83 protein-coding genes and 15 pseudogenes (1 of these 98 only partly in view) are annotated in these 101,352 nt (G+C 59.7%); 59 read left to right on the top strand and 39 right to left on the bottom strand.

The features are described from left to right. The 3 genes and pseudogenes from AC0L2R_RS24470 to glmM form a co-directional block, all read left to right on the top strand. Positions 1 to 240 (top strand): annotated as a pseudogene (locus tag AC0L2R_RS24470) (hypothetical protein); the annotation flags it as partial. A 117-nt stretch (positions 241 to 357) separates the two neighbouring features. Next, positions 358 to 513: pseudogene (locus AC0L2R_RS24465) on the top strand (hypothetical protein); the annotation flags it as partial. Positions 514 to 725: 212 nt separating this feature from the next. After that, positions 726 to 2,078, top strand: coding sequence for a phosphoglucosamine mutase (glmM, locus tag AC0L2R_RS24460; RefSeq protein ID WP_473512036.1), 1,353 nt, complete (start codon positions 726 to 728; stop codon positions 2,076 to 2,078). A 4-nt stretch (positions 2,079 to 2,082) separates the two neighbouring features. Here glmM and AC0L2R_RS24455 read toward each other — a convergent pair. Both AC0L2R_RS24455 and phnF read right to left on the bottom strand, forming a co-directional pair. After that, a pseudogene (locus AC0L2R_RS24455) lies at positions 2,083 to 2,487 on the bottom strand (IS6 family transposase); the annotation flags it as partial. A 334-nt stretch (positions 2,488 to 2,821) separates the two neighbouring features. Then, positions 2,822 to 3,556, bottom strand: a complete 735-nt coding sequence (gene phnF, locus AC0L2R_RS24450) for a phosphonate metabolism transcriptional regulator PhnF (protein WP_473512034.1) — start codon at positions 3,554 to 3,556, stop codon at positions 2,822 to 2,824. Positions 3,557 to 3,714: 158 nt separating this feature from the next. On the opposite strand from phnF, the gene AC0L2R_RS24445 reads away from it, so the two are divergent. From AC0L2R_RS24445 to AC0L2R_RS24405, 9 genes are all read left to right on the top strand, one after another. Beyond that, on the top strand, positions 3,715 to 4,863 hold the full coding sequence (locus AC0L2R_RS24445) for an NAD(P)/FAD-dependent oxidoreductase (RefSeq protein ID WP_473512033.1): 1,149 nt from the start codon (positions 3,715 to 3,717) through the stop codon (positions 4,861 to 4,863). A 26-nt stretch (positions 4,864 to 4,889) separates the two neighbouring features. Further along, positions 4,890 to 6,044, top strand: a complete 1,155-nt coding sequence (locus tag AC0L2R_RS24440; RefSeq protein WP_473512032.1) for an ABC transporter ATP-binding protein — start codon at positions 4,890 to 4,892, stop codon at positions 6,042 to 6,044. Continuing rightward, positions 6,037 to 6,969 (top strand): carbohydrate ABC transporter permease, encoded by a 933-nt coding sequence (locus AC0L2R_RS24435; protein ID WP_473512030.1) that lies wholly within the window; start codon positions 6,037 to 6,039, stop codon positions 6,967 to 6,969. The genes AC0L2R_RS24440 and AC0L2R_RS24435 overlap by 8 nt, the downstream gene beginning before the upstream one ends. After that, the gene (locus tag AC0L2R_RS24430) at positions 6,966 to 7,808 is read left to right on the top strand and encodes a carbohydrate ABC transporter permease (protein ID WP_473512029.1); all 843 of its coding nucleotides are present in this window, start codon (positions 6,966 to 6,968) and stop codon (positions 7,806 to 7,808) included. The genes AC0L2R_RS24435 and AC0L2R_RS24430 overlap by 4 nt, the downstream gene beginning before the upstream one ends. 172 nt (positions 7,809 to 7,980) lie before the next feature. Beyond that, positions 7,981 to 9,225 carry an ABC transporter substrate-binding protein gene (locus AC0L2R_RS24425; RefSeq protein WP_473512028.1) on the top strand — a complete coding sequence of 415 codons (1,245 nt, stop codon included), beginning with the start codon at positions 7,981 to 7,983 and terminating at the stop codon, positions 9,223 to 9,225. A 66-nt stretch (positions 9,226 to 9,291) separates the two neighbouring features. Beyond that, the gene (locus AC0L2R_RS24420) at positions 9,292 to 9,522 is read left to right on the top strand and encodes an alkaline phosphatase family protein (protein WP_473512027.1); all 231 of its coding nucleotides are present in this window, start codon (positions 9,292 to 9,294) and stop codon (positions 9,520 to 9,522) included. A gap of 75 nt (positions 9,523 to 9,597) precedes the next feature. Next, positions 9,598 to 9,924, top strand: coding sequence for a hypothetical protein (locus AC0L2R_RS24415; protein ID WP_473512026.1), 327 nt, complete (start codon positions 9,598 to 9,600; stop codon positions 9,922 to 9,924). Continuing rightward, complete coding sequence (locus AC0L2R_RS24410; protein WP_473512024.1) at positions 9,921 to 10,274, top strand: alkaline phosphatase family protein; 354 nt, start codon at positions 9,921 to 9,923, stop codon at positions 10,272 to 10,274. Before AC0L2R_RS24415 ends, AC0L2R_RS24410 begins: the two co-directional genes overlap by 4 nt. A gap of 17 nt (positions 10,275 to 10,291) precedes the next feature. Continuing rightward, positions 10,292 to 10,483 (top strand): hypothetical protein, encoded by a 192-nt coding sequence (locus tag AC0L2R_RS24405; protein ID WP_473512023.1) that lies wholly within the window; start codon positions 10,292 to 10,294, stop codon positions 10,481 to 10,483. Positions 10,484 to 11,178: 695 nt separating this feature from the next. On the opposite strand, the gene AC0L2R_RS24400 is transcribed toward AC0L2R_RS24405, so the two are convergent. The 7 genes from AC0L2R_RS24400 to aepX all read right to left on the bottom strand — a co-directional run bounded on the left by AC0L2R_RS24400 (position 11,179) and on the right by aepX (position 16,754). Then, positions 11,179 to 11,568 (bottom strand): Rid family hydrolase, encoded by a 390-nt coding sequence (locus tag AC0L2R_RS24400; protein ID WP_473512047.1) that lies wholly within the window; start codon positions 11,566 to 11,568, stop codon positions 11,179 to 11,181. 43 nt (positions 11,569 to 11,611) lie between these two features. Continuing rightward, positions 11,612 to 12,391 carry an SDR family oxidoreductase gene (locus AC0L2R_RS24395; protein ID WP_473512021.1) on the bottom strand — a complete coding sequence of 260 codons (780 nt, stop codon included), beginning with the start codon at positions 12,389 to 12,391 and terminating at the stop codon, positions 11,612 to 11,614. Positions 12,392 to 12,507: 116 nt separating this feature from the next. Beyond that, a complete protein-coding gene (locus tag AC0L2R_RS24390) occupies positions 12,508 to 12,792 on the bottom strand; it encodes a hypothetical protein (protein WP_473512020.1) in 285 nt (94 codons plus the stop codon). Positions 12,793 to 13,152: 360 nt separating this feature from the next. After that, positions 13,153 to 13,752, bottom strand: a complete 600-nt coding sequence (locus tag AC0L2R_RS24385) for a CDP-alcohol phosphatidyltransferase family protein (RefSeq protein WP_473512018.1) — start codon at positions 13,750 to 13,752, stop codon at positions 13,153 to 13,155. A gap of 29 nt (positions 13,753 to 13,781) precedes the next feature. Continuing rightward, positions 13,782 to 14,573, bottom strand: coding sequence for a phosphocholine cytidylyltransferase family protein (locus tag AC0L2R_RS24380; RefSeq protein WP_473512017.1), 792 nt, complete (start codon positions 14,571 to 14,573; stop codon positions 13,782 to 13,784). 25 nt (positions 14,574 to 14,598) lie between these two features. Next, positions 14,599 to 15,789: a pyridoxal phosphate-dependent aminotransferase gene (locus tag AC0L2R_RS24375; protein ID WP_473512016.1), complete on the bottom strand. Its 1,191-nt coding sequence runs from the start codon at positions 15,787 to 15,789 to the stop codon at positions 14,599 to 14,601. Then, positions 15,771 to 16,754 (bottom strand): phosphoenolpyruvate mutase, encoded by a 984-nt coding sequence (gene aepX / locus AC0L2R_RS24370; RefSeq protein ID WP_473512015.1) that lies wholly within the window; start codon positions 16,752 to 16,754, stop codon positions 15,771 to 15,773. Before aepX ends, AC0L2R_RS24375 begins: the two co-directional genes overlap by 19 nt. A 654-nt stretch (positions 16,755 to 17,408) precedes the next feature. On the opposite strand from aepX, the gene AC0L2R_RS24365 reads away from it, so the two are divergent. After that, positions 17,409 to 17,639: a KTSC domain-containing protein gene (locus tag AC0L2R_RS24365; protein ID WP_473512013.1), complete on the top strand. Its 231-nt coding sequence runs from the start codon at positions 17,409 to 17,411 to the stop codon at positions 17,637 to 17,639. Positions 17,640 to 17,699: 60 nt separating this feature from the next. Here AC0L2R_RS24365 and AC0L2R_RS24360 read toward each other — a convergent pair. The 11 genes and pseudogenes from AC0L2R_RS24360 to AC0L2R_RS24310 form a co-directional block, all read right to left on the bottom strand. Then, positions 17,700 to 17,828 (bottom strand): annotated as a pseudogene (locus tag AC0L2R_RS24360) (IS5/IS1182 family transposase); the annotation flags it as partial. Positions 17,829 to 17,908: 80 nt separating this feature from the next. Further along, positions 17,909 to 18,955 carry a type 2 isopentenyl-diphosphate Delta-isomerase gene (fni, locus tag AC0L2R_RS24355; RefSeq protein ID WP_473512012.1) on the bottom strand — a complete coding sequence of 349 codons (1,047 nt, stop codon included), beginning with the start codon at positions 18,953 to 18,955 and terminating at the stop codon, positions 17,909 to 17,911. An 84-nt stretch (positions 18,956 to 19,039) separates the two neighbouring features. Next, positions 19,040 to 19,939 (bottom strand): terpene synthase family protein, encoded by a 900-nt coding sequence (locus tag AC0L2R_RS24350; RefSeq protein WP_473512011.1) that lies wholly within the window; start codon positions 19,937 to 19,939, stop codon positions 19,040 to 19,042. Then, positions 19,936 to 21,486 carry a hypothetical protein gene (locus AC0L2R_RS24345; protein WP_473512009.1) on the bottom strand — a complete coding sequence of 517 codons (1,551 nt, stop codon included), beginning with the start codon at positions 21,484 to 21,486 and terminating at the stop codon, positions 19,936 to 19,938. Before AC0L2R_RS24345 ends, AC0L2R_RS24350 begins: the two co-directional genes overlap by 4 nt. Positions 21,487 to 21,769: 283 nt before the next feature. Then, positions 21,770 to 22,768, bottom strand: a complete 999-nt coding sequence (locus AC0L2R_RS24340; protein WP_473512046.1) for a polyprenyl synthetase family protein — start codon at positions 22,766 to 22,768, stop codon at positions 21,770 to 21,772. Between the two features lie 148 nt (positions 22,769 to 22,916). Next, a complete protein-coding gene (locus tag AC0L2R_RS24335; RefSeq protein WP_473512007.1) occupies positions 22,917 to 24,260 on the bottom strand; it encodes a cytochrome P450 in 1,344 nt (447 codons plus the stop codon). Continuing rightward, complete coding sequence (locus AC0L2R_RS24330) at positions 24,260 to 25,105, bottom strand: SDR family oxidoreductase (RefSeq protein WP_473512005.1); 846 nt, start codon at positions 25,103 to 25,105, stop codon at positions 24,260 to 24,262. Before AC0L2R_RS24330 ends, AC0L2R_RS24335 begins: the two co-directional genes overlap by 1 nt. After that, a complete protein-coding gene (locus AC0L2R_RS24325; RefSeq protein WP_473512003.1) occupies positions 25,092 to 25,400 on the bottom strand; it encodes a ferredoxin in 309 nt (102 codons plus the stop codon). Before AC0L2R_RS24325 ends, AC0L2R_RS24330 begins: the two co-directional genes overlap by 14 nt. A 1-nt stretch (position 25,401) precedes the next feature. After that, positions 25,402 to 26,691 (bottom strand): cytochrome P450, encoded by a 1,290-nt coding sequence (locus AC0L2R_RS24320; protein WP_473512002.1) that lies wholly within the window; start codon positions 26,689 to 26,691, stop codon positions 25,402 to 25,404. 94 nt (positions 26,692 to 26,785) lie between these two features. Next, positions 26,786 to 27,988 carry a cytochrome P450 gene (locus AC0L2R_RS24315; protein ID WP_473512000.1) on the bottom strand — a complete coding sequence of 401 codons (1,203 nt, stop codon included), beginning with the start codon at positions 27,986 to 27,988 and terminating at the stop codon, positions 26,786 to 26,788. Positions 27,989 to 28,004: 16 nt separating this feature from the next. Further along, positions 28,005 to 29,237, bottom strand: coding sequence for a cytochrome P450 family protein (locus tag AC0L2R_RS24310; RefSeq protein WP_473511998.1), 1,233 nt, complete (start codon positions 29,235 to 29,237; stop codon positions 28,005 to 28,007). 416 nt (positions 29,238 to 29,653) lie between these two features. On the opposite strand from AC0L2R_RS24310, the gene AC0L2R_RS24305 reads away from it, so the two are divergent. The 5 genes from AC0L2R_RS24305 to AC0L2R_RS24285 all read left to right on the top strand — a co-directional run bounded on the left by AC0L2R_RS24305 (position 29,654) and on the right by AC0L2R_RS24285 (position 35,800). Beyond that, positions 29,654 to 30,820 carry an IS110 family RNA-guided transposase gene (locus AC0L2R_RS24305; protein ID WP_473511997.1) on the top strand — a complete coding sequence of 389 codons (1,167 nt, stop codon included), beginning with the start codon at positions 29,654 to 29,656 and terminating at the stop codon, positions 30,818 to 30,820. Positions 30,821 to 32,194: 1,374 nt separating this feature from the next. Beyond that, on the top strand, positions 32,195 to 32,476 hold the full coding sequence (locus AC0L2R_RS24300; RefSeq protein ID WP_065008438.1) for an acyl carrier protein: 282 nt from the start codon (positions 32,195 to 32,197) through the stop codon (positions 32,474 to 32,476). Further along, positions 32,477 to 33,685, top strand: a complete 1,209-nt coding sequence (locus AC0L2R_RS24295) for a beta-ketoacyl-[acyl-carrier-protein] synthase family protein (RefSeq protein ID WP_473511995.1) — start codon at positions 32,477 to 32,479, stop codon at positions 33,683 to 33,685. Positions 33,686 to 33,995: 310 nt separating this feature from the next. Next, positions 33,996 to 34,733 carry a 3-oxoacyl-[acyl-carrier-protein] reductase gene (gene fabG / locus AC0L2R_RS24290; RefSeq protein WP_473511993.1) on the top strand — a complete coding sequence of 246 codons (738 nt, stop codon included), beginning with the start codon at positions 33,996 to 33,998 and terminating at the stop codon, positions 34,731 to 34,733. A 476-nt stretch (positions 34,734 to 35,209) separates the two neighbouring features. Then, positions 35,210 to 35,800: a NodA family N-acyltransferase gene (locus AC0L2R_RS24285; RefSeq protein ID WP_473511991.1), complete on the top strand. Its 591-nt coding sequence runs from the start codon at positions 35,210 to 35,212 to the stop codon at positions 35,798 to 35,800. A 100-nt stretch (positions 35,801 to 35,900) separates the two neighbouring features. Here AC0L2R_RS24285 and AC0L2R_RS24280 read toward each other — a convergent pair. The 3 genes and pseudogenes from AC0L2R_RS24280 to AC0L2R_RS24270 all read right to left on the bottom strand — a co-directional run. Further along, a pseudogene (locus AC0L2R_RS24280) lies at positions 35,901 to 35,948 on the bottom strand (hypothetical protein); the annotation flags it as partial. Then, positions 35,936 to 36,217, bottom strand: a pseudogene (locus AC0L2R_RS24275) (hypothetical protein). The pseudogenes AC0L2R_RS24275 and AC0L2R_RS24280, both read right to left, overlap by 13 nt. Then, complete coding sequence (locus tag AC0L2R_RS24270; RefSeq protein WP_473512050.1) at positions 36,109 to 36,402, bottom strand: hypothetical protein; 294 nt, start codon at positions 36,400 to 36,402, stop codon at positions 36,109 to 36,111. The pseudogene AC0L2R_RS24275 and the gene AC0L2R_RS24270 overlap by 109 nt, the downstream one beginning before the upstream one ends. 465 nt (positions 36,403 to 36,867) lie before the next feature. Between AC0L2R_RS24270 and AC0L2R_RS24265 the strand changes: the two genes are divergently transcribed. From AC0L2R_RS24265 to AC0L2R_RS24250, 4 genes are all read left to right on the top strand, one after another. Continuing rightward, entirely contained in the window at positions 36,868 to 37,857 is a 990-nt protein-coding gene (locus AC0L2R_RS24265) for a nodulation protein NodZ (protein ID WP_065010674.1), read from the top strand. A gap of 142 nt (positions 37,858 to 37,999) precedes the next feature. Beyond that, positions 38,000 to 39,100, top strand: a complete 1,101-nt coding sequence (gene gmd, locus AC0L2R_RS24260; protein ID WP_473511989.1) for a GDP-mannose 4,6-dehydratase — start codon at positions 38,000 to 38,002, stop codon at positions 39,098 to 39,100. A gap of 87 nt (positions 39,101 to 39,187) precedes the next feature. After that, positions 39,188 to 40,141, top strand: a complete 954-nt coding sequence (locus AC0L2R_RS24255) for a GDP-L-fucose synthase family protein (RefSeq protein WP_245430169.1) — start codon at positions 39,188 to 39,190, stop codon at positions 40,139 to 40,141. A gap of 968 nt (positions 40,142 to 41,109) precedes the next feature. After that, the gene (locus AC0L2R_RS24250) at positions 41,110 to 41,430 is read left to right on the top strand and encodes a GNAT family N-acetyltransferase (protein ID WP_245430168.1); all 321 of its coding nucleotides are present in this window, start codon (positions 41,110 to 41,112) and stop codon (positions 41,428 to 41,430) included. Positions 41,431 to 41,454: 24 nt separating this feature from the next. Here AC0L2R_RS24250 and AC0L2R_RS24245 read toward each other — a convergent pair whose 3' ends face one another. Next, complete coding sequence (locus AC0L2R_RS24245) at positions 41,455 to 42,012, bottom strand: hypothetical protein (protein ID WP_473512049.1); 558 nt, start codon at positions 42,010 to 42,012, stop codon at positions 41,455 to 41,457. 47 nt (positions 42,013 to 42,059) lie between these two features. On the opposite strand from AC0L2R_RS24245, the pseudogene AC0L2R_RS24240 reads away from it, so the two are divergent. From AC0L2R_RS24240 to AC0L2R_RS24230, 3 genes and pseudogenes are all read left to right on the top strand, one after another. After that, positions 42,060 to 42,191, top strand: a pseudogene (locus AC0L2R_RS24240) (transposase); the annotation flags it as partial. 103 nt (positions 42,192 to 42,294) lie between these two features. Further along, entirely contained in the window at positions 42,295 to 43,605 is a 1,311-nt protein-coding gene (locus tag AC0L2R_RS24235; RefSeq protein WP_473511988.1) for an acyltransferase family protein, read from the top strand. Positions 43,606 to 43,660: 55 nt separating this feature from the next. Beyond that, the gene (locus AC0L2R_RS24230) at positions 43,661 to 44,032 is read left to right on the top strand and encodes a hypothetical protein (protein WP_065010667.1); all 372 of its coding nucleotides are present in this window, start codon (positions 43,661 to 43,663) and stop codon (positions 44,030 to 44,032) included. Positions 44,033 to 44,110: 78 nt separating this feature from the next. Here AC0L2R_RS24230 and AC0L2R_RS24225 read toward each other — a convergent pair. The 4 genes and pseudogenes from AC0L2R_RS24225 to AC0L2R_RS24210 all read right to left on the bottom strand — a co-directional run. Beyond that, positions 44,111 to 45,047, bottom strand: a pseudogene (locus AC0L2R_RS24225) (IS630 family transposase); the annotation flags it as partial. Positions 45,048 to 45,216: 169 nt separating this feature from the next. Beyond that, positions 45,217 to 46,173 (bottom strand): glycosyltransferase family 10 domain-containing protein, encoded by a 957-nt coding sequence (locus AC0L2R_RS24220; RefSeq protein ID WP_065010665.1) that lies wholly within the window; start codon positions 46,171 to 46,173, stop codon positions 45,217 to 45,219. A 364-nt stretch (positions 46,174 to 46,537) separates the two neighbouring features. After that, positions 46,538 to 46,944 (bottom strand): annotated as a pseudogene (locus AC0L2R_RS24215) (transposase); the annotation flags it as partial. Between the two features lie 146 nt (positions 46,945 to 47,090). Beyond that, positions 47,091 to 47,438: pseudogene (locus AC0L2R_RS24210) on the bottom strand (aldehyde dehydrogenase family protein); the annotation flags it as partial. A 180-nt stretch (positions 47,439 to 47,618) separates the two neighbouring features. Between AC0L2R_RS24210 and AC0L2R_RS24205 the strand changes: the two are divergent. The 16 genes and pseudogenes from AC0L2R_RS24205 to AC0L2R_RS24130 all read left to right on the top strand — a co-directional run. Continuing rightward, positions 47,619 to 47,867, top strand: a pseudogene (locus AC0L2R_RS24205) (ArdC-like ssDNA-binding domain-containing protein); the annotation flags it as partial. Positions 47,868 to 48,745: 878 nt separating this feature from the next. Continuing rightward, positions 48,746 to 49,927 (top strand): 5-demethoxyubiquinol-8 5-hydroxylase UbiM, encoded by a 1,182-nt coding sequence (gene ubiM, locus AC0L2R_RS24200; RefSeq protein WP_065010661.1) that lies wholly within the window; start codon positions 48,746 to 48,748, stop codon positions 49,925 to 49,927. Between the two features lie 349 nt (positions 49,928 to 50,276). Beyond that, positions 50,277 to 50,885: a nodulation methyltransferase NodS gene (gene nodS / locus AC0L2R_RS24195; RefSeq protein WP_095780356.1), complete on the top strand. Its 609-nt coding sequence runs from the start codon at positions 50,277 to 50,279 to the stop codon at positions 50,883 to 50,885. 1,944 nt (positions 50,886 to 52,829) lie between these two features. Next, positions 52,830 to 53,426 carry a NodA family N-acyltransferase gene (locus AC0L2R_RS24190; protein ID WP_065010659.1) on the top strand — a complete coding sequence of 199 codons (597 nt, stop codon included), beginning with the start codon at positions 52,830 to 52,832 and terminating at the stop codon, positions 53,424 to 53,426. Positions 53,427 to 53,481: 55 nt separating this feature from the next. After that, positions 53,482 to 54,756 (top strand): chitooligosaccharide synthase NodC, encoded by a 1,275-nt coding sequence (gene nodC / locus AC0L2R_RS24185; protein WP_473511984.1) that lies wholly within the window; start codon positions 53,482 to 53,484, stop codon positions 54,754 to 54,756. Between the two features lie 49 nt (positions 54,757 to 54,805). Further along, complete coding sequence (gene nodI, locus AC0L2R_RS24180; RefSeq protein ID WP_082982602.1) at positions 54,806 to 55,828, top strand: nodulation factor ABC transporter ATP-binding protein NodI; 1,023 nt, start codon at positions 54,806 to 54,808, stop codon at positions 55,826 to 55,828. A 3-nt stretch (positions 55,829 to 55,831) separates the two neighbouring features. Further along, positions 55,832 to 56,620 carry an ABC transporter permease gene (locus tag AC0L2R_RS24175; protein ID WP_065010657.1) on the top strand — a complete coding sequence of 263 codons (789 nt, stop codon included), beginning with the start codon at positions 55,832 to 55,834 and terminating at the stop codon, positions 56,618 to 56,620. A gap of 292 nt (positions 56,621 to 56,912) precedes the next feature. Next, positions 56,913 to 58,928 (top strand): carbamoyltransferase family protein, encoded by a 2,016-nt coding sequence (locus AC0L2R_RS24170; RefSeq protein WP_473512044.1) that lies wholly within the window; start codon positions 56,913 to 56,915, stop codon positions 58,926 to 58,928. Positions 58,929 to 59,762: 834 nt separating this feature from the next. Next, positions 59,763 to 59,960: pseudogene (locus AC0L2R_RS24165) on the top strand (aminotransferase class I/II-fold pyridoxal phosphate-dependent enzyme); the annotation flags it as partial. A gap of 314 nt (positions 59,961 to 60,274) precedes the next feature. Continuing rightward, the gene (locus AC0L2R_RS24160; RefSeq protein WP_473512048.1) at positions 60,275 to 60,472 is read left to right on the top strand and encodes a hypothetical protein; all 198 of its coding nucleotides are present in this window, start codon (positions 60,275 to 60,277) and stop codon (positions 60,470 to 60,472) included. A 767-nt stretch (positions 60,473 to 61,239) separates the two neighbouring features. After that, entirely contained in the window at positions 61,240 to 61,344 is a 105-nt protein-coding gene (locus AC0L2R_RS24155) for a hypothetical protein (protein WP_473511982.1), read from the top strand. A 111-nt stretch (positions 61,345 to 61,455) separates the two neighbouring features. Continuing rightward, positions 61,456 to 61,563 (top strand): hypothetical protein, encoded by a 108-nt coding sequence (locus tag AC0L2R_RS24150; RefSeq protein WP_473489080.1) that lies wholly within the window; start codon positions 61,456 to 61,458, stop codon positions 61,561 to 61,563. After that, entirely contained in the window at positions 61,560 to 62,219 is a 660-nt protein-coding gene (gene nodB, locus AC0L2R_RS24145) for a chitooligosaccharide deacetylase NodB (protein WP_473511980.1), read from the top strand. Before AC0L2R_RS24150 ends, nodB begins: the two co-directional genes overlap by 4 nt. Before the next feature lie 464 nt (positions 62,220 to 62,683). Then, positions 62,684 to 63,307, top strand: a complete 624-nt coding sequence (locus AC0L2R_RS24140) for an FMN-binding negative transcriptional regulator (protein ID WP_065010655.1) — start codon at positions 62,684 to 62,686, stop codon at positions 63,305 to 63,307. 28 nt (positions 63,308 to 63,335) lie between these two features. Continuing rightward, positions 63,336 to 63,977 (top strand): LysE family translocator, encoded by a 642-nt coding sequence (locus AC0L2R_RS24135; protein WP_473512043.1) that lies wholly within the window; start codon positions 63,336 to 63,338, stop codon positions 63,975 to 63,977. Between the two features lie 116 nt (positions 63,978 to 64,093). Beyond that, a pseudogene (locus AC0L2R_RS24130) lies at positions 64,094 to 64,748 on the top strand (TIM barrel protein); the annotation flags it as partial. Positions 64,749 to 64,762: 14 nt separating this feature from the next. Here AC0L2R_RS24130 and AC0L2R_RS24125 read toward each other — a convergent pair. Beyond that, complete coding sequence (locus AC0L2R_RS24125; protein WP_473511978.1) at positions 64,763 to 65,698, bottom strand: LysR family transcriptional regulator; 936 nt, start codon at positions 65,696 to 65,698, stop codon at positions 64,763 to 64,765. A 124-nt stretch (positions 65,699 to 65,822) separates the two neighbouring features. On the opposite strand from AC0L2R_RS24125, the pseudogene AC0L2R_RS24120 reads away from it, so the two are divergent. From AC0L2R_RS24120 to AC0L2R_RS24105, 4 genes and pseudogenes are all read left to right on the top strand, one after another. Then, positions 65,823 to 66,430: pseudogene (locus tag AC0L2R_RS24120) on the top strand (NodA family N-acyltransferase). Next, a complete protein-coding gene (gene nolL / locus AC0L2R_RS24115; protein ID WP_473512042.1) occupies positions 66,423 to 67,544 on the top strand; it encodes a nodulation factor fucose acetyltransferase NolL in 1,122 nt (373 codons plus the stop codon). Before AC0L2R_RS24120 ends, nolL begins: the two are co-directional and overlap by 8 nt. Positions 67,545 to 67,595: 51 nt before the next feature. Continuing rightward, positions 67,596 to 68,501, top strand: coding sequence for a LysR family transcriptional regulator (locus AC0L2R_RS24110; protein WP_473511976.1), 906 nt, complete (start codon positions 67,596 to 67,598; stop codon positions 68,499 to 68,501). Positions 68,502 to 68,619: 118 nt separating this feature from the next. Continuing rightward, positions 68,620 to 69,021: a hypothetical protein gene (locus AC0L2R_RS24105; RefSeq protein WP_473511975.1), complete on the top strand. Its 402-nt coding sequence runs from the start codon at positions 68,620 to 68,622 to the stop codon at positions 69,019 to 69,021. A gap of 313 nt (positions 69,022 to 69,334) precedes the next feature. On the opposite strand, the gene AC0L2R_RS24100 is transcribed toward AC0L2R_RS24105, so the two are convergent. The 5 genes from AC0L2R_RS24100 to AC0L2R_RS24080 form a co-directional block, all read right to left on the bottom strand. Then, positions 69,335 to 69,577 carry a hypothetical protein gene (locus AC0L2R_RS24100; protein WP_473511974.1) on the bottom strand — a complete coding sequence of 81 codons (243 nt, stop codon included), beginning with the start codon at positions 69,575 to 69,577 and terminating at the stop codon, positions 69,335 to 69,337. A 912-nt stretch (positions 69,578 to 70,489) separates the two neighbouring features. Then, a complete protein-coding gene (gene nodU, locus AC0L2R_RS24095) occupies positions 70,490 to 72,175 on the bottom strand; it encodes a nodulation protein NodU (protein WP_473511972.1) in 1,686 nt (561 codons plus the stop codon). Positions 72,176 to 72,746: 571 nt separating this feature from the next. Next, entirely contained in the window at positions 72,747 to 73,007 is a 261-nt protein-coding gene (locus tag AC0L2R_RS24090) for a hypothetical protein (RefSeq protein WP_473511970.1), read from the bottom strand. Positions 73,008 to 73,336: 329 nt separating this feature from the next. Then, complete coding sequence (locus tag AC0L2R_RS24085) at positions 73,337 to 74,239, bottom strand: dihydrodipicolinate synthase family protein (protein WP_473511969.1); 903 nt, start codon at positions 74,237 to 74,239, stop codon at positions 73,337 to 73,339. 40 nt (positions 74,240 to 74,279) lie between these two features. Then, positions 74,280 to 75,518: a trans-sulfuration enzyme family protein gene (locus tag AC0L2R_RS24080; RefSeq protein ID WP_473511968.1), complete on the bottom strand. Its 1,239-nt coding sequence runs from the start codon at positions 75,516 to 75,518 to the stop codon at positions 74,280 to 74,282. Positions 75,519 to 75,586: 68 nt separating this feature from the next. Between AC0L2R_RS24080 and pdxR the strand changes: the two genes are divergently transcribed. From pdxR to AC0L2R_RS24060, 4 genes and pseudogenes are all read left to right on the top strand, one after another. Further along, positions 75,587 to 77,125, top strand: coding sequence for a MocR-like pyridoxine biosynthesis transcription factor PdxR (gene pdxR, locus AC0L2R_RS24075; RefSeq protein WP_065011497.1), 1,539 nt, complete (start codon positions 75,587 to 75,589; stop codon positions 77,123 to 77,125). 179 nt (positions 77,126 to 77,304) lie between these two features. Next, positions 77,305 to 78,027 carry a B3/B4 domain-containing protein gene (locus AC0L2R_RS24070; RefSeq protein WP_176478102.1) on the top strand — a complete coding sequence of 241 codons (723 nt, stop codon included), beginning with the start codon at positions 77,305 to 77,307 and terminating at the stop codon, positions 78,025 to 78,027. Positions 78,028 to 79,367: 1,340 nt separating this feature from the next. Further along, a pseudogene (locus AC0L2R_RS24065) lies at positions 79,368 to 79,699 on the top strand (FMN-binding negative transcriptional regulator); the annotation flags it as partial. A gap of 299 nt (positions 79,700 to 79,998) precedes the next feature. Next, positions 79,999 to 80,841, top strand: coding sequence for a TIM barrel protein (locus AC0L2R_RS24060; protein ID WP_065011503.1), 843 nt, complete (start codon positions 79,999 to 80,001; stop codon positions 80,839 to 80,841). 431 nt (positions 80,842 to 81,272) lie between these two features. Here AC0L2R_RS24060 and AC0L2R_RS24055 read toward each other — a convergent pair whose 3' ends face one another. The 3 genes from AC0L2R_RS24055 to AC0L2R_RS24045 all read right to left on the bottom strand — a co-directional run bounded on the left by AC0L2R_RS24055 (position 81,273) and on the right by AC0L2R_RS24045 (position 86,098). Further along, on the bottom strand, positions 81,273 to 81,734 hold the full coding sequence (locus AC0L2R_RS24055; protein WP_473511966.1) for a transposase: 462 nt from the start codon (positions 81,732 to 81,734) through the stop codon (positions 81,273 to 81,275). Positions 81,735 to 83,392: 1,658 nt separating this feature from the next. After that, a complete protein-coding gene (locus AC0L2R_RS24050; protein WP_065011499.1) occupies positions 83,393 to 84,457 on the bottom strand; it encodes a LacI family DNA-binding transcriptional regulator in 1,065 nt (354 codons plus the stop codon). A gap of 282 nt (positions 84,458 to 84,739) precedes the next feature. Beyond that, positions 84,740 to 86,098, bottom strand: a complete 1,359-nt coding sequence (locus AC0L2R_RS24045; RefSeq protein WP_095780352.1) for a dicarboxylate/amino acid:cation symporter — start codon at positions 86,096 to 86,098, stop codon at positions 84,740 to 84,742. A gap of 1,097 nt (positions 86,099 to 87,195) precedes the next feature. On the opposite strand from AC0L2R_RS24045, the gene nifA reads away from it, so the two are divergent. From nifA to AC0L2R_RS24025, 4 genes are all read left to right on the top strand, one after another. Further along, positions 87,196 to 88,980, top strand: a complete 1,785-nt coding sequence (gene nifA / locus AC0L2R_RS24040) for a nif-specific transcriptional activator NifA (protein ID WP_473512039.1) — start codon at positions 87,196 to 87,198, stop codon at positions 88,978 to 88,980. Between the two features lie 234 nt (positions 88,981 to 89,214). After that, on the top strand, positions 89,215 to 90,363 hold the full coding sequence (gene hisC / locus AC0L2R_RS24035) for a histidinol-phosphate transaminase (protein WP_473511965.1): 1,149 nt from the start codon (positions 89,215 to 89,217) through the stop codon (positions 90,361 to 90,363). Between the two features lie 86 nt (positions 90,364 to 90,449). After that, positions 90,450 to 91,478, top strand: a complete 1,029-nt coding sequence (locus tag AC0L2R_RS24030) for an LLM class flavin-dependent oxidoreductase (protein WP_473511963.1) — start codon at positions 90,450 to 90,452, stop codon at positions 91,476 to 91,478. Between the two features lie 301 nt (positions 91,479 to 91,779). Then, a complete protein-coding gene (locus tag AC0L2R_RS24025) occupies positions 91,780 to 92,895 on the top strand; it encodes a Fic family protein (RefSeq protein WP_473511961.1) in 1,116 nt (371 codons plus the stop codon). Positions 92,896 to 93,417: 522 nt separating this feature from the next. On the opposite strand, the gene AC0L2R_RS24020 is transcribed toward AC0L2R_RS24025, so the two are convergent. Continuing rightward, positions 93,418 to 93,840: a MerR family transcriptional regulator gene (locus AC0L2R_RS24020; RefSeq protein WP_065008538.1), complete on the bottom strand. Its 423-nt coding sequence runs from the start codon at positions 93,838 to 93,840 to the stop codon at positions 93,418 to 93,420. A gap of 70 nt (positions 93,841 to 93,910) precedes the next feature. Here AC0L2R_RS24020 and AC0L2R_RS24015 point away from each other — a divergent pair, with 70 nt between their 5' ends. From AC0L2R_RS24015 to AC0L2R_RS23990, 6 genes are all read left to right on the top strand, one after another. After that, positions 93,911 to 96,157: a heavy metal translocating P-type ATPase gene (locus AC0L2R_RS24015; protein ID WP_473511960.1), complete on the top strand. Its 2,247-nt coding sequence runs from the start codon at positions 93,911 to 93,913 to the stop codon at positions 96,155 to 96,157. A gap of 581 nt (positions 96,158 to 96,738) precedes the next feature. After that, positions 96,739 to 97,824, top strand: coding sequence for a ComEC/Rec2 family competence protein (locus tag AC0L2R_RS24010; RefSeq protein WP_473511958.1), 1,086 nt, complete (start codon positions 96,739 to 96,741; stop codon positions 97,822 to 97,824). A gap of 16 nt (positions 97,825 to 97,840) precedes the next feature. Next, entirely contained in the window at positions 97,841 to 98,593 is a 753-nt protein-coding gene (locus AC0L2R_RS24005) for a hypothetical protein (RefSeq protein ID WP_473511957.1), read from the top strand. Continuing rightward, the gene (locus AC0L2R_RS24000) at positions 98,577 to 99,050 is read left to right on the top strand and encodes a hypothetical protein (protein ID WP_473511955.1); all 474 of its coding nucleotides are present in this window, start codon (positions 98,577 to 98,579) and stop codon (positions 99,048 to 99,050) included. Before AC0L2R_RS24005 ends, AC0L2R_RS24000 begins: the two co-directional genes overlap by 17 nt. Positions 99,051 to 99,628: 578 nt before the next feature. Further along, positions 99,629 to 100,504 carry an ATP-dependent DNA ligase gene (locus AC0L2R_RS23995; protein WP_473511954.1) on the top strand — a complete coding sequence of 292 codons (876 nt, stop codon included), beginning with the start codon at positions 99,629 to 99,631 and terminating at the stop codon, positions 100,502 to 100,504. Between the two features lie 353 nt (positions 100,505 to 100,857). Beyond that, complete coding sequence (locus AC0L2R_RS23990; protein WP_473511952.1) at positions 100,858 to 101,163, top strand: hypothetical protein; 306 nt, start codon at positions 100,858 to 100,860, stop codon at positions 101,161 to 101,163. A 72-nt stretch (positions 101,164 to 101,235) separates the two neighbouring features. On the opposite strand, the gene AC0L2R_RS23985 is transcribed toward AC0L2R_RS23990, so the two are convergent. Continuing rightward, positions 101,236 to 101,352: the final stretch of a hypothetical protein gene (locus AC0L2R_RS23985; RefSeq protein ID WP_473511951.1), read on the bottom strand. Its footprint extends 627 nt past the window's final position; only the last 117 of its 744 coding nucleotides appear in the window; its start codon lies off the right edge, out of view; it ends in the stop codon at positions 101,236 to 101,238.

Below are 101,352 nucleotides of genomic sequence, written 5' to 3'. Positions count from 1 at the left end.
GGTATGACCGGAGACTTCGAGGAAGCCATCGAGGAAGGCGCCACTGTCGTGCGCGTCGGTCAGGCCATCTTCGGCAAGCGGCCGACGCCTGACGGCCATTACTGGCCGGGTTTCGTCCCCACCATCGAGGAATTGAACCATGATTTTTCGCGAACGGCCTGTCTGCTTTTCCGATCACCCCCGCCGATCGTTCCGGCTGAGTCGACGTTGACGCGCTACGGAAACTGGTCAGCCGGCTGATCGCGGCTGAGGTCGATTCCATCAGCCTGCTCGGCAGCACCGGCATATGTTGCAGAGATGGGCGCAGCGGCGAAGCTGCCAATCTCCCTCCTTGAGGGGGAGATGGCCGGCAGGCCAGGGCGAAACATTCCAGATACGCTGTTGAAGCATATCTCGCCGCTGAGTTGGGAACATATCAACCTGACAGGCATCTACACCTGGGACACCGAGCATCTGATGCCCAAAGGCTTTCGAACCCTTAGGCTACCGACCCCAACCCGGCGAGCCGCATGAGTTTCACGATCCGTTGGGGCTTAGCGCAAGATTTTGTACAGCTCTTGTCCTCACCCCAGATTGTGAGCTAAGGACACTTTCGTCCTGACAATCATGGTATTCTGCAAAGAAGATGCGGAGTGGCACGCGGCCAGTCACTCGGACACTGGCAGCCTGTGGGAATGTCCACGAGGCGACACTTGGGTGAATCATATAAGGGCACGTCGAGTAAGATGACGAGACGATATTTCGGAACGGACGGGATCCGGGGAGGGGCCAACAAATTTCCGATGACCGCCGAGGTTGCGATGAAGGTCGGCATGGCTGCCGGCCTGTCGTTCCAGCGCGGCCACCATCGCCATCGCGTCGTGCTCGGCAAGGATACGCGGCTGTCGGGCTATATGATCGAGAACGCGCTGGTCGCGGGCTTCTGTGCCGCCGGCATGGATGTGTTCCTGCTGGGGCCGATTCCGACGCCGGCGGTCGCCATGCTGGCGCGGTCGCTGCGCGCCGATATCGGCGTGATGATCTCGGCCTCGCACAACCCCTATTACGATAACGGTATCAAGCTGTTCGGCCCCGACGGCTACAAGCTGTCGGACGAGATCGAGATGCGCATCGAGGCGCTGCTCGACCAGGATGTCGACATTTCGCTGGCCGACGCGGATGGGCTCGGGCGCGCCAAGCGCGTGGACGGCGTGCACGACCGCTATATCGAATTCGCCAAGCGCACTCTGCCGCGGGCCATGTCGCTGGCGGGCCTGCGCATCGTGGTCGATTGCGCCAACGGCGCCGCCTACAAAGTGGCGCCGGCAGCGCTTTGGGAACTCGGCGCCGAGGTCATCACCATCAACAACGAGCCGAACGGCTTCAACATCAACGAGGAATGCGGTTCGACGCACCCGGTGGGCCTTTCCAAGAAGGTTCATGAAGTGCGCGCCGACATCGGCATAGCGCTCGATGGCGACGCTGACCGCGTGGTCATCGTCGACGAGAACGGCGCTGTCGTCGACGGCGACCAGATCATGGCGCTGATCGCCGAATCCTGGCATCAGAGCGGCCGCCTCGCAGGCGGCGGCGTCGTCGCCACCGTCATGTCCAATCTTGGCCTCGAACGCTTCCTCGGTGAAGCCGGCCTGCAACTTCACCGAACCCAGGTCGGCGACCGTTACGTGGTCGAGCACATGCGCGCGCATGGGCTGAATGTCGGCGGCGAGCAGTCCGGCCATATCGTGCTGTCTGATTTCTCCACCACCGGCGACGGGCTGGTCTCGGCGCTGCAGGTGCTGGCCTGCATCAAGCGCCAGAACAAGCCGGTCAGCGAGATCTGCAAAAAGTTCGAGCCGGTGCCGCAGCTCATGAAGAATGTGCGCTTTTCCGGCGGCGAGCCCCTGGAGACAGCACCCGTCAAGGCCGCGATCGAGGATGCCCGCAACCGGCTCGGCAAGTCCGGCCGCCTAGTGATCCGGCCTTCCGGCACCGAGCCCCTGATTCGGGTTATGGCCGAGGGCGACGACCAGAAGCTGGTCGAGACGGTGGTGAACGACATCGTCGGCGTCATGGCCGAGATCAAGACCGCTGCCTAGACGTGCGGCGCTTGATGCGCCGATGGTCCCGATCCGATTGTTGAGGTACTTGCTCTTGCGGATGCGGATCGGCTTCAGCGCTGATCGCGATCGATTCCGCAGACGGTGTTCGGCGTCGCAGGAAATGATCGCCTCATGATTGGTCGGGCTGCCGTCGATGACGATGCGATCCGGTCTGCCATGGCGCTCCAGGGCCTTCCGGAAGAAGCGCTTGGCTGCCGACAGGTCGCGGTGTTCGCTGAAGAAGAACTCGACCGTGTCGCCGACCGTCGACGGCACGAAGATACATCCGTTGGCCGCGTATCTTGATGTATGTCTCGTCCATGTGCCACTTGCCGGTGACGGCGCGCTTGCGCCCGTTGAAGCGCTCCAGAAGCTGGGGCGAGAAGTGGACGACCCAGCGGTGCACAAGGGCTTGCGCCGGCCAACGGCGAGTTCTCGGCTGGCGGTGCCTGTGCTATGCTGGGCTCCTTCCTTGGTTGTGTCGATCGCGGGGCCCGCGACAGGAGAGCCGGTCGGCTGCTGCCATCGTCTCACCCCCAAGGGCGCAAATCTCGTTCCAATCTGACGGATCGAGCCGGCGACAAAGTTTATGCTTGCTGTTCAGCTCTTTTAGCCTGCTGCAAACAACAGATCGGCCCACAAGCCTGTGGCGCGGACTGACAAACCCCACAGAGCGTGTCACGGGGCCGCCATTTTGAGGCAATGGCGGTGAACCGGCGGCGAGAGCCTCAGCGCCAGCGCTAGTCCTCTGATGGAAGGATAAACTTCACCCGGTCGCCCGCGAAGCAAGATAAGTCAGCCCAAATCGGTGCTCGATTCTGGTCGCACATCACCAAAACGAGTTCAGTGACGGGCCTAGTTCGTGGCTGCTGAAGGAGCCTTGCTTCTTCGACTGCGGGCATCCGGCTTAGAAGAACGCTACTTAATCGCCTTTTTTTAGCAATACCGTACGATTTCAAAGTGACAGTTATAGATCCTATCGCGTTATACCTTTCCATGAACCCCGGAAATCTACGGGTTGGTAGGTAATTATTTGAAACTAGAACGACACGCTGATCGGCAAAAGCTTTCGTCCTTATATAAATCACGCTCTCGCCGCTCCTAAGGTTGAGCAAAGACGCTACTTCCTGAGACGCGGCAATCGGCTTTGCATTGATCACCTCGCTTCTGGTATCGACGTTGATTGATGTCAAATAGTGGCAAAATCGGTTATCGCCGCCGAGATCGTAAGGCAGGATCGCATCCTGAACGAATGTACCACGTCCGGGTTCGATTCGGATGAAGCCGTGCTGCTGGAGGCTGGCGAGCGCCTTCCTGGCTGTGGTCTTGCTGACTTGAAATCGATTGGCGATCTCTCCCTCGGGTGGCAGTCGGTCATCCGGACCCCAACGACGATCCAGGATCTCGCCCCTGAGTGTCTCTTCGATGTGTCGCCAGACCGGCATTTTCTCTACATACTCAGCGTTTTGCTGCATTCCCCAACTCTCTGCTTGGCAAGGATTTCTGACCTATAATCTATTACAACGCGCTCAAAAACCGTGGCTTTGCGCACCTTCACATATTTGTAACAAACCACCGATAAAGGTGTGCATGTTAGCTATCCGTGTACATCTTTTGCCAAGGGAGTTAAAACTTGCATATAGCCGTTATCGGAGCAGGGATCATAGGCGCGTCAGTTGCGTATCATCTCTCTCAGAGAGGCGCACGGGTCGACATCTTTGATAGCGCGCGTCCTGGTGCGGGGACGTCTACGTCGACATTCGCCTATTTGAACGCGTTCCGCTTCGCTGCAGGATATGCCCAACTGCGAATTGCCGCGCTCAACTACTGGGACGAGTTAGCAAAGGAGATTGGGGCTTCAGAGTTCATCCATCGGGATGGGAGTGTGTACTATGTCGACAACGAAGCCGGTGCCGCTCAACTCGAAAAACATGCCCTCGAGTCGTCTGCGGCAGGACTCGCCTGCGAACGCTATACCGGTAATGAGTTTGTAGCTCGGTTTGAACCGGACCTCATTTTTCCAGAAACGCGTTATCCAGTCTATCGGATGCCTGGGGAAGGTCGGATGGAGTCGATCCCTGTCGTCGGTAGGCTACTCGCAGGTGCGAGAGACCGAGGTGCTCGCCTCTTCGTTGGCGAGAATGTGCTGGGATTCGAGGAAAGTGACTCCGACGTAACTATTAGAACTGATCAGCGGACGTTCACCGTGGATCAAGTGCTCGTTTGCACGGGGCCGCAAACGACAGACTTGCTCGTAAAGATCGGCGTCGACTTGCCTGTAGCTACACAGCCTGGCATCACGATCATCACTCGCCCTTTACCGATCAGGCTTCGGCATGTTGTTTATGCGGGCAAGGTCCATTTCAAGCCGGACGGGAGCGGAAGGATTCTCGCTGGCCGTACCGACTATCGAAAAGAAATGCCGAGCAAGGCAGAAGCTGAACAGGCGGGACGGGAGACTACGTCGCTGGTCAAACCGTGGGTGCGAGGCTTTGGCGAAAATGAGATGGAGAGCTTCCGCATAGGTGTCCGCCCAATTCCTGGCGACGGAAAACCGATGGTTGGCCGACTCCCCGGGCACAAGCGAAGCTGGATCGCGGTTACCCATAGTGGCATCTCCTTGTCAGGACTAATTGGCAAGCTCGCAGCATCAGAGGTTCTATACGACAACGAAGAGGCGATACTCGCGGATTATCGCCCGAGCCGCTTTCAGCGAGGTGCAGAAATCCGGTCAGAGTTCGCCCCGTGGGGACCTGGGGATGAGATCGGAGTCGCCGTCTAAGAACTCCAAATCGGGGGAATTATCTGATGTCTTTGGAATTGAGGGGAATATCGAAAACATTCGGCGGACCAAAGCCGATCCTCGATAGTATTGATCTTTCGATCCTGCCAGGAGAGTTCTTATCGTTGCTTGGGCCGTCTGGTTGCGGGAAGTCGACCTTGTTGCGAATCATCGCAGGTCTCCTTGACCAGGACGGCGGCAATGTCCGGCTCGACAACAAACAAGTCGACGGCTTGTCTCCAAAGGAACGCGACATAGCGATGGTATTCCAAACTTATGCTCTCTACCCGCACATGTCCTCTTTCGACAACATGGCTGTGCCGCTGCGAATGCGGCGCCTGAAACTTGCTGATCGCATCCCAATTTTTCGTCATCTGACGCAGAACGGAGACACAATCCGGACGATCCAGAGCGAGGTTGAAAAGGCTGCAAATCTTCTCGGTATCGAGGATCTTCTTTCCCGAAAACCCGGTCAGTTGTCGGGAGGTCAACGGCAACGGGTGGCGATCGGGCGAGCGATCGTGCGCCATCCACGCGTTTTCCTGATGGATGAGCCGCTGTCAAACCTAGATGCAGCACTCAGGGTTCAGATGCAGTCGGAACTCATCGATCTTCACGCTCGACTTGCTGCTACCATTGTATACGTCACGCACGACCAAGCTGAAGCAATGACGATGTCTCATCGCATTGGGGTCATGTTCGACGGGCGAATCTTCCAAATCGACAGCCCCTCCGAGATCTACACAAACCCGAAACATATTCGTGTTGCCCGCTTCATCGGCACGCCGGAGATCAATGTGATAGCCGGCGAAGTGGTAGATCGATTTCTTTGTGTGTCAGGCAAAAAGCTTCCCATTCGCATGTCGGATATGGTGAATGGGTTAGTAAAGCTTGGAGTTCGTCCCGAATCGGTTCGACTCACCACGAAAATGGACGGGCTGCTTGTCGGCCATGCGGAGTTGGGCCGAAACCTCGGAAGTGAAGTATTGCTTACCGTCGTTCTGGCGAATGGTCGGAATGAGCGCCTAACTCTGCGCCTCCATCCCTACGAGGGAACAATCCCCGAGCGAGGGGCGGAAGTATTCCTGACCCTCGACCCGACAAGATGCCTTGTCTTCAATAATGAAGGTGAACGACTCCCCATATCGCTCCAAAAGACGAGGGAGACGTCAGTTGCTTGAATCCAGCAGAGGCTACATTCCGCATGCGGTGACCGATCAAGTGCCGTCGAGAACAGGAAACGAGGCAGCGAAGGCCTACATCTTCATCAGCCCGGCTGCCATCGCCTTGCTCTTGTTTGTGTTTGGCCCGGTTGTCGCTGTGTTTGTGTTTTCCCATTCGAACTGGCAGCTCGGCGATAGCACCTTTCAGATCTCCGGCTTGGGAAACTACCGAGAGCTCTTGAGCAACCCGATATTTTGGGCCGCACTCGGCAACACCGCGACCTATGCGGCAATTGTCGTTCCGGGCTCTATTGCTATTGGGTTGATGGTGGCACTTTTGATCGAGGCTGCGCCGAGCGGACGCACAATCTATCAAACAATCCACTTTCTTCCTGTGCTCGCGACTATGGCGGCCATGGCATTGTCATGGGAGGTTCTCCTCCACCCGACCATTGGTGCCTTGAACAGTTTTCTTGGCATCTTGGGTGTTGCCAAGCAAGCTTGGCTCTCTGACCCCAGGCTAGTCGTCATCAGTCTCGCGATCATTGGGATTTGGCAGAACGCTGGCTTCTGCATGGTGTTGTTCGTGGCGGGTCTGCGCACGATCCCGCAAGAATTATACGAAGCATCGGACGTCGACGGCGCGGATGGACTCTGGGATCGCTTCAGGACGGTCATTTGGCCCCAACTGGGACCGGTTACTATCTTCGTGTTCGTTCTGGTTGCAATCCGTGCGTTCCAAGTCTTCGACACCGTTGCAATGCTGACCCAGGGCCGTCCCGGTTCGAGCAGCCAGGTCCTGATGTACATGATCTATTCAGAGGGCTTTCGCTTCTTGCGAACAGGATATGCGGCAGCAATTACAGTTGTGTTCCTCGCAATCCTATTCGTGCTCACTCTTCTCCAGATGAGGCTTGGTGAACGACGGGTGCATTACTCATGACCACCTATCGAAAACTGCCCCTGTCGCGGCGTGTTGCACGCCACGTCGCTCTCTGCCTGACCAGCGCCTTCATGCTCTTGCCGTTTGTCTGGATGCTAAGCACGTCCCTCAAGTCTTCCCAGGAGATCTTCCGGTCACCCAGTCTATGGAACCTCTTACCGACGCGCTGGAACGTGCTTGATAACTATTTTGATGTCTTCGCGGATACGGACATGCTCAAATTTCTCGCCAATGGCGTGATCGTCTGCGTGGGAATTTTGGTCCTGCAATTATTTATTGCCTTCCCATGCGCTTATGCTCTCGCCAAGCTTCGCTTTCCCGGCAAAGAGAAATTCTTCCTGCTTACCGTGTCAGCGCTGCTGATCCCAGGACAAGCACTGGTAGTCCCGCTCTATATCCTTTTTTACTACATAGGGCTCCTCGATAGCTACGTAGGTCTCATCTTGCCGCACTGCATTTCGGCATTCGGGATATTCCTGTTCCGGCAGTTCTTCCGGTCGATCCCCGACGACTATGTCCATGCCGCCCGCATAGACGGCATGAGCGAGTTAGGAATCATTCTCCGCGTCATGGTACCCCTTGCGGTCCCTGCTGTTCTTGCCTTCAGCGCGTTCTCAATATCGAGCCACTGGAACGATCTGTTGTGGCCGATGATCATAGTGCAATCACGGGACCTTGCGACCCCGCCGCTTGGCCTCGTGTTCTTCAAGACGGCCGATCAGGGCGTCGACTACGGACACATGATGGCGGCGGCGACAATCATCGTTGCCCCACTCGTGGTCATCTTTTTTTTCGCCCAAAAGTGGTTTCTCTCAGGTTTTCAGGTTCAGTCGAGGTGACACTCATGCACATGGATAGCGCCGTGGGCTAATCCCCAATCCGAGAATACTACTACTTCACTGCCGATTTCAAATCTGGTTGGAGACGCGCTCCACGCTTCAGCCACCGCTGACTCATATCGAGCAAGTCCTTAACCAGTTGAACCCAATTCGTTCCAAACAGGAGTGAAGTATGATCATGCGCACATTTGCTACGGCGGGCGTTTTAGCCGCAGGGCTTCTAGCCGCCTCTGCTGCGGAACAATCCACGGTTTCCGTCTTGGTCGAGGCCGGAACTATCAAATACCAAGAGCAAATCGCGGCCGAATTCATGAAGCAGAATCCGGACGTGAAGGTTGAGTTCCGGTCCCCCGTTTCCGACTATGCTGAACTGGTCAGGCAGGCCTTGCTGGCGTCCCAAACCAATACGCTTCCCGACATCGGCTTTTTTGGCAACAACACGCTGCGCACTCTCGTCGAGCATAGGGTGGCTCAGCCACTGGACAGGCTGATTGCTGCCGAGCCGGAAAGAGCCGCTCTCGGTTACGACGAGCCGATGCTCCGCATCGGTCAGATTGACGGAGGGCAATTCGGCATCCCCTTCTCCACCTCGCTGCCGGTTATCTTCTACAACGCGGACCTCGTTCGAAAGGCGGGCGGCAATCCGGACAGGGCTCCTGAGTCATGGGATGAAGTGGTGGCCCTCGCTGCCAAGGTCAGCCAGTTGGATAAGGGCACTGCCGGCATCTATATCCGCATGGAAGATACCTGGAATTGGCAGTGCATGGTGTATGCGGCGGGTGGCCGAATGATGTCGGAAAACGAAAGATCGGTGCTGTTCGATGGAGAGCCCGGACTTCGGGCGACACGTTTGCTTGCGCGGTTCGGCGCAGAAGGCAAAATGCCGAGTATTACCTGGAATCAGGCGCGCCAGCAGTTCAGTGCTGGGCAGCTGGGCATCCTCGTCGGCTCAAGTTCCAACACCGAAGGTCTGGTCGCCGCAAGCGGCGGACAGTTCGAGATTAAGTCGTACGCTTACCCGGGCCTCAACGAGAAAAGCCGAATCCCGGCCGGCGGCAATACCGCGGTAATACTTGCCAGCGATCCGGCAAAAAAGGCTGCCGCTTGGCGCTATCTAAAATTCGCGACCGGTCCTCAAGCCCAAACGATCATGGTCAAGGCGACCGGCTATCTCCCGATCAACCTGACGGCAAAGAACGAAAAAACGTTTCTCGGCGACTTCTACGCCCACCACCCGCTGCACGCTGTTGCGCTGAAGGAGGCCAAGTACGCCGCCGAGCGATATGCCTTTCCAGGAGAGAACGGGCTACGAATCGATGAGTCGATCGCAACCAACCTGCTGGACGTTATCTATCAGAGAGCCAAGCCCGATGAAGCGCTTCGTCAGTTGGCCGACCAAGCGGAAAGCATGCTCTAGATTATTTGCGGCAAGAGCGAACGTGCTCTTGCCGCATCCGCTATTTATAAAATCGAGTTGCAAAGCATGCAAAATATAAAGAAAGTCGTCGTCGTCGTCGTCGTCGTCGTCGTCGTCGTCGCCGTCGTCATCTTCGACGCTCTTCGTCCCGATTTGCTTACCGAGGAGCGCACCCCAAATCTTGCAACTTTTGCTCAAAGCCGGACATGGTTCCGCGAGGCGAGAAGCGTCTTTCCGAGCGTCACTCGTGTGGCGACCACCAGCATTTCGACAGGCACTATACCTGCGCGGCACTGAATGATCGGAAATTCGTTTCTGGTCCCTCCTGTACCAACGACGAAGACTTTTGACTCCCGACGCCGGAAAGATGTGTTGATAGCCGAACAGGCTACAGGCGGCCGCTTCATCACGTGCGAAACCCTAGGGGATCACCTGGCAAGAGCCGGAAAGCGGTTGGCGGTTATCCAGACGGGCACCCCTGGCGCAACACATTTTCTCAATCCGCGTGCCGCCGAGCACAAGCACTGGACCTTTTCCATTCACGGACGTGATTCCACGCCGACTCCAGGCGCAGTAGACGAAGCGGTTGCGGCGCTCGGCCCCTTCGCTGCAGACAAGGGGTCACCACGTTTGAGCGATATCGAGTATGCAACTCAGCTGGCGACGGATTATGTATTCCGAAGCTGGGACCGAATGTGACGCTCATCTGGTATAGTGAACCCGACGTTGCATTCCACTACGATGAAATTGGCTCCCTAAAATCGTGCCGAGCGCTGAGCTTCGTCGATCGATGCTTCGGTCGGCTACTCGAATGGATCTCCGCACAGGCAGACTGCGAAGACTACGCGGTGATTGCCGCGTCCGACCACGGGCAAATCTCAACCACGGCCCAGGTCGATCTCAATGGTCATCTGACTCGGGCGGGTTTTCCGGCGAAAGAAGGAGATCTCGACGGAACAATCCTAGCGACAACTGGTGGAAACAGCGGCGAGATCCGTGTCTTGAACAAAGATTGCCGAACGATCGAGCGCGTGTGTGCCTGGCTATAGGACAAGAGTTTATCGGCATGCTCTTCTCGAAGAGCCGCAACGATATCGAGGGGCAATTGCCGGGCACATTCTCGCTTGAACTCGCAGGCCTGGCGCACGATCGCGCTCCCGATCTGTTCTTTGTGATGCGGTCAGACGAGAGCTTGGACCAGCATGGTTTGCCAGGACGAACATGGTGCCCGTCGGTGGCGGCATCCATGGCGGTTTGAACAAATACGAGATGAATACGCTTCTGATGGTCAGGGCGCCCGGTATGATTCCGATGGCTCGCGTCACCAGTATGCCAGCCGGAATAATAGATATTGCCCCGACAGTTCTCGACCTACTCGGGATAGCTATTCCCGACTCGATGACCGGCACGTCCCTGGCGAAGCTTAATGAACCCCCGCCAGAGCTGGAGCGCTACGACGTGCGAAATGGCAGCTGGTCTCAAGAGATCGATCTCATCGGTGATGAGACACGGTGGTTCCTCCGCCGTGGAGGACGCTCTAGCAAGGCAAAACGAAGGATAGGCCATGAGGGCGAAATTTCACGACCATAGAAATGGCGTCGTTTCGGAATTTGAGACGACGGCCTCTACAAGCGGGAACGGCTGGCAGCTGGGTCGCAGGGTGGTCGCATCAATGTCCTGTCTGCCGCGGGCACACGGGAACTCGCCAAGTTGTCAACCGACGGCCAGCGCTGGAAAATCTCGTTCGGGCCGTCAGTTCCTCTACCGCTACAGCGAGTTCCGCTAGCGGGCCGCCCCCTTTTCGATAGCTCCAACCGCGCGAGGTCCTATTGTGAGCTGAAGCGCAATACGTTTCATGATCACGAGTTTTTTTGCTGCCAGAAACTTGACCGTTCGGGAGTGTTTTCGACCCTGAAACCTCATATGATGCAATATCGGTCCGGTCCATGTCTGTCAGCCGACCGCAGCTACAACGGCAATTTCAAAAAGCGTCCCGGGGGACAGCGCCACGACTACGCAGCACCTTTGGGGCCAGTTGCGCTGATCAGGACCAATCCAATCGTCCCAAAAGCGATTTAGAACGCCACGATGACCTTCCTCAGTCAAATACATCGTGACCGAAATCATGTTTTCGCGACGACTGCCGAGCTCCTTTAGTAGACGATCGACTTTTACGAATGCGGACGGGATCTGGATCGATATATCTGTCGATTTAGCTTCGTCTGTCGCCGCTAGCCATGCCAGCCCAGCCCAAGATCCGCCGGAGCTCCGTCGTGGCACAACTCCTACAGCCCTCGCGATAGGTACAATTGCCGCATTATCGATTGCTTCGTTGCAAGACATCATCGCTCCTATTGGTTGGTGTATGATATTCAGGGCAGCAGACTCAAAAAAGCCCAGGATATGCTCCTCCATCGGCCACAATGTTCTGCGCGGTGACTTGCCCAAACTGAGTGCCGCATAAGATAGTGCACAACGCGGCAACCTCATCGGGTCTAGCGAGGCGCCCAGTGGGAATCCGTGCCATCGCTTCCGCGCGAATGGCTTCTACACTTTTCCCCGACGAACTAGCGCGTGCCTGCCACGTCGCCGCAAGTCCCTCCGTTTCGGCGGGTCCCGTAAGCACGTTGTTGATCGTGACGTTGAAGCGCGCCACTTCACGCGCGAGGCTCGCCAGCCCACCCGCCAATCCGGTCCGGGCAATATTAGCCATTATGTGCGAGGGTTGCGGAGCCTTCGTCGAAGTTCCCAAGATGGTAACTATTCGGCCGAACCTTCGCTCGCACATACCGTCAAGAACGGCAAGCGCCACACTCAGAGGCGACATCAATCCAGCTGCCAAGCCGGCGCCCAGTCCCTCATCCGTCGATACGGCCGCCCGGCCTTCTGCGAGGCGGGGAGTTGTCAGAACGAGTATGTCAGGTTGAGGACAGACGCGACGAATGACGCTCGCGATTTCGAGGGTGGCTAGATCCGCTGCGACGACGGCTATTCGGGTGTCCTGCTCGGCTTGCAGCAATTTTGCGGCGGCCGCTAGACTGGCGTGATCGCGAGCGACTAAGGTGAGATCGGCCCCCTCCCGAGCGAGCGCCCGCGCACAGGCGAGACCTAAACCTCGACTGGCGCCACACACTACAGCTTTCTTACCCGTCAGTCCCAGATCCATGGGTTCATCGTTGCTTTTCTTGAATATTGTTAGTTACTCGCGGCAGAGAAGCCGGGCGGCCTCAGCCGACGTATTCCAGCTGAGCCCAAGGCTCCGCGTCGCCGCCATCGGTTTGGCTATCCAGCAAGGGACGTATTTGTGGCTTTGAATAACGCCATACCGCCCTCGTCGAGCAGTCGGGTAATTTCGGTGAAACCGGTATCCCGGAACAAAAGCGGTTGCTCATCGCTCGTCACGTACAGCTCCGGGTTCTTCTTGCTGCCAATCTCCATATAGTGATCACAGAAAAGAAAGACTCCGCCGAGCCGGATCAGCTGCCGTGCCCGCTGCAAAAGCAATGGTAGGTGCGTCTTGTGCCGAACCTCGTGGGCCGCTTGCATTGTGACGACGGCATCGAACAAGCCTAGCCCGGCAGTCCAGTCAGGCTTCCGGAAGTCGCGCTCGACGATCCTTGTCCTGTCCGCTAATCGCCCAACTGCTCCTTCGCGACCGTATGCATTACTGCGGAAAAATCGAGCGCGGTGTACGTGTCGATCGGGCAATTTCGGAGGATATGATCCGCCAGGTGACCTGGCCCTGACCCGATCTCCAGGACATTTCCGTGCGCGGTATGGTGCGCATGCAACCGTGTTGTTGACCCACTCACGGACCTGTTTGATGTCATGAAAGTCAACGGGAGAGGCTACTTTTATCGCGGGCATGGCAAGGGCTTTCTGAGTGTTGCGGACTAAAATTACGCCAATAACCGAACCGGCAGTTCCTCAAGATCTTGTTGCGAGTTCGATGGATGCTCCGACACAAAATGCCGTGACGACGACGTACATGACGCCGGCTGTCTTCGGCACTCGAAGGGGGACAATATGCAGGATGGCAAGCCCCACAAGAACGAGCGCGAACAGGTCCGGAAAGATCGCCTCGGGTATGACTGGGCGGAGCAGGAACAGGGCGGCCGTCGCTGGGACCGCATAGGTGGTAGGCACGCCGATGAATCGACCGCCCGGAGATCCGAATACATTGAAGTAGCTTAGCCGCAAAGCGCTGGCTACAATGAGGACGGTTCCTGCAGCAACGGAGGTCGCTGACCCACGACCGACTGTTATCAATGTGATCGCGGGGAAGAGACCCGCACTTACGAGATCCGCGAGCGAGTCTAGATTCTTGCCGACTTGCCCTGTTTCTGCCAATCGGCCGCGAGTCCGGCGGGCAACGACACCGTCTACGTGATCGGCCAGCAGCGCCCAAAGCACGATGGCGACGCCGATCTCCGGAAGGCCGGCGACTGAAAAGTTAATGCCGATTGCCGAGAGCACCAGACCTGTTGCCGTTACGGCGTTCGCCGGATCGAAAAGCTGCCGGATCACTTCGGCCTCCTTCTTAGGCGCCAGACGTCTTAGACTGCCTGGCTGAAAAGTGTCTGTGAAACCGGAGCGAAGATCCTTTCCGCGATGCGCAGGTCTCCAGTGCTGTCGATTTCGCACCATCGCAAATCGTCGCAGCGTGCGGCCGCGAGTTTAAGGCCTCGTGCGCCGATCAAGTGGGCTAAAAGCTCTTCGGTATAGGCTTTGGTCGCACCAGAACCGATCAGGTCGTCGAGTGACGGGACGATCATTGCCCGGAGATCCGAACCTGAAAAGCGGATCAGATTTATTGTCTTGAAGAGGGTTGGAGCGCCGGAGACGAGGTTTGCCGCCGTCTGCTTCAATCGGACTTCGGAGATGAAACCGTCGTCCGACAAAACGACTGCCGACCCTTCCATCAAAGGATCGAATGGCGCGACAGCGGCAACATTTGCCGCATCGCCAATCATCAGAGAGCTGAGCGCATCCTTCTCAAAGAAGACGTCGCCCTCGAGCAGATAGCAATCGCCGGATAGCAGCGCTTCGCGCGCCAACCAAAGAGAATAAGCACTGCCCGTGCAATCGAAGACGGAAGACTCGACATAGTTAATCTGAAGTCCACCGAAACGGCTACCGCAGGCATATTGGATAGCATCCTTGCGATAGCCGACGACAATAGTCACGTCTTCAACGCCGACCGCCTCAAGATTTTGCAGGGCGTTGTGGAGGATCGGTGTGCCGTTTACTTCCACCAGCGGCTTAGGACGCAAATCGGTCAGCGGACGCAATCGAGAGCCGAAGCCGGCGGCGAGAATGACGGCTTTTTTGGGAGCACTGACAGTCATTTCATTCCCCTTTTTGCGCGCCGCGTCATTCCCAAGCGTTGAGGACTTCGACGAGCCGTTTGAGGCCGGTCTCTAGTTTCTCAGGCGGAGCCCCATAAGAGAGGCGGAGACCAAAGGGATCACCGAAGGCGGTGCCAGATACGGCCGCCACGCCGGCTTCAGAAAGGAGCATGTTTACGATGTCGTCGGCGGTCGCTGTGGCACCTTTTCCGGCTATCGTGCGCAGCAGATCTGAAAGGTCGAGATAGAAATAGAAACCGCCCTGGGCCTTGGGCAGCGGTATCCGCGTCAGCGAGGAAAGCACCTGGAGACCAACCTGCCTAGCGCTTGCCAGCTGAGAACGCAGCTTGCCCCGGTAGCCCCCATCTTCTCGCTGCAGATGCTCCAGCACGGCGTACTGGGCGATCACATTGGGATTGGAGGTCGTATGGCATTGCAAGGCTTTGACGGCATTAATCACATGATTTGGACCCGCCAGATAGCCGATGCGCCAACCGGTCAAGGCCAGCGACTTGCTGAAGGCGTTGGCGATCAGGGTTCGCGACCTGGCCTCTGGGACGACCGAGACGATAGGGTGGTGGGTGTGAAGCCCATGCACAAAGTCGCCGTAGCATTCGTCGAAAATGATCCACAGATTGCGACTGATTGCGAGCTCGGCGATACCAACCAGCGTTTGGATATCGTAGACGGCGCCCGACGGGTTGTTCGGTGTGTTGACAACGATCGCTCGGGTTCGTTCAGTAACGGCGGCTTTGATAGCGTTGATGCGCGGAATGTAGTCGCTAGAGCGGGTGTCCACAAAAATCGGCGTGCCGCCGGCAATCCGTATCTGGGCCGGGAAGGTTGTCCAGTAGGGAGCCGGGATGATGACCTCATCACCCGGATTGAGCAGTACCATGGCAGCATTGAACAAGGCCTGCTTGGCCCCGGCGGTAACCGCCACCTCCTCGGCCTCCCATAGCTGCCCGGTCTCGCGCGAAATCTTCATTGCCAGCGTCTCGCGCAACTCCATGACGCCGATTGTGTCAGTATACCGATTGACACCTCTGTTGATGGCTTTGATCGCACCGTCACGGATTGTCGGAGCCAGATCGCTCCAGATTTCACCGGCGGTGAAGTCGATAATCTCCCTACCGGCGTGGGCGGCCGCGTTTGCTGCAGCGCGCGCTGCTGCCGTGCCGCTTGAACCCAATAAGCTCATTCGTTGCGCAAGCATGTGCCGCCCTCCACAACAAGTTTTTTTGGTTCTTTCGGTACCTGTGGCTGTGCTGTCCGGTTCGGCAGATACTGTTGTTCCGCCTGAGCCAGTTCGTCGTAGCCGATCAGGCTGAACAGCTCATCGAGGCCGGCAACCTGGTCTTCTATCCCGGCGATGCTTTCTTCCGACCAGATGCGGCCGCAGATATCGCGCATGCCAGCGATCGCCGCCCGCATCGAATGGTTAGCCCAGATGACGGTCGAAATGCCGGCATCACGAAAAACCCAAGCCGGCGTTTTGTAGTATTTGGTGGGGACGATGATGATCGGCAGCTTGTTGTTCCATTCCTTGGCGAAGGTCAGGATCTCGTCTGCGACGGCCTTGCCGGAGTGTATGAGGATTGCGTCGGGGCCGGCTTCTGCATAAGCCTCGGCCCGAACCAGCGCCTCATCGAGACCGTGACCCGCGATCAGCGCCTCGATCCGCGCGACGACGACGAAATCCGGTCCCGTCGTGTCTTTCACTGCTTTGAGCCGGCCGCAGAATTCGTCGATGTCAGCAAGCGGATGCCGATCCCCGACAAAGGAATTCATTTTCGGAAAGCTCTTGTCTTCAAGGCACATGCCGCTGGCCCCGCGTTGCTCAAGCTTCCGCGCGACCAAGCGAGCATTGTTGAAATTTCCGAAGCCGCTGTCACCATCGACAAGAACAGGGATGTCCGTCGCATCGACTATGCGCTCGACGACGTCGACGACTTGGGTCCAACTCGCTTCGTTGGCGTCGCGATAGCCGAGCGCCGAGGCGATGGAAAGACCAGAGGCCCAGAGCCCGCGAAAGCCGACACGCTCGGCAATCGCTGCCGAAAGCCCATCATGCGCTTCCATCAAAAATGTGAGGTCGTTGGAAAAAATGAGCTCGCGAAGGGTCGTCGATGACGCCGTCACCGGCAAGACTTCCGCCCCGAACGAAATCGCCTTCCTCATTGTATGACCTCCTCCATAACTCAGGTCCAATGAACTCGGTGAACGGGACGATTACTCATCGTCACCTGACTCGCTATCGAAAAGTCCTTTGGCCTACATATGCGCAATGGTCGTGAGATCCGCTGGAAGCGGCTCTGTGCCGGAGCGCACGTTACAGCTCAAGCAGCAAGAGCCATGCCAGCTAAAAGGCATTTGTATTTCAACAGGTTGGCTTTGCGCGGCTGGTTCCGTGAGTTAGCGACGATACCATTCTGTCGGGATTGCGACAGTGGACAGCTATCACGGTGCGAGGTTGGCAGGTCGCCCCGTAATCATGATGTCCCTGGCCACGCTAGAGCACGTCCTGTTTAATCCGGCTCAAATCTTGCGGCTTTGCTATGTCCTTTGCACCCTTGATTGCCCCGGAGATCTACGCCGCGCACTCGGGTTTTCATCTGCTGGGTATGCATGAGGGTCGATTGGCTATTCAACAGCGCCAAGCCAAAGGGGTCGAAGTGATTTGGAAGTTCAAGTTCGCTGCCGGCGTAGAAGAGAGACCCGGAAGACCGTGCCTGCCGCGTTTACGATGCCGCGATGCGTTAGGTGGCCCGGAGCAAATCCTCCTGCGCTGCTCGGGAGCAACACCACGAAGGAACGTGACAGGCTCTGCGTTCGTTGAAGACTTTTGCTCGAGCTGCATCATGCCATCCACCTCGATACGCAAAACGGAATGATCCGAAGCGCAAAGTCCTTTCGGTGTGGTTCGTCGCCAGCGGCAAACAGTACGAGTTTGAGGACGTGACGCCGGAGACCTTCGCCGCGTTCAAAGCCGCCTTCGCCAAAGGCCGCTTTTTCAACGACCATATCCGCAATCAATTCCGGCACCGCCTGGTTGGTACTCAATAACGAGCTTCAATGGCCTGAACCTGTCGAAGTCCTACGGAGAGTTTCTGTCATTCCTCGCGTCTGGTCTAGCCGCACCAGCGCTTCATTGACCATCAGCCGGATCGGGCACAGTGGATGATCGGCTGGAACGAAATCCTCCAACCGCTTCATCGTGAACAGCTGCTCCATGAACACATCGCTCCCGCGCATCGAACCGCTTAGTCTATGTTTGGCGTAGGTATTTCAGCAGCGTGCTAGGCGCCCGCCGCCACGTGCGGGCGACGCCGGCATCAACCGGCGGGCAGATGCGCCGAGGGCAACAAGCGCGCCTGACGCAGCGCCACCAGATCAGCCGAGCCGGTGCAGAAGCAGGCGACGGCCAACTGGCGGATGACGATCTCGAAATGCGCGACAACCGCCTCGGTGGACACCGTCGCCGCGCGCAGCACGCCGGCCGCCTGCCCGGCGATGTCCGCGCCCAGGTGGATGGCCTTGGCCACGTCGACGCCGTCGCGGATCCCGCCCGACGCGATCAGCTTCACCGTTGGCAGCGCCCGACGTACCGCCTGCACGCTGGCCGGGGTCGGAATCCCCCAATCGGCGAACGCCATCGCCACTGCACGGTCGGCGGCATCGCGGGCGCGCTCGCCCTCCACCGCGGCCCAACTGGTGCCGCCGGCGCCGGCGACATCGATCACCGCCACGCCCGCCTCGACGAGCGCACAGGCCACCGAGGCGGACAGGCCCGCCCCCACTTCCTTGGCCACGATCGGCACGCCCACGCTGCGCGCGGCGCGAGCGATCTGCGCCAGGACGCCGCGCCAGTCGCGGTCGCCCTCCGGCTGTACCGCTTCCTGCAGCGGATTGAGATGGACGATGAGTCCATCGGCCTCCAGCGCATCCACCGCCCGGCGCGCCAGGTCCAGGCCGTCGGCCTCGCGCAGTTGCGCGGCGCCGATATTGGCCAGCAAGGGAATGTCTGGGGCCAGGCGGCGCAGCGCGCGCGTCAGCCCCTGGGAGTTGCGGGATTGCAGGCTCACGCGCTGCGAACCGACGCACATGGCGATCCCCAAGGCTTGCGCTGCCTCGCTCAGATGCCGGTTGACGGCCTCGGCGCGTGGCATGCCGCCGGTCATGGAGCTGATCAGCAGCGGCGCGCGCATGGTCTTGCCCAGCAGCGAGGCGCGCAGGTCGATCTGCGTCAAGTCCAACTCGGGCAATGCGCAGTGTTCGAAACGGACGTACTCCCAGCCGGCGACCGTGGCTGGCGCCGTTCGCCGATCCAGCACGATGTCCAGTTGGTCGTCCTTGCGCTGGCTCAGGGCGGTGTCGCTCATGCTCGCTCCATCGTCTCATCGGGCGACGGCGTTGCGTCGGATCGGACCGACGGCAGCGCGCGCACGCCGCCGTCTCCCGCGCGTTCAGGCCGGCGCACGCTGGCCTCCCCCCGCACCGTCGCTGCGGTAGCGGCTGGTCGAGGTCTGGTAGTACTGCGCGCGTATGGCCGCCATGGCCTCGATCAACCGTTCCCATGGCGCGGGGAAGCGTTCTTGCGTCATCACCCGGTGCAGCATGCGCGTATGGCCGGCCAGCTCGTCGTTGAGGAACTCCACCACTGGCATAGCCGGATAGCGCTGCAGCAGGATCGCCGCGTTGTCGGCCTCGCCGGCCGACCTGTCCTTGTCGCGTCCATGCAGATCGTTCTGCAGGCGCCCTATCGCGGAGATGAGCCGCAGGACCTGGCGAAACGCCGGACGCGAGCGCAAGGTCGCCATGTCCAGCCCCCACAGCAACGACAGGCAACAGAACACGTTCGCGTAGGCGATCGAATCGATGCCGTTGTGCAGGTACTCGGCGTAGGACCAGCGTTCCGCCCCTGCCGCCTGCGCGTGTCCGGCGTGCAGCGCCGCGCAGTAGCACCGGGTATCGTCGAGAAGCTGAGCATAGTCGCGTCGATCGTAGGCGAGGGCGGCCTGCGAAGCGCGCAGCACAGCGCAGCCCTCGAATCCGGGGAGCGCGCACGGTACGCCCTGCCCCAGCGCCTGCTCCACCGCGGCGAGCTGCTCCGGCGCGATCAGGCCAAGGTCGTTACAATCGTCGAGCCAGAACAGCAGCGCCAGTTCGCGATAGAACGCCACGATCAGCGTTTCGTCCTGCGGATCGCGGCCGGTGCGGGCGCTGGTGTCGCGCAGGCTCGGTTGGATACGCTGCAGGATGTACTGGCCGCCCCTGACCGCTTCCACGGCATGCTCGTCGGCGAACCCGGTCAGGGAACGCCCCCACTCCAGCACCTGCTGCAGCGCGCGTTCGGTCTGGATCATGGCGCCGCTCCTGGTCCCTCGGCCAGGACGCGCCGCCCCCAACCAAGCGCCAGCAACAACCCGGCAAGTTCGGCCACGCGCACGACCCGGGTGGGGCAATACAGTTCCTTGCCGATCCACAGCGGCGTCTGCGGCAATGCATGCGCCGCATGGCGGGCGAGCATCCACTCCAGCGCACGCGCCACCGCCTGCGCGATGCGCCGGCGCCTTGCCGGCCCTTCGCTCCCGTCCATCACGTGCAACGCGAACAGCGCATAGGCGGTTTCCTCGAATGTGGACGCGCGACCGGCGCCCCAGCCGCCGTCGTCGCGCTGCGCCTGCAGCAGCGCCGCCAGCGCGCGCTCGTCGCGCCATTGGGGGTTGCCTTGCGCCAGCGCAGCGACCGCATGCGCGGTGGGATACAGCCACGAAACGTGCCATTTTTCGTTGTCCCATAGACCGTGCGGGTTGCGATTGGCCTCGACGTAGGCGCTGGTGCCGGCGGCGGGCTTTCCCAACAGTCGCAACGCATGCAGGGCATGGATGTTGGTCGACACCGAGGCATTGCGCTCGCCGGGAAAGGTGACGAACAGCTCGCCGATTTCGAAATGGCGCAATGCATCGACCGCCGGGTCGCGGCCTGCAAGGCGCAGGACGCACAGCGCAACGGCGGTGTCGTCCGCATCGGCTGCGAAGTGCAAGGCCGGGCCCAGACCGCGCACGCCCAGGCGGGCGTCGAGCTGCGTGACGATCACGCGCACCGCCTCGGCGAGCGCGGGATGCGCGAACAGCCCGGCCAGATGCAGGGTGTACAGCGACCAGCATGGCTCGAACACATTGATCGGCCAGACGTTTGGCACGACACCTTCGATGTCGCTGCGCGTCGCCCGCGATGCCGCCTGCAGATACGCGTCGGCGCGTTCGACCTGCGGCGTGCTCCCCTGTGTCACGGCGTGCGCACGCCACGCGGCGGTGGCCGCCGGACTGATGCCGATGCTGCCGTCGTTATCCGGGCATGCGGTGGTCGGCGACGTTCCCCAGGCTTCCCAGGAGTGCAGCAACGGATGGCCGCTCGGCAACGTCGCCGCCGCCCCCAACTTGACCAGGCACGCTTGCCGCAATGGCAACAACGCCGGGTGGCGCGGAAACGCCACGCCGCCCATGAAGGGTGCGGCCTCGCCGCACAACTGCGGCAGGATCAGCTCCGCGCCGATCGGCGCGTCTTCCGGCACCGCATGCGCGTAGGGATCGGGCTGGCGCTCGAGGAACCGGGTTGCAGCGTGGACTGCGTTGGCAGCGCCGGGAAGAGGATCGGCACGCTGCAATGCCAGCAACGCCGCCCACGTGGGCGCATGGCGGAACAGCGGGAAGTCCGCGCTTCCCCATCCGCCATCGGCCTGTTGCTGCGCGAGGAGCCACGCGTATGAGTCCTGCCGACCGGTGACGTTGCCGTGGAATTGCAGAGCTCGCGCCGTGTCGTAGACGGACGGACCGACGCTGCCACCGTCGCTCATCTCGCTCAGCAGGTGGCGCAATTCGGAAAGGATCTGTTCGGACAGCGCGTTCAAGCGGGATGTTCCTTCTGCAGAAGGTTGGCGAGAACCAGGATCGGGCAGACGCCGGGCACGTCGCCGCAGGCCCATCGCGGCCCGGCGCACGGGCAGCGCCGGACGGTCGCCCTGCTCCGGCGCGGCGACGCGCCCCGATGCTGGCGCCGGTCCGACGCGTGCGCTGCGGCCGTGCTGGGCAACCGCTGTGATCGGCGCCGCGGACTCGGACGCAGTGCAGCATGCACCGCTGCCGCCGGCCGATCGCAGCGGCACAGGGGCGACTCCAAGCGGACGCGCGCGCTCATGCGCAGGGCGCGTGCTTCAACAGATACGCGTTGGCCCGCTGCAGCATCTGCGCCAATCGTTCCGAACGCGGCCCCAGCGGGGCGATGGCCTCCCCGGCGTCGCGCAACAGATCCAGCGCGAACTGGCGCGCTGCCTGCAGCCCCATGATCGACGCGCAGGTCGGCTTCTTCGCCGCCGCGTCCTTGCCGGGGGTCTTGCCCAGCGTCGCGGTATCCGCTGTCGCGTCGAGAATGTCGTCGACCACCTGCAACGCCAGGCCGAAACAGGCGCTGTAGCGATCGAGCGCACAGTACAGCGCAGCGTGCGCGGCATCCTCCGCGATGGCGCATAGCGCGCCCATGCGAACGGACGCGCGCACTAGCGCTCCGCTCTTCATCCGGTGCATCGCCACGATCCTGTCCAGCTCGACGTGCTTTCCGACCAGCGACAGATCCATGGCCTGCCCGCCTGCGGCACCCTCGGCGGACACCGCCTGCGCCAGTTCGCGCACGAGCGCGATACGGTCGTGGCCCGGCGCATCCAGGCTCGCCAGGGTCAGGAAGGCGTGCGCCTGCAACGCATCGCCGACCAGGATCGCAGTGGCTTCGCCGAACTTGACGTGCACGGTCGGAAGGCCGCGGCGAAGCACGTCGTCGTCCATCGCGGGCAGGTCGTCGTGGACCAGGGTACAGGCGTGCATCATCTCGATGGCGGCGCCGACGTCGTCGAGCATGTGCGCCGGCGTGTCGGCCAGTGCGCCGGCAGCCAGACAGAGCAAGGCGCGGGTGCGCTTCCCGCCATGCAAGGTGGCATAGCGCATCGCCGTCATCAGCTCGGTCTCACCGTCGTCTTCGGCGCAGAGAAGACGCGCCAGCGCCTGTTCGACCCGCTTTGCACCGTCCTGCATCCAGATCTCCGGCAGCAGCCTGCCGGACGCGCCGCGCGCCTGCGCGCCCAATCCGCCGAGCGCGGAAACGCCAGTTCGGTCGTCGTGTAGCGTGGAACCGGTCTGCATGTTGTTCATGTCCTTGTACCTGACACGGCCACGGCGAGCGCCGAGCCGCCGCGGTGTTACCGGTGTCGCACCGAGCGCGCGCGCCGAGGCAGCAATGCCGGGCGTCGCCGGCGCCGCTGCCTCGCCACACGGGGCGTGCGATGCAAGCTCATGAGAATCCGATGCGGATTGTCGTGGACGGATGTGCGGTCGGGTAATAGCGCCGGCCCTTTTCGACGCCGCTCAGCAACCGCGGCCGCACCCCGGCCTTGTGCATGGTCAGCGCCAAGGCGACGGAGAACTGCACCAGTTCCAGCCATACCAGGTGGTAGCCGATGCAGACGTGTGGGCCGGTACCGAACTGCAGCATGTCCACCGGCCGGATCGGCTCCGTGCGTTGCAGCCACCGCGCCAGGCGGAACTGATCAGGCGCCTCGTGCAGCAGCGCCGAGGTCGAGAAATGCAGCAGCGGGATGCACAGATGGGTGCCCGCGGGAATGCGCCGTTGGCCGAGCTGCAATTCCTGCAGCGCGCGACGGGGCAGGACCGTGGTCGCCGGATGCACGCGTAGCGTTTCGCGGAACAGCGCCTCGGCGACCGCACACTGCGCCAGGTCCGCATGCCGGGTCGGCACCGCGCCCACGCGTTGCGCCTCCTCGACCAGGGCGTCCCACAGCACAGGCTGGCGCGCCAGCTCGATCACCATCCAGGCCATCGTCGAGGCGGTGGTGTCGTGACCGCCAAGCAGCAGCAAGCGGATATTGGCGACCAGGACATCATCGGAGAGCGCATCATCGCTGCGATCGAAGGCGCTCACCATGTCGTTGATCAAGCCGGTGCGCGCGGCCTGCGCGCGGGCGTCACGGATGAACTGGCGCAACTGCGCGTCGATCCAGTCGCGGGCGGCGCGGCCGCGCCGCAAGGGCAGTCCGGGCAGGTTGATCGGGGGCGCGACGATCAACTGCAGCAGTTGCCGGTACTTGCGATGCCATCCCGGCAGGTCGTTCGCGGGGATTCCCATGAGGCTGAAGATGAGCTTGAGCGTCAGATCGCCGGTTTCGCGTAGGATGGTTACGTCGCCGCCGTCGCGCCACGCCTGCACCCGCTCCAGGATGATGGGCGCGAACAGGTCGCCGATGCCGGCCTGGGTCAGCCCCTTGGGCAGGAACGCCGCCTTGATCGCATCGCGCGCCTGCCGGTGCGCGCCGCCGTCCTGGGCGACCAACGTTCCGCGAAGCAATTCGGGCGCGATCTCTTCCATCAGCGCCGAGGACACGTCCTTGTGCCGGAGCAGTGCGAACGCATCCAGATCCGTGCAGGTCATCAGGTGGCCGGCCGGGCCGAAATCCAGCCAGAAGTGGCTGCCCAGCGTCCGTTCCGCGCGCCGCAGCAGGCGCGGCAGGTCGCAGACGATGGCGGGAAGATGCCCGACGAGGGGGAAAGCGCCGGGCAGGACCGGGATGTCGTGCCGCAGCCGGTGCCGACGATCCAGCGGGTTGAGCAGCATGTCCATCAGCAGCGCGGCGCCGCGGCCGCTTCGGCGATGTCGCCGGCAGGCCGCGCGGCGCGGCTGTTGCCACCGTCGGCGTACGTCGGCACATGCGCCAGCATGCCGCCGTCGATGCACACGACCTGGCCAGTGATGAACGCAGCATCGTCGGAGAGCAGGAAAGCCACCAGCGCGGCCACGTCCTCGGGGCGGCCGACGCGCGGCAGGAGCTGGTGCCGGCGCAGATGCCGTTGCATGCACTCGTCCAGCTTGGCGAGGAGACGCTCGGTCATGATGAGACCCGGCGCAACCGCGTTGCAGCGGATCTGCGCGTGACCGTACTGGGTGGCGAGCGAGGCCGACAGCATGTTCATCGCCGCCTTCGACGCGGCGTAGGACGTCTGCGCGGTGTCACCGCTGAGCCCCTGGCACGACGACATGTTGACGATAGCGCCACCGCCGCGGGCGATCATCCGTGGGATGGCCTGCCGGCAGCAGAGCAGCGTCCCGCGCAGATTGATCGCCATGATCTGATCCCAGACCGCCAGGTCCAGGTCGAGGATCGCGTGGTCGCGCGGGGTCAGATGCATGGCGCTCGCGTTGTTCACCAGCAGGTCGACCCCACCGAAGTGCCGCTCCGCCGTCTTGAACAGCGCTGCCACCGCCTGCGCATCGGCAATGTCCATGGCCAGGGCCAGCGCGTGGCCGGCTTCGGCCGCGATCTGCGCGGTGCAGGCGATGGCCGCCGAGCCATCAATGTCGGCCACCACGACTCTGCCGCCCTCGCGCGCGAGGGCGAGGGCGCATGCCTTGCCGATGCCGGCGCCGGCGCCGGTCACCACGGCCACCTTGCCTTCAAACCGTCCCATCGTGGCCTCCTGGATTGCGTTGGTCTTTCGCGGCATGCCGATAGGCCTCAGCCGGAGAAGGCGCAGGGTCGGCGCTGGCGCGCTCGCCATCGCCAGAGTCGCTTTCGATGACCCGAATGGCGGCGACCGGGCACTGGCTGGCCGCGAGCCGCACGGCGGCGTGCAGCGCCTGTGGGACCGTCACCACGCACACTTCAGCCACGCCGTCCGGTTCGCGCTGGCGAAAGGTCCCCGGCAGCGTCAGCACGCACTGCCCGGTGGTTCCGCACAGATCCTGGTCGACCACGACGCGCATCTCAGCCCCCCTGCGCATGCAGCCGCACCGGCAGCGCGCGGAACGTCCTAAGGAACGCGGAGGGCTCCCGGGTCGGCTGCTCGGCCAATGCCAGCGTGGGGAAGCGCGCCTGGATCCGCGGCAGGCTCTCGGCCAACTGCACCCGGGCCAGTTGCGCACCGAGGCAAAAGTGGATGCCGTGACCGAAGCTCAGCATGATCTTCCCGTCGCTCGACATGCCAGGACTGGTGCCGTAGAACCGCACGGGATCGAAGCGGTCGGGATCGGCGAAGGCGTCCGGGTCGCGATTGCCTGCCGCGATCAGCACGCGCACGTCCGCGTTCTTCGGAATCACCACGCCGCCCAGTTCGATGTCGCGCTGGGCGATCCGCGGAATGGAGCTGAACATGGCGGGCGCGTCGCAGCGCAGGACTTCTTCCACGAATGCCTTCACCCCCACGGCGTCTCCCTGCAGCCAGTGCCGCTGTTCGGGATACGCCAGCATCGCCAGGACTGCATGGTCGATGGTCGCAGCAGTGGTGGCGAAGCCGCCCAGCAGCATGCCCCACAACATGCTGATCAACTCCGCATCCGACAGCGTGTCGGCATCGTCGTCGTGTGCGCCGACCAGCATCGACACGATGTCGTGGTGGGGGTCGGTGCGCTTGCGCTGTATGAGGTCGCCGAAGTAGGCCTGCACCTTGGCGCTGGCCGCGTCCGCCGCGGCGAGCTGGGGATCGCTGGCGTGCGGGCTCAGGCCTTCCAGAATGGGGCCGATGCCGGCGGCGAGCCCGAACATGTCATCCGGGGGCATGCCGAACAGTTCGGCGAAGACCAGCATGGGCAAGGCCAGCGCGAATTCCCGATGCAGGTCCACCGCGTCCCCGCGCTCCAGCGCGGGCGCCATGCCGTCCAGGCGCGCTGCGGCGATGCGCGCGATGCTCGGCCGCAGGTCGTCGATCTGGCGCATGGTGAAATCGCGCGAGATCAGCCGGCGCAGACGCGTATGCGTCGGGGGGTCCATCATCGCTAGCGTGGACGCCAGCAGATTGAGCGACAGGCTGGTCGCCGCACGGGGGAAATAGCGCGCCAGTTCGCCCGGCGCCGGTCCCCGAAACGCATCGCCCGTCGCCTTCAGCGCCCAGTAAATGTCGACGTGGCGGCTCAACAGAAAGAGGCCCGACGCCGCGCGATGCACCGGATCGTGCTCGCGCAACCACCGCATGAACGGATACGGGTCGTGGATGCATGCTGGCGACGCCAGTTCGGCGAAGGCGTCCCGGCATGCTGCTGTGGTTTCTTGCACGTCCATCCTGGTTACCTGTTGGCTGGCTGATCTGACCGGTGCGCGCACAGGGGCGCCGGCAAATTGCGGAGAAGATCCCGATCCCGGCGGCGTCCGCGCGTCACCAGAGCACCGGGAGCTCCTCGAACCCGCCAGTGATGATCTCCTTGCGCAACTTCAGTTCTTCGGGCGACACGGCCAGGCGTAGCGCGGGAAAGCGCTGGAAGATCGAACCGAACACCACCTTGAGTTCCAGCCTGGCCAGCGCCGCGCCGGTACAGTTGTGCGGCCCGTAGGAGAACGCCAGGTGCGGGTTTTCGTCGCGTCCGATGTCGAAGATTTCCGGGTCGTCGAAATGGCGCCGATCGAACGACGTCGCCGGCAGGCCGACCAGCACCTTGCTCTCCGCGGGAATATGCACGCCCGCGATGGTCACGTCGGTCCTCGGATAGCGCATGATGCCGTCCCAGCCCGCGCCCGGCGGGTACATGCGCAGGATTTCCTCCACCGCCTTGTCCACCAGGGATGGATCGCCGACCAGGCGTTCGCGCTGTTGCGGATGGCGGAACATGGCCAGCAGGCCGAATTCGATCTGCGCCACGGTGCTCTCGTGCCCCGCCACCAGTATGCCCGCCGCCAGGCCGATCGCCTCTTCCTCGGTTGCCTTGCCCTGGTCGACCGCCGCGAGCAGATCCGTCAGCAGGTTGTCGCCCGGATCCTGGCGCTTGTCCCGCATCTTGTCGCGAATGTAGGCGCGCAGTTCTTCCCAGGCTAGGCGCGACGCGCTGCGCGGGCCGCTTTCATGCTGGTGCGTCATCACCTCGTCGGACAGCCCGGCGAAAAAGGCGTGATCCTCGTAGAGCACGCCCATCAGCGCGCTGATGACCATGGCTGGAAGCGGAAAGGAGAGGTGGCGCCGCAGGTCGGCGGGCTGGGGCTGGGTCGCCAGCGTCTCGAACAACTGCGCGGCGATCGCCTCGACCTGCTGCGCGAGCAGCTTCACCCTGCGGTTGCTGAAGGCCGGCGCCACGATCGTGCGTAACCGGGCATGCTCGCCCCCCTCGTGCGAGACCAGCCAACCCGGCGAACCGAGAATCACCGAATCCGGGGTGAATGCCGCCGGCGGCATTCCCGCGGGCCGGAATGCTGCGTCGGACAGCACCGCCTTGGCCTCGTCGTAGCCTGTCACCCACCAGCCTTCGTGCCCGGACGGGAACCGCACGCGGTGGATCGGACCATTGGCGCATAGCGCCAACATCTCGGGCGAGGGCTCGATGTGATCAATGCGCCACATCGGCAGCGTCGGCAAGGGTTGTTCGGACATGGTGGCACTTCACTCTCTAAGCGATGGAAGGGCGGAAGGTGACCGGCAGGCGCTGCGGGCAGCGAATGACGTAAGACGGCATGTAGACGACGTCCTCCGCGGCGATGGTCAGCGCCAGATCCTCCAGCCGCCCGAACAGCGCGGGGAAGGCGCAGCGCAATTCCAGGCGCGCCAGCTCAGCGCCCAGGCAGGAATGCGGCCCCTCGCCGAACGACAGGTGCGGGTTGTGCCGCCGGGTGACATCGAACCTGTCGGCGCCGGGACCGAAGGCCTTTTCGTCCCGGTTCGCCGCATGGAACGCCATCAGGACGGCGTCGCCGCGGCGGACCATGCATCCGTCGATCTCCACGTCCTGGGTGGCATAGCGGAACGGCAGATTGGCCACTGCGCTGCCCCAGCGCAGGATCTCCTCGATCGCCTGTGACCACGGAACTTGGCCGCTGCGCACCAGGTGCAGTTGCTGCGGATGCGTCAGCAATGCCAGCACGCCATTGCCGATGGCGCCGGTGGTGGTCACGAAGCCCGCAGATAGCACCATGAACAGCATGTCGATGAGCTCGGTGTCGGAAACGAGCTCGCCGTTGTCGCGCGCGACGATCAGGGCCGAAGCCAGATCGTCGCCGAGCTGGCCCCGCTTGAGCGCGATCAGGCGACGGAAGAACTCCGGGATGCGCTGCCGCGTCTGTCGCACCTCTGCGGCTGTGGCGGAGGTGTTGGCCCGGCTGTAGGTAAGCGCGACGATCTCCTCGCGCTGTTCGTCCGGCAAACCGAACAGTTCGGCGATCACGTTGGTGGGCAGCGGAACGGCGAACTCGCACATCAGATCGGCACTGCCGCCGCGCTGCGCCATCTCGGCCAGGAGTCGATCGACGCATTGTTCGATCCGTGGCGCCAGCAAGGCGATACGACTGGGCGCGAAGCTCCTGGACAGCAGGCCGCGCAAGCGCCGGTGATCGGCGCCATGCGCCGTGACCATGTTGTCCACTTTGCACATCCCGATCAGCGGATGATCCTCGGGGATCTCGCCGTCCTGCAGCGCCCGCCACTGTCGCCAGTCCCTGTTGAAACGCTGGTCGGAAAACATCCGCCTGAGCGTCTGGTGACGGCCTGCCGCCCAGGTCACCACATTGCCTGGCAGCGACACTCGCGCCATCCCCCGCTGCCGCAGGATCGCAGCAGACAGACTATTAAGTTGCGTGGGAGCGACCGAGACACCGATCACATCGCAATGATCGTTTTCTACGCGCATGCCAACAACTCCTTAAAGAACCATTATGTAATAAAGCTACAAAATCATTTGCACCGCAAATGCGTAGCGTCTCATCCCTCAACAAGCATCAGCAAAATTGGATTTCGACTAACCCGCTTGATCTTGCCGGGTTCGGGCGCCCCAGTTAATTGAATAACAAGCCCCAAAACTCAAGTGAAAGAATGTTAAGTTTATTTGTTACTGGAATGTCTAAAATTTCATAATGCCGCAATATATTAACGCCATGGTCAGCCAGCCCTCTAGCCGACCTTAAGGTCGTGTCCCACCGCGTGGTGTAGGTCGGCGGTAGCGAAGCCGCTCGCGAGCGCGCCCTCAACAGCGCTGTAGATGCTTATGGGCGGCGGCGAGCGTGTGGCACCCTCGACGCTGTTGAGCAGCTACCTAAGGAGCGCCCCATGTCACCATCCTTTGATGCAAGCAAATCCCTTACCGCCCTTGATCAGGACAGCACGTTGGTCGCAGTGATTGAGATGAGCCAGACAAAGTGGCTCATTGCTGCGACGGTCCCTGGCTTTGAACGTAACCCTCTCAAGAAGCTCGATGCCGACCCGGATTCGGTGTTCAGGCTGTTGCGCCGCTGGCGCAGCGAAGCCATCCAAGCCGGGCGTGAAGTCCGGCGCATCGTTGTCGCCTATGAGGCTGGACGCGACGGCTTTTGGTTGGCGCGCTGGCTCCAGGCGCGCGCTGTCGAAGCTTATGTCATACATCCATCGAGCGTCGCGGTTTCCCGTGAACATCGGCGTGCCAAGACCGATCGCCTCGATACCGAACTGCTGATGCGCGCCTTTCTTGGCTGGCTGCGGGGCGAGAAGCGCCACTGCAGCATGGCAGCCATCCCAACCGTCAATGAGGAGGAGGCCCGCCGTCCGAACCGTGAACGAGACAATCTCGTCCGCGAACGTACACGGATCGTCAACCGCATCAAGGCAATCCTCGCTCGCTTCGGCATTCGCGCCTTCAAACCCAATCTGCGCAAAGCTGCCGAGAAACTGGAGGCTCTGCATACGGCGGAAGGTATGCCCCTACCGGAACGAAGCCGAGCCGAGTTGCGCCGTAATCTCGGACGGCTTCACCTGTTGCGTGAACAAATCCACGAGATCGAACAGGAGCGGTTGCGGCAGCTCTCGGTGGTTCCGGACACGGAGAAGGGTCCGCTCGCGATGGTTCGCCTTCTTGCGCGGATCATCGGTGTCGGTATCGAGACTGCGGACATGCTGGTGAATGAGATTCTCTCACGCGGCCTGCGTGATCGGAGAGCCGTCGCCCGCTATGCCGGACTTACTGGGGCGCCGGATGAGAGCGGCCAACGCAGGCGCGAGAAAGGTCTTGCGCGGGCCGGCAACGCTCGCGTCCGCTACGGCATGATCCTACTGGCTTGGCGGTTCCTCCAATTCCAAAAGGACAGCGCGCTGGCGCACTGGTTTTGCGCGAGAACGGCCGATGGCCGTGGCGGTACGCGCAAGACAATGATCGTGGCTTTGACGCGCAAGCTACTGATTGCCTTCTGGCGACTTGTCACGACCGGCGAGATCCCGACGGGAGTAGCCCTGCGTCCGGTATAAAGCATGGAGGAGCGTTTGACAGGACGAGCATTGAAGTTTGGCAGCTGCAATAGCGTCTGCCGATAACGATCCGAGGTGGTGGTGATCCCGGCCGCTCACATGGCTTACGACGCCGCGCTGTAGAATGGGCCCACCGCCCGGAGCTTCACCGCCGATGCGTATGGCTGCATCATGGTTTTTGATCCGCGAGGATCAACCGCATACAAGCTTGCGGCGCGTTTACGGCGCCGGATGGCGAGCTCCCCTCGGTTTGCAAGTTATAGACCTCTACGAACAGGCACCTGCCGGCTCAATGTAACGCTGCCGCCGTGCTCGTGACCATCAAGGGCAAGTCGCTTCGCGATGGCCAAAGGCCCACCCTTGACCGTCACTGCGCGCGGCGCCCCCAATGAACCCCGGAGCCAAAGCAGGAACAAATGGGGCGCCACAGCTGAACAAGGAGACGGAACGACTGAAAGATCACCTTGACAAAGATTAGCCCATACAAGCGAGCGAGCGGCGTAGCGGCAGTCATCGATGTTCTTCGGTAGCGTTGGGTTGCTGACACAACCTGATTCGAAGGAACCACCGATGACCAAGCCCCAAACCTTTTCCGACCGGCTCCGTTCCAAAAAAGGGGGCGGCATTGCTGCCGCCCTTTGAGATTGGTGAGAGGCGCAGACCTTAGAAACCCATACCACCCATGCCGCCGCCGCGATGCAGCCCTGAAAGTGTCGAGCGAATCGATGGTGTTCGGAAGCTCGACCCACAGGATGAATCCACCCTGCGAATCGGTAACCTTTGTGCCTTCCGCGACCGCCAGGGCGCTTCGTCGCACCGTAGAGAGCGAGTGTGAGGCGCTGAGCATCTACCAGCGCCCGAGACGTGCCGAGCTCTTGCGTGGAGCCATGCGGGATGTCTCCTGTAGCATTATCTCCCGCAACCAGAGGCTTGCCCGTTCATTGAAATGTATCTCTATCCACAGGGTGGATGCTCTCATTGAAACAAACGATTTTATCAATCGTCCGGAATCTCGCATTGACAGCACCTCACACGCCCTGATCGCCCGCTACCCTTATCGTGTGACGACTGCGAAAAAAGAGCCCGAAAGGTGAAACTTCCATGAGCTCAGACGTGCGCTGGAAGTTGCCCCTGGAAAATGAGTTGCAGTTGGATGCCTACGCCGCAGACCAACGGAACTCATCAGGTCTCTTTAATCCGAATGAGTTGCAGTTGGATGCCTACGCCGCAGACCAACCGGAACTCATCAGGTCTCTTTAATCCGATTGCTGTTGGTGAGTGGCACAAGCCTGGTCAGGACGATTTTCGCGACGTGACTGGCAGAGGTATGACGCCGCACCCACGTCAAAAGGCATTGCTATGGAAAGGAACAGAATGGCTGATCAACTCGCAACGGAAATCATTGCCACGATCAAGAACCGCCTCGAATCGGAGAGCGGCCAGGGAAAGAGTGTGTCCATCATCGGCGAAATAACGACTGCCACGGAACTGACCTCGCTCGGAGTCGATTCGCTGGGTCTGGCGGATCTCCTCTGGGATGTGGAGCAGGCCTACGACATCAAGATAGACATGAACGCGGCCGACGCCTGGTCGAATCTCAAGAATGTCGGCGACATGGTGGAAGCCGTCCGCGGTTTGCTCGCGAAGGAGGTCTGATTGGACAGGCGAGTCGTCATTACTGGGATGGGCGGACTTTGCGGCCTAGGCAACAACGCCGCCTCCATCTGGAAAGAGATGCGCGAAGGCCGCTCCGCCATCCGCCCGATGGTCAGTTCCGAGCTTCATGAGATGAAGGGCATTGTCGGTACCGAGATCAAGGAACTGCCCGAGCACGACATCGGCCGCAACCAGCTCGTCTCCATGGACCGCGTCGGCTTGCTCGCTGTGCTTGCAGCGCGCGAAGCCATCCAACACGCTGGACTTTCCTGCGATCAGGGAAATCCGAATCGCTTCGGCGCGACAGTGGGTGTCTGCGGCTGGGGCTGGGGAACGGTTGAAGACACCTACCGCGCCCTCCTTTTGGGCGGCGCGAAGCGTGCTGGCATTTACACTGCACCAAGGGGGTTGCCGAGCGCCGCTGCCAGCCAGGTCAGCATGAGCCTCGGCCTGCGCGGCCCGGTCTTTGCCATCGCCTCCGCATGCGCATCAGCCAACCATGCGATCGCTTCGGCGGCGGATCAGATCAGGCTCGGCCGGGCCGACGTGATGCTTGCCGGGGGCGCCGAAGCGCCGCTCGTATGCCTTCAGATGAAGGCATGGGAAGCAATGCGCGCGCTCGCTCCGGATACTTGCCGGCCCTTCTCCGCCGACAGGAAGGGAGTGGTGATAGGCGAGGGTGCGGGCATGGCCGTGCTGGAAAGCTATGAGCATGCCGCGGCGCGCGGTGCCACAATGCTTGCCGAGATCGCAGGGATCGGCCTTTCCGGCGATGCCTTCCACATCGTCGCGCCGTCTATCGAGGGGCCGGAGGCCGCGATGCGCGCTTGCCTTGCCGACGCCGGGCTGAATGCCGAGGACGTGGACTACCTTAACGCCCATGGCACCGGCACCAAGGCCAACGATCAGACCGAGACGGCGGCAATCAAGCGCGTCTTCGGAGACTATGCCTATTCGATGTCTGTCTCGTCCACCAAGTCCATGCACGCGCATTGCCTCGGCGCAGCGAGCGCACTTGAAATGATCGCCTCCGTGATGGCGATCCAGGAGGGCGTCGTGCCGCCGACCGCCAATTATCGCGAGCCGGACCCCGATTGCGATCTCGACGTCACGCCCAATGGGGCGCGCGAGCGCAAGGTGCGCGTGGCACTGAGCAACGCCTTCGCCATGGGCGGCATGAACGCAGTTCTGGCGTTCAAGCAGGTGTAGAAGCCACTCGAGATGCCTCCAGTAACTCTATGTCTCGTATGGCCGGATCACGATTGTAAAGGACGTCGCCTTGGACCGCCTCGGGGAATGCGCCAAGTGGCAGCGGAAGCTGGACGAGCCGGGGTCCGTTTTTTTCAAAATTCTCAACTGTTGAAGCGACTTGGACGTACCGCTACCCGGAAGGTTTAGCGAGGTCCTTCGAGTTCGGCTCGAGGGCCTGTCCAAAGCTGTACCCGATAATGTCTGGAAGGCGCAGGGCCGCCAGTGACCGCTCCCGTGCGAAGCCGGTCCTTAGAAAGGGAATCGATAAATGTTCGATCTGACCGGCCGCAAGACGCTCGTCACAGGCGCATCGGGAGGCATCGGCGAGGCGATTGCCAGGGTGCTGCATGCGCAGGGCGCTGTCGTCGGCCTGCACGGCACCCGCGTCGAGAAGCTGGAAACGCTGGCGGCCGAGCTCGGCGACCGGGTCAAGCTGTTCCCGGCGAACCTTTCCAATCGCGACGAGGTCAAGGCGCTCGGCCAGAAGGCCGAGGCCGATCTCGAAGGCGTCGACATTCTCGTCAACAATGCCGGCATCACCAAGGACGGGCTGTTCGTGCGCATGGCGGACGCCGACTGGGATTCGGTGATCGAGGTCAACCTGACCGCCGTGTTCCGGCTGACCCGCGAACTCACCCATCCGATGATGCGGCGCCGGCATGGCCGCATCATCAACATCACCTCTGTGGTTGGCGTCACCGGCAATCCCGGCCAAACCAACTACTGCGCCTCCAAGGCCGGCATGATCGGCTTTTCCAAGTCGCTGGCGCAGGAGATCGCCACGCGCAACATCACCGTCAACTGCGTCGCCCCCGGCTTCATCGAATCGGCGATGACCGACAAACTCAACGACAAGCAGAAAGAGGCGATCATGGCGGCGATTCCGACACGGCGCATGGGCACCAGCACCGAAGTTGCCTCCGCCGTCGCTTACCTCGCTTCCAACGAAGCCGCCTATGTCACCGGCCAGACCATTCACGTCAATGGCGGCATGGCGATGATTTAGCGTGAAAAGTTCAGTGCGGCCCGATGACGGCTATCAACAGTGGGGGAAGGTTCGCACCCATAGCAGTCGGTTGGTCTGGCAACTGACGAGCGGGTCAGTCGGGCAACTGGCCGGGTCGAAGCCTCCTGATCAAGGCCGCCGTGGGCGGAGATTTAGATCAAGTTCTTTGAACCGCATGTCTTTTCCTATCCATAGCGTGGATGCATTAATCCAAAGAAACGATTTTGCCAATGCCGCAGAACGTCGCATAGTAAGATTTCAAAGATGTAAGCCATAGCTAGTTATCGAATTTTTGCATTGGTTCAGAGCAGTATTGTTCTGGTGTGCGCCTTCCGGTGTGCTCGGAACACAACGGGGTCGCATGTTCATGCGGCTAGTTTCTTCGGTGCGCCAGCTACATCGAGCCGGCTCGATTCGACAAGCGTCCCCCTGCTAGGCGCTTCCCCAACAAAATAGCAACAAAGATGAGGTTTTCCATGTGCTCTGACGTGCGGTGGAGGTTGTGCTGGGAAAATGAGTTGCAACAGGCCGATCATGTCGAACTCTCCGAGTTTTTCCGAAAGACCTACGGACCGACTGGGGCCTTCAACGCAGAGCCATTCGAAGACGGCCGTAGCTGGGCCGGTGCGAGGCCGGAACTCCGCGCAATCAGCTACGACGCGCACGGCGTAGCGGCTCATATCGGCATACTACGCCGCTTCATCAAGGTTGACGAGGTCGAGCTCCTAGTGGCCGACCTGGGGTTGTACGGGGTGCGTCCGGATCTTGAGGGACAAGGGATCAGTCATTCAATGCGCGTTGTATATCCAGTATTGCAGCAGCTTGGGGTTCCATTCGCTTTCGGCACCGTTCGGCACGCGATGCGGAACCATATGGAAAGGTTCTGCAGAGACGGCCTGGCGGCGATTGTGTCGGGCGTTCGCGTGCGGTCCACTCTCGCAGATGTGTATCTCGACCTGCCGCCCACGCGCGTGGAGGACGTGCTCGTAGTGGTTGTGCCGATTGGACGCTCGATGAGCGAGTGGCCATCCGGCACCCTGATCGTTCGGAACGGTCCGGAGCTATGAACATCTTGAAGTGCCGGGTGATGGCGCCGGCGCCAAGCGCGAGACCGATGTCGAGAATGGGCGCGCTGTGGGTAAGCCAGCCAATCGATATGAGGTCCACGCCGGTCGTCGCAGTTGCCGGGGCGCTCGCCCGCGTTACTCGGCCCAAGGCCTCGGTGATCGCGCGGCGCCCGACATAGCCACAGCCTGCGCAAGCTCCTCGACCGACATGTTGTCGAGGAGCACGGCGTCGACGCCCACTGTAAGGGCTATCTCCAACTGGTCCAGCCTGTCCACCTCTACCTCGATCTTGTATGTGACCTATGACGCTACGCGCCCGCTCGATTGCGGTGGGGATGTCGCGGCAATGGCGATGTGGTTGTCCTTGATGAGCACCGCGTCGTCGAGCGCGAAGCGGTGATTGGCGCCTGACGGCATATCGCTTCGACAAACGCGGCCGTAGCCTTGCCCGCTTGGCGCGCGTTAAGCGAAAGCTTGGCTTTGCAATCGGCGGCGATAATTGCATCGCTCGTGACATCGCCGGCTCTGCCCAGGTCTTCCAGCAGGTCACGGCGCACGATGGGCTCCATGATGATCTGAGGAAGTGGTGCAAGTGAAGTCATGTCAACGGCTCCGTTCGGATGTCGTCGTCGCGGCCGCGCTCATGGCCGGCTGACGTGGGTCATGCTGCGTGCTGCCGCCGTAAGGTTCCGCTGGGATTAGCTGTGACGCACAACGAGAGGGTTCAGGTCAACGCCCTGGAACCCATGTCACTAGCTATCCATGACGTGGATGCGTTTCATCGAAACAGACGATTTTACCGATGGTACGGCACGTTGCATAGAAAGAATTCAAGGATGTAAGGCTTAGGGAAGTGGTTGATGTTTGCGTTGGCTCCGAAGAGCATTCTCTGGTCTGCGCCGAAGACCCGCCCAGGCGCGCGTCCATCGCGGCCAGGCACTTCCGCGATCGACGCAAGCTACATCGCATTGGCGCAGCACGACAAGCTTCCCCGAATTGCGCAGGCGCTTGCCTCAAAGACAGCAGCAAAGCTGAGGCTTGTGGTGTTCTGGAAAGAGGCAATTTAGATGCTTGTTGATGGCTCAAGGATGGATCGGTTCGTTGTTTCTCGACGGCGCACGGGTTTCGGTGATTGCCTGTGGTCTCTCGCGTCGGCATGGGACTACGCACATCGGACGGGACGGGCTTTAGCAATAGATTGGCGCGGCTCTTGTTACCTCGACAACCCGTTTGCGAATGCCTTTCCGGCTTTCTTCAAGCCAATTGAAGAAATCGGTGGTGTACGGGTCATTTGCGATGACGAGATCAACCACGTCTCATTCCCCGGTCCCTTCTTCCCGTCGTGGTGGAACAAGCCATCCATCGACTGCGTGTACCGTCCGGATGAACAGATTTTCCAAGAACGTGACGAGCTTAACGATCTTTTCCAGGCCCAAGATGATTGTGAAGCCAACACGGTAGTGTGTGATGCTTGCTTGATGTGGCGCTGCGATGAGCAAGCCGAGCGAACGATATTTCGGAGCATCAGACCGAGGGTCGAAATTGAGGATCGGATTGAAGCGCTCTACCAGGAACATTTTGACGGGCACAGCATAATTGGAGTCCATGTCCGCCACGGCAACGGCGAAGGTATTATGGATCACGCACCTTACTGGGCTGATCCAAAGGTTGCCTTAGAGCAGGTATGCACTGCCATTCGTATGGCCAAAGCGCAACCGCATCCAAGGCCTGTAAGGGTGTTCTTGTGTACAGACAGCGCCCAGGTTGTTGATCACTTGTCGGGCGTATTTCCCGAACTTTTCACCGTCCCAAAACGCTTCCAAGCGGATCAGGCCGGCCCCCTACACAGTGCAGCACTGGGCACCGACGGGGGTTTTTCCGCTCTCGTTGAGATGTATCTCCTCGGTAGATGCGACACTGTAATTCGCTTTCCTCCGACTAGCGCCTTCACACGCTATGCCCGCCTCTTCGTGCCACGAATTGTCGAATTCGATTTGAATGACCCGCGTCGTTTGATCTTGATTGATAACTCTTTCGAACGTTCCCCGGCTCCATGAAAGGGTTGGCAGCCCGCTCGAACTCTCCCTAGCCTTCGCGCAGAGGCCCCGTTCGCCCTGCCAATGCGCCCCATTTTTCGCCACGCAATCCCGCCGCAGGCGAGTATTTTCTTGGGCGCGTCAAAATCAAAAGGATTCAAGCTTGTCAAAGAGAAAAGTCGCTTTAATCACCGGGGTCACGGGCCAAGACGGTTCTTACCTCGCAGAATTGCTTTTAGAAAAGGGCTATTCTGTGCACGGGATAAAGAGACGATCGTCTCTTTTTAATACGGGCCGTATAGACCATCTCTATCACGACCCTCATGAAACTGGCGTTGATCTTACACTTCACCACGGGGACTTGACAGATTCGTCCAGCCTTACGCGCGTCATTCAACTGGTTCAGCCGGACGAAATTTACAATTTGGCAGCTCAGAGCCACGTTGCAGTCTCCTTTGAAGAACCTGAATACACCGCGAACTCCGATGCCTTGGGTGCGCTGCGTATCCTCGAGGCAATTCGGATCCTGGGGCTCGTCGAGCATACGCGCTACTACCAAGCCTCGACGTCTGAGCTCTACGGGCTGGTGCGGGAAACCCCACAGACCGAGACGACACCGTTCTACCCCCGATCACCCTACGCTGTTGCCAAATTGTATGCTCACTGGATCACCGTAAATTATCGAGAAGCTTACAATTTGTATGCATGTAACGGTATTTTATTTAATCATGAGTCACCCGCGCGCGGTGAAACATTTGTAACGCGCAAAATCACGCGTGCCCTGGCTCGGGTTAAGCTTGGAATGCAGCGGACTCTATTCCTGGGCAACCTTAATGCGCTTCGCGATTGGGGGCACGCTCGAGACTACGTCCAGATGCAGTGGTTGATGCTGCAGCAGGAGCAACCTGAAGACTTTGTTATTGCTAGCGGTGAGCAACATTCGGTGCGCGAATTCGTCACCGTCGCGGCCGCTGAACTCGGCATCGATGTTCGTTGGGTTGGGGAAGGGGTCGACGAAGAGGGCTACGATGCAAAGACGGGAGCTCTGATCGTAAAAGTAGATCCCCGTTATTTTCGTCCTGCAGAAGTCGAGACACTTCTCGGCGATGCCCGCAAGGCCAAAGAAAAACTTGGGTGGGCGCCCAAAATCTCCTTCATCGAATTGGTTAGGGAGATGGTTCGGGAAGATTTGCGCATGGCAGAGCGTGACGCAGTGCTGATGAAGCAGGGTTATTATTCACACAGTCCACGAGAGTTATGCTGATAATGGTGGCGCCATGCTGGCTTGTTGTCAGTGACATTGTGGTCTTCTTAAGGAACGTCCAGAGCCTTATCAATGGAAAACAAAAAGATGAAGAAAGTCTATGTGGCAGGCCATCGCGGCCTTGTTGGATCCGCCACAATGAGAGCCCTCGAGGCTTTAGGTTCCTATGAGATAATAACACGTACTCACGACCAACTGGATCTATTTGACCGGAGCGAGACGCGCAGGTTCTTCATGTCGCGGCGGCCTGATTACGTCGTAATGTGCGCCGCAAAGGTTGGTGGTATACTGGCGAACGCTAGCTCCCCTGTCGATTTCCTTCATAACAACCTCGCGATTCAAGTCAGTGTTTTTGATGCCGCTCACGCTTCCGGCGTCGAACGGATGATTTTTCTTGGCTCCTCGTGTATCTATCCACGCGACTGTCCGCAGCCGATACGGGAGGAATACCTTCTCACCGGTCCGCTTGAAGCGACTAATCGTCCTTACGCTTTGGCAAAAATCGCAGGTGTCGAATCATGCTGGTCTTTCAACCGGCAGTACAAGGCGCGCTATCTCGCGTTGATGCCGACCAGCTTATATGGTCCCGGCGATAATTATCACCCCGAAAATTGCCACGTTCTGCCCGCTCTGATACGCCGGTTTCATCAAGCTAAAATGAACGGCGATTCCTCGGTGGAGGTCTGGGGATCCGGAAACCCTCGGCGAGAGTTTATGTATTCGTCGGATGTAGGCGATGCCATTGCGTTCCTGCTTGGCCTGCCAGATTCAGATTTTGACGCCTTAACTGCCCCCGACACTGCGCCCCTGATCAATGTTGGCGTTGGCGAGGACGTTACAATTCGCGAGGTGGCGGAACTCGTCAAGGCGGCGGTCTGCTGGAAGGGCGATTTGGTATTCGACACGACGAAGCCAGATGGTACTCCGCGCAAGTTACTGGACGTAACGCGCTTGCGTAACCTTGGCTGGAAAGCCAAAACGTCCCTTGGTGCCGGGTTGCAAGCGACATACGAGGATTTTCTCCGCCTTCATGGGGCTTGACGTGGATGCGCGCATCCTGGTTGGACTGCATGTCCGACCGGGTGCAAGCTGGCTCAGTCAGGCCAAACAGGGACGCATACATGCCCAGAGGGGGCCGCAATATTGGCCTGTGCTAACGCTGCAAACCGGACCTCTCTGCCACCGGCGATGCAGAGGATCACCCAGAAGCTTGGCCAAGCCAATGGGAAGGCCGCACAACGGGGCGCACCTGGAACGGCTGTGCGTGAGCGCCGTCAACTCAAGCCACGAGTTAGAACTGCTCAACCTCACGGGAGCCGCTGCCTACGAACCTGGCCTCGACACGGACGCCAACCAGGCCCGCATCATGCCCCGGGGCAGTCCTTGTCCAAGGCGGTGCAAACGGAAATGGCGGACGTCGACGGTCAACTCGCGCTTATCCGCAGGCGATCGCGTCGCCATCCAAGATCGCGCCTTTTCGGCGCGGTCGGGCACCCTTCCGATCGGATTCAGCCGGCGTTGTTAGCGCCGAACTCACTCGCCTCAACGTCATGGCGCCACAAGCGCGGATTTGCGGCGCCATGGTGCGGGCATTTACAACCCTGCTGCAGCGGGTCTCGTTGATGGCGAAGCGGGCCCTGAACCAGTCGCTCGCGTCTGCAGCTCGCCAAGCTGTCGCGCAGCGCGATCATCCTGATGCTCTGGGATGGCAGTGGCAGGTGACCGCCTATGCGGTGAGCTTGGCTTGGCTCGATTGGCATTATCATATCTTTTACGAAAAATGCTGTTCATTAGTCCGAGTTACTTAAAAGAATGAGTCGGGCCTGCGCGGATGGCAGCATGAATCGGGATTTTGATCACTACCAGGAGAAAATATTCCTTTCATATCTACTCGCCGCGCCAACGCAACGGACGCAGAGACGGTCGGCCGTTTCAGTCACGCGCTACTCGATGAACTCTCTGGCGGGAAAGCGCCCACGCCCGACGTCGTGAGACAAAGCGCGGAGACAGTGCTTGCCGACGCCGGCGTGGTCGCTGTGATCGCAAGTGCAGATGACGAGCCGGTCGGCATCATGGTGCTGAATGAATGCACGGCGATCTATGCAGGAGGCAAGTTCGGCTACATTTCGGAGCTGTATGTTCGAACCGACAAGCGCTCCAAAGGGATTGCCCCTCATCTGCTTGAGGTCGCCTCGCAGGAAAGCCGTGCTCGTGGTTGGAAGCGACTTGAGGTTGGAGCGCCCGGGCAACCAAAATGGAAGCGCACGCTCGATTTCTATCTGCGGAACGGGTTCGAGGAAGTCGGCCCTCGGCTCTGTCGGATAATCTAGACTCAGAGTTTGCTATAGGCTGGCTCAAAGCAACCTGCCGCACAATGTGACGGAACGGAAGCGGAACCATATTAATGCTACAGCCGAATGGTCGATAGTTGGCCATTTTCGCAGGTTAGGGCCGTCGGGGCCTTTTGCATCAGCGTTTTGGCTTTGGACTTCCTCGCGTTCTGCGACGAGGCGGGCATTGTGACACCTCTGGCGATCGACCTCCGTTTCGGCTTCGAGGATACGCTTCAGCAGAGCGGCGTTCTCGGTGCCCAGGCGCCGCACTTCGATCTGCAGAACCTGGAAGCCATCGCTGCTGGGCGAGCTGCCGGGCCCGCTCGGGTGCGGCCTTGTCCAGACGGCGATCCGGGCATTGGAGCGTTTGATGAACGGCTTCAGGGCGTGCGATAAGGTCGCCTCGGCAATAAGCGTCACCGCGTCCTTCTTCTCGCTCTTCACCAGGAACAGACGGTTGCGGTCCTGCTGGGTGGAACGAGAGACCAGCGGAGCCGTCATTGCCAGCAACCGGTCGATCAGATTCGGAGCCGCATGTCGCCGTCGGCGATCGAAGGAGCGCCTTTGCGCGCGTTTCACCTTTGCGCCGGCCCGGGGCTTGGCCCACTCGACGAAGATACGATGCTCGTCGAGCGGATGGCGCCAAGGGCGGACGGCCGCCCTTTGATACGGTGGTGATGTTGAAGATCATGGTGCTGCAGGCGCTCTACTGTCTCTCGGACGATCAGGCCGAGTGTCAGATCCAGGACCGGCTGTCGCCGGTGGGCATGGCCCGCATATCCATCCCATGGATGCATTATATCCAAACAATCAAGTTTACCCATCCGTCATGATGCTGCATAGCGCCGTACAGGAAAGCCAATGTCCCGTGCTTTCCAGCTCACGTTCACGAGCGTGGACTTTGTAGGAAGACCAAGGCGAAACCGGCGCATCATAAGGGGCAGAGTATCCATGAACGGAATGGCGGCGGGGCAGGCCGGATCTGGGCGTTTTATTGCTTTAGAGGGGTTGAGGGGGCTGGCTGCAGTTGGCGTCCTCTTGTCTCACGCCCTCTTCGCTGTCGAGCCAGGGATATTCAAAACCATGTACCCGTTGGCGCAAGCAGCGTGGCCAGAAATCGGATGGCCTGCTCAGCTTCTAACTCTCCCCCCATTCAGCATGCTTATCAACGGAAGCTTTGCGGTTTGTGTATTCTTCGTTCTAAGCGGCTTCGTCCTTACCAAGTCTTTTGCTGAGACTGGAAATGCGTCGGTGCTTGTATCCAGAGCAATCCGACGGATACCCCGCCTCGGCATTCCAATCGCAGCTTCAATCGTTTTTGCCGGTACCATTTTTGCCATGGGGCTGATGAGAAATCTTGAAGTTGCCCCACTCACGGGCTCGGTCTGGCTGACCTGGTATTACCCTAGCTCAATTACGGCCGCGACCATCGCCCAGGAGGCCCTATATGAGTCCTTATTTCTCGGTAAGAACAAACTCAATTCACCACTCTGGACGATGTCCATTGAGCTCGTCGGTTCATACTTAGCCTTCATGTTCGCCTTCGCTGCGAGGTGGTTCACCTTCGCCCTCGTCACAGTTTTTGCCGCGGCTCTCTCTTTTGCGGTCCATATAGCTTACCTGCCCTTCGCCTTGTCGTTCGGGGTCGGCGTCCTCCTGACTCGCGTTTCTCCAGCGAAATGGCCTCACGAAGCTAAGATCGTAATCTTTCTTGCTGCCATCTATCTTGGCGGCTTCTCAAACGCCATCTTGTATGAGCCGATCATCAAACTCTCCCCAATCGACTTTAATCCCCTGAAGGACGCAATGCACTGCGTCGGTGCAGCCTTCCTTGTCGCTAGCGTTCTCGCGCTTCCATCGCTTCAGCGAGCCTTCTCGTCATACTTTTTCCCACTCCTAGGTCGATTGTCGTTCTCGGTCTACCTTCTTCATTTCCCTGTCCTTTGTTCCCTCGGGTGCTTTGTCTATCTCTGGACTATCCAATGGGGGCATGCCATTGCGGCTAGTAGCACTGTCGCCATTGTACTTGTAACCACCATCATTGCTGCGGTGCCGTTTCAGCGCGTTGTAGACGTGAAGTCCATGGAAGTAGCCAAGAGGGTGGACCAATACCTGAGAGGTTTTTGGGTAAGACTGCGGAGGCGTAGACTGGCGCTGCGCTCAACCATTTGAGCGGGACAAACATAGCTAATCATTCTGACCTCAATAAAACGAAAGGTGCCCTGCCTTGGAAGAATTCGTATCACGCATCGCCACCAATGTCGGCGTCGACCCGGCTCTCGCAGACAAGGCCGTTGGCATGATGCTGGGTTTCCTGCAACGCGAGGCAGCCGACGGTCCCGCTGCGCGCATGATCGAGGCCATTCCCGGAGCTTCGGAATTAGTGGCGAAGCATGATGGTGAGGACGCAGAGAGCGGCAGCGTCCTCGCCGGAGGCGGCGTGGTGGGTTTCGGCCAGCAATTGATGAACGAGGGTCTCAGCCTGGGAAATATCGCCGGCCTTGCTAACGAGACGATCGCCTTCGCCAAGGAACATGCCGGCGACGAACTCGTGGACGAGGTCCTCAATTCCGTTCCCGGCCTTCCCCAGTTCGCCTGATCAGCAGCAGCCCGGTGGCATACGATTGTCGTGCGCCCGTCTCGGCCCGCTTGCGCAGCTAGAGCAGACTCGACTTATTCCGGGGTCATAGCCGTCTGCCTCGAAATAGTGCCTGCATTCCTCGGCCGTGAAAGCTGCGAGGCAGTTGGCCACGACCGACGTTCGTCGATGGTTCGGGTTGCAGCCTTTCTCAGGAGAGCCTTGAGCTTCGAGAAAGCCATCTCGATCGGGTTGAAGTCGGGCGAGTATGGCGGCAGGAACAGGAGCCGCGCCAACCTTCTCGATCACCTCGCGCGCGCCGCTGATATTGTGGGCGGGCAGGTTGTCCATGACCACGATGTCGCCGGGGCGAAGCTCGGGTGCGCGGACCTGCTGGGCGTAGGCGAGGAAGGCACAACCATTGATAGGGCCATCGAGCAGCATTGGCGCCGCCATGCCGCCCAGCCGCAGGCCGGCCGTGAAGGTGGTAGTCTTCCAATGGCCGTGAGGAACGGCCGCCCGGCATCGTTCGCCGCGCAGGCTGCGGCCACGCAACCGCGCCATCTTTGTGGATGCTGCGGTCTCATGGACGGAAATCAGCCTCTCGGGGTCGAGATCGAGCTGGCCATCGAACCAGGTTCTGCGGCGGCGCAGGACATTGGGGCGCTGCTGTTCGGCGGCGTGCGCCGTCTTGTTTTGAAACGTGATGCCGCGCCGGTCGAGGTACAGCCGGACCGTGGACGACGCTGCCCGCACGCCACGCTCGGCGGCAAGGCGCTCCCCGATCTCAGCAAGCGTGATGTCCGGCGCGTCCTCGATGAGGCCAAGAATAAAGGCCTCATGAGCATCGAGCTTCGAACGCGACGGCTGGCCCTGCTTGCGCGCTTCCATCTGGCCGGTCTCGAATAGCGGCGATACCAACTCCCGGCCATCGAAATACCGATCCGGATGCGACGCGTCGCCTCCCGCGTCGAATCCCGACTTCAATGGCCGCAATCACGCGCCCACGAAGGTCCGCCCTTGGGCTCCTCATCATCATCACATCCTCGTAAATCACGGGGACAGTGAATCAGACAGGATCTTCGCGTCATTCCCAAACCGACCCTGTGTTAATCGAAGATGCTCGAGGCATTCTCCGCCGAGTGTTCCGTACGGACCCCTGCCAGACCACCAACCGCCGGGCGCGCGAAGCGAAACCTTGCAGTTCATTCGTCTACCCCAAAATCGACCTCGGGCGTACCGATGTGCATAACTTTAGGCGGCAAAGGCTTGTCCTGAACGCTTTCGATGAAGCCCGCGAGATAAGCAAATATATTGTACTTCTCAAGTACCAACCGCTTCGCCTCTCGTATTGCATCGCGACGTTCCTTCCAGAGGTCCGAGTTGATTATTTCTCGGATCTTTTGAATTACGTTCTTGTCCTCTGGATCAATCAGAACCATTGAATCCGGCGGAAAGAACCTCGTGATTGCCGGGCTGCCGTAATAGATCGGCATTGTTTCAGCAACGAAGCAGTCCATAAGCTTCTCTGTAAAATAGTAATCAGCTCTAGTATTCTCGAAAGCTATACTGTAGCGGTAAGGTGCAAGTGCGTCCCATTTATCTCCAATCAGGTGAAAACCTCGGCCGAACAGGTCGAACTCGATCTCCTCTCTCAGCCGCTCCAAAAACGCCAGCCGATATCGATGTCCTTTAAGCAGGGCGATGTTGCTGGTAATCCATGAGAGCCGACGCGGCTTGTCAACGACTTCGCTGACCAGAAGTTGGTCATATGACTTTCTTACAGACCAAGACCGAGTGATAGGTGGAGACAAGACGAACCGACGCCCTGCATTCTGCTGGGCTACCAACTCTGCGTCAGACGTCAAAACGATGGTATTTTCCCCCTGCCCTAGATGGAGGGCGCGATGAGCTTTCGTCGGCGGTTCGCCGATCGCAAAAATTGTCCTGTTCGGGCTCGCCTCGATATCAACAGGAAGTCCAAAAACAGAAGGAGAGTTAAAGATTATATGCCAATCCGGCGTGAAGGATGTCTTGCGGACAAAAGCGACATCGTTCCAGATTCCACTGCCCTTTGGAGTGAGATGGTGGATGGCGTCATCCAGACCGCCCCAAGAATCGAGGCATGCAGCAACAATGGGCGCCGGACGTTCCGTCAGCAATTTGGCGCTAGACAAAGTAGTTCGACCCCTTCACTTCGGTGGTACCGGCAGTAATTTCTGCACCAGGGCCAGACCTCTCTGCGCCTATTCCCGTCGTGAGATGAAGCTAAAACGATCGGAATCGATGGCTAAACGGGACGCAGGTAAGCCCTTCGATATCGAAAAGTTTGGGAGAACTGCACAAAGGCTTGTAACCCCTCCTCCTCCATCTCAATCGGCTGCCATAATCTAGCTCTGACTATTTTTGATGCAGTTTGGGAGTTCTGTCCAGAGTCTTCTGCAAATTTGCGATCACGGTCGCCGGTGTTGGCGGGTCAGGCGCGGCGTCTTCAAGTAACGCATGCGCCCAGCCCGCCCGCCGCCGTCAGGCGGCCTTGGGCTGCTCCAGCTTGCGCAGCATCTCCTTCTTGTTCTCGGCCAGGTGCTCCATGTTGAGATTCGCATGGCCTCCAGCCAGTTTTCGTGTGTTTCGACGGCGAGCGCGCGGACGAGCCGCAGACAGCTCTCAGCGCTGGGAAAGATGCGCACCACCTGGATGCGCCGCTTGATCTCCTGATTGAGCCGCTCCAGGATATTGGTGCTCTTCAGGCGCTTGTGATGCTGGCGTGGCAGCCGGTTGAAGGTGAGCGTCTCCTCGATGTTGTCCTCCACCCACTGGCACAGCTTGGGGCAGGGCGTCTCCCACTTGGCCAGCCATTGGGCGAGGTCGGGCCGCACTTCGGAAAGGTCGCGCCGGTCATACATCCAGCGCAGTACCTGCAGGCAGTCATCATCGATCCATTGGGCCGGCAAGATGTCTCGCGAGCAGATCGAAGCCGGCCGTCCTAGACCGCCTTCTCAAGCGCGGCGCCCAGCCGAAGGGCTCAAGGCCATCGTCGCATGGTTCAAGCGCCTGTGGATCAAGTTCATCGGTTGATCAGTGTGCGGCCGACGGCATCGCCTTTGCAAGCAAAGATCAGGTTGACGACGCCTTCGGGAAAGCCGGCCGCGCACATTGCGCCTGCAACAAGCGGCGTCTGTGCGGCAGGTTTCAATATCACAGTGCAGCCCGCCGCCAGAGCCGGTGAGATCTTGCGCACCACCATTGAAGCCGGGAAATTCCATGGCGTGATCGTGCCAACAACGCCGATTGGCTGCTTGACCACCAGCATGCCCCGGTCAGTCGAGGGCGGGAAGATCGTCTCGCCATAGATGCGGTTGGCCTCTTCGGCATACCATTGCAGATATGCCGCCGCATGCGAGACTTCCGACTTGGCTTCGGCAAGGCGGCACTCCCTTCTAGGCCAGCCGCGGCATCCCGCAACCCTCCGCTTGCCGCTCCGGGTCCTCCTCTTCGTTCCGGTCCTTCGGATGCGGTCTGCCTTCTACGGCGGGCCTTTCCGGTCGCTTTTGCCGCCCACCCCGCTTCCGGGGGAGGGCGCAATTGGCGAACGGAGGACCAGACAATGCGTGCAAACAACAAGCGTTCCGGCAGCCGAGAGGCTGGCGCGGGCAAGGGCGGGCGCACGGGCGCCAGCCTCTATCAGGAGATCACAGACCGTATCGTTGCCGAACTGGAGCGCGGCACCGTGCCATGGGTCAAGCCCTGGGGCAGGGCAAAGGCAGCCCTTGGCCTGCCCAGGAATGCAGCCACCCAGCGGCGCTATTCCGGCATCAATATCCTGATCCTGTGGGGCGCCGTCATCGAGCGCTCACAGCGATAGCCGGCGGCAATGGCGACGCCTTTGCCCTCGCCACCGTCTTCGCCCGTTTGCTCGCACTTTGCGACGACGACGTCTTGTCATGGCCGAGACGCTCGAGGCCGGCAGCGCCGTGGTCGAAGCGGTCGGCAACCAATCTGAGCATCGACTGGGCGCACGGTCGATCAATGGGCCGGGGTCCAGCCGCTGTTCGTCCGCGAATAGGTGCCAAGCCGGGCGGCGGCTCTTTCGAGTGCCGCCGCCCCGCTTGCCTGCCGCTGGAATACTGGCTGATGCGAAAACGAGGCGATGACAGCCCGATCACGCTGACCGGCGAAGCCGGCTTGGCTTCGTCGAAGATCCGTTTGGCTCCATATACACCGTGCCTTCGCGCACGCCACGGCTGATGATGGAAGTCGGCTTCGGCGTGTCGCTGCCCTCGCGCCGGCGCTTCCATGGCGAGCCGGTCATTCGCTGATATCGCAAAAGTCCTGAAACACCCTTCCCAGACCAGACGCGCCTGGTTCCCCTTAGCTGGTGCCATTGCGTCGTCATGGGGTCAGCTGGCACACGACTGGATTGGATCGAGGTCATCTGACGCCGGTCCCGCCTCGACTGACCCAGATCAAGGCCATGTCCTCGTGGGCGTGGTTTGATCGACAGTCCTTCAAGGGAAAACGCATGTGCTGACCGACAGCCTGATCGTCGCTCCCAACGTCTTGACAATCCAGACCATACGGCGGGCAAATGACGATTCACCGGCCAGGAACCGACGTGAGAAACCCGCTTGAGGCGATGCGGCGGGCACTGGATCGCAGCGCAATCGATGCGCGACATGCGGCTCGACTCCAGCAACGTCTCACGAAGATAGCCAACGCGCTGGCGGCACGCTGATGGCCGGCTTTGACGACAGCTTCGACATCATTGTCGTTGGCGCCGGGCCGGTCGGACTTTCCTTCGCCGCATCGCTTGCCCACAGCGAGCTCAAACTGGCGGTTGTCGAAGGGCAGTCCCTGCAAACACTGGCAAGTGCGGCTTTCGACGGTCGCGAGATCGCGCTCACCCACGCCTCGACTGGAATCCTTCGCGAGCTCGGCGCCTGGGATGTTATCCCCGCTTCGGACAAGTCACCGCTTCAAGGCGCACGCGTCCTCAACGGATCGAGTCCTTTTGCGCTGTGTTTCGATTCCCCCGACGGATCCACGGAACCACTGGGCGTTCTGGTTCCGAATTGCCGGATCCGCGATGCCCTTTTCAAGATCATCCGCTTGCAGGGCCATGCCCGGCTGCTGTGCGGCCATTCGGTCGCGCGTGCAACAAACAGCCATCAGGGAGCAGTCGTAACGCTCTCCAATGGCAGGCAGCTGACCGCTCGGCTTCTCGTTGCCGCCGATTCGCGTTTGTCCGCCACCCGCGATCTGCTCGGCATCGGCGCCGATATCAATCGGCTTGGCAGCTCAATGCTGATTTGCCGGGTGTGGCACGAGCGCCCCCACCACCAGATCGCGATCGAATGGTTCGACCACCATCAGACGATAGCGATGTTGCCCCTCGCGCGAGGCATGTCGTCGCTGCTTTTGACTTTGCCCTCAAACGAGGCCGACGGACTGCTTGCCCTCGACGACGAGTTGTTCCTGATGGAGTTGACGAAGCGCTGTCGAGGGCGCCTCGGCAACATGAGCTTGGCAAGCAGCCGCCATATCTATCCGTTGGTCACCACCTGGGCCCACATGTTCCGGGCGCCGAGCGCCGCATTGATAGGCGACGCTGCCATTGGCATGCACCCGGTGACCGCGCATGGCTTCAACATCGGCCTCGGCGGCCAGAGGCAACTCGCCCGTGGTATCCTGGCAGCATGGCGCGACCGTCGCGACATTGCCGATCCCGACATGCTCCACAGATATGAAAGCCGACTGCGCCTGTCGGCGGCGCCGCTCTACCATGCTACGAATATTCTCGTCGGACTCTACTCAAGCGAGCACCCGGCGGCACGGCTTGCAAGACATGTGGGGCTGCGCTTCGGCCAGCATCTTCCCTTTGTCCGTCATGGCATTGCGGCCATGCTGAGGCGGTGAACCGCAGTCATCATAGCATCATCGTCAGCGTGCTGGCGTCGTAACAGGCTGGCGAGTTTGGTTCGATGTGAGAAATTTGTCGGCCGGCGCCACCCAGACGTGGTCCCAGCCACGCCCAATTCCGCCTTCGATGTGTTTACGGCGTGGATGGTTATCATCCAAACAATCAATTTTGCCAATCCTGCGGACCCTATTAGGAGCGTGACCGAAATCAAGTGCCTCGGCCCGCAGGTCTGCCCGGTGCAGGAAGCGGCCCCGCTTCTCAGATTGGTGTGCCCGGGTCCCCGACGCTAGCGACATCTGACGGCATTTGCAGCGCCGGTGATTGCTGCCTTAGCGAGGTGGGAATTTGACCCATAAAATCGATCATGAACTGCTGAATCGAGAAATGGCCGCAGACGATCCATGGCGGCTCGATGGCAACCCGTTCGAGCGGGAGCGCCACACGCAAATTCTCCGGTTGTCACTTGCGCAAGGTCCTGTCGCAAATGGGCTCGAAGTCGGGTGCGCTGCTGGCGCTTTTACGGAACGGCTAGCCCCCATTTGCCAGCGGCTCACTGTGATCGATGTCGTGGAGCCAGCGATTACGCGAGCACGTTTACGCATGAAGGAGCCGCCGCACATCAGGTGGATAATCTCCGATGTTCAACAATTTTCGAGTGATGAGCTGTTCGACCTGATCGTCGTGGCGGAAGTTCTTTACTACGTAGGAGACCTCGTTCAGATCCGCGCAGCAGTCCGCAACCTGGTAGGCCTGCTTGCGCCAGGCGGGCACCTGGTTTTCGGGTCGGCACGTGACGCCAATTGCCAACGCTGGGGGCACGCTGCTGGTGCAGAGACCACTATCGCCATGCTGAACGAATCGTTGACCGAGATCGAGTGCATCGAGTGCCGGGGCGCGTCGATCAATGAAGACTGCCTGCTGGCCCGCTTCCGAAAGCCGATTTCCGCTTTCTGATGAAACGAATTGTCGAAGTTGATTTGGAGACACTGTGCGCTTCTGTGGTGTCAAGCTGATCCTATATGTGGACGTATAAGAGCGCCCGATTGCGACAAGTTAGCCGGGTCCGGGCGATGGTCACTTCTGCTTAGGTATATCCGGCGTCTTCATGGGGCTCGATGTTCAGGGCCGCGAGCCTCGAGGGGGTTTCGCGGACTTCCACCTCAACGGCCCCCAGACGTCGGCCGAAGCCTTTCCGCTCCACATATCAGGGTCGGAAGCGACGGGGTGACCGTTCCCCCACCTCTGCCATTTTGCGTAAGGCGCATTGCAAGGATGTGCGGTGTAGTATCGCAACCTTGGCAGGGAAATCCGCTGTCGCGTTTCCCGTGCACCCTTCCGGCCTTGCGGTTCTGTCGGCATCGAGCCTCATCACACCATCGAAACGTCCGCCGTTTCATCGCGCTTGGAGGCGGGGCATTCCTGCCCCTCCCAAGACCCCGCCCAGACCAACGTGATTGCCGTTGGATCGCAGCCAAGGCGTATGCCGCCTTGGCCCCGCATCATGATTTCGCATATGAAGACGAACCAAAGGGCCTTCGAGCCCCTTGGAGCCCTGACCAAGCCTGCGCGGATTAGATGCCGCCGGCGTCTTGCCACCGGTACACGCATAAGCGGATCTCTCCCTCCCTCTCATCGAGGTCTGCGCACACCACAAGGCTTTGGCTACTTTTCAAAGATGGGATTCCCGGGGCCTGGCGAACCTGGAAATTGCCAGCCCATATGCGTGACTGTGTTCATGACGGCGCATGTCAGTTCGGTGACATGTTGCTGAACCTGTTTCAGTAGAAGAGCCAATGCTCTCGATGATCGCAACACGGCGCAAAGCCGATAGGCGCTCTGGCGCGAGCGTGCCAAGGCCCGCCAAGCCCCTTTGAAAATACCCAAAAAATCAAGAAACGGCTTTACCCAATAAATGACCGATAAATACCCAGATGGAGCGAAGTCCTTATTTTGCATGGCCCCCTATGCGGGCCGGGCTCTATGACTGCCGCCACCGAACCTCAAAGGTGTTTCGGCCCAGGTGGGTGACGATCCCTAGCCGGGAAAGCGGCACTCCTCGTCGGGGGCCGTCGGTCCCGTGTCCCGCCTTCGGCGGCGCTATGCTGACACTCCTACCGGCTGCCCTTTTAACCGATCTCGTCGTTGCAGCCAGTCCCGCGTCCCGGCCCTTCGGCCGGCGCAAGTGCTGACGCTCCTTAGGCTGCCTCTTCTGTGTGCGGCGATCTTTGATCCCTCGCACGGAATGAAAACTTAGGGGCCAGCTCCTTCGCGCATTTCAGGCCTCAGGTGCTCAAGCTGGGTGTTCCAGTCGGCCAAAACCTCAAACAATTCGTTCGAAGTAGCGCCATCCGGGTGCGCCCTCCTTCCCGCTCTCCAGGTGCTTTCACCGACAGTCCGGTTGACAGGCAACACTCGAGAGCGTTGACCAGACGATTCCTGTTGGCGAGTGCGACCATCGCACCATTGGCATGCCGTCTTGCCGCAACTTGTCGAGCCAGAGCTTCGCGGAACCTGTTTGCCGCCGGCGATCCAGAGCTGCGCGATCGTACGTCAACGCTCCGCCGCGTTTGCTGACGCCTATCGGGCCCATCCTCCACTTGATCGCTGCTTCGGCACGAGGCGCAGCCACGCCGCTGGCGGCCGCTCTTGAGGCAGGTTGTGTCACCAACAGCTGCCATCGGTGCGTCGCCGCTATCGGGGCCAATCGAGCACGACCAGAAGGTCCAGATCAAGGCCTTTGAAACGCATGGTTTTAGCATCCATAGCGTGGATGCTCTCGATCTAAACAATCAATTTTACCAATCTGGGCGGGTCGTTCATAGACCCCCACATGACATGCACCGCCGCTGCTCTACCGCGTGAGGTGCACAAAAGAACCCAAAAAGAGGAAGTCTTCGCATGCGCAATGACGTGCAGTGGAGGTTGTGCTGGGAAAATGAGTTGCAGCTTTCCGATCACCTCGAACTCTCTGAGTTCTTCCGGAAGACCTATGAGCCGACCGGAGCCTTCAATGGAATGCAATTCGAAGGCGGTCGAAGTTGGGCCGGTGCAAGGCCGGAGGTCCGCGCAATCGGCTATGATGTGCACGGGGTAGCCGCTCACTTGGGCCTGCTGCGCCGATACATCAAAGTTGGCGACGTTGATCTGCTGGTCGCTGAACTCGGTCTATACGGGGTGCGTCCGGATCTTGAGGGGCTGGGAATCGCCCATTCGATTAGCGTCATGTACCCAGTGCTGCAGCAGCTTAGCGTTCCATTCGCTTTCGGCACGGTTCGGCAAGCGCTCCGGAACCATGTTGGGAGGTTCTGCCGCAAAGGCTTGGCGAACATTCTGACGGGCGTTCGCGTGCGTTCAACCCTCCCGGACGTGTACCCCGATCTGCCTTCCACGACGCGAGTCGACGACGACGTACTCCTCATGGTGCTCCCAATTGGACGCTCGATGAGCGAGTGGCCGGCCGGCACTTTGATCGATCGGAACGGTCCAGAGCTATGACCTCGGATTTGTTATCCGCTCGCTTCCTCAAATTCACAGAAAAATCTGAGATCTCATGAACCTCTTTGCCCCAGCCAGTATTGTTGCAGTCTGCTCTTATGCGCTGCTGTCGACCGTCTATAAGACCGCGCAGGTGTTTTATACCCTGCCTACAAACGTACCGCCGACCTCGGGCGAACCCGCCGGCTGTGAGCCTTGGCCGAGCGTCGATGTCATTATCCCGTGCTACAACGAGGCTCCTCGCACCCTCTCGGACTGCCTGGCTTCCATTGCAAGTCAGGACTACGCCGGAAAACTGCAGGTCTATGTTGTTGACGACGGTTCTGGAAACCACGATGCCCTCGTAGGTATACACGAGGAATACGCGCGCGACCCGAGGTTCAACTTCATTGCGCTCCCAAAGAATGTCGGAAAGCGCAAGGCACAGATTGCGGCGGTTCGCCGCTCGTGCGGAGATTTGGTGCTCAATGTAGATTCGGACACGATACTCGCGCCGGACGTCGTCACGAGGCTTGCGCTAAAGATGCAAGATCAAGCGATTGGCGCCGCCATGGGCCAGTTGGCGGCTAGCAATCGCAGTGAAACTTGGCTGACGCGGTTGATTGACATGGAATACTGGCTCGCCTGCAACGAAGAGCGGGCAGCGCAGGCTCGGTTCGGTGCCGTCATGTGTTGCTGCGGTCCGTGTGCCATGTACCGGCGATCCGCGCTTGTTTCGCTCCTGGATCAATACGAGACGCAGCGCTTTCGAGGGAAGCCGAGCGACTTCGGTGAGGACCGCCACCTTACGATCCTGATGCTGAAAGCAGGCTTTCGAACAGAGTATGTCCCGGAGGCCGTCGCGGCAACAGTCGTTCCCAGCAGCATGGGTCCCTATCTGCGCCAACAGCTTCGCTGGGCCCGGAGCACGTTCCGGGACACGTTGCTGGCGCTCCAACTGCTGCGCGGCCTTAATATTTATCTCACATTGGACGTGATTGGGCAGAATCTTGGCCCATTATTGCTCTCTTTTTCGCTCCTGGCTGGGCTCGCGCAATTCATAACGACAGGTACTGTGCCCTGGACGGCATGCCTGACGATCGCGGTCATGACTATAGTTCGCTGCAGCGTGGCAGCGTTTCGTGCGCGCCAACTTCGATTTCTCGGATTCTCGCTCCACACACTCATCAACATCTTTCTCTTGCTCCCATTGAAAGCATACGCGCTGTGTACATTGAGCAATAGCGATTGGTTGTCGCGAAGCTCGGCCGCCACTGTGACAGACATCGGCGGCGCCCTTCCAAAGCCCGCCTTGGTGGCATCTGACGCAGCTTACAGCGAACAGCAATAGTCACGTGATCGCAGGTGGAAGAGTTTTGAGCCAGGACCAGGAAGATCAAATGTTGAGTCGGAAGTTGGACCCAGAGGATTTGCGGCGGATCGAGACTGGTCCGATCGAACGGGAGTTTCACGGGCAGACAAGCGCGAAAAGCTCCGTGCCTGACTCTCTGTCGACCGTGGCAGTCGATTTTGCCGGCGTAACCAAGTCGTATGGGAACAAGGTCGTTGTCGACGAACTGTCGTTCTCCGTTGCGTCGGGAGAGTGTTTCGGCCTCCTCGGACCAAACGGGGCGGGCAAAAGCACGATTGCGCGTATGCTCCTCGGCATGACATGCCCTGACGCGGGCGCGATCACGGTGCTCGGCGTGCCAGTGCCGGCGCGCGCTCGGCTGGCACGCAGGGGCATTGGCGTGGTCCCGCAATTCGACAATCTTGACCAGGAATTCACCGTACGCGAGAACTTGCTGGTGTTCGGACGCTACTTCGGCATGAGCACACGCGAGAGCGAAGCGGTCATCCCGTCGCTTCTCGAGTTCGCTCGCCTCGAGCGCAAGGCGGATGCGCGCGTCTCGGAATTGTCCGGCGGCATGAAGCGATGCCTGACGATGGCGCGGGCGTTGATCAACGACCCCCAGCTCATTGTGATGGACGAGCCGACCACCGGCCTCGATCCGCACGCGCGCCACCTGATCTGGGAGCGGCTGCGCGCCCTGTTGGCACGCGGCAAGACGATTATCCTGACGACGCATTTCATGGAAGAGGCTGAGCGATTATGCGATCGGCTGTGCGTGCTCGAAAGGGGTCGCAATATCGCCGAAGGCCGCCCGCAGGCGCTGATCGACGAGCATATCGGATGCCAGGTCATGGAGATTTACGGCGGCGATCCGCACGAGTTGCTTTCGCTGGTCAAGCCACATTCCCAGCGCATCGAGGTGAGCGGCGAAACCCTTTATTGCTACGCGCCCGACCCTGAGCAGGTGCGCACGCAACTGCAGGGGCGAGCAGGTCTGCGCCTTCTTTTGCGTCCAGCCAATCTCGAGGATGTTTTCTTGCGGCTGACCGGGCGCGAGATAGAGGAGTGAACGATGATTGAAGATTTTGCGGCGGCGCTGCCGTCCAATGCGTGGAACTGGGTTGCGGTGTGGCGCCGGAACTATCTGGCATGGAAGAAAGTCTCACTCGTGACGATTCTCGGTAACCTTGCCGATCCTATAATCTACCTTTTCGGACTCGGCACCGGCCTCGGCATAATGGTCGGCCGCGTCGACGGTGCGTCATATATCGCCTTTTTGGCGGCCGGCATGGTCGCGGTAAGTGCGATGACCGCCTCTACCCTCGAAACATTGTACGCGGCTTTCGCTCGCATGCACTCTCAGCGCACTTGGGAAGCAATGCTGTACACGCACGTTACCCTCGGCGACATCGTTCTGGGTGAACTGGCGTGGGCAGCCACCAAGGCCTTCTTGGCCGGTACGGCAATCACCATTGTCACCGCAACGTTGGGTTATGCAGCCTGGCCGTCCGTCCTCTATGCGCTGCCAATCATTGCTCTCACTGGGTGCGTGTTTGCGAGCCTTGCGATGGTCGTCACCGCGCTTTCGCCCAGCTACGATTACTTCGTGTTTTACCAGACGCTTGTCCTCACACCTATGCTGTTCCTGTCCGGTGCCGTTTTCCCATTGAATCAGCTGCCTGACGCCTTTCAGAAGATAGCGCGATGCATGCCGCTGTCACATTCAATCGACCTCATTCGTCCGGTGATGCTTGATCGCCCGATCGTCGGCATCGCCCTGCACATCGGGGTGCTCGGCCTGTACGCGCTGTTGCCATTCTTCCTCTCGATGGCGCTGTTGCGCCGCCGACTGATGCGCTGACGCGAAGAGAAGGAGATAAACGATGCGCTATGGACTTCGTGCTGCCAATAAAAACGACATCGCCAACAGAAATCGGCATGCCACGGATGGTCTTCGGTGGCATCCACTCAATCTATCAACGTTATGGGCCGCCCGGCACCTCGATCACAGGATGTCATGTTGATCCCGGCCGAAGAGAATTTCTTTGAGCCCGATCATGTTTGACTGGCGTTCGTGGCGCGAACGACAACGCGGCCTGTGTTTCTGATCAGACGGCCAATTTAATATTCCTGTACGACAAATGGAGAGCGAGATGCTGTGTCTAGGATTGAACGGCGGATTGGACAAAGTCTATGAAAACAGATTTCAGATTTCAAACACATTCATGCACGATGGCGCTGCGGTGCTCGTCCGGGACGGACAGGTCATTGCGGCGGTAGAAGAGGAGCGCCTCAATCGGATCAAACATTCCAACAAGCTCCCAATTAGTGCGGCTCAATACTGTCTTTCAGCCGCTGGGGTTCAGCTCAGCGAAATCGATCGTGTGGCGTTCTACGCTACCGAAGCCTATAGCAACGCCATGCTCGAAAACATGCTAGCTTCCCAGCCGGACGCCTCCATTCCGTTGGACGCTAAACTGTTGATGCAGAGGCTGTTGGCGCAGGAGTTCGGTACCGAGCTCGACGCTTCGCGTATCTCATTTGTAAGTCATCATCAGGCGCACGCCGTGAGTGCTTTTGCAATGTCGGGCTTCGAGCAAAGTCTGATTTTCGCGATTGATGGCTCTGGTGATTTCCTGTCGGGCCTTGTGGCGGTAGGATCTGGTACTGAAATTACGCAACTTGCGACTTTCCCGGAGAACAATTCTCTCGGGCAATTTTATCTCGAGACGATCCGGTATCTCGGCTACGGCTTGTTCGATGAATACAAGGTAATGGGGCTTGCCCCCTACGGCGATCCCGTTCCCTATCGCGAGCTTTTCGAGAAATTCTATGAACTCTCTGCAAACGGCGAGTATCGCGTCCACCTGGACCGCATCGGTCCGACTTTGCTCCGCAGCATTCAGGTTCGGCAAAAGGGAATGCCATTCACTCAGCAGCATATGGATGTGAGTGCGTCGTTACAGGAAGCGCTCGAACGCATCGTGTTTCACATTCTTCGCCATTATCGTGAGGCCACCGGGATGACGCGGTTGTGCCTGGCCGGCGGAGTTGCGCACAATTGCTCCATGAACGGCAAGCTGCTCTATTCAGGACTTTTCGAAGACATCTTCGTGCAGCCCGCATCGCATGACGCTGGATGCGCATTAGGCGCCGCGCTAATCGTGTCTAATGAGTTGGGCCGCCCAGCGCCGCGTAGGCGATTGCAGGAGGTCTATTGGGGGCCGGAACTCGCGAGCGATCACGCTGTCGAAGAGGAACTAAAGGCATGGGCGGGGCACCTGGAGTTTGAACGCACTGAGGAGGTGGCGGATAGGGCAGCCGAGTGGATGGTCGGTGGCGCCGTGATCGGCTGGGTGCAAGGTCGTTCGGAGTTCGGGCCGCGAGCGCTCGGAAATCGCAGCATTCTTGCCGACCCCAGGCCCGCTTCAAACAAGGACCGGATCAACGCTATGGTCAAGAAGCGGGAAGGATATCGCCCGTTCGCCCCATCAGTTTTGGAGGAGGATGCGCGCGAATTTTTCGACCTCCCGGGCAGTGCGTGCGAATTTCCCTTCATGAATTTCGTAGTTCGTGTGCGCGATTCCAAGCGTGATTTGCTCGGCGCCATCACGCATGTCGACGGTACGGCTCGGCTGCAAACAGTATCGCGCAAGGCCAGTCCGGCCTACTGGGACGTCATCAATGCCTTCAAGCAGCGGACAGGCATCCCAATTCTGCTCAATACGTCCTTTAACAACAATGCCGAGCCGATCGTGGATTCAGTTGCAGACTCGATTGCCACGTTCCTGACGACAGAGCTGGATGGACTTGTGGTCGGGCCGTACCTCGTCAAAAAACGGGCCGCAACGCTGCAGGATTGGACTGCGCTCGCTGTTTCATTGCCGCCCTATGTATCCCTGCATAAAGTCCGCGCATACACGGCGCAGGATCGCCACGAGACCGTCTGCGAAATCCGAACGGATCACCGTGACTGTGCGCGTATTTCACATGACCTGTTCGATCTGCTGACGCGGATCGAAGGCGAAGCCGTGCTCGCGGATCTCCTCGACACAATTACGCTGGATCAGGGCCAGCGCGAGGCTCTCACAGGAGAACTGCGAGGATTGTGGGAGCAGCGCCACGTTCGGATGCATCCCTCGCAAGCTGCTCGCGTCCACCAAAACTGATGCCAAAGTCTGGACGACCGATAACAGCTGCCCAAACACCGGTCTGCACCTTCATATGATGGTCTCCAATCCAATTGACCGAGGCAAGGGTCCTGATGATTGCGTCTGCCGCGAGCATGCATGTTCGCTCCAGCTAACGCTTATTGCAGACGCGGATCAGCAATGGATTTGCTTACCGGTGGCTCAAGACAGCACGAGTTCGTCGTTTCTCGACGGCGTACCGGGTCGGTGACCGCCCCTGCGACATCAGCTTGGTGTTGCGCATAGCGGATGGGACGAGCGTTGGTGGATAGATTGGCGTGGGTTGACCCCGGTGGCGAGCGGGCTGGGCCGCTTGCGGGAAAGGCGGCGGCCCTTCGGCGCGCCAAGCCGGCATGTTCGTCGTTGAGCTGCTTTTGGCAAAATGCGTCGGTGGGGCGACGATCTTGCCTTTATGCGGCTTGATGCTTCGGCCTCCAATCATCCGGCCCTGTTGTTGGCATCCTTGATTTACGGCAATACGACGCCGGTGCAGATTTCGACGACGCCATCTTCAGGAAACCGAGGGTCTGTTGGTCAAGGTCACGCAGGGGTTAGCGTTGGCGATGCCCGACATCTGCTCTCGGGCAATCGCCTGATCGGAATGGGCCGCTAATCCCCCAAAACGGGGCGGCCCGGGTCACTTGTCTGACTATGGCGAACGGCTGCGTGGGAATCCGCGGTGGCGGGATCACCTGCCGAACACGCTGAAGGTAGATTTCCGGTATGGCGTCCTGGCGGCCTCAGATTCCCCAGCCTCGGTTTGGAAGCGCACGATGAACGCGGCGATGGCGCAGCGGCCGGCACGGCTCGCCTATGACGATCCGTGCGGTTCGCGCCCGGCTGCGCCAGGCACTTCAGGGCTATCACTGGCGCGCCCGTACGGTTCGCTTCGAACCCGAGCAGATCGTCATCGTCAATGGTTCGCAGCAGGGGCTCGATCTCTGCGCGCGCCTGCTGCTCGACCCAGGGGACAGCTTCGTCATCGAGGACCCCTGCTACAGGATGGCGCGCCAGGTCTTTGCCGGCACAGGTGCTACGCCCGTTCCCGTCGAGGTTGACGAGGACGGCATGCAGACGGAGCAACTGGCGGGGGTCGCGGCCCGGCTGGCCTATGCGACGCCCTCGCATCAGTTTCCGCTCGGCGGCGTCATGCCGATGGCGCGGCATCAGCTTCTGGAATGGGCGCGGGAGCAGGGCGCCTATGTCATCGAGGACGACTACGACAGCGAATATCGCTACGATATCAGCCCCGTTCCCCCGCTGCACAGCCTCGAGGATCATGGGGCGTCATCTACCTCGGCACCATCTCCAAGACGCTTTCGCCGATGCTGCGCATCGGCTATCTCGTCGTCCCGGCGGAATTGCAGCAGGTTTTGGAAACCGCCAAGCAGTTTGCCGACCAGCATTCTCCGGTGGCGGAGCAGGCGTCATTGGCCTCTCTGTTCGAGAGCGGCGGCTATGAAAGGCATGTGCGCCGCGTGCGCCGCCTTAACGGCGAGCGCCGGGAGGTATTTCCAACCTGAAGCGGATTTTCCGAGATCGGATCGCCGTCCAAGGGGCCGACGCTGGACTGCACGTCGTCATATGGTTCAACGACCTGCCGCGATCGCGTGAAACAGCGTTGGTCGAAGCCGCCCGACATGCCGGTCTGGGGCTGCACCCGATTTCGCCGCCAATCGGCAGCCGGGAGCAGGCGAAGCCGACCGCGCCGGGCTTGTCATGGGCTATTCCGCCTTGAGCATCCGGCAGATCGAAAAAGGCGTCGAGATGCTGCGCGACGTCGTCCTCAACTCTGAGACGTCGACGGTTCCGCACGCGGGGTTAGAACATTCGCGACCGCTCATCGTAAACAGGTCATGGTTGAAAGCAGTTGGGCGACGGCCGCGCTCATGGCCGGCTGAATTAGCTGATCCGGCTTGCCGCCACCGTGCCGTTGCGCTCGGTCAGCAGTGCGTGGAGCCGACGAGGAGCTTCACATCAAGGGCCATTGTCTCATCTATCCGCAACATGGATGCTTGTCATCGAAACATTCGATTTTGACTATCGGACAGGACATTGCATAGGAAGAATTCAAGGATGCAGGCTAGGGAGGTTGTCGATGTATGCGGTTGGCTCCGAGGAGCATTTTCTGGTGTGTGCATTCTGGTCTGCGCCGAAAATTGAGCGAGCCGATCCCCTTTTCGACCAGGTACGTCGGTGATCGCGCAAGCTGCATCGCGTCGGCTCTTTCGCCACAAGCCCCCAACTAGCGTAGGTGTCTACCCCAAGGATCAACAAGTCGAGGTTTCCCATGCGCTCCCAAGAACGGTGGAGGTTGTGCCGGGAGAACCAGTTGCAAGTAGCCGATCACATCGGACTCTCCGAGTTCTTCCGAAAACCCTATCGGGGGGACTGACCCTGCAATGAAAAGCTATGCGCTGGTAATTTGAGACGTTCTGCAGAGACGGCCCGGCCACGATGTATCGATGTTCGCGTGCGGTCCCACTCAGAAGTGCTGGATCTCGACATGCCGCCTCGCGTGGAGGACGTGCTCCTCGTGATTATGCCGATTGCGCGGCCGATGAGCGAATGGCCGACCGATGCAACAATTGACCGGAAGGATCCGGAGCTATGAAACATCTTGATGACGGATGGGAGGTGCAGAGTGAATGCGCTGATGGAACCGGCCGTCGGAGCGTTTATCTGACGTTTGACGACGGTCCCGATCCATTCTTCACACCACAGATACTCGATGTGCTGGCGCAAAATCGGGTGCCAGCGACTTTCTTCGTGATTGGTGCCTACGCCGCAGAGCACCCGGACCTCATCCAGCGAATGATCGCAGAAGGGCATGAGGTGGGCAACCACACGATGTCTCATCCGGATCTGTCCAAATGCGGCTTGGGCGACGTCCAACGTGAGGTATTTGAGGCGAACCGTGCCATCATGGTAGCATGCCCCCAGGCCTCGATCCGCTACATTCGCGCGCCATACGGCGCCTGGAGCGAAGAAGTGTTTACTGCGTCAGAGATCGCCGGGCTGGCGGCCCTTCATTGGTCGATAGACCCAAAAGATTGGTCGCGGCCCGGCACCGAAGCGATCGTCGATGCTGTGCTCGCCTCGGTCCGGCCCGGCGCAATCGTGCTCTTGCACGACGGTTGTCCTCCCGACGAGTCGAGACGGAGCACTCAAGCCGGTCTGCGCAACCAGACCGTTATGGCGCTATCCAATCTGATTCCGGCATTAGATGCCTGCGGATATGAAATTCGCCCGCTTCCAGAACATCACTGAAATGCGAGATCCTATGGACCTGCTTTCCCAGCCAGTGCCTTGGGTCTCGCTTATGAAGGCTTACAGGCTTCGCCGACATCGGACGAACTGTAGGCTCCGACCCGTTGACTAAGCGTAGACGTTTGTTGTCACCTGCTACAATGAGACCCGCGCAGCCTCTCGGCATTGCCTGGCGTCGCCGGAACCTCTTCGACGATTCTTTCAATATGGTCTCCGGGATCGCGGGCTGCGTCCACAAGGTTTGGCAAACTAGTCGCCATTGCCGGGATATGCCCGACCCCTCGGCTGCGAAGGACCAGGGGTTCTCCGACTCGCACACCCCGCTGTGGATCTGCTCCTCGATCGTCACGATGGTCGGGTGCGATGCCATTTTTCACAAACTGGACCACGTCGATAGCTTCTGACTGGCTGTTTCCTGCAGGCCAGAGTGCCGGTATCTGACTGGTGACGCAAGGAGCTTCGCCATGTACATCCCTCCCGCTTTCCGCGACGACGACAAGGAGTCCCTGCGCGCGACCATCCGCGCGGCGGTGCTGGCGAACTTCGTTACAGTCACGGCGGAAGGGCCGCTCGCAACGCCACTGCCCCTCTTCCTTGACGAGAGCGAGGGCGAGCACGGCGTGATCTACGGGCACCTAGCGAAGGCCAATCCCCAGTGCCATGTTCCGCCGCTGGGCGACGGCTTGGCCATCTTCATGGGGCCGGACGCTTATGTGACGCCGGCATGGTATGCGACCAAGCGGGAAACCGGGAAGGTCGTCCCGACCTGGAATTACATCGCCGTCCACGCCTATGGTCCGGTCGAGTTCTTCGAGCATGCGGGAAGACTGCTGGACGTCGTGAATCGTCTGACCGACCACCACGAGGGCGAGCGCGCCTCGCCTTGGGCGGTGTCGGACGCACCGCCGGATTTTGTACAGGCGCAACTCCGCGGAATCGTCGGCCTGCGCATGCCGATCACGAGGCTGGAGGGCAAGCGCAAACTGAGTCAGAACCGGAACGCGGCCGACCGCGATGGCGTGGCCGCGGGCCTTGCGGCGAGCGAGCGGGCATCTGACCGCGAGCTCGCCGCTCTCATCCCAAAATAATCATGAACTTTGTCGGAATCGACCCATGATGCCAGAACTGGCCCCATTCGCCCTGTACCTCGCCGCGGCCTCCGTGCTCGCCATCACGCCCGGTCCGGGCATCTTCTATGTTGCCGCGCGCACGCTCGCCGGCGGTCGTCCGGAGGGTATCGCTTCCAGCTTCGGCACGGGGTTGGGGGGCATGATCCACGTCCTCGCAGCAAGCCTAGGTGTTTCCGCGATCGTGCTCGAGAGCTCGGAACTGTTCTCCGCATTGAAGCTGTTCGGCGCGGTCTACCTCGTCTGGCTAGGCTTTCGCACCTTTCAAGCCGCGCGCCGAGCGACTGGCGATGATGGCGCCCCGGTGCGTTCAGTCGGACCCCGGCGGGCGTTTCGTGAAGGGGTGCTGGTCGAGGCTCTCAACCCGAAGACGGCAGCCTTTTTTCTAGCCTTCCTTCCGCAGTTCGTGAACCCGAGCGCAGGGCACGTAGCTCTGCAATTCGTGGTGCTTGGCTCCGTGTCGATTGCGCTCAACACGCTCGCCGACATCGTGGTTGCCTTCGTGGCCAGCGGCATTCAAGACGGCGCGACAGCGCGTCCCAGGTTGATCCGCCGCCTGAGGGAGGCGTCGGGCGGCGCGATGATTGCGCTGGGCGTCGGCCTCGCTCTGGCGAAGCACCCTGCTGCCTGAATTTTGCATCCGATCTGGTTGGGCATCTCTCCGGGTCGGCGGGTTAGCTTGAAGCAGATGGATGGCTGCGAGCCAGCTTCGGTCATTACACCGATTCAGGCGATGTCTCAGCAGGCGCGGACGTCCGGTCTGCCGCCGCTGAAGCAGGCGTTGGGATTTTTCCATCAATGCCTTGCAGCGCTTCAACGAGTGGACACCAGCCCGCAAGACCGAGGCGAGCAAGCTCGCCGATTATGCGGCGGCCTGCGGAGCCAAGACGCTCATGCTAATGCCTGTCAACGACGGCTCCTGGCCCGCCAATGGCGAGCGCCGGGGCGATCTCCGCTTTGCCTTGAAGGCGCTCAAGCCGATTCTCCAGTCGCGCGGCCTGATCGGTCTCATCGAGCCGCTGGGCTTCCAGAGCTGCTCGCTTCGATCGAAGAACGAAGCGGCTAAGGCCATTGCCGCCATTGATGGCCAGTCCGTCTTCCGCCTCGTGCACGACACGTTTCATCACACGCTCGCCGGGGAGACGTTCTTCTCCTGCGACCTGACCGGTCTCGTGCACATTTCAAGAGTGAACGATCCAATCCACTGGATCTACCCGGATCGCGTCCTATTCGGTTCCGACAATGGCAGCCAGATCCGGGCCGCTGCTTGATGGCGGCTATGGGGGCCCCTTCTCATTCGCACCGTTTGTCGACGAAAGCCACCCGCTGGACGACCTCGCAGGCGCTCTTTCCGCGACTATCATCTCGTTCGACACGCCTGTTGACACGAGTGCCGGTGTGAGACGCGGTAGTCAATCAGGGCTTGCGACCCTTTTTGGCGTCCCGCGGAGAACTCATTCTCGACGCCTCCTGTAACAATATCTCTCGCATCCAGACGCTTGCCGCATCACTGTTGTGAAGGGCGGGCCATTGGAGGGCCTCGGTAAATGCGGGAAGCGGCAGCGGAAGTTCGATGATCCGCAGCGGGAAGGTTTTCTTGAAATGCTCAACCAGCCGGAAGGGCATGGTCGATATACGAGCTGTGCCTGAGACCATCGGCGGGATCATGCTGAAGGCCTGCACGATAACCTCGACACGTCTCTTCAGGCCATGCTCAAGAAAAAAACGCTCCTCGACGGAGGGCTTCCGCCCGAACTTGGCCGCAACGTGCCTCATCGACATGTATCTCTCGAATGTAAGCTGCTGCGGCAGCTGCTTGTTCGTGGGGCAGCCTACGCACACGAGCGTGTCGTCGAACAGCGCCGCTCTTGGATGCGCGCTCGACATGAACAATTCTGGACAAATCAGAAAATCGACGTCACCGCGCCGGAGAAGCTCATCGGGGTCGTCGTCGAGCGGCAGCAATTCGAAGCTGACGGCGGGTGCTTCGCGTGCAACACGCTCCACGACCTTTTCAAAAAACACGAGTGTGGCGAAATCGGAAAGGGTGATCCTGAAACGGCGATCGGACTGAGCCGGATTAAACGGATCCCAAGAAATAATCGAGCTCTGGATTTTCAAGAGTGCGCCGCGAACAGCGGGGGCGAGTGTTTCCGCACGTGGGGTTAGAACACGTTCGCGGCCGCTCATCGTAAACAGTTCATCGTTGAAATAATCGCGCAGCCGGGCGACGGCCGCGCTCATGGCCGGCTGACTTAGGTTGATGCTGCTTGCCGCCGCCGTGAGGTTGCGCTCGGTCAGCAGTGCGTCGAGCACGACGAGAAGGTTCAGATCAAGGCCTTTGAAGCGCATCGCTTTCACTTATCCATAGCGTGAATGCTCGCGATCTAAACAATCGATTTTACCAAACTTCCAGGGCGCTGCATAGATGACCGGACCTGACATGCACCCGATCACGCCACGGCTTCTGTAGCGTGTGCTGGGAAATGACTTGCAAGTAGCCGATCATGTCGAGCTCTCCGCTTTCTTCCGAAAGGCCTATGGGCCGACAGGGGCTTTCAGGCGGTCGTAGCTGGGCCGGTGCAAGGCCGGAGGTTCGCGCAATCGGCTCTATGTGCACGGCGTAGCGGCTCACTTGGACCTGCTGCGCCGTTCACTACGGTTGGCGAGGTTGATTTCTTGGTAGGCGAACTCGGATTGTACAGGGTGCATCCGGATCTTGAGAGACTCGGAATGAGCCATTCTATCCACGTCATGCGTCCGGTGCAGCAGCAGATTGGCATTCCATTCGCTTTTGGCACGGTTCGGCACGCGCTGCGGAATCATCTTGAGAGGTTCTGCAGAGACCTCCTGGCGACCATAGTGCCGGGCCATCGCGTCGCCACACATGATCGCGACCGCCACTGCGCTCCAGGTTTGCGATCAGGCACTGGGATTTCGTCCGCTCGGTTGCAGCCAGTCGGCCCTCGATACCACGCCGCGATCCGCGTAAAATTCGATCCTTTTCACCGAAACTGGCGTGCTCGCCGTGCCCAGAAACGGCCGGTAGCAACCGCAACAGATGGGCTGGAGTCTGATGCTTGATCAAATAACAGTCGGAGCGAAGGGACGCGGCTCGCGCCCAGCAGAGACAAACGACCGAGACCTAAGCCTTGACTTCGCCAAAGGTATACTAATTACATTAGTGATAATTGGGCACCTATTACAATATGTAATTTATCGAGGCACTGACGATTTTTGGATGTCTCCGTATTATAAGACGATCTACATGTTTCATATGCCTCTCTTTATGGCGATAAGTGGATATGTTTCTTCTGGGGCAATTTTGCGAAAAACGTTCATTCAAGGGGTCCGTAATCGAGCAGTGCAGTTACTACTGCCAATGTTTCTTTGGTGTGCGTTTATTTTCGCACTAAAGTCCGCCATGATTTATCCAACGAAGAGTTTAACTGGTGTATTGCTGGACCTATCGAAGGAGGTCATTGGAACATACTGGTTCATATGGGCGGCGTTTATTTCGTTCGTTCTAGTTAGATTTTTTGCAACTTTCAATCGACTATCGATGTGGATCATAAGCGCATCCGCAATTGGGGTCGCATTGGCGCCCATCACATTGTCAATAACCCCGTCGTTAAGATACACTTACCCATTTTATTGTTTGGGGTTCTTATTTGCCCAGCCGATCGGATGGCAGAAAAGTATCGTCTGGCGCCACAAATCGCTTTTCTTGGTCTTATTTTCGATAATAGCTTTCTTATGCTTCCTTGGGTGGGGCAAGGAGACTTACGTCTACAACAATCTTGTTTTAGTTCATGATGAACAGTCAGCTAAACAAGTGTTTATGATGTTCGCTGGCTCTGCAGCAGCTTCTGCAGTAGCGATGCAGCTTATGTTCCAGTGCTGGAGAATTGTCCATTCAACTAGAGTAGCTCAGTTTGTCGCGGTGGAGCTTGGTCAGAGCACGCTGCTGCTGTACCTGGTCCAGGGTGCCGTGTTTCGCCTCATGGATTTGATACAGTTTGGAGAACTCTGGAATCTCACGACCAGAATCGCGTTCGCAAGTGTGGTTGGAGTGGCGATTGTCGTCACGGCGACGGCAATTCGCAAGATTGCGCGCGACCTTGGATATGTGTCGCAGATCCTTGTCGGAGCGCCGCCACGCCCAAGTCTGCTCAAATCTCAATCTGCAATAAATTAGCCATCCACAATGGTCGCGATGACAAGCAACCACGTTACGGACAGATGAGGCATGCGTTTCAAAGGCCTTGATCTGAACCTTCTCGTTGTGCTCGACGCACTGCTGACCGAGCGCAACCTCACGGCGGCGGCAAGTAGCATCAACCTAAGTCAGCCGGCCATGAGCGCGGCCGTCGGCCGGCTGCGCGATTATTTCAACGATGAACTGTTTACGATGAGCGGCCGCGAACGTGTTCTAACCTCGCGTGCGGAAACACTCGCCCCCGCTGTTCGCGGCGCACTCTTGCACATACAGTGCTCGATTATTTCTTGGGATCCGTTTAAACCGGCTCAATCCGATCGCCGCTTCCGGATCATGATTTCCGATTTCGCCACACTCGTGTTTTTTGAAAAGGTCGTGGAGCGTGTTGCACGCGAAGCACCCGCCGTCAGCTTCGAATTGCTGCCGCTCGACGACGATCTCGATGAGCTTCTCCGGCGCGGTGACGTCGATTTTCTGATTCTTCCGGAATTGTTCATGTCGAGCGCGCATCCAAGAGCGGCGCTGTTCGACGAGACATTCGTGTGCGTAGGCTGCCCCACGAACAAGCAGCTGCCACAGCAGCTTACATTCGAGAGGTACGTGTCGATGAAGCACATTGCGTTCAGGGTCGGCCGTGCGCAGATGCCATCCATCGAGGAACGGTTTTTGCTTGAACATGGTCTCAAGAGACGTGTCGAGATTATCGTGCAGGCCTTTAGCATGATCCCGCCGATGGTCTCAGGCACAGATCGTATAGCGACCATGCCCTTCCGGCTGGTTCAGCATTTCAAAAAGACTTTTCCTCTGCGGATCGTCGAACTTCCCCTGCCACTACCCACGTTCACTGAGGCCGTCCAATGGCCCACCCTTCACAACAGTGATCCGGCAAGCACCTGGATGCGGCAGATAATGTTGCAGGAGGCATCCCGCATGTGAAGCCGCGGGCGCTCCTGGCGAACGGCACGCAAAAATTGGGTCTGACTCCAATTCGGTGATTTTTGCATGACAGTGTGGTGCTGATTTTCCGACGCTGGTAGCCGGCAACACCAAAAACATGAAGTGGAAGAAGTACTTTTACCGCAGGCTTTGCGAGTCTGAAGGCCTACCCCCTATGCACCGCCCAATTGCCGGGAATGCCATCAAGTCAAAAGCTGCTTCGGCCCGGAGGAATGGAAAGCCGCCTCACACGGATCAAGCACGGGATCGCCCTTGGATTAATAGTCGTACGAGGCGAGCGGTCGACGGCGAGGCGGTCCGCTTCGGTCCGGCACTCTTGGCTTCTCTCGTCGGCACCATCATTCAAAACCCCGCCGCTGGTCGAAATCGACCGGACAACAACGTGCGATCGCGCGGAGACGAGGCTGCAACCGCCAAAAATCGTGAGCAGGATCGCACCGCGCGGCTGATTCGATTGCATCTTTCCCCGTGCTACACTGGCCTGTGTCAGGCGGTCTAGGGTTCGCGCTTCGGTACGAGCAAGAACACTGTCACGGCAGCGAGGAGCGAGGCAACGGCGCTGTAGGCAAAGGCACTGGCAACGCCGGCATCGTCCACCAGCGTCCGCCGAAAATCGCGCCGGCGGCCATGGCCACTTGGAACGTTGCGGCCATCAGCCCACCGGCGTTTTCGGCCTGCTCGGGAGGGGCGCGCAGCACCATGCATTCTGCAGTCCCACCGGCACCGCGCCGAAGGCAAAGGCCCATACGGTACCGCAATCGCCGAGGCCCAGGCCGATGCTCCCAACATCAGCAGCGAGACAGCGGCCATCGCTATGAGCAGGGGGGCGGCAGGGCCGCGACTGCCTGGAGGCTGTGCTCGGCCAAGAATCCGCCGGCCAAATTGCCGAAGAAGCCGCCGATGCCAAAGGCGAGCAACACGAGCGAGATCGTCTCGATATTGAGCGCGGGAACATTCTCGAGGAAGGCGCGGAAAAAGATGAAGCCGGCGAAGTGCCCGGAAGCGACCAGCAGGACGACCAAAATCGCGACTTTGATTATCGGATTCTTGGCCACATCCAGCAGACTGCGGAAGCTGGCTGCTCCAATCGGAGGCAGCCTCGGAGAAGTCATGAGTTGCACTACCAGTGTAACGCGCCGAAGACTGCAGCGATCATGGAGGCGCTTCGCCACCCCCCAGACGTCGCCGACATAGGCGCCGATTGAACCGCACAAACGGTAGCGACGGTACGCCGGTGCGGATGATCGACATGGCGCGCCGCAGGAGGTGACCTGGAACGAGCCGCATCGCCAACGCTGCCGACATCGACCAGAAGCCTCCGAGCGCTATTCCGAGCACGACGCGGGCGGTCAGAAGAACCGGCAGCGACCCCGCGACGGCACCAGGACCGTGCGCTGGCAATTGTGCTCTTCGGCATAGGGTTGCTGCAACCGATCTCGCACGTATGGATCCTGCAAGGAGCATGCTCGAGGATGTGGACCTCTACTCCGACTTGCTGACACTGACGGAGGGTGTCGGGGTCAACGTGGTCGGCCACATGCCCGGCGCGATGGCGGAGTGGTTCGGTGCTGAGCAAAGTCGCGGACGGCAAGGCGGACGCTCCCAGGGATTAACGCGGCAGGCAATGCGGGATTCCGTTGGCAGAAGGAGCTCAAACAGCTAATTCGCTCATGCTTGTCGCCACCGTAGCAGACGACTGGCGTGCCGGTCGGCAGGGCCGTGCAGGCCCTGGTGTTCGAACCCTCCATTCACATCGTTAAGCAAAAGCATTCGCGTGCTTGCCAGCTCAACAGCTCAACAGCACAGTCTCGGCGCTTTATCGGCCATGACGATCAGATTCGTTCGTCAGATCAGGGCAGCTTCAAGAGCCGTAACCGCACGCACCCGCAGTGTCCGGCTCCCTCAGCGATGCTGCCGGCCATTGCAGCCCTAGAGCGCGGTAACTCAAGTTCGTTACAGCCCGCCGCTCAGCCCTCGAATTGACTTGCACCTGTCTTGGTCAACAGCAACCCATCGCACCAAACGTGGTCTACGCATCCCCACTCACAAGCGGCAGCCGCATCCGGAAAAAAACCACGTCCATTGAGATTTGCACTCGTGTTGCAGAGCAGCGAAATGCCCGTGAGTTTCTCATATTCTATCAGAAGTTCTGCAATTGGGTGTTCAGAAGTTCTCGAAACTGTCTGAAGGCGCGCAGTCCCGTCGAGATGGACGACCGCCGGGATTTTTTCTTTCCACTCCGAACGGGTTCGGTGTTCGAACAGCATGTAAGGATCCGGCGTGCCGGGGTCAAACATGTCAGGTGCACGATCCTCCAAGCATATTGGCGCTACCGGTCGGAAATGCTCTCGAACTTTGATTTTGTTGAGATGGTCCTTCATTTCCGGCGAAGTTGCGGCCGCCAGGATGCTTCTGGCTCCCAAAGCACGTGGACCAAGCTCTGCGCGACCTGCAAGGAACACCACAGGCTTGTTGTCAGCGAGCACGCCGGCAAGTTCTTTCAGGCTGCAAGCAGCAGATTGCCAACCAGGCGGAACCTTGCCATGGCTCACATTTGGCCCGCTGTAGACTGACCAGTCGAGATGCACGAAACCTTTGTCGGCGGCCAGCGCACAGCAAGCGGCGCCGATCGCCGATCCGCTGTCGTTTGGAAACGGAGGCACCCATACTGCGTCGAACAAACCACTCGCCCGAAGGGCGCTGTTCCATTTGATGTTCAGCCCGCATCCGCCGGCGATGCACAGGTTTCGGGTTTTGGGGACTGAGTACCCACGCAGCGCCCTTGTCATCCCCCGGACGAGAAGACGCTCCATGAAGGCATGGAACGAAGCAAGTATGTCCTCGGGCGTTTCGGGGATTAGCCGCGACGCGCTTGCATCGAAGAAGTCGTGCACAGCCGTGAGTAACGCGTCTTCGCTGTGGCTGTTGTTCCTGTAGCCAAAGGCAAGGTCCGTATCCCAGGCAAAATGGTCCTCGTAAAGCTCCTGAAACACGTTCACGATGTGTTCATGGACCACTCCGAGCGCAATATAGGCCATCAACTTGCCGGGGATACCGAGACTCCAGCCAGTCCGCAGCTCTCGCCTGTAAGGACCGAAATGTTGGCCCGCGGCCGCATAGGCATGGCCTATCATCGGAAACAGGCACCCAACAAATCGGACTCCACTTGGCTCGACGTGGTAAAGCCGCGGAAAGATGCAGCCGTCCCATACCAGACAAAATGCCGGTTCCTCTGCTTTGGCGAATGAGCTGGTGCAGTATGCGGAAGCCACGTGCCCAACAACATGCGGGTAGCTTTCATAAGAACATACCCCATTGTCGAGCATGAGACCGGAACCTTGATAGGCTGTCAGGGGATCTTCGGCGTCCCGCTCCACATATGGCGCGCCGTTGAGAGTGATAGGGGAGCCGTTACTCAGAACCTGGAATTCTGACTGGATTTCACCGTCCCATCCGTCAATAACGAACCGGTCGATATCGCGCGGAGCAAGCCCGTTTTCCGTCAAAACGGCGACGACCGTCTCAAGCCGCTCGATATGTTGGTATCGTATGTTATTGTCGAGCTTCTCCATCTCGATGCAAAAGAGTAATCTGCCGTCTTCCACGACAGCAATTCCCCCGTCGTGCGTCAGCTTGATACCGCAAATGCGCATAGCAGATCCTTGTCGAGGTGACCGTAGAGCAACCGCAGAAAACGGCTGGAAAACATAGCCGTGGGTTTTGTCGCGCTATGCAGGATCATGAGGAACCGGTAAATTAGATTGTTTGGATGTGAGGGATCCGCGCGGTGAATGATCAGGTCTGCCGCGTGATCTAGAACAAAATGGCTGACACGCAAAAATCACCAGAATTGCGAGGCAGCGCTGTGCGGCAGTCTAGAAGGCCTGGCCACCGCAAGCGCTGGGCAAGGATGTGCACGGTCACACATCACCCGCGCCACGGGAGGTGCCGCGCTCCCTCGGCACCGAGCGCGCGTGCTGAGCACGAAGGTTGTCGCGCTAGAAGAGAGCCTTCCCTGATCAAGCTACTCTTTAGGTCATCGACAAGATTTTCGATGGCGAGGGCAGCGCCCAAAGGGCCTATTCGGCTTTTTGAATCGCGCCGTCATGTTGGAGGAACAACCTCCGACAACCGATGGATCCCGCCTGCAGATCGGCAGCGGAACAGAGCGGCTAAGCGCGTGTGAGGCTAGCGCGGGGTCGGTCAAAAGGGCATTGTCTCGGCTCACAGATGCAGTGTCGGCTCGGCAAAGAAGACGACCCTGGGCCCTATTGACGGATGATCGCCTTGGGGGGCGGAGAGATGACCGGCTTGCACAGATTTGAGAGGGCGGTCGTTGTTCAGGTTGGCCGCCACAGTTCTGAGCGTATCGTGTTCGATGTCAACCAGGCGGCCGCTATCCTGATCCGTGCCCTTCATCATCGGACCGAGAAACGGAGGGTAGCGATGGACGCTTGTCTGCAGGTATTGCGTGGTGAGGCCCATCCACCAGCTGCTCGAAGGGCTGCCGCGCTTGAAGCAAAGATCCTGCGCAGCGATTGAATGCTGTTAGCGCATCAAGGCTTTGATGCTTCGAGTGGAAGTCGTCTGGCCTGCACACTCTTCCGGAGAAATGTAGGCGTTGGCGGCCTCGGAAAGCCTACCTCCCTCGCCGATAAGACGTTCTGCCAATCGAACACGTTGACGAGGACGTGATTGGCGTCGTGATCAGCACGCCGCGCATTGTTCCCGATCAGATTATGGAGAACATCTCGGCTAGTCATCGAAAGGGTCGGTGCGTACATTTTTCCCTCGGCAATATGAAGTTGCGCGGCTTACGATCCAACACCTGATCCGAGGCGGTCCAGGACGCCGGCGAGCTGGCCCTTCGCGGCAGCGGAAAGCGGCTTGATTGGCCGTGGGGGCTCGGCGGAACAGATTTCGAGGAGCTCGGCGATTGCGTAGACGACGCGAAGGCTCGAGAACGTCTTAAAAAGCTCCCAAACCGGGGCCAAGGTGGCGTCGATCCGGTGTGCTTCTGCGTGGTCGCCGTGCTGAGCGGCTCTGACCATCCTCAGGCAGGGATCGGGCAAGATGCCACCGAGGACGCTGTACCATGTATCGGCGCCGGCGATCAGGGCCTCGGTGGCATTCCAGTCGCCGCTGTAGCCGATCGAGAATCCTTTCGGCACAATTTTTTTCTGGTGCGCAAGTTGGCCTTTGATAGCATCGCCCCTGTCGACTGAGTTTTTGATAGCGAGGATCTCAGGCAGCTGTCCCAGACGCTCGATGAGCGCTGGCGTGAAGCGAAAATGCGTGTTTGCAGGATTGTCGTAGATCACGATCGGCAGGCCGCTTTCGCGCGCCACTGACGAAAAATGCTCGAAAACTTCGTCGTCAGTGAGCGGGGTGTAGGAAACAGCCGCGAGCAACCCCGCGGCTGCGCCAAGGGCCTTCGCATCACTTGCATAGTGTATCGCTTCATCGGTGCGCAAAGCGCCCACGCCCACCACGAGCGGGACTCGTCCACGCGTTTCGTCCAGCGCCTCGCAAATCGCCCGGCGGCGTGCCGCGCGCGACAGATACATGTAGGTGCCGGTGCTACCGAGCAGGCCGATGGAATCCACCTTTGCTGCGCAAAGCCGCGCTATCAGCTTTCGAAGCGCCAGGACATCGACGCCGCCGTCACTGTCGCTTGGCGTTATTGGGAAGGCCGAAAGGCCGCTCAGGAAAGCCATGCTGAAGCTCCCGTTGTTAGATTGGGTGAAGCGTTGGGCATCAGACCCCGTCCAGCGCCTGCTCTAGATCCGCGATCAAATCGGCGGCGTCTTCGAGCCCTACCGACAGACGCATGAGGTCGTCGCCGACTCCGTCAGGCAAATGCGCGTCCTTGCGGATTGACTTGCGCGAGCGGGTCAGGCTTGCCGGATGATAGATGAGACTGTCAGCGTCGCCGAGGCTGACCGCCCTGATGATCAGCTTGAGCCGGTCCATCATACGGCGCGCGCCCTCGAACCCCGTTTGGAGGCCGAGAGCCAACATACCCGAGCCTTGCGACATCTGTCTGCGCGCGATCTCATGGTCGGGATGAGAGCCGAGAAATGGATAGCTAACCCAAGCCAAAGCCGGGTGCGCCTCAAGCGCCTGAGCGACCGCAAGCCCAGAGACACTGTGACGCTCCATACGCAACGTGAGTGTCTTCAACCCGCGCAAAATCAGGAACGCCGACATGGGCGAGAGCGCTGCCCCGGTGAGATAGCGCAGGCCAGTTTCGCGCAGCAGGTGCAGTGTTTTCGCATCGCCCAGTATCACACCGCCCAGAGCATCGCCATGGCCATTGATGTACTTGGTCAGCGAATGGATCACGATGTCGGCTCCGAGTTCCAGCGGACGCTGGAGGGCGGGCGAGGCGAAGGTGCTGTCGACGGCGACCTTCACGCCGCGAGAATGGGCGTGTTCGGCAATGGCAGCGATGTCGAGGATACGGCTCAGCGGGTTGATTGGCGTCTCGAAGAACACGAGCCGGGTCCTGTCAGTGATGGCGCCATTGAGATTGCTCGGATTCGACAGGTCGACGGCAACGACCTTGATGCCAAACTGCGGCAGCCCCTGCTCGACCATGGCGAGCGTATTTGAATAGAGTGTCTTGTGGACAATGAGTTCGTCACCTTGCGAAAGCAGCGAAAGGATCAGCGTGCCGAAGGCGGCGATCCCCGAGGCGAGTACCAGCCCAGCTTCGGCTCCTTCGAGATTGGCGAGCCGCATTTCGAGGATCTCGGTGGTCGGGTTGTATTCGCGTGCGTAGAGCCTTCCGCCAAGCGCTGCGACGGCTTCGTTTGCTGCAACGCTTTCAAATCCATACGTCGATGTAAGAAACACCGGCGTCTGAACAGAATTGGAAAAGCCGGCCGGATCGTAGCCATGATGGATGGCCCGGGTGGCGAATGCGAGACCGACGTCGTTCCGGGACGGCGTTGATGTTGCCTCGGCTTCAAGCTGATCTTCGGCGCTGGTCATCGGCTTCAACCCTCTTGATTTCGGGGACAATGCCGTCACACTAACTCAGATGGAACGTCCAGTTGGCGATGAAAGAAATGGTCCAGCCTTCTCCTGAAGCGTCGGCAGCTCGCTCGCAAGGTCTCGGCGCGCGCCAGATCTGCGAAGCTCTTCGCGAGCAGATCCTGGGTGGGATCTATGAAACGGGCAGCCAGCTGCCGTCGTCACGCGGCCTCGCAAATGAACTCGGTGTGTCGCGAACCACCGTCACCGTGGCTTATGATCAGCTGGTCGCCGAAGGTTTCATCGAGGTCATTCAAGGCGCAAGACCTCGCGTTGCATCTTCGCTAGTCCGGAGTAAAGAGACCAGCGCGGTGCCGAAACGGACTGGCCCGATCCACCTTTCCTGTTACGGCGAGCGACTGCGCGCCAGTCCGCCACGGCGCGATTACCTCCCCAACCGCCTCAAGGTCGATTTTCGTTATGGCGACCTCGCCCCATCTGATTTCCCGGCGCTGACGTGGAAGCGTGCGATGAACGCGGCGATGTCACAAAGCCCCGGAAGGCTGGCCTATCACGATCCACGCGGCTCGCATCGCTTGCGCCAGGCGCTGCAGGGATATTTGTGGCGTGCCCGAGCGCTTAGCTGCCAGGTCGAGCAGATCCTCGTCGTCAGCGGATCACAGCAGTGCCTCGATATGTGCGCGCGCCTGCTGCTCGATCCTTCTGACAGCTTCGTGATCGAGGATCCCTGCTATAGAATGGCGCGCCAAGTCTTTGCCAGCACAGGAGCCACGCCCGTCGCTGTCGCCGTCGATAGCGAGGGCATGAAGACCGAGTTGCTGCAGGAGATCCCAGCGCGGCTGGCCTATGTCACCCCGTCGCACCAGTTCCCGCTCGGCGCCGTCTTGTCGATTTCGCGGCGGTATCAGCTCCTCGAATGGGCTCGGCGCAATGACGCCTATATTATCGAGGACGATTACGATGGCGAGTACCGGTACGACATTCGACCGGTGCCCCCGCTGCACAAGCTGGAAGACCGCAGTTCCGTAATCTATGTTGGCACGATCTCCAAGACACTGTCGCCGATGCTGCGCATCGGCTACCTGGTGGTTCCGGCCGAGTTGCAAGACGTCTTTGCGATGGCCAAGCAGCTTCTCGACAGGCATTCTCCGGTCGCGGAACAGGAGGCCCTGGCCTCACTCATCGAGAGCGGTGGTTATGAAAGCCATGTCCGCCGCGTCCGCCGTCTTAACGGCGAGCGGCGAGAGGCACTGCTTGCCGTCCTTCGACGCGCGTTCGCAGACAGCATTGCCATCGAGGGGGCCGATGCAGGGCTGCATGTCGTCGTCTGGTTCAAGGATCTTTCTCGGTCGCTGGAGGATGTCCTGGTTGAAGAGGCGCGGCGGGTCGGGGTTGGCATCCATCCGATTTCATTGCTGTACATCCGAGATGAAGGCCGTGCTGACCGGATTGGACTGGTGATGGGCTATTCCGCCCTGACGATTCGGCAGATCGAGAATGGCGTTCGGCTCCTTACTGGCGCTGTCCAACGGGTAAAAAGCTTTGCCAAGGATTCGGCAAGATGCTCAATACCCGCCCTGACAGCGAACGGGCCTGGCTCGTGACCCCGGAGTCACGCCGGCAGTGATCGCAGACCAGCAAGACTTGTTAGGACTGGCTCTGTCGGCCAGTCCGGGTCCGGGCAGTACTCTGACCCTGGGACCTGGGGAAAGGAATTCTTGAGGAGACTCTAAAATCCAGTGGAAGCAGAGGCGCCATCGCGGCCGGCTTAAAGGAGGAAGCGTTGTTGGATTTTCCGCTGATCGACGAAGAAATAGCAGAGATCGCACCTGACTTTCGCGCAATCAGCATTCTTGTTGATGCAGAGGACAGTGCGCGAGGCGTCATGGCTCGGGACGTGTTGGGAGAGGCTTGCGATTTCGCCCGAGCGGGGGGACCCGCCTGGGGAGAAGCGCACTTGGCCAATTGGGCGGAGGCATACGTCCGGTTCGGCGCGAAACCAAACCGGACGCCGTGCTCGGCGCAGGCATTGAAAAAACGGGTGGAGAAGGATGGCCGCATCCCACCAATAAATCCTGTCGTTGACCTCTACAATGCAGTGAGCCTGCGTTTCTCAATACCCATTGGCGGCGAAAATTTCGATGCATATGTCGGCAAACCGCGGCTGACGATTGCCGTAGGAACGGAGTCCTTCCACACTGTTTTGAATGGGGAAGCGGTCGTCGAAAGCGCTTCCAAGGGGGAGGTCATCTGGCGCGACGATCTGGGAGCTACATGTCGCCGCTGGAATTGGCGGCAGAGCACGCGCACCCGGTTGGAGACGGTGGGCGGCCGCATGTGGTTTATTTTGGAAAGCTTGGCAGCGATGCCGGAAGAGGCGCTCGAGCAGGCGGCTAACATGCTCGTGAGCGGTCTGAGAGAGCTGGCACCAGGGTGTAAGGTCTACAAGCAGGAAATCACCACCGCTAAAGCCTCGGTCGCTAGTCTCGACAGGCGGGTCGGTTGAGGAACGTGCCCGCCCCGATGATAATCGGTTCGCTCCAAGCAGTCTGCGTTCCTTTGCGAGCTGGGTCTCCTGGGGCTGCGAAGGTCGATAGGAGGTAACCCCTCTGGCCATTTCGTACAGGCCAGCGGAAGGTGCACCGCATTCATAATTCGAATCGACCCAGTGTAGCCACGGTCCAAAGATGCGCACATCTTCGGGTTGCTGCTTTGATCAATCTCGACGTCAGACGCTCCGGGGCGAGCTTCAGTCCTGGCACTCCGAGCCTTCATACATCTCGTCGCGAAAGCCGGATTAATTCGGATCGAAGCGGTTGCGAGACATCTGCCATGCTTGGGGAGACTCGCTCTCCGCCGAGGGGGATGCGGATTACGATCCATTTCCGCCTGCCTCATCGACGTGTGTGACGACCACGGCAGTTGTGCCCGATCTGCCGTCGGCCGCGTAACACCTGCCGTGCGGCAGTGCTCGATCGCCGACATGACCTTGAGCTGCCGAGGCTGAGCTGGCCTGCATACGCGACCTGATAGGCAGGCCGGGCAGCACGGAGCGATCTCGATCGAGTCGCCGCACGCTCACCCGTCGGGCGAGCTCTCCGCCTCCTTGAAAAGGCTAAGTTCTCGAGCTGACTGGCCTGCAGCATATCTGCGGGTCGAGCCCCAGCAGGACCCGGGTAACTCCGACTTCGGCGCCGGCCTCCAGGCTTGGCGAAGCTGTGACGCAGCGTGTGCCGGCCGGGCCCCTTTACGGGGTTGGCGCTTTTGCAGTCTCGGCGACAATCCGATGGATCTGCAACGTCGGGTAATCGCGTGCTGCCCCGGGAACGGCCAGCCACCGCAACGACGCCCTGCTGCCGCCCGACCTACATGCGTAGCGCAGTCGGCTAAGCCGGCCGGCCGACAGCATGGCATCACGGCACCGGGCGCCGTGCCCCGCTCGATCGGCAGCAGCATGCGCTCTTTGTGACCGTGGGCCATAATGCACTGGCCGCTCCTCCTCCCTTGAACGAGCCGCACGAGATGCGCCATCTCCGGGTAGGTGTCTTCAACAGCACCCCATCAGGGCCGCCAGAAAGGCTGCCCCTGATTCTATCTTTATCGCCGGCAACTCGATCGGTAAGGGTACGCTGGCGACGGCGGAGCCACGGACGGTTGGGCGAAGCCAAGAGATGTCGGGGGCGCAGAAGCCGGAGGGCCTCATTGTTGGACCGCCAAATTGTTAGCCCGATGATCCCCCGCCATGCCACTTCACCAACTGGACGGCTTCAATTGCAACGAACTGGCTGTTTCCAGAGGGCCAGATTGCAAGTATCTGACCTGCAATGCACACAAGGAGTTCCCCCGATGTACACCCCTCCAGCCTTCCGAGATGATGATATCGATTTCCTGCGAGCGAGCGTCCGCGCAGCGCCGCTGGCGAACTTCGTCACTGCCACGGCCCAATGACTTTTCGCCTCGTCACTGCCCCTCTTGCTTGATGAAAGCGAGGGCGAGCACGGCGTGATCTACGGCCAGCTCGCGAAGGCCAATCCGCAGTGCCGTGTTCCGCCGCTGAGCGATGGCTTGGCCACCTTCATGGGGCCGGATGCTTACGTGACCCGGCGTGGTATGCGGCCAAACGGGAAACCAGGAAGGTTGTGCCGACCTGGAAGGGACGCGCTATGATCGCGCTGGGCATCGGCCTCGCTACGAAGAAGCAGCCTGCCACATCAGTTTGGCTCCGGATCGGTTCAGCATCTTTCCGGGTTGGCGCCTACTCTGCGGAAGCAGCTGGATAGCCTCGATCGATCTTCGGTCATTTCGCCTAGCAGATCAATGTTCTCAAGAGGCGCGGTAGTATCCGCTGCGTGAAAGTCGGCTCACAATGAAGCACAATCGTGTGAATAAAGAGCGGGTCAGTTCGATTGATTCGCCTCCCTATGCCGATGATTTCGGCCTCGTAAATCAACAAACGGCAGAAGCCAGTCAGCCGAGAATGGCGGCCGCCTTCATGGAGGAAAGCCTCTCCGTGCGCCAGGCGCCACTTCGGTTTGCACTCGACCACATGGCGACGCCCGGGCTTGACGTCAGGACGTTCTTCGCGCTCGCCCGCGATCTCGGTCTGACCGACGTGCAAATCCGGAATAATCCCTGCAGTAAGGCTGTTGTGCGCGGCAAGCCGCCGGCGGAGGTTCGGTCTGCCGCTGCCGAAGCGGGCGTCACGATCATCTCAGTCAACGCCCTACAGCGGTTCAACGAATGGACTCCCGCCCGCAAGGCCGAGGCCAGCAAGCTCGCCGATTATGCGGCCGCCTGTGGCGCCCAGGCGCTCATGCTAGTGCCGGTGAACGACGGTTCGTGGTCCGCCAATGGCGAGCGCAATGGCAATCTCCGCGTCGCCTTGAAGGCGCTCAAGCCGATACTTCAGTCACGGGGTCTGGTTGGGCTCATCGAACCGCTTGGCTTCCAGACCTCCTCGCTTCGGTCGAAGACCGAAGCGGCTAACGCTATTGCCTGGGTTGATGGCCAGTCCGTCTTCCGGCTTGTGCACGATACATTCCACCACACACTCGCTGGCGAGACGTCCTTCTTCTGCGATCTGACCGGTCTCGTGCACATTTCAGGCATAAACGATCCAACCTTGTGGGTTCACCCGGATCGCCTCCTGGGAGGTTCCGACAATTGCAGCCAGATCCGGGCGCTACTTGATGGCGGCTATACAGGTCCCTTTTCTCTTGAGCTCGTCGAGGAAGTCCACGCGTTGAATGACTCTGCAGGCGCATTTGCCGCCAGCATCGATCTCATCCGACACGGGCTACTGGCGCGAGTGCCGGTCTAAGGCGCGTAGGCAAATTGAGCGGAGAAGTCATTCGAGATGGCTCCTGTGTCCCGCTCATGCAGATGCTTGCCGGATCACCATTGTCAAGACTGGCCATTGGACCGCCTTGGGCGGCCGCGGTAGTTCGATGGGCCCGCAAGGCGAAGGTTGGATCTGATGCGGAGGGCGGCGGACTCTCGGAATTTTCGGACGAAGAGCAACTGATGGCGGACAAAGGGGGCGAGTGCGCGAAGCCAACCACAGGTGGTCCTGAGGTGATCTTTTTCTAGGACCGCGGTCGCGCAGCAGCTGCTTCACCTAGGCGGCCTCTCCGGGATTCACCGACGACCCGCTTCATCCGACCAGAAGTGCCGGTGCCAGACCCGCAGTTATGGGCTCTCGGATAGCGCGCGGACAAGAATTCTGGCGCTCCGATCTGCGATTCAGCGTTATTAAAACCCCAGCTTCCTCTTCAGTTCCGCGTTCTCCTTGCGCAGGCGTTCCGCGAGCAGGCTCTTCAGTCGTTTGTTTTCTTCCTCAAGCGCGACGAGGTCCTTCAGATCGTCACCAACCGATGCGGGCAACGCAGCTTTCTTCCATTGATAGTAGGTCTGTTCCGAAATGCCGGCCTGCTTTACGGCGCTCTTGAGGGTGGCGCCGCCACTGATAGACTTCTGTATCAGGGCGAGCATCTGGGCGCGCTCCTTTTCAGAGTAGATCTTACGTCCGGTCCGCACGGTCGCTGCTGGTGCTTCCTCCGCCTGAGACGCCGCATTGGGCGCTTTCCGAGCAGGCGGCCTAGGCTCAGCCTTCGCTTTCGGCGACCGTTTGGCTTTCTTCTTTTGAGGCCCCTCTACCTTGGCTGCCGGTTGCGTTGCAGTTATTTCTGGTTCTGCGTCCAGGGGATTTGCCATGAGATACTCCGCTCGCGGTTTGTGCAAGTGTTCAGCATCAAGCGCTACAACACTTGAGTCAACAGGGCGACCATTTGGCAACTCCATCTCCTCGAGTTCCCTTGTTGTCTCGGCCATTGCTGCGGTAAGATCGACATCGCTCCAGATCGAACGACTCCGTTTTTGAGAACTGCGCTTCTGTCTAATCTCCACCGTGAATGCTCGGGGCTGCCGCCTCATAGGTCGTTCCTTGTGAACACGAATTATGCAGGAAGTCGCGGCAGACGACGGATGAAGGTCTGGCCGCTTCTTCTGTAGCCGAGCTATATGCATCCGACCGCCCGAGCAAGCCCCGCTGGCGACGCACACCCCGGAACAGACCGGTTCCTATGAGCACCTAAGAGCAAGTATGCAATGCCATCTCGGGACCGAGGAGATGGTGGATTCCCGCAGCATGCAAAAGCTATCTCCCGTGTTTTCGATGGTAGCGCGACGGCTGGCATCCGAACTGAAAGGAGCTGCTCAAGAGCTGCGATCCAATCTGCGCTGGCAATGCAGGACGGCATACCTCCGAAGGCCGGTGCTACCGACGCTAGCCTGCTGATTAAAAACATGAACCGACATCGGTTGGCGCCGAAGAACGGACAGCTGCGCAGAATTGGCGAGCGGGGAGAGGCGAGGGCACGAGCCGAGTCGAACTCGCATCGAGCGTCGTCCGGCAGCGGCAGAGCATGACAGGCTTCTTCGACAAGAACGGAGCCTGACCGAAGCTACTCGTCGCCGCAGTCGTTGCTGGGGCGACCCTTCTTTCACGAGTACCGCGGCGGCGGCCGCCTGGTCGGAACGTCGTCCCGGTACTGACCGAGTGAATTTTGCGGAGCCACGCAGCGGCGTCGTGCGCAATCGGGAAAGCCAATATAGGCTTGCCCTGGGCAGCACGTTTTCGTGGCCCGCGGAGTGCATAAATTCCCCGAGCCTTCACCGGGCCGCTATACCTCTTGGGAGCGAGTTTGCCACGCTCACGATATGTCCGGAAAAGTTGTTTCCCCTGTCACGCCGAGCTTCAAGCCGCTTCACTTGTGTTCGCCTCCTCCTGAAGGCCTGCCAACCCGCTTTTCGGTTCGATCGATGGCGCGTTCTCAAGGCCGATCGTGGCCGTGATGTCGACGGTGAGGTTTGGGAATGCTGAAGGACGCACGCCTGGTTGCCTCTCCGGCAGCCAGGCGATCACGGGGGACTTCGCTGAGCCATCAGCAAGCATTGCTGCAAAACGGCGCCAAAACTGCCCCTGACCGGCCTCGGCGTCGCCCGACCATTAGTGAGCGGTCCGACTCTGGGCAACGCACCGCTCCTGTTCGGAACACCGCATGAAGCGAAAGAGCCATTTTGGTGGGCCCGTTATGCTTCGTCCAGCAAACGATCGGCGGACGCGAGCAGCTTGTGAGGGATGCAGCCGAATGCAGCGCTGCTCCCACAACTGGCGAAGCTCCTTTGTAAGAGCTTCACGCTTAGCTTCATCTAACGTGATTGAATTGAGGAGATCCCCCAGCACGGCTTCGGCCTCGATCTGAATGAGCAGAGCGTACACTTCATTTGAAATGCGCACACTGTCCCGAGTGGAGTGGATTGCGCGGGCATTTATGAAAGGAATGTCGGCCATGGCGATAGATCACATCATTTCAGATGTTTTCCGGCAGATAGATGTCAAACGGGAGAAATGTCTGCCCCGGCGTCTCCGCGGTGCCGGTCCTGATGGCGCGATCCATCAGCAACATCAGCTCCTGGCAAAGTCGGCGCAGTGGCGTCGCCACCGCCATCGTGATGATGTCGTCCGCGAGGGCCTCCCGCGACTCCGGCGTGATTTCATTCACGATCGCGACGAGATCCTGGCCTTTGCCCTCTTCCCGGAGCGCGGAGATAGCCCCCTCCATGCCACCGCCGGCCATGTAGAAGCCGACGAGCTCAGGTTCCCGCTGCATAAGATCCAGCAGCGCCTCGTAGGTGATCTGTCGCTTCTCAAGATTGACGAGCGTATCCAGCACCTCGAATGCTGGCTCGTTCTCACGGAAATAGGAACGAAACCCGCTTTCCCGCAGCTCATGACCCTGGAAACGGTGGCTGCCGACAAACACGGCCACCTTGCCAGACCGTTTAGCGACCTTGGAGAACATCCAAGCTGCCGTCCGACCGACGCTGCGGTTGTTGAGACCTATGTAGCCCTCGCGCACGCCGGCGGCGAAGTCAGAAAGTAGCGAAAAGACCGGGATGCCTTTCGCCTTGAGCTCCTCGACTGCTGCCGTGATCTTCGGGTGATCTGGCGCCACCATGGCGATCGCGTGGCATCGGCTACCAAGATCCTTAAGCAGTGCCGTCAGATCCCCAGGCAAATGTGACGGCGCGAATTCGATGAGCGGAATGCCGTGGAAGCAGTGGGCCGAACTGACCGACGCCTCGACCTCGCGCGCGAACTCCTGGTAGAAATGCTGGGCCGGTTTCCTCAAGATGAAGCCCAGCCGGTAGCGGGGCAGGTCCTTTCCCATGCGCTGTTTGATAAGTCCCGCAGCATGATAGCCGATCGCGTGGGCCGCGTGGTGGACGCGACGCGCGGTCTCCTCCCGCACCGGAAGGCGAGCGTTCAGCACCCGATCGACCGTTGCCACGCTCACCCCCGCTTCGCGGGCGAGATCGGCAATTGTAGGGCGCTTTGCCGTCGCTCCGATTTTGATCGGCTGGCGCTCCGTCATCCGGTGCGTGCCGGCGACGGATTGGGGCGGCAAAGTGGTTTCGGCATCCTCCCCGATCGACGGCCTATACATTGATCAGCGCTCCAGGCGCACCCGGGCGCGTCTCGGTCTGCGGTCCGTTTCCATAGGGCGTGCATGTTTCTTGTCCTCACCGCATTTGATGCTTCTGATCTGTGGCCCGCGAACCGCTGTTTAGACCCGGCGAGCCGATTGTTTGGTGGCTGATGAGCCGGCGACTTGGCTGGTCGCGCTGCAGCAATCTTGCTGGGGCGCGTGGTCGGTTTAATCTCTCGGCAAGCTCCCGTAGAAGGCAGCTTTCATGCGCGTTTCGTCCAGTTCGCCTTCCCAGCGGGCGACAACCAGCGAGGCCACCGCATTGCCGATTACGTTCGTCAGCGCTCGGCATTCGGACATGAAGCGGTCCACGCCAAGGATGAGGGCCATCCCAGCAACGGGAACGCTTGGTATTACGGAGAGCGTAGCAGCCAAGGTGATAAAGCCGGCCCCTGTTATACCTGCGGCACCTTTCGAGGAAAGCATCGCGACAAGCAATAGGAATATCTGATCGGGAATCGACAAGTGCGTGTTCGTTGCCTGGGCGATGAAGAGGGCGGCGAGCGTCATGTAGATATTGGTGCCGTCCAGATTAAAGGAATATCCAGTCGGGATAACGAGACCCACGACGGAACGCTTCGCGCCGGCGTTCTCCATCTTCGCGATGAGCGAAGGCAGTGCGGCCTCCGAGGAGGACGTTGCCAGGACCAGCAGCAGCTCTTCCTTGATGTAGCGCACGAGAGAAAAGATCGAGAAGCCGTTGTATCGGCAGACCGCGCCTAGAATCCCGAATACGAAGAGGAAGGCGGTGAAATAGAACGTCGCGACCAGCATAGCGAGGTTGGCCACCGAACCGATCCCATATTTGCCGATGGTAAAGGCCATGGCGCCGAAAGCGCCGACGGGCGCGGCCCTCATCAGAATGCCGACCAGCTTGAACACCGGCGCGAGGAGCGCCTGAAGCAAAGAAAGCACAGGCTTGCCCGTGTCGCCGACCATCGCCAGAGCGATGCCGAACAGCACCGAGAAGAACAGGACCTGCATGATGTCGCCTTCGGCGAAGGCACTAACGATCGTCGAGGGAATGATGTTCATCAGGAAGCCGGTCACCGACTGCTCGTGGACCTTGGCGGCATAGCCCTTCACGGCCTGGGCATCGAGCGACGCCGGATCGATATTCAGGCCGGCACCCGGCTGAACGACATTTGCGACAATGAGACCGACAATCAATGCGAGGCTCGAGAAGGTGAGAAAATAGATCATTGCTTTGCCGGCGACGCGGCCGACCTTCTTGAGGTCATTCATACCGGCAATGCCGGTCGTCACGGTTAGAAAGATCACCGGCGCGATGATCATCTTGACGAGCTTGATGAAGGCATCGCCGAGCGGCTTCAGGCTCTCGCCGACGTCCGGGTAGAAATACCCAACTGCGACACCGAGTGCGATGGCGGTAAGCACCTGAATGTAGGGCTGGGCGCAGAAGGCCTTGCGGGGCGCAGGACCCGCGCTTCGGATTGGTGAAACCAACAGCTTTTCTCTCCCTGACCGGGTCGCGGTGGGGTCTCCTCCCTCCCGCGCTTCTCCCATCGCGGCGCTCCGGTCACGCGCTGCTGGCATGTCGACAGCAAGTGTCGTGCCAAGTGAAGGCCCGCGCCCAATAAGGTATTCCTCCGCTCGGTGAGGCAGCCTCAGTAAGGGCGGGTTGTGCGAGCTTCCGCACTGTTGCCGTCATCTCGGGCGAAATCCCGCACTAACGCCAGCTTTGCACCCATTGCTTTAGCCTGACAGCCACCAGTCGCTAACTCTGGCATCCGCTGTGCTCGCTCGCTTCTTTGTCGCATTTGCGACCCGGCCGGGCACGGAAGTGGAGGATTCCCTACACGAGGCTGGCTCTTACCGCGCTCCCGCTGCAGCCGTGGCATCCCGACGGGTCGTCGATAAGACCGAATGATTCACCGGACCTGGCGCGCATCAGTGCGACTCAGAAGATGCTTCATAGCGCGAACACTTTGGCCGCTCGACGACACTTCGGGCCGTAGTGTCCGACGAGCCGCCCTAACGCCGACAGCATCCCGGAGGCGTCGACCTCCGTACGCTCACCGCGCGGGGCATCCATGAACACGCCGGGGTAACTCTGCCGTTCGAGATCGATCTGTCGGCAAATCTCAGTTGATGGAATTCTATCATGTTCTCCTGCTTTCCTTTCAGAAATGCGAGGAAAGCTCGGTTGACTAGCCATCCTCGTTCCCGCTCTGTAGGGCAACGTGTGGTTGCGCTCCGGAAGCCTGAACCGCGCCTCAGTTCAGTAAGGGATAGCCAAGCCATGCATCAAGCCTTGCCTCCGGCGTCTTCCGGGCTTGCCCCTCGTCAGGCCCTGACCGACGCCCAAAACCGTGACCCACACGTGATCTTATGCAAGGCAGTATGTCGCCTGCGGAACTCTGGCGTCCTCCCGCCGACACATCACGACTACCCGCATCAACGTCTCAAGCGTTCCGGTAAGCGGCTCTCACCCGTAAGCAAGTGCGCCAATCATGCTGCGGCTCGCGGTGCGAAGACATTCTTGTTGGTGCCGGCCATCGGTGGCTCGGGCCCTGATGCCATCTGATGATGCGTTTACGCCGGGGGACATCGCAGATCCAGATGGCGCGGCGTTGCTGTCGCGGCCCAAGATCGAGGATGACATGTCAGATCAGGACAATGGTCGCCAATCTGAAGACAGTGCTGAGCAGACTTCGTCAAGCTGCACATCATTGCACGACACCAAAAGGGATGACTCGGAACCCGCCATTCTGCCGTCGCGCGCGAGCGCGCTTGCCGGCATCTACGAAATTTCGAAAGCGCTCACCGCCCCCTCCGGGCTCGAGGTCAGGCTGGCCAAGGTTGTAGACCTGCTGCGATCGTTTCTGCAGATGAGGCACGGCATCATCTCTCTTTTCGACGGTGATGGCGAACTGGAGATCATCGCAGGCGCCGGCCGAACCGAGAGCTGCAGTGAGCGCTGCCGGACGTACCTGCCACGAAATGCAATCGACCAGGTTTTGGCGACGGACAAGCCCCTGGCCACCGAGAACATCGCGGTTCATCCGGCTTTCGCCGCCGCCGACATGGACGTGCTCGGGGCTTCCGACGGCATACCAGTGTCCTTCGTCGGCGTTCCCATTCGCGTCGATGCAAATGTCGTGGGCACGCTGACCATCGACCACGTACTGCGCCATGGCTCAAGAGTTTGGCTCGATTACAGCCTCTGTCTGCTCCCGCTAATCGCCAACCTGGTAGGGCAGGCAGTGAAGTCGCATCGCTCTTTCGAGGGCGACCGCGAACAACCAATGGCAAAGCAGGACTCCCTGCCAAAGCAGAAGCGCCTGGCCCCGCAGCGTAACACTCACGTGGAGGGGATGATTGGCGACAGTTTGGCGTTGCGCGGTCTGCTTGAGAAGGTCGCGCTCGTAGCCAAGGCCAAGATTGCGGTTCTGTTGCGAGGCGAATCCGGTACCGGGAAGGAGCTGGTCGCCAAGGCTATCCACGAGTTGTCCCCGCGCGCCAAGCGGCCCTTCATCAAACTCAATTGCGCGGCGCTACCCGAGACTGTGCTGGAATCCGAATTGTTCGGCCATGAAAAGGGTGCATTCACAAGTGCGTTCAACTCGCGCAAGGGGCGCTTTGAGCTCGCCGACAAGGGGACATTGTTCCTAGACGAGATCGGCGAGATTTCGGCCTCGTTCCAGGCAAAGCTCTTGCGCGTGCTGCAGGAGCAGGAGTTTGAGCGGGTCGGGGGCAACCAGACCATTAAAGTCGACGTCCGCATCATTGCCGCTACGAACAAGAACCTGGAAGAGGCAGTTGCCAGAAACGAGTTCCGTGCCGACCTCTACTACCGCATCAGTGTTGTTCCCTTGCTGGTGCCGGCGCTTCGCGAAAGGCGCAGCGATATTCCGCTCCTCGCAGCTGAGTTTCTCAAGAATTTCAACGATGAGAATGGCCTTATGTTGACCTTCGATCCGAGCGCGATCGAAGTACTGGTAAACTGTGACTTTCCCGGCAACATTCGCGAATTGGAAAACTGCGTGTATCGGACCGCGGTTCTGGCGGCGGGGCCATCAATCGGGAAAGATGACTTTGCATGCTGCCAAGACAAATGCTTCGCCGAGGCGCTGCATAATTGCAGACTTGGCAAAGTCGCGCTGCAACCCTCGCCGATCGGGCCGCTACCATTGGTTCGGGCCATGCCGCCGGCTGCTGGGGTTAGTTCTGCCGCCGTCCCACCGCCGTCAGCGACCGAAGGGCAGCCGCCGCTGGACCCAGTCGGGGTAGTCCACTCTGCGAGAATGGCCGATGCCGAACGTGTCATCCAGGCGATGGAGAGATGTGGCTGGGTCCAGGCAAAGGCGGCACGCCTGCTCGGACTGACGCCGCGCCAGATCGGCTACGTGTTGAGGAAATACGGCATCGAGATCAAGCGTCTTTGAACAAATCACCGAGCCGAGTAGCTGGGACAATCAAGCATTCGTGCCTTGGCGCCTTGAGACGAGTGATGCGGGGGCTCCTGCAATTCCGATCCGATCGCACAGGCCGCGCTGCCCCCGCGGTCGTCGCCCCACCGTGCACCCGGGTCTGACGGCAGCGCTATCGTCGGTGGTCCAGGCCATCTCTTGATCACCAGCTCGTACCGGACGCACTGAGACCGAAACGGAGAAAAATTGATGTCTGATGCAAAACTGCAAACTGTGCTTTCTTCCCTTTCGCAAGTAGCGGGACAGTTAGATGTTCTGCTGTCCGACAAACCGGCGCCGGATCCTTGTTGCGTCAAGCTAAACACGAACGAGAACCCGTTTCCGTTGCCGAAAGCCATAATGCAAAGTGCGATGGCGGCTCTCGAACGGCAATATCTATATCCAGAAGACGACAACGTCAGCTTGAGGCAAGCAGCGTCGGAAGCCTACGGCGTCTCGAAGGATCAGGTGATCGCCGGAAACGGATCGTCTGAACTGCTCGGGCTTATCTACAGAGCTTTCCTGGTTCCAGGAGACAGAATGGCGATGGTGTCGCCGGGGTTTTCGTTCAACCGCAAACTTGCCCGTTTGCAGGGTGCTCAATTTCTCGAAATCGGATGGTGCGCAGATCATTCCTTGCCCGTCGAAGACTTGCTTTCGGGACCAGCAAAAGATGCCAAGTTCATTCTGCTGGCCAACCCAAACAATCCGACCGGGACGTTTGTTCCTATGGCCGATGTTGAACGCCTGGTATCACAATCAGACCGTCTGATTGTCTTGGATGAGGCCTATGTCGATTTTGCACCGGACAATGGTCTGCATCTCCTCGATCGCTATCCAAACCTCCTGATCTTGAGAACATTCTCGAAAAGCTATGCCACCGCCGGCATTCGCGTCGGGTTCGGACTTGGCCACCCCGAAATCATTGGCAGGCTGCGGGATCTCCAGAACGTCTTCAACATGAATGTGATCGGCCAGGCGGTTGGCATCAGTGTGCTTGGGCACCGCGCCGCCTATGCCGAGAACCACAAGCACATCAAGCATGAAAGACAGCGAGTGACAGTGGCACTGTCGAAACTCGGATTTTCCGTAATACCTTCTCACGCAAATTTCCTGCTAGCGCGTGTTCCACCGGGGCAGGAAGGCTCATGGTGGCAAGCAGCCTTGGAAAGGCAAAAGATACTCGTCGCCTTCTTTCCGGATGCAGGGCTGGAAAATTACATCCGCATCAGCATCGGTACGAAAACCGAGATGGATGAATTCCTTGAGGCCGCCAGAGAGATAGCTGGAAGGGCGGAGAAAACGGTCCCGCTGTGCCGGCCGTCAGCGGCCGCTCCTTCTGCCTTAACCAGTCGATAGTTCCCCGCGATTTCAGCGCACCAATAATTTGGATTTGCTTGCATCATTGCGAGCCACGAACTGTTGCAAAGAGTTGGAGAAAATTCGTGAAGAATGCCTTCCCCCGGGGCCTGACCTTCGGCATATTCGACCATCTGGACGAGGACGGCTGCGAGATTGCCCGGCAATACGCCAATCGCCTGAGTTTGGCAGAGGCGTGCGATCACCTTGGTTTCTATGCATATCATCTGGCAGAGCACCACTGCACTCCGCACGGGAGGAGCCCATCGCCGAATCTGTTCTTATCCAGCGTCGTCCAGCGCACCCGGCACCTTCGCGTCGGCCCGATGGTAATGCTCCTTGCTCTTTATCATCCGCTGCGTGCGTTCGAGGAGATCTGCATGCTCGACCAATTGAGTGGTGGCAGGGTCGAACTGGGCATAGGGCGCGGCTCTCTCCCAGTCGAACTGGGTTACTTCGGGATTGCTGCGGAGGCGGCGCCAGGTCACTATGCGGAAGCCAGCGAAATCCTTATCAAGGCGATGAAGGGCGACACGCTGTCCTATCGCGGCCGCCATTTTGAGCTGAATGACGTCCCTTTGACGCTGAGATCTCATCAGCGCCCCCATCCACCGACGTGGATCGCCACCAATAGACCCGAGTCGGCCAGCTGGGCCGCTTCAAGCGGCGCCAATATCGCGTGCCTGGGACCTGCCTCTTCTGTTCGCAGAATTACAGATGCATTCCGAGCCTGCCGGGAGCGCAGTGCCGACGCGGACGCGCCAGGGCCATTTCTTGGAATGCTCCGCATGGTCGTGATCGCGCGATCGGAAACAGATGCATATGCGCTCGCGGCACCCGCTTACGAACGATGGCTCAAGAGCTTCAGGTTCCTCTACGACCTCAATGCGCTCCAGACGCCCCCAAATCTGCCGCTGAGCTTGGATGCAGCAATCGAAAGCGAATTGTGCGTGGTGGGAACGGCATCTTCCGCGCGACAAGCTCTTCTTGATCAGCTCGAAGAGGCCGGTGCTAATTATCTACTTTGCCAACTTGCATTTGGGAATCTGTCCTTAGACGCTTCGCTATACACCGCAAGGACGATCCAATCTGAAATCATGGCTCGAGTTACCTGATGTGAAATGCGCGTTCCGCGTTCGGTGTTGAATTTCTCCGGCGCACCATCACCTTCCCGGTCCCGCGCATGATGCTGATATAGTGCTTGGTATGTGGGTGGAGGGCGCGCACGCTTGTGGAGGCCCTGGATAGTTGGAGCGACCGGCCTGCCGATTAAGAAATCGCCCCGATTTCGTTTTCGCAAGAGAGGGCGAACTTGTGCGTACCTGGGAAAAGCCCCGGTCGTTCTGAGGCATAGAGAAGGTTGCTATAGCTCATTATTTACGGTATTATGAGTTATAGAAAGGTGCGCTATAACTCATGGTATGGAATTGGGAGCAGGCTGACTGGCCGCATTTTACCTACGCTAAGGAGGAATTGGAACCGCTGGAAAGCGAGTTCCTGTTGCGATCGGGCGAGTTCCTGGGTGTCTTTCGTCATGTCGGCGCCGACGATCGCGACCAGATCCGCATCGACCTTATCAGCGAAGAGGCCTTGAAGACGTCAGCGATCGAAGGCGAGTACCTCAACCGCGAGAGTCTGCAATCATCCCTGCGCCAGCAACTTGGGCTGGGCGGCGAGACCAGGCGCATTCCACCTGCCGAGCGCGGCATCGCTGAAATGATGGCCGACGTGTATTTACATTTTGGCCATGCCCTCTCGCATCGCACTCTCTACGCTTGGCACAAGATGGTGATGTCGGGGGAACGGCGTATTGAGACCATTGGCAATTACCGCCAGCATGCCGACGTCATGCAGATCGTTTCCAATCGGCTGGATAAGCCCAAAGTGCATTTCGAGGCACCTCCCTCAGCGCGGGTCAAAGCCGAAATGGATGCTTTCACCGCTTGGTTCAACGATACCGCGCCTAAAGGTAAGACGCCGCTCCCGGCGTTGACGCGAGCCGGTATCGCGCACCTTTATTTCGAGAGCATCCACCCATTTGAGGATGGCAACGGCCGCATAGGCCGTGCCCTCTGCGAAAAGGCGCTTGCTCAAAGCCTGGGTGAACCAAGTCTCATCGCTTTGGCATACACGATCGAACGCCACCGCAAGGCCTATTACGACAACCTGCAGGCCAGCAATAAGAGCAACGCGGTAACAAATTGGCTGCTCTACTTTGCCAACACGATCCTTGAAGCGCAACGCGTAACGCTGGTCCGCGTCGAATTCTCCGTAGCTAAAGCCAAGTTTTACGAACGCTACCGAAACCAGTTCAACGAGCGGCAGGAAAAGGTCATCGCCAGAATGTTCCGCGAAGGCATCGACGGGTTCAAAGGAGGACTCAGCGCCGAGAATTACATCGCCATCACTCAAGCATCGCGCGCGACGGCGACAAGAGATCTGCAAGACCTCGTTTCCAAGGGCGCGATGACAAGAACTGGCGAACGGCGACACACGCGTTACGCCCTGAACATTCTGGATGAGCGCAGGTAAACCGCAGCAAAGATTTATTGCCACCTTACTCGCGCAGCGACCTGCCAGGTTTTGAGCAAAAGGTCTATGAATTCAGGATCGCGCTGGGCAAAGCCTGAGCGCACCAAGTCCGACTTAAACGGGTCCGTGCTGCATTTCGCTGAAAATTCAGGGCAACGGTTGCGGTCTCAGCGCGTTTTTATGTTCAAGTTTCGGCAATGTTCATGGCGCTTCGGGCGACCGAAGCAATAACGGCCAAAGCATCGGCGTTGCCGTCGGGCTTCGCCTCTCTCAAATCACGTTCGGTCTGGCCCATCTGGTTTGTATATAAGCAAAGCAAATCACGTCCTTGTGACGCGCCGATGCAAGGAATAGAGGGCCGCTGCTACCGATTCCGGACAGTTGCCGAAGTGCAAGCCGCACTTCAACTCGGTGGCTTAGCGTGGTCAAAACCATCACCTCGCCGTCCGGTCGCTCCTCATGACCTGGAGGGTGGCGAAAGGCCGGCTCACGAATGATTAGATCGTTCGAAATCGGATCCAGTCAGTGCCGGGCGTGTTCGCATTGGCTGTGATCGGCCAGCACCTCAATTACCCGGCATTCGCCGACCTTCCCGTGCCGGCAGCCTTCGACCATGAGTTCAAGTTCGGCCTTCAATGCCGTGAGGCTGCGTATCCGCTGAACGACGTCGGCCAGCCGAGCCTGGGCTATGGTGTCGGCCGTGGCGCAGGGCTGGCTAGGATTATCCTGCAACGTCAGCAGAGTGCGGATGGCTTCGATGCCGAACCCCAACTCGCGTGAATGGCGAATAAACGCCAGCCGGCGCAAATCGCTGGTTTCATAGTGCCGTCGATTGCCCTCGCTGCGGTTCGGCGCGGGCAGCAGGCCGATCTGCTCATAGTAGCGGATGGTCGGCACTTTCACGCCGCTCTGTCGTGCCGCTTCGCCAATCGGGACACTGCGCATGATTTTTCGCTTGCTCCTCTAGTCGCTAGAGAATGTAGCGTGCCGCCGGAATGGTTCAAGGAGTGAGACGATGGCTGTAACCGCCCCACAAACCCGTTATCGCGTTGAAGGCATGGATTGTGCCGGCTGCGCGACGAAAATCGATAGCGCGGTGCGCCGCATGCATGGCGTCCGGGATGTGAACGTCTCGGTCACTGCCGGCACCATGACCGTCAGGCACACTGCCGAAAGCGACCTCGCCGCGATCGAAAAGAAGGTGACGAGCCTCGGCTATTCTGTGGCTCAGCTCACGAGCGAAGCCGGACAGATTGCCAAGTCGGTCGGGCACGGCACCAAAGGCGGCCATGACCACGCTGGCCACGACCATGCTGGCCGCGACCATGCCGGCACAGCCAAAGATGACCACGACGACGTGAAGGGCTTGCATGGCCACGACCACACGCCGGCCACGGGGCCGTGGTGGAACAGCGCCAAAGGCCGGCTGAGCATCGCCAGCGGCGCCGCATTGGCCGTAGCTTTTGCGATTCACTATGTCTGGCCGGCCACCGGCGTCTGGCTTTTCATTGCCGCCATGCTGATCGGACTGGTGCCGATTGCACGGCGAGCTGTGATGGCAGCGCTCGCCGGCATTCCCTTCACCATCGAAATGCTGATGACCATCGCGGCGATTGGCGCCGTCATCATCGGTGCCGGCGAGGAAGCCGCCACCGTGGTCTTCTTGTTCCTCGTCGGCGAGTTGCTGGAAGGCGTTGCCGCCGGCAAGGCGCGCTCCAGCATCCAGGCGCTGACCACGCTGGTGCCCAAGACGGCATTCCTGGAGGAGAATGGCGCCACGCGCGAAGTTCCTGCCGAAGTCCTTGGGGTTGGCGCCGTCATTCTGGTGCGGCCGGGCGATCGCATTCCAGCCGACGGCAAGATCATCGAGGGCGAAAGCGCCATCGATGAATCGCCGGTGTCGGGGGAAAGCGTGCCGGTGCGCAAGGGCGTCGACGCGGATGTATTCGCCGGCACCATCAATGGCGACGGCGTGTTGCGCATCACCGTCACGGCTGCGGCGTCCGACAACACCATCGCCCGCATCGTCAAGCTGGTCGAGGAGGCCCAGGAAAGCAAGGCGCCGACGGAACGCTTCATCGACCGTTTCTCACGCTGGTATACGCCCGCCGTCGTCGCCGTGGGGGCACTGGTGGCCGTCGTCCCGCCGCTGGCCTTCGGCGGCGACTGGAACGAATGGATCTACAAAGGCCTGGCGCTGCTGCTCATCGGCTGCCCCTGCGCGCTCGTCATATCGGTGCCGGCTGCAATCGCCGCCTCGCTCTCGGCCGGCGCCAGGCGTGGTCTTTTAATGAAAGGCGGCGCGGTGCTGGAAGGCTTGGGCAAGATCACCGCCGTGGCTTTGGACAAGACCGGGACGCTGACTGAAGGCAAGCCCGTGGTGACGGATGTCGTGGCCATCGGGATCAGCGAAAAAGAGGTGCTATCGCTGGCCGCTGCACTCGAAACCGGATCGAGCCATCCGCTGGCTCTGGCGATCCTGCGAAAGGCCAAGGCCCAACGCGTGCCGGTGCCGCCGGCGGCAGAGGCCAAGGCGCTCGGCGGCAAGGGCGTCGTCGGTCGCATTGGCGGTAAGAACGTCTTCCTGGGCTCGCCGATCGCTGGAGGCGAGAAGGCCGCGCTCCCGGCCGAGCAGGTGGCCCGCATCGCCGACCTCAACGACCAGGGCAAGTCGGTGTCGGTGCTGCTGATCAACGATGTGCTGGCCGGTTTCATCGCCATGCGCGACGAGCCTCGGCCGGACGCGCAGGCCGGCCTGAAGGCGCTGACCGATGTTGGCATCAGGACTGTCATGCTGACTGGCGACAACCAGCGCACGGCGGCAGCAATCGGCAAGCACCTCGATATCGAGGTGCGCTCGGAACTGCTGCCCGAAGACAAGCAGCGCATTGTCGGCGAGTTGAAAGGGCAGGGGCTGACGGTCGCTAAGGTCGGCGACGGCATCAACGATGCGCCGGCGCTCGCCGCGGCCGACATCGGCATTGCCATGGGCGGCGGCACCGATGTCGCCCTGGAGACGGCAGATGCGGCGGTGCTGCATGGCCGCGTCGGCGATGTCGCGGCGATGATAAAACTGTCTCAGGCGACCATGGCCAGCATCAAGCAGAACATCACCATGGCGTTGGGGCTGAAGGCGGTGTTCCTGGTGACGACCGTAGTCGGCATCACCGGCCTGTGGCCCGCCATTCTCGCCGACACAGGCGCGACGGTGCTGGTGACAGCCAACGCCATGCGGCTGTTGCGCTGGAAAGGTGGGATGTAGATTGCCGCGCCTTTATGTCGTTTGGGACGGCTCGATGAGCAACGCGCACACTGCGGAGTCGCTGAAGAAGATCAAGCGGCTGCCGATACAATTCGCCCGCGCAAGGGCTTCAAGACTCGAGAGGAACTGCCGAGGACAATGTGCCGACCGAAGTCGAAAGGTGAAGGTGATCATGCCCGCCGGGCAGATTGGACCGATTTCAGATGAAGAGCGCCAGGTCGTGCTTGAGTCGACACCGTTGCGGAAGAAATATCATGCCGGGCTCGCAGACCACGTCGCCGGCCGCGCTTTCAACCGGCGCAAGTTGGGGCGAGGGGCATCGACCCGGGTCCGGATGGCGAGGCAATGGAGCCTGTGCCGAACCTCTATCTGCGGCACGTTCCCTCGATCGATATCAGTGCGGCGCCGGGCAAGGGTTCCGCCCGCCGGCTGGCAGAAATGGCTGGCCGGGCGGTTGTTGCTGCCGCTGGACTGAAGATGGCTGGATTCTTATAGAATAATTCGGTGGAATTCCCAGCGTCCAATTAGCAAATCCCCCCACAGGGGCGCATTGTGGCCCGCTGTATTAAAGGGGGTGGGCCATGCCGGATTTTCTCGAAATTGAATTTTTGGATGTCGAAACTCGGAAGAGTGGCGACGCGATTGCAATTCGACACTACGTCAACGGACAAGTGACTATCCAGGTGGTCGACGGCGGGTATGTCGACACCGGAGAAAAACTGGAGCAGCACATAAGAGGCAATTACGGCTCTGGTTATATCCACCACGTCCTCTGCACCCACAATGACGGCGATCATGCCGGCGGTCTTCGCCACATCCTGGAACAGTTTAATGTTGGGGCGCTTTGGATGCTACGGCCGTGGATCTATGCCGCCGAAATTGTCCACCGGTTCAATCGGTACTCGAATGCAGAAAACCTGGCGCGCGCATTGAAGGGCGAATTCTCAAACCTCGCCGCGCTCGAAGAGATTGCCATTCGCCGCGGGATACCAATCTTTGAGCCATTTCAGGGCGCGCAGGTCGGTATTTTTCGTGTCCTATCACCGACCAAGGCGAGATATCTTGATCTTGTTGTCGAGTCCGAGAAATCACCAGCGATCAAACAAACGATGACGTCTGGCCTCGGAAGCGTGCTCGAGTCGATCGGTCAGGTTGCGCGCGCAGCGACTAATTTGGTCAAGCGAGGATGGGGATACGAGGTCTTTTCAACCGAAGCGGTGAGTGCCGAAAACCGGATGTCGGTGGTCCAATTCACCAGGTTCGCCAACCTCACTTACTTGCTGACAGGGGACTGCAACCAAGATTCGCTTGCAGAGGCAGCGATCTACGCGCCATTCGCTGGACTTACTTTGCCGGGCATAGACAAGTTTCAGGTGCCGCATCACGGTTCGCGCAGGGGCCTATCTACTGCCATTCTTGACCAGTGGCTCGGGCCTCGCCTTGCGCAGATGCCAGCCGCAGGACAGGAGCTGTTCTCGGCAATTATCAGCTCGGCGAAGGCCGACGCCGATCACCCGCGAAAAGCAGTGATAAGAGCGATGAAGCATCGCGGAGCGAGGGTGCTCACCACCGAAGGCGGTAACGTGCGAACTGGTTACAATGCTCCTGATCGAGCGGATATGGGGCCAGCGACCCAGGAGCCGTATCCGGATGAGATCGAAGAATAACGACGGATGGGGTCAGATGATGGGTTTTCTCGACGCCTATAGTATCCGCGCGCGGCTTCTCCCGGCGATTTGGGCCATTGCTCCGGCATTAGCGCTTGCGACTGTCGCGGTCACTTGGAACACTTTCAGCTTGCCTCAGGCGATCACGACGGTCTCGGTCGCGGTGATCTTTGTCGGCTTCTCGGACATAGCGCGCAGGTTCGGCAAAAAGGCTGAACGCGAGATTTTCAAAACCACAGGCGGTCGCCCGACTATCACATTGCTTCGGCGCGGAGACCCGCAATTTGCCAACGAGACGAAGGACCGATATCGGAATTTCTTGGCAAAACAGCTTGGCGAACCAGGCCCTGCGGGCGAGATGGAGCTCGACAATCCGCGCAGCGCGGATGGCTTCTACGAGAGATGCGGAAACTGGCTCCGAGAGAGAACTCGTGACACTGCGAGGTTCAAAATCTTGTTCGAGGAAAACAAAACCTATGGGTTCCGCCGCAATTTGTACGGCGCGAAGTGGCCTGCGCTGACGCTCAACTCATTGGTGGTGGGTATCTGTCTGCTCATCATCTCACGAAAAATGAATGTCCCAAACGACCCTTCTCTCCTCCAAGTCTTCACTGTTTTAGTCATCGCTGCAATCCACGCAGGATTCTTCTTCTTTTTCGTTGGTAAAAAAACGGTCCTTGAAGCTTCCGACCAATACGAACGGCAGCTCATTCTAAGCTGTGAAACTTTAATGTCAGAAGCTGGGGACAAAAGTGCTGGGCGACCCTAATAATCCATGGAGCTGGATGCCGTTTTTCATAATGGTGGTGCTGGTATCGATCGGGGGTTTTATTTCCTATCGCAGTGGAGGGCGAGAAGTCCGAAGGAGGGAGGCGCGTCACGAAAGGATGGCCACGCGGTTGGATGCCCTTTTTGACATCTACAAGATGGAGCCTCGGCACCGCGAAAAAATTATGAGGTACATCAGATACGGCGATCAGTTTGAGCTTCAGGTTCACAACGCCAGCTATTCTCTGATGACCCTGATGGCAGCGATATTAGGTGTTCTCAGTCTCGCAGTAACCATATATTTTTGGGTTAGCCGCTGGCTGCAGGTCTCAAGCTTATTTGTGAGTACTGCTTTCGCCCAAAGTGCAGCAGCCCCGGCGACGCCGCCCAAGCCAGACTTGGGTTGGATGATCCCGTATTTGGCGCTAATGGTAATCGAATCGGGATCGCCTTTTTAGGATCAATTGGGGTGTTGTGGGTTACCAAAGACACTCCGGAGAATCAGGCAAAGTTAAAGTCGGCATCAGACATGGTAAAAATGTTTGGAGGGTTCTTTACCGGAATTGCGACCACGCTGCTCGCGCCCCACTAGCGAGAGTACGACTTCACCAAACTCCAGCCGCATTTAACCGGGAGGCAATGCTCTTCGCGGCGATGTCCCGGCGGCGGCGGAAGATTGAATAGGCCCAGCCGCGGCGTTGGAAGGCCGGCCATGCGGAATCGGTCCAACTCCCGGTTGGTAGACGGGCGCCGGCGGCGCGCATAGGATTTCATTCGATCCGGGCACATCCCGCCCACCCCTCGTGCTTGGTGAACGACTGATCTGCCCGCCGTGCCGAAAGGTGCGGCGGGCTTTTTTGCGTTTGGAACAAAGGCTTGAGACATAAAGTTTGGGTCTTCGCAGCATGTTCTCGCAGACAATTGCTGTGCGACCAGATGGCCGATCAGCCCGCGTCCCGTTCCCCGGGGTGGGCTTTTTATTAGCGGAACCTAAACATTCAAATCTTATTGAATAGGATGGTTGCGTGGGGTTTGCATGAGTGGGGCCAGGCTGGCGTTTATTCCTCCAATGGAGCCCAAGCTGGTCGCCAAGCCGCCCGGTGGCGAGGACTGGATTCACGAGATCAAGCTCGACGGCTACCGCTCCCAGATCGTCATCAATGGACCTGACGTCCGCATCTACACCAAAACCGGCCTCGACTGGTCGGCCAAGTATCGCGACCTGGTCGAAGCCGCGAAGGAACTCGATCTCGGCAGCGCGATCATCGAGGGCGAGACCATCGTCACTAACGAAGCCGGCCTGCCAGACTTTGCCGCACTTCGCAGAGCGATCACGCAGCGCCAGCATGATCTCTATCTCGGCGCCTTCGATCTGCTGCACCTCAACGGCCAGGATCTGCGCGATCTAGCTGTCGAGGAGCGGCGCGAGATCCTGCATGGATTGATCCCGACCGGCAGCCGCATCCAGTTCAGCGAGGAGATGCCTGGCGATGGTGACGCGGTGTACTATCTCGTCGACAAGGCCGGCCTCGAGGGGATCGTTTCGAAGCGCCGCGGCAGCAAGTATCGTAGCGGCCCGACGACGAACTGGCTGAACACAAAGAGCTTCACCGTCGACGAATTCGAGCTGCTGGGCGTCGAGCGTGAGCGGGGCAAAGCGGCGTTCGCACTTTTGGCCGAGCCCGGCACCGGGAACTATGCCGGTTCTGCCTTCATCACGTTGGGCCATGACATACGGGACCGACTGTGGAAGCGTGTCCAGGAACACGCCGGACCGCCGCCCAAGGCCATGAAGAAGCGGCCGGCGACGCAATGGGTCAAACCCGGGGTGAAACTGCGCGTCAAGCATCTTCGTGGCGAGCACGGCCACATACGTCATGCAACGCTGTTGGGTTTCAGTGACGAGGAGTAGCCTCGGTTGGACGACTTAACCGATCGACGGTTTCGATTATGGCCTTAGCCAGCGCTTCACCCTCATGAACCGGCAAGGGACCATAGAGACCCAAGACAGCTTCCTCGCCGGCGGGACACGTCATTTCGATAGCCATGCGAACTAACTGTAGCCCTGCCCGTTCGTCGCGATCGTTTACGGCGCTCTCTCTAATGCGCTTGCGGACTTCTCGGCAAAATCCTGTTCCGGCTCGCTCATGCTGGTGCTCCTGGTTGCGCGATCCGATTAAGCGCAACGCCGCCGTTGATCTTTGGTTTTCGGCTGCTCGCGCAATCAACAGATTGCCTGTAGGTTAGATCCGCGAGGGAGGCACCATGAAACGCAATCCCAGCAAATCCGGATTCGCCAAGCTCATCGCCGTCGACACCACACTGCTATCGGCAGAGCCGTTGATAGGGCTCCTCGAGCTGGAGACGGAAAGCGGCACGATTGAGCTCGCCATGAACTTCTTTCTGCTGTCGTTGAATTTCTCCAGGCCGGCGAAGGAGATGACGCGGCAACGTTTGCAGTCGAGCGTTCGCAGTGAAGCGTCCAGTCTGGACAACCCTAGCGGGGCCAGCCGAATGGTGAAGGCGCCGCGAGAACGCTCGGCTAGGGTTAGGGGCGTCATTCAGGCTTAACGGGCTCAGCAGTTTCCTGAAATTCAATTTTCGCCGTTATCTCGTTCATGGCGTAGTGTACAAACTGCTTTCCTAGATCCGTGAGCTCATAAGGTTCGACTTCGTCAAATGCCGACTTCGCCGTTCGCGGTGCATGACCTGGCGCAGATCGCTTGGCAGTTGGTTTCCTGAGAAATTGCCATCATAGTC

The sequence above is a fragment of the Mesorhizobium sp. WSM4820 genome (assembly GCF_055811075.1).
The sequence above is the reverse complement of the archived record's forward strand: the minus strand, read 5'-3'. Positions and strand labels throughout refer to the sequence as shown.

Excerpts from the sequence above, each read along its gene's own strand:
- glmM (WP_473512036.1), top strand. The coding sequence starts at position 726 with ATGACGAGACGATATTTCGGAACGGACGGGATCCGGGGAGGGGCCAAC.
- phnF (WP_473512034.1), bottom strand. The coding sequence starts at position 3,556 with ATGCAGCAAAACGCTGAGTATGTAGAGAAAATGCCGGTCTGGCGACAC.
- AC0L2R_RS24440 (WP_473512032.1), top strand. The coding sequence starts at position 4,890 with ATGTCTTTGGAATTGAGGGGAATATCGAAAACATTCGGCGGACCAAAG.
- AC0L2R_RS24430 (WP_473512029.1), top strand. The coding sequence starts at position 6,966 with ATGACCACCTATCGAAAACTGCCCCTGTCGCGGCGTGTTGCACGCCAC.
- AC0L2R_RS24425 (WP_473512028.1), top strand. The coding sequence starts at position 7,981 with ATGATCATGCGCACATTTGCTACGGCGGGCGTTTTAGCCGCAGGGCTT.
- AC0L2R_RS24420 (WP_473512027.1), top strand. The coding sequence starts at position 9,292 with ATGCAAAATATAAAGAAAGTCGTCGTCGTCGTCGTCGTCGTCGTCGTC.
- AC0L2R_RS24405 (WP_473512023.1), top strand. The coding sequence starts at position 10,292 with ATGCTCTTCTCGAAGAGCCGCAACGATATCGAGGGGCAATTGCCGGGC.
- AC0L2R_RS24400 (WP_473512047.1), bottom strand. The coding sequence starts at position 11,568 with ATGTCTTGCAACGAAGCAATCGATAATGCGGCAATTGTACCTATCGCG.
- AC0L2R_RS24395 (WP_473512021.1), bottom strand. The coding sequence starts at position 12,391 with ATGGATCTGGGACTGACGGGTAAGAAAGCTGTAGTGTGTGGCGCCAGT.
- AC0L2R_RS24380 (WP_473512017.1), bottom strand. The coding sequence starts at position 14,573 with ATGACTGTCAGTGCTCCCAAAAAAGCCGTCATTCTCGCCGCCGGCTTC.
- AC0L2R_RS24375 (WP_473512016.1), bottom strand. The coding sequence starts at position 15,789 with ATGCTTGCGCAACGAATGAGCTTATTGGGTTCAAGCGGCACGGCAGCA.
- aepX (WP_473512015.1), bottom strand. The coding sequence starts at position 16,754 with ATGAGGAAGGCGATTTCGTTCGGGGCGGAAGTCTTGCCGGTGACGGCG.
- fni (WP_473512012.1), bottom strand. The coding sequence starts at position 18,955 with ATGAGCGACACCGCCCTGAGCCAGCGCAAGGACGACCAACTGGACATC.
- AC0L2R_RS24350 (WP_473512011.1), bottom strand. The coding sequence starts at position 19,939 with ATGATCCAGACCGAACGCGCGCTGCAGCAGGTGCTGGAGTGGGGGCGT.
- AC0L2R_RS24340 (WP_473512046.1), bottom strand. The coding sequence starts at position 22,768 with ATGCAGACCGGTTCCACGCTACACGACGACCGAACTGGCGTTTCCGCG.
- AC0L2R_RS24335 (WP_473512007.1), bottom strand. The coding sequence starts at position 24,260 with ATGGACATGCTGCTCAACCCGCTGGATCGTCGGCACCGGCTGCGGCAC.
- AC0L2R_RS24330 (WP_473512005.1), bottom strand. The coding sequence starts at position 25,105 with ATGGGACGGTTTGAAGGCAAGGTGGCCGTGGTGACCGGCGCCGGCGCC.
- AC0L2R_RS24325 (WP_473512003.1), bottom strand. The coding sequence starts at position 25,400 with ATGCGCGTCGTGGTCGACCAGGATCTGTGCGGAACCACCGGGCAGTGC.
- AC0L2R_RS24320 (WP_473512002.1), bottom strand. The coding sequence starts at position 26,691 with ATGGACGTGCAAGAAACCACAGCAGCATGCCGGGACGCCTTCGCCGAA.
- AC0L2R_RS24315 (WP_473512000.1), bottom strand. The coding sequence starts at position 27,988 with ATGTCCGAACAACCCTTGCCGACGCTGCCGATGTGGCGCATTGATCAC.
- AC0L2R_RS24310 (WP_473511998.1), bottom strand. The coding sequence starts at position 29,237 with ATGCGCGTAGAAAACGATCATTGCGATGTGATCGGTGTCTCGGTCGCT.
- AC0L2R_RS24305 (WP_473511997.1), top strand. The coding sequence starts at position 29,654 with ATGTCACCATCCTTTGATGCAAGCAAATCCCTTACCGCCCTTGATCAG.
- AC0L2R_RS24300 (WP_065008438.1), top strand. The coding sequence starts at position 32,195 with ATGGCTGATCAACTCGCAACGGAAATCATTGCCACGATCAAGAACCGC.
- fabG (WP_473511993.1), top strand. The coding sequence starts at position 33,996 with ATGTTCGATCTGACCGGCCGCAAGACGCTCGTCACAGGCGCATCGGGA.
- AC0L2R_RS24285 (WP_473511991.1), top strand. The coding sequence starts at position 35,210 with ATGTGCTCTGACGTGCGGTGGAGGTTGTGCTGGGAAAATGAGTTGCAA.
- AC0L2R_RS24270 (WP_473512050.1), bottom strand. The coding sequence starts at position 36,402 with ATGACTTCACTTGCACCACTTCCTCAGATCATCATGGAGCCCATCGTG.
- AC0L2R_RS24265 (WP_065010674.1), top strand. The coding sequence starts at position 36,868 with ATGCTTGTTGATGGCTCAAGGATGGATCGGTTCGTTGTTTCTCGACGG.
- AC0L2R_RS24255 (WP_245430169.1), top strand. The coding sequence starts at position 39,188 with ATGAAGAAAGTCTATGTGGCAGGCCATCGCGGCCTTGTTGGATCCGCC.
- AC0L2R_RS24235 (WP_473511988.1), top strand. The coding sequence starts at position 42,295 with ATGTCCCGTGCTTTCCAGCTCACGTTCACGAGCGTGGACTTTGTAGGA.
- ubiM (WP_065010661.1), top strand. The coding sequence starts at position 48,746 with ATGGCCGGCTTTGACGACAGCTTCGACATCATTGTCGTTGGCGCCGGG.
- AC0L2R_RS24190 (WP_065010659.1), top strand. The coding sequence starts at position 52,830 with ATGCGCAATGACGTGCAGTGGAGGTTGTGCTGGGAAAATGAGTTGCAG.
- nodC (WP_473511984.1), top strand. The coding sequence starts at position 53,482 with ATGAACCTCTTTGCCCCAGCCAGTATTGTTGCAGTCTGCTCTTATGCG.
- nodI (WP_082982602.1), top strand. The coding sequence starts at position 54,806 with ATGTTGAGTCGGAAGTTGGACCCAGAGGATTTGCGGCGGATCGAGACT.
- AC0L2R_RS24175 (WP_065010657.1), top strand. The coding sequence starts at position 55,832 with ATGATTGAAGATTTTGCGGCGGCGCTGCCGTCCAATGCGTGGAACTGG.
- AC0L2R_RS24170 (WP_473512044.1), top strand. The coding sequence starts at position 56,913 with ATGCTGTGTCTAGGATTGAACGGCGGATTGGACAAAGTCTATGAAAAC.
- AC0L2R_RS24160 (WP_473512048.1), top strand. The coding sequence starts at position 60,275 with ATGCTGCGCATCGGCTATCTCGTCGTCCCGGCGGAATTGCAGCAGGTT.
- AC0L2R_RS24155 (WP_473511982.1), top strand. The coding sequence starts at position 61,240 with ATGCGCTCCCAAGAACGGTGGAGGTTGTGCCGGGAGAACCAGTTGCAA.
- AC0L2R_RS24150 (WP_473489080.1), top strand. The coding sequence starts at position 61,456 with ATGCCGCCTCGCGTGGAGGACGTGCTCCTCGTGATTATGCCGATTGCG.
- nodB (WP_473511980.1), top strand. The coding sequence starts at position 61,560 with ATGAAACATCTTGATGACGGATGGGAGGTGCAGAGTGAATGCGCTGAT.
- AC0L2R_RS24140 (WP_065010655.1), top strand. The coding sequence starts at position 62,684 with ATGTACATCCCTCCCGCTTTCCGCGACGACGACAAGGAGTCCCTGCGC.
- AC0L2R_RS24135 (WP_473512043.1), top strand. The coding sequence starts at position 63,336 with ATGCCAGAACTGGCCCCATTCGCCCTGTACCTCGCCGCGGCCTCCGTG.
- AC0L2R_RS24125 (WP_473511978.1), bottom strand. The coding sequence starts at position 65,698 with ATGCGCTTCAAAGGCCTTGATCTGAACCTTCTCGTCGTGCTCGACGCA.
- nolL (WP_473512042.1), top strand. The coding sequence starts at position 66,423 with ATGCTTGATCAAATAACAGTCGGAGCGAAGGGACGCGGCTCGCGCCCA.
- AC0L2R_RS24110 (WP_473511976.1), top strand. The coding sequence starts at position 67,596 with ATGCGTTTCAAAGGCCTTGATCTGAACCTTCTCGTTGTGCTCGACGCA.
- AC0L2R_RS24105 (WP_473511975.1), top strand. The coding sequence starts at position 68,620 with ATGAAGTGGAAGAAGTACTTTTACCGCAGGCTTTGCGAGTCTGAAGGC.
- nodU (WP_473511972.1), bottom strand. The coding sequence starts at position 72,175 with ATGCGCATTTGCGGTATCAAGCTGACGCACGACGGGGGAATTGCTGTC.
- AC0L2R_RS24090 (WP_473511970.1), bottom strand. The coding sequence starts at position 73,007 with ATGGGCCTCACCACGCAATACCTGCAGACAAGCGTCCATCGCTACCCT.
- AC0L2R_RS24085 (WP_473511969.1), bottom strand. The coding sequence starts at position 74,239 with ATGGCTTTCCTGAGCGGCCTTTCGGCCTTCCCAATAACGCCAAGCGAC.
- AC0L2R_RS24080 (WP_473511968.1), bottom strand. The coding sequence starts at position 75,518 with ATGACCAGCGCCGAAGATCAGCTTGAAGCCGAGGCAACATCAACGCCG.
- pdxR (WP_065011497.1), top strand. The coding sequence starts at position 75,587 with ATGAAAGAAATGGTCCAGCCTTCTCCTGAAGCGTCGGCAGCTCGCTCG.
- AC0L2R_RS24060 (WP_065011503.1), top strand. The coding sequence starts at position 79,999 with ATGGCGGCCGCCTTCATGGAGGAAAGCCTCTCCGTGCGCCAGGCGCCA.
- AC0L2R_RS24055 (WP_473511966.1), bottom strand. The coding sequence starts at position 81,734 with ATGGCAAATCCCCTGGACGCAGAACCAGAAATAACTGCAACGCAACCG.
- AC0L2R_RS24050 (WP_065011499.1), bottom strand. The coding sequence starts at position 84,457 with ATGACGGAGCGCCAGCCGATCAAAATCGGAGCGACGGCAAAGCGCCCT.
- AC0L2R_RS24045 (WP_095780352.1), bottom strand. The coding sequence starts at position 86,098 with ATGGGAGAAGCGCGGGAGGGAGGAGACCCCACCGCGACCCGGTCAGGG.
- nifA (WP_473512039.1), top strand. The coding sequence starts at position 87,196 with ATGTCAGATCAGGACAATGGTCGCCAATCTGAAGACAGTGCTGAGCAG.
- hisC (WP_473511965.1), top strand. The coding sequence starts at position 89,215 with ATGTCTGATGCAAAACTGCAAACTGTGCTTTCTTCCCTTTCGCAAGTA.
- AC0L2R_RS24025 (WP_473511961.1), top strand. The coding sequence starts at position 91,780 with ATGGTATGGAATTGGGAGCAGGCTGACTGGCCGCATTTTACCTACGCT.
- AC0L2R_RS24020 (WP_065008538.1), bottom strand. The coding sequence starts at position 93,840 with ATGCGCAGTGTCCCGATTGGCGAAGCGGCACGACAGAGCGGCGTGAAA.
- AC0L2R_RS24015 (WP_473511960.1), top strand. The coding sequence starts at position 93,911 with ATGGCTGTAACCGCCCCACAAACCCGTTATCGCGTTGAAGGCATGGAT.
- AC0L2R_RS24010 (WP_473511958.1), top strand. The coding sequence starts at position 96,739 with ATGCCGGATTTTCTCGAAATTGAATTTTTGGATGTCGAAACTCGGAAG.
- AC0L2R_RS24005 (WP_473511957.1), top strand. The coding sequence starts at position 97,841 with ATGATGGGTTTTCTCGACGCCTATAGTATCCGCGCGCGGCTTCTCCCG.
- AC0L2R_RS23995 (WP_473511954.1), top strand. The coding sequence starts at position 99,629 with ATGAGTGGGGCCAGGCTGGCGTTTATTCCTCCAATGGAGCCCAAGCTG.
- AC0L2R_RS23990 (WP_473511952.1), top strand. The coding sequence starts at position 100,858 with ATGAAACGCAATCCCAGCAAATCCGGATTCGCCAAGCTCATCGCCGTC.